This window comes from Corallococcus terminator (genome assembly GCF_049194865.1).
Classification (GTDB): domain Bacteria; phylum Myxococcota; class Myxococcia; order Myxococcales; family Myxococcaceae; genus Myxococcus; species Myxococcus terminator_A.
In genome coordinates, this window is record NZ_JBLZWL010000003.1 from 115344 (window position 1) to 229726 (window position 114383).

96 protein-coding genes and 1 pseudogene (2 of these 97 cut by a window edge) are annotated in these 114383 nt (G+C 68.4%); 44 read left to right on the forward strand and 53 right to left on the reverse strand.

Going from position 1 to position 114383, the window contains the following annotated elements:
* A protein-coding gene (locus ACN469_RS04515; RefSeq protein WP_498764478.1) for a serine/threonine protein kinase crosses the window boundary here: on the reverse strand, nucleotides 1–1544 show its 5' portion. The gene continues 898 nt to the left of window position 1, outside the view; only the first 1544 of its 2442 coding nucleotides appear in the window; the start codon lies at nucleotides 1542–1544; the stop codon falls past the left edge of the window.
* A 472-nt stretch (nucleotides 1545–2016) separates the two neighbouring features.
* Between ACN469_RS04515 and ACN469_RS04520 the strand changes: the two genes are divergently transcribed.
* The gene (locus ACN469_RS04520) at nucleotides 2017–3753 is read left to right on the forward strand and encodes a S8 family serine peptidase (RefSeq protein WP_498764480.1); all 1737 of its coding nucleotides are present in this window, start codon (nucleotides 2017–2019) and stop codon (nucleotides 3751–3753) included.
* A gap of 156 nt (nucleotides 3754–3909) precedes the next feature.
* The gene (locus ACN469_RS04525; protein WP_498764482.1) at nucleotides 3910–4602 is read left to right on the forward strand and encodes a hypothetical protein; all 693 of its coding nucleotides are present in this window, start codon (nucleotides 3910–3912) and stop codon (nucleotides 4600–4602) included.
* 93 nt (nucleotides 4603–4695) lie between these two features.
* On the opposite strand, the gene ACN469_RS04530 is transcribed toward ACN469_RS04525, so the two are convergent.
* Nucleotides 4696–5154, reverse strand: a complete 459-nt coding sequence (locus tag ACN469_RS04530) for a DUF2267 domain-containing protein (RefSeq protein WP_498764484.1) — start codon at nucleotides 5152–5154, stop codon at nucleotides 4696–4698.
* A gap of 411 nt (nucleotides 5155–5565) precedes the next feature.
* Here ACN469_RS04530 and ACN469_RS04535 point away from each other — a divergent pair, with 411 nt between their 5' ends.
* Nucleotides 5566–5979, forward strand: a complete 414-nt coding sequence (locus ACN469_RS04535; protein WP_498764486.1) for a hypothetical protein — start codon at nucleotides 5566–5568, stop codon at nucleotides 5977–5979.
* Between the two features lie 148 nt (nucleotides 5980–6127).
* Nucleotides 6128–7330, forward strand: coding sequence for a cytochrome-c peroxidase (locus ACN469_RS04540; protein ID WP_498764488.1), 1203 nt, complete (start codon nucleotides 6128–6130; stop codon nucleotides 7328–7330).
* A 55-nt stretch (nucleotides 7331–7385) separates the two neighbouring features.
* Here ACN469_RS04540 and ACN469_RS04545 read toward each other — a convergent pair whose 3' ends face one another.
* The 4 genes from ACN469_RS04545 to ACN469_RS04560 form a co-directional block, all read right to left on the reverse strand.
* A complete protein-coding gene (locus ACN469_RS04545) occupies nucleotides 7386–8792 on the reverse strand; it encodes a M24 family metallopeptidase (protein ID WP_498764490.1) in 1407 nt (468 codons plus the stop codon).
* Between the two features lie 172 nt (nucleotides 8793–8964).
* Complete coding sequence (locus ACN469_RS04550; RefSeq protein ID WP_498764492.1) at nucleotides 8965–9324, reverse strand: hypothetical protein; 360 nt, start codon at nucleotides 9322–9324, stop codon at nucleotides 8965–8967.
* Between the two features lie 56 nt (nucleotides 9325–9380).
* Nucleotides 9381–10634 carry a Kelch repeat-containing protein gene (locus tag ACN469_RS04555; RefSeq protein ID WP_498764494.1) on the reverse strand — a complete coding sequence of 418 codons (1254 nt, stop codon included), beginning with the start codon at nucleotides 10632–10634 and terminating at the stop codon, nucleotides 9381–9383.
* Nucleotides 10635–10806: 172 nt separating this feature from the next.
* Nucleotides 10807–11160, reverse strand: coding sequence for a DUF2171 domain-containing protein (locus tag ACN469_RS04560; RefSeq protein ID WP_498764496.1), 354 nt, complete (start codon nucleotides 11158–11160; stop codon nucleotides 10807–10809).
* A 180-nt stretch (nucleotides 11161–11340) separates the two neighbouring features.
* Here ACN469_RS04560 and ACN469_RS04565 point away from each other — a divergent pair, with 180 nt between their 5' ends.
* The gene (locus tag ACN469_RS04565) at nucleotides 11341–11538 is read left to right on the forward strand and encodes a hypothetical protein (protein ID WP_498764498.1); all 198 of its coding nucleotides are present in this window, start codon (nucleotides 11341–11343) and stop codon (nucleotides 11536–11538) included.
* Nucleotides 11539–11686: 148 nt separating this feature from the next.
* Nucleotides 11687–12202: an aminoacyl-tRNA deacylase gene (locus ACN469_RS04570; protein ID WP_498764500.1), complete on the forward strand. Its 516-nt coding sequence runs from the start codon at nucleotides 11687–11689 to the stop codon at nucleotides 12200–12202.
* On the opposite strand, the gene ACN469_RS04575 is transcribed toward ACN469_RS04570, so the two are convergent.
* From ACN469_RS04575 to ACN469_RS04585, 3 genes are all read right to left on the reverse strand, one after another.
* A complete protein-coding gene (locus ACN469_RS04575) occupies nucleotides 12199–12600 on the reverse strand; it encodes a hypothetical protein (protein WP_498764501.1) in 402 nt (133 codons plus the stop codon). The genes ACN469_RS04570 and ACN469_RS04575 overlap by 4 nt on opposite strands.
* Nucleotides 12597–13883, reverse strand: coding sequence for a type II toxin-antitoxin system HipA family toxin (locus ACN469_RS04580; protein ID WP_498764503.1), 1287 nt, complete (start codon nucleotides 13881–13883; stop codon nucleotides 12597–12599). The genes ACN469_RS04575 and ACN469_RS04580 overlap by 4 nt, the downstream gene beginning before the upstream one ends.
* 153 nt (nucleotides 13884–14036) lie before the next feature.
* Complete coding sequence (locus ACN469_RS04585; protein WP_498764505.1) at nucleotides 14037–15056, reverse strand: ABC transporter ATP-binding protein; 1020 nt, start codon at nucleotides 15054–15056, stop codon at nucleotides 14037–14039.
* Between the two features lie 357 nt (nucleotides 15057–15413).
* Between ACN469_RS04585 and ACN469_RS04590 the strand changes: the two genes are divergently transcribed.
* From ACN469_RS04590 to ACN469_RS04605, 4 genes are all read left to right on the forward strand, one after another.
* On the forward strand, nucleotides 15414–16439 hold the full coding sequence (locus ACN469_RS04590) for an RCC1 domain-containing protein (protein ID WP_498764507.1): 1026 nt from the start codon (nucleotides 15414–15416) through the stop codon (nucleotides 16437–16439).
* 138 nt (nucleotides 16440–16577) lie between these two features.
* Entirely contained in the window at nucleotides 16578–16877 is a 300-nt protein-coding gene (locus tag ACN469_RS04595; protein WP_498764509.1) for a hypothetical protein, read from the forward strand.
* A 109-nt stretch (nucleotides 16878–16986) separates the two neighbouring features.
* Nucleotides 16987–17973 carry a C2 family cysteine protease gene (locus ACN469_RS04600; RefSeq protein ID WP_498764510.1) on the forward strand — a complete coding sequence of 329 codons (987 nt, stop codon included), beginning with the start codon at nucleotides 16987–16989 and terminating at the stop codon, nucleotides 17971–17973.
* Nucleotides 17970–18374 (forward strand): hypothetical protein, encoded by a 405-nt coding sequence (locus ACN469_RS04605; protein ID WP_498764511.1) that lies wholly within the window; start codon nucleotides 17970–17972, stop codon nucleotides 18372–18374. The genes ACN469_RS04600 and ACN469_RS04605 overlap by 4 nt, the downstream gene beginning before the upstream one ends.
* On the opposite strand, the gene ACN469_RS04610 is transcribed toward ACN469_RS04605, so the two are convergent.
* Nucleotides 18371–19234, reverse strand: a complete 864-nt coding sequence (locus ACN469_RS04610) for an SDR family NAD(P)-dependent oxidoreductase (RefSeq protein ID WP_498764513.1) — start codon at nucleotides 19232–19234, stop codon at nucleotides 18371–18373. The genes ACN469_RS04605 and ACN469_RS04610 overlap by 4 nt on opposite strands.
* A gap of 71 nt (nucleotides 19235–19305) precedes the next feature.
* Here ACN469_RS04610 and ACN469_RS04615 point away from each other — a divergent pair, with 71 nt between their 5' ends.
* A complete protein-coding gene (locus tag ACN469_RS04615) occupies nucleotides 19306–20007 on the forward strand; it encodes a TetR/AcrR family transcriptional regulator (protein WP_498764515.1) in 702 nt (233 codons plus the stop codon).
* Nucleotides 20008–20064: 57 nt separating this feature from the next.
* Entirely contained in the window at nucleotides 20065–20406 is a 342-nt protein-coding gene (locus ACN469_RS04620) for a DUF2845 domain-containing protein (protein WP_498764517.1), read from the forward strand.
* Nucleotides 20407–20451: 45 nt separating this feature from the next.
* Here ACN469_RS04620 and ACN469_RS04625 read toward each other — a convergent pair whose 3' ends face one another.
* Complete coding sequence (locus ACN469_RS04625) at nucleotides 20452–21204, reverse strand: tetratricopeptide repeat protein (protein ID WP_498764519.1); 753 nt, start codon at nucleotides 21202–21204, stop codon at nucleotides 20452–20454.
* A gap of 287 nt (nucleotides 21205–21491) precedes the next feature.
* On the opposite strand from ACN469_RS04625, the gene ACN469_RS04630 reads away from it, so the two are divergent.
* On the forward strand, nucleotides 21492–22085 hold the full coding sequence (locus tag ACN469_RS04630) for a biotin transporter BioY (protein ID WP_498764521.1): 594 nt from the start codon (nucleotides 21492–21494) through the stop codon (nucleotides 22083–22085).
* 13 nt (nucleotides 22086–22098) lie between these two features.
* On the opposite strand, the gene ACN469_RS04635 is transcribed toward ACN469_RS04630, so the two are convergent.
* Both ACN469_RS04635 and ACN469_RS04640 read right to left on the reverse strand, forming a co-directional pair.
* A complete protein-coding gene (locus ACN469_RS04635; RefSeq protein ID WP_498764523.1) occupies nucleotides 22099–22827 on the reverse strand; it encodes a hypothetical protein in 729 nt (242 codons plus the stop codon).
* Between the two features lie 190 nt (nucleotides 22828–23017).
* Complete coding sequence (locus tag ACN469_RS04640) at nucleotides 23018–23554, reverse strand: carboxymuconolactone decarboxylase family protein (protein ID WP_498764525.1); 537 nt, start codon at nucleotides 23552–23554, stop codon at nucleotides 23018–23020.
* A gap of 115 nt (nucleotides 23555–23669) precedes the next feature.
* On the opposite strand from ACN469_RS04640, the gene ACN469_RS04645 reads away from it, so the two are divergent.
* Nucleotides 23670–24242 carry a MarR family winged helix-turn-helix transcriptional regulator gene (locus ACN469_RS04645; RefSeq protein ID WP_498764527.1) on the forward strand — a complete coding sequence of 191 codons (573 nt, stop codon included), beginning with the start codon at nucleotides 23670–23672 and terminating at the stop codon, nucleotides 24240–24242.
* Between the two features lie 253 nt (nucleotides 24243–24495).
* On the forward strand, nucleotides 24496–26055 hold the full coding sequence (locus tag ACN469_RS04650; RefSeq protein ID WP_498764529.1) for a hypothetical protein: 1560 nt from the start codon (nucleotides 24496–24498) through the stop codon (nucleotides 26053–26055).
* Nucleotides 26056–26213: 158 nt separating this feature from the next.
* Here the strand turns inward: ACN469_RS04650 and ACN469_RS04655 are convergent, their stop codons facing one another.
* The 4 genes from ACN469_RS04655 to ACN469_RS04670 all read right to left on the reverse strand — a co-directional run bounded on the left by ACN469_RS04655 (nucleotide 26214) and on the right by ACN469_RS04670 (nucleotide 29383).
* Nucleotides 26214–26528, reverse strand: coding sequence for a hypothetical protein (locus ACN469_RS04655; RefSeq protein ID WP_498764531.1), 315 nt, complete (start codon nucleotides 26526–26528; stop codon nucleotides 26214–26216).
* 188 nt (nucleotides 26529–26716) lie between these two features.
* Complete coding sequence (locus tag ACN469_RS04660; protein WP_498764533.1) at nucleotides 26717–26995, reverse strand: hypothetical protein; 279 nt, start codon at nucleotides 26993–26995, stop codon at nucleotides 26717–26719.
* A 159-nt stretch (nucleotides 26996–27154) separates the two neighbouring features.
* Complete coding sequence (locus ACN469_RS04665) at nucleotides 27155–28810, reverse strand: FAD-binding dehydrogenase (protein ID WP_498764535.1); 1656 nt, start codon at nucleotides 28808–28810, stop codon at nucleotides 27155–27157.
* A 45-nt stretch (nucleotides 28811–28855) separates the two neighbouring features.
* On the reverse strand, nucleotides 28856–29383 hold the full coding sequence (locus ACN469_RS04670; protein ID WP_498764537.1) for an ureidoglycolate lyase: 528 nt from the start codon (nucleotides 29381–29383) through the stop codon (nucleotides 28856–28858).
* Nucleotides 29384–29583: 200 nt separating this feature from the next.
* Here ACN469_RS04670 and ACN469_RS04675 point away from each other — a divergent pair, with 200 nt between their 5' ends.
* Entirely contained in the window at nucleotides 29584–31758 is a 2175-nt protein-coding gene (locus ACN469_RS04675) for a S9 family peptidase (RefSeq protein WP_498764539.1), read from the forward strand.
* 50 nt (nucleotides 31759–31808) lie between these two features.
* On the opposite strand, the gene ACN469_RS04680 is transcribed toward ACN469_RS04675, so the two are convergent.
* The 4 genes from ACN469_RS04680 to ACN469_RS04695 form a co-directional block, all read right to left on the reverse strand.
* Nucleotides 31809–33218, reverse strand: a complete 1410-nt coding sequence (locus tag ACN469_RS04680; protein ID WP_498764541.1) for a M16 family metallopeptidase — start codon at nucleotides 33216–33218, stop codon at nucleotides 31809–31811.
* A 13-nt stretch (nucleotides 33219–33231) separates the two neighbouring features.
* Nucleotides 33232–34671: a M16 family metallopeptidase gene (locus ACN469_RS04685; RefSeq protein ID WP_498764542.1), complete on the reverse strand. Its 1440-nt coding sequence runs from the start codon at nucleotides 34669–34671 to the stop codon at nucleotides 33232–33234.
* Between the two features lie 91 nt (nucleotides 34672–34762).
* Nucleotides 34763–35377: a hypothetical protein gene (locus ACN469_RS04690; RefSeq protein ID WP_498764544.1), complete on the reverse strand. Its 615-nt coding sequence runs from the start codon at nucleotides 35375–35377 to the stop codon at nucleotides 34763–34765.
* A gap of 132 nt (nucleotides 35378–35509) precedes the next feature.
* Nucleotides 35510–36067: a tenascin-X gene (locus ACN469_RS04695; protein WP_498764546.1), complete on the reverse strand. Its 558-nt coding sequence runs from the start codon at nucleotides 36065–36067 to the stop codon at nucleotides 35510–35512.
* Nucleotides 36068–36386: 319 nt separating this feature from the next.
* On the opposite strand from ACN469_RS04695, the gene ACN469_RS04700 reads away from it, so the two are divergent.
* From ACN469_RS04700 to ACN469_RS04710, 3 genes are all read left to right on the forward strand, one after another.
* Entirely contained in the window at nucleotides 36387–37724 is a 1338-nt protein-coding gene (locus ACN469_RS04700) for a KamA family radical SAM protein (protein WP_498764548.1), read from the forward strand.
* A gap of 204 nt (nucleotides 37725–37928) precedes the next feature.
* A complete protein-coding gene (locus ACN469_RS04705) occupies nucleotides 37929–38423 on the forward strand; it encodes a helix-turn-helix domain-containing protein (protein ID WP_498764549.1) in 495 nt (164 codons plus the stop codon).
* An 18-nt stretch (nucleotides 38424–38441) separates the two neighbouring features.
* Nucleotides 38442–38936 carry a PIN domain-containing protein gene (locus ACN469_RS04710; protein ID WP_498764551.1) on the forward strand — a complete coding sequence of 165 codons (495 nt, stop codon included), beginning with the start codon at nucleotides 38442–38444 and terminating at the stop codon, nucleotides 38934–38936.
* Nucleotides 38937–38995: 59 nt separating this feature from the next.
* Here the strand turns inward: ACN469_RS04710 and ACN469_RS04715 are convergent, their stop codons facing one another.
* From ACN469_RS04715 to ACN469_RS04730, 4 genes are all read right to left on the reverse strand, one after another.
* Nucleotides 38996–39880, reverse strand: a complete 885-nt coding sequence (locus ACN469_RS04715) for an EamA family transporter (protein WP_498764553.1) — start codon at nucleotides 39878–39880, stop codon at nucleotides 38996–38998.
* A gap of 114 nt (nucleotides 39881–39994) precedes the next feature.
* Nucleotides 39995–40765 (reverse strand): aldo/keto reductase, encoded by a 771-nt coding sequence (locus ACN469_RS04720; RefSeq protein WP_498764555.1) that lies wholly within the window; start codon nucleotides 40763–40765, stop codon nucleotides 39995–39997.
* Complete coding sequence (locus ACN469_RS04725) at nucleotides 40762–41388, reverse strand: LbetaH domain-containing protein (RefSeq protein WP_498764557.1); 627 nt, start codon at nucleotides 41386–41388, stop codon at nucleotides 40762–40764. The genes ACN469_RS04720 and ACN469_RS04725 overlap by 4 nt, the downstream gene beginning before the upstream one ends.
* Nucleotides 41378–42547 carry an NAD(P)/FAD-dependent oxidoreductase gene (locus ACN469_RS04730; RefSeq protein ID WP_498764671.1) on the reverse strand — a complete coding sequence of 390 codons (1170 nt, stop codon included), beginning with the start codon at nucleotides 42545–42547 and terminating at the stop codon, nucleotides 41378–41380. Before ACN469_RS04730 ends, ACN469_RS04725 begins: the two co-directional genes overlap by 11 nt.
* 259 nt (nucleotides 42548–42806) lie before the next feature.
* Between ACN469_RS04730 and ACN469_RS04735 the strand changes: the two genes are divergently transcribed.
* Entirely contained in the window at nucleotides 42807–44393 is a 1587-nt protein-coding gene (locus ACN469_RS04735) for a hypothetical protein (RefSeq protein WP_498764559.1), read from the forward strand.
* Nucleotides 44394–44496: 103 nt separating this feature from the next.
* On the opposite strand, the gene ACN469_RS04740 is transcribed toward ACN469_RS04735, so the two are convergent.
* From ACN469_RS04740 to ACN469_RS04750, 3 genes are all read right to left on the reverse strand, one after another.
* Entirely contained in the window at nucleotides 44497–46680 is a 2184-nt protein-coding gene (locus tag ACN469_RS04740; protein WP_498764561.1) for a M4 family metallopeptidase, read from the reverse strand.
* Nucleotides 46681–46787: 107 nt separating this feature from the next.
* Nucleotides 46788–48287, reverse strand: coding sequence for a hypothetical protein (locus ACN469_RS04745; RefSeq protein ID WP_498764563.1), 1500 nt, complete (start codon nucleotides 48285–48287; stop codon nucleotides 46788–46790).
* A 523-nt stretch (nucleotides 48288–48810) separates the two neighbouring features.
* The gene (locus ACN469_RS04750) at nucleotides 48811–49017 is read right to left on the reverse strand and encodes a hypothetical protein (protein WP_498764565.1); all 207 of its coding nucleotides are present in this window, start codon (nucleotides 49015–49017) and stop codon (nucleotides 48811–48813) included.
* 324 nt (nucleotides 49018–49341) lie between these two features.
* Between ACN469_RS04750 and ACN469_RS04755 the strand changes: the two genes are divergently transcribed.
* Nucleotides 49342–50406, forward strand: coding sequence for a linear amide C-N hydrolase (locus tag ACN469_RS04755; protein ID WP_498764567.1), 1065 nt, complete (start codon nucleotides 49342–49344; stop codon nucleotides 50404–50406).
* Between the two features lie 292 nt (nucleotides 50407–50698).
* Here ACN469_RS04755 and ACN469_RS04760 read toward each other — a convergent pair whose 3' ends face one another.
* Nucleotides 50699–51466 (reverse strand): polysaccharide lyase family 20 protein, encoded by a 768-nt coding sequence (locus tag ACN469_RS04760; protein WP_498764569.1) that lies wholly within the window; start codon nucleotides 51464–51466, stop codon nucleotides 50699–50701.
* Nucleotides 51467–51752: 286 nt separating this feature from the next.
* Between ACN469_RS04760 and ACN469_RS04765 the strand changes: the two genes are divergently transcribed.
* Nucleotides 51753–52550, forward strand: a complete 798-nt coding sequence (locus ACN469_RS04765) for an ABC transporter ATP-binding protein (protein WP_498764571.1) — start codon at nucleotides 51753–51755, stop codon at nucleotides 52548–52550.
* Nucleotides 52551–52556: 6 nt separating this feature from the next.
* Here the strand turns inward: ACN469_RS04765 and ACN469_RS04770 are convergent, their stop codons facing one another.
* Nucleotides 52557–54203, reverse strand: a complete 1647-nt coding sequence (locus tag ACN469_RS04770) for a putative metal-binding motif-containing protein (protein ID WP_498764573.1) — start codon at nucleotides 54201–54203, stop codon at nucleotides 52557–52559.
* Between the two features lie 214 nt (nucleotides 54204–54417).
* Nucleotides 54418–57219 (reverse strand): YncE family protein, encoded by a 2802-nt coding sequence (locus tag ACN469_RS04775; RefSeq protein WP_498764575.1) that lies wholly within the window; start codon nucleotides 57217–57219, stop codon nucleotides 54418–54420.
* A gap of 309 nt (nucleotides 57220–57528) precedes the next feature.
* Between ACN469_RS04775 and ACN469_RS04780 the strand changes: the two genes are divergently transcribed.
* Complete coding sequence (locus ACN469_RS04780) at nucleotides 57529–58551, forward strand: AraC family transcriptional regulator (protein ID WP_498764577.1); 1023 nt, start codon at nucleotides 57529–57531, stop codon at nucleotides 58549–58551.
* Between the two features lie 30 nt (nucleotides 58552–58581).
* Here ACN469_RS04780 and ACN469_RS04785 read toward each other — a convergent pair whose 3' ends face one another.
* Together ACN469_RS04785 and ACN469_RS04790 are read right to left on the reverse strand one after the other, a co-directional pair.
* Nucleotides 58582–59199, reverse strand: coding sequence for a type 2 periplasmic-binding domain-containing protein (locus ACN469_RS04785; RefSeq protein ID WP_498764673.1), 618 nt, complete (start codon nucleotides 59197–59199; stop codon nucleotides 58582–58584).
* Between the two features lie 51 nt (nucleotides 59200–59250).
* A pseudogene (locus tag ACN469_RS04790) lies at nucleotides 59251–59718 on the reverse strand (helix-turn-helix domain-containing protein); the annotation flags it as partial.
* On the opposite strand from ACN469_RS04790, the gene ACN469_RS04795 reads away from it, so the two are divergent.
* Nucleotides 59688–60383 carry a pirin family protein gene (locus ACN469_RS04795; protein WP_498764579.1) on the forward strand — a complete coding sequence of 232 codons (696 nt, stop codon included), beginning with the start codon at nucleotides 59688–59690 and terminating at the stop codon, nucleotides 60381–60383. The pseudogene ACN469_RS04790 and the gene ACN469_RS04795 sit on opposite strands and share 31 nt — an antisense overlap.
* 18 nt (nucleotides 60384–60401) lie before the next feature.
* Here the strand turns inward: ACN469_RS04795 and sitI6 are convergent, their stop codons facing one another.
* The 3 genes from sitI6 to ACN469_RS04810 are packed head-to-tail and all read right to left on the reverse strand — an operon-like array spanning nucleotide 60402 to nucleotide 62693.
* The gene (gene sitI6 / locus ACN469_RS04800; protein WP_498764581.1) at nucleotides 60402–61124 is read right to left on the reverse strand and encodes a SitI6 family double-CXXCG motif immunity protein; all 723 of its coding nucleotides are present in this window, start codon (nucleotides 61122–61124) and stop codon (nucleotides 60402–60404) included.
* A gap of 6 nt (nucleotides 61125–61130) precedes the next feature.
* Nucleotides 61131–61802: a SitA6 family polymorphic toxin lipoprotein gene (gene sitA6, locus ACN469_RS04805; RefSeq protein WP_498764582.1), complete on the reverse strand. Its 672-nt coding sequence runs from the start codon at nucleotides 61800–61802 to the stop codon at nucleotides 61131–61133.
* Between the two features lie 12 nt (nucleotides 61803–61814).
* Nucleotides 61815–62693, reverse strand: a complete 879-nt coding sequence (locus tag ACN469_RS04810; RefSeq protein WP_498764583.1) for a GNAT family N-acetyltransferase — start codon at nucleotides 62691–62693, stop codon at nucleotides 61815–61817.
* A gap of 234 nt (nucleotides 62694–62927) precedes the next feature.
* Here ACN469_RS04810 and ACN469_RS04815 point away from each other — a divergent pair, with 234 nt between their 5' ends.
* Complete coding sequence (locus tag ACN469_RS04815) at nucleotides 62928–63950, forward strand: linear amide C-N hydrolase (protein WP_498764585.1); 1023 nt, start codon at nucleotides 62928–62930, stop codon at nucleotides 63948–63950.
* A 183-nt stretch (nucleotides 63951–64133) separates the two neighbouring features.
* Complete coding sequence (locus ACN469_RS04820; protein WP_498764587.1) at nucleotides 64134–64868, forward strand: hypothetical protein; 735 nt, start codon at nucleotides 64134–64136, stop codon at nucleotides 64866–64868.
* A gap of 117 nt (nucleotides 64869–64985) precedes the next feature.
* On the opposite strand, the gene ACN469_RS04825 is transcribed toward ACN469_RS04820, so the two are convergent.
* Nucleotides 64986–65966, reverse strand: coding sequence for an NADP-dependent oxidoreductase (locus ACN469_RS04825; protein WP_498764588.1), 981 nt, complete (start codon nucleotides 65964–65966; stop codon nucleotides 64986–64988).
* A gap of 199 nt (nucleotides 65967–66165) precedes the next feature.
* Here ACN469_RS04825 and ACN469_RS04830 point away from each other — a divergent pair, with 199 nt between their 5' ends.
* Nucleotides 66166–66636 (forward strand): hypothetical protein, encoded by a 471-nt coding sequence (locus ACN469_RS04830; RefSeq protein WP_498764590.1) that lies wholly within the window; start codon nucleotides 66166–66168, stop codon nucleotides 66634–66636.
* A 6-nt stretch (nucleotides 66637–66642) separates the two neighbouring features.
* Here ACN469_RS04830 and ACN469_RS04835 read toward each other — a convergent pair whose 3' ends face one another.
* Both ACN469_RS04835 and ACN469_RS04840 read right to left on the reverse strand, forming a co-directional pair.
* On the reverse strand, nucleotides 66643–67452 hold the full coding sequence (locus tag ACN469_RS04835) for an HNH endonuclease family protein (RefSeq protein ID WP_498764592.1): 810 nt from the start codon (nucleotides 67450–67452) through the stop codon (nucleotides 66643–66645).
* Complete coding sequence (locus ACN469_RS04840) at nucleotides 67449–68792, reverse strand: AAA family ATPase (protein ID WP_498764594.1); 1344 nt, start codon at nucleotides 68790–68792, stop codon at nucleotides 67449–67451. The genes ACN469_RS04835 and ACN469_RS04840 overlap by 4 nt, the downstream gene beginning before the upstream one ends.
* Before the next feature lie 189 nt (nucleotides 68793–68981).
* Here ACN469_RS04840 and ACN469_RS04845 point away from each other — a divergent pair, with 189 nt between their 5' ends.
* The 4 genes from ACN469_RS04845 to ACN469_RS04860 are packed head-to-tail and all read left to right on the forward strand — an operon-like array spanning nucleotide 68982 to nucleotide 76471.
* The gene (locus tag ACN469_RS04845) at nucleotides 68982–70067 is read left to right on the forward strand and encodes an ATP-binding protein (RefSeq protein ID WP_498764596.1); all 1086 of its coding nucleotides are present in this window, start codon (nucleotides 68982–68984) and stop codon (nucleotides 70065–70067) included.
* Nucleotides 70067–72379: a DUF5682 family protein gene (locus tag ACN469_RS04850; protein ID WP_498764598.1), complete on the forward strand. Its 2313-nt coding sequence runs from the start codon at nucleotides 70067–70069 to the stop codon at nucleotides 72377–72379. Before ACN469_RS04845 ends, ACN469_RS04850 begins: the two co-directional genes overlap by 1 nt.
* On the forward strand, nucleotides 72376–73587 hold the full coding sequence (locus ACN469_RS04855) for a VWA domain-containing protein (RefSeq protein WP_498764599.1): 1212 nt from the start codon (nucleotides 72376–72378) through the stop codon (nucleotides 73585–73587). The genes ACN469_RS04850 and ACN469_RS04855 overlap by 4 nt, the downstream gene beginning before the upstream one ends.
* Complete coding sequence (locus ACN469_RS04860; RefSeq protein WP_498764601.1) at nucleotides 73580–76471, forward strand: YehQ family protein; 2892 nt, start codon at nucleotides 73580–73582, stop codon at nucleotides 76469–76471. The genes ACN469_RS04855 and ACN469_RS04860 overlap by 8 nt, the downstream gene beginning before the upstream one ends.
* 125 nt (nucleotides 76472–76596) lie before the next feature.
* Here ACN469_RS04860 and ACN469_RS04865 read toward each other — a convergent pair whose 3' ends face one another.
* Together ACN469_RS04865 and ACN469_RS04870 are read right to left on the reverse strand one after the other, a co-directional pair.
* The gene (locus ACN469_RS04865) at nucleotides 76597–77430 is read right to left on the reverse strand and encodes an alpha/beta fold hydrolase (RefSeq protein WP_498764603.1); all 834 of its coding nucleotides are present in this window, start codon (nucleotides 77428–77430) and stop codon (nucleotides 76597–76599) included.
* A 121-nt stretch (nucleotides 77431–77551) separates the two neighbouring features.
* Nucleotides 77552–78793 (reverse strand): AAA family ATPase, encoded by a 1242-nt coding sequence (locus ACN469_RS04870; protein ID WP_498764605.1) that lies wholly within the window; start codon nucleotides 78791–78793, stop codon nucleotides 77552–77554.
* A gap of 179 nt (nucleotides 78794–78972) precedes the next feature.
* Here ACN469_RS04870 and ACN469_RS04875 point away from each other — a divergent pair, with 179 nt between their 5' ends.
* From ACN469_RS04875 to ACN469_RS04915, 9 genes are all read left to right on the forward strand, one after another.
* Nucleotides 78973–79989: a hypothetical protein gene (locus ACN469_RS04875; protein ID WP_498764607.1), complete on the forward strand. Its 1017-nt coding sequence runs from the start codon at nucleotides 78973–78975 to the stop codon at nucleotides 79987–79989.
* A gap of 144 nt (nucleotides 79990–80133) precedes the next feature.
* Nucleotides 80134–82197, forward strand: coding sequence for a HEAT repeat domain-containing protein (locus ACN469_RS04880; protein ID WP_498764609.1), 2064 nt, complete (start codon nucleotides 80134–80136; stop codon nucleotides 82195–82197).
* Between the two features lie 144 nt (nucleotides 82198–82341).
* The gene (locus ACN469_RS04885; RefSeq protein ID WP_498764611.1) at nucleotides 82342–84009 is read left to right on the forward strand and encodes a TolC family protein; all 1668 of its coding nucleotides are present in this window, start codon (nucleotides 82342–82344) and stop codon (nucleotides 84007–84009) included.
* Nucleotides 83997–85142 (forward strand): efflux RND transporter periplasmic adaptor subunit, encoded by a 1146-nt coding sequence (locus ACN469_RS04890; protein ID WP_498764613.1) that lies wholly within the window; start codon nucleotides 83997–83999, stop codon nucleotides 85140–85142. The genes ACN469_RS04885 and ACN469_RS04890 overlap by 13 nt, the downstream gene beginning before the upstream one ends.
* A gap of 9 nt (nucleotides 85143–85151) precedes the next feature.
* A complete protein-coding gene (locus ACN469_RS04895; protein ID WP_498764615.1) occupies nucleotides 85152–88325 on the forward strand; it encodes an efflux RND transporter permease subunit in 3174 nt (1057 codons plus the stop codon).
* Between the two features lie 78 nt (nucleotides 88326–88403).
* Nucleotides 88404–90323: a patatin-like phospholipase family protein gene (locus tag ACN469_RS04900; protein ID WP_498764617.1), complete on the forward strand. Its 1920-nt coding sequence runs from the start codon at nucleotides 88404–88406 to the stop codon at nucleotides 90321–90323.
* Entirely contained in the window at nucleotides 90320–91288 is a 969-nt protein-coding gene (locus ACN469_RS04905; RefSeq protein WP_498764619.1) for a 3-oxoacyl-ACP synthase III family protein, read from the forward strand. Before ACN469_RS04900 ends, ACN469_RS04905 begins: the two co-directional genes overlap by 4 nt.
* Entirely contained in the window at nucleotides 91285–92043 is a 759-nt protein-coding gene (locus tag ACN469_RS04910; RefSeq protein ID WP_498764622.1) for a lysophospholipid acyltransferase family protein, read from the forward strand. Before ACN469_RS04905 ends, ACN469_RS04910 begins: the two co-directional genes overlap by 4 nt.
* A 25-nt stretch (nucleotides 92044–92068) precedes the next feature.
* Nucleotides 92069–92905 carry an SDR family oxidoreductase gene (locus tag ACN469_RS04915; protein ID WP_498764624.1) on the forward strand — a complete coding sequence of 279 codons (837 nt, stop codon included), beginning with the start codon at nucleotides 92069–92071 and terminating at the stop codon, nucleotides 92903–92905.
* Here the strand turns inward: ACN469_RS04915 and ACN469_RS04920 are convergent.
* The 4 genes from ACN469_RS04920 to ACN469_RS04935 all read right to left on the reverse strand — a co-directional run bounded on the left by ACN469_RS04920 (nucleotide 92895) and on the right by ACN469_RS04935 (nucleotide 98704).
* Nucleotides 92895–93725 carry a class I SAM-dependent methyltransferase gene (locus ACN469_RS04920; RefSeq protein WP_498764672.1) on the reverse strand — a complete coding sequence of 277 codons (831 nt, stop codon included), beginning with the start codon at nucleotides 93723–93725 and terminating at the stop codon, nucleotides 92895–92897. The two genes, ACN469_RS04915 and ACN469_RS04920, sit on opposite strands and share 11 nt — an antisense overlap.
* Nucleotides 93726–93771: 46 nt before the next feature.
* Nucleotides 93772–97314, reverse strand: coding sequence for a protein kinase domain-containing protein (locus ACN469_RS04925; protein ID WP_498764626.1), 3543 nt, complete (start codon nucleotides 97312–97314; stop codon nucleotides 93772–93774).
* A 150-nt stretch (nucleotides 97315–97464) separates the two neighbouring features.
* Nucleotides 97465–98124, reverse strand: coding sequence for an exopolysaccharide biosynthesis protein (locus ACN469_RS04930; RefSeq protein ID WP_498764628.1), 660 nt, complete (start codon nucleotides 98122–98124; stop codon nucleotides 97465–97467).
* 37 nt (nucleotides 98125–98161) lie between these two features.
* The gene (locus ACN469_RS04935; RefSeq protein WP_498764630.1) at nucleotides 98162–98704 is read right to left on the reverse strand and encodes a DUF2378 family protein; all 543 of its coding nucleotides are present in this window, start codon (nucleotides 98702–98704) and stop codon (nucleotides 98162–98164) included.
* Between the two features lie 155 nt (nucleotides 98705–98859).
* On the opposite strand from ACN469_RS04935, the gene ACN469_RS04940 reads away from it, so the two are divergent.
* Both ACN469_RS04940 and ACN469_RS04945 read left to right on the forward strand, forming a co-directional pair.
* Nucleotides 98860–100059, forward strand: a complete 1200-nt coding sequence (locus ACN469_RS04940; RefSeq protein ID WP_498764632.1) for a phospholipase D-like domain-containing protein — start codon at nucleotides 98860–98862, stop codon at nucleotides 100057–100059.
* A gap of 81 nt (nucleotides 100060–100140) precedes the next feature.
* On the forward strand, nucleotides 100141–100794 hold the full coding sequence (locus ACN469_RS04945; RefSeq protein WP_498764634.1) for an SDR family oxidoreductase: 654 nt from the start codon (nucleotides 100141–100143) through the stop codon (nucleotides 100792–100794).
* A gap of 81 nt (nucleotides 100795–100875) precedes the next feature.
* Here the strand turns inward: ACN469_RS04945 and ACN469_RS04950 are convergent, their stop codons facing one another.
* Nucleotides 100876–101259, reverse strand: coding sequence for a hypothetical protein (locus ACN469_RS04950; RefSeq protein WP_498764636.1), 384 nt, complete (start codon nucleotides 101257–101259; stop codon nucleotides 100876–100878).
* A 32-nt stretch (nucleotides 101260–101291) separates the two neighbouring features.
* Complete coding sequence (locus ACN469_RS04955; protein ID WP_498764638.1) at nucleotides 101292–105887, reverse strand: hypothetical protein; 4596 nt, start codon at nucleotides 105885–105887, stop codon at nucleotides 101292–101294.
* A gap of 410 nt (nucleotides 105888–106297) precedes the next feature.
* On the opposite strand from ACN469_RS04955, the gene ACN469_RS04960 reads away from it, so the two are divergent.
* Together ACN469_RS04960 and ACN469_RS04965 are read left to right on the forward strand one after the other, a co-directional pair.
* Complete coding sequence (locus tag ACN469_RS04960; RefSeq protein ID WP_498764640.1) at nucleotides 106298–107254, forward strand: alpha/beta hydrolase; 957 nt, start codon at nucleotides 106298–106300, stop codon at nucleotides 107252–107254.
* Between the two features lie 101 nt (nucleotides 107255–107355).
* Entirely contained in the window at nucleotides 107356–107685 is a 330-nt protein-coding gene (locus ACN469_RS04965; protein ID WP_498764642.1) for a DHCW motif cupin fold protein, read from the forward strand.
* Between the two features lie 689 nt (nucleotides 107686–108374).
* On the opposite strand, the gene ACN469_RS04970 is transcribed toward ACN469_RS04965, so the two are convergent.
* From ACN469_RS04970 to ACN469_RS04995, 6 genes are all read right to left on the reverse strand, one after another.
* Complete coding sequence (locus ACN469_RS04970; RefSeq protein WP_498764643.1) at nucleotides 108375–108758, reverse strand: hypothetical protein; 384 nt, start codon at nucleotides 108756–108758, stop codon at nucleotides 108375–108377.
* A gap of 12 nt (nucleotides 108759–108770) precedes the next feature.
* A complete protein-coding gene (locus ACN469_RS04975) occupies nucleotides 108771–110243 on the reverse strand; it encodes an SAVED domain-containing protein (protein ID WP_498764645.1) in 1473 nt (490 codons plus the stop codon).
* 14 nt (nucleotides 110244–110257) lie between these two features.
* A complete protein-coding gene (locus ACN469_RS04980) occupies nucleotides 110258–112063 on the reverse strand; it encodes an SAVED domain-containing protein (RefSeq protein ID WP_498764647.1) in 1806 nt (601 codons plus the stop codon).
* Between the two features lie 87 nt (nucleotides 112064–112150).
* A complete protein-coding gene (locus ACN469_RS04985; protein WP_498764649.1) occupies nucleotides 112151–113017 on the reverse strand; it encodes a CBASS oligonucleotide cyclase in 867 nt (288 codons plus the stop codon).
* Nucleotides 113018–113062: 45 nt separating this feature from the next.
* Entirely contained in the window at nucleotides 113063–113938 is an 876-nt protein-coding gene (locus tag ACN469_RS04990; protein WP_498764651.1) for a serine/threonine-protein kinase, read from the reverse strand.
* Nucleotides 113938–114383 carry the 3' portion of a sigma-70 family RNA polymerase sigma factor gene (locus tag ACN469_RS04995; RefSeq protein ID WP_498764653.1) on the reverse strand. The gene runs 361 nt beyond the window's last position, so only the last 446 of its 807 coding nucleotides appear in the window; its start codon lies off the right edge, out of view; its stop codon occupies nucleotides 113938–113940. Before ACN469_RS04995 ends, ACN469_RS04990 begins: the two co-directional genes overlap by 1 nt.

Sequence of the window (114383 nt, forward strand, 5' to 3'; positions counted from 1 at the left end):
GGCGGAGGGGTGGGGGCCTCCGGGCCGCCCTGCCCCTTGACGAAGTGGGCCGTCGTCACCGCGGTGCCCACCATCAGCAGCAACACCGTGAGCGCGATGAGGAGCATCACCCCGGTCTTCTTCCGGGAGGACTCGGGCCGGGTGGCCACATCGCTCGCGGACTGGGAGACGGACACCGGAGCCACCGGCCCCGAGGAGGTCGCCTGCGCCACCGGTCCCGACTCCTCCCGCACCACGACCTTGGCGGGAGACGGAGCCACGGGGCCCGAGGACACGGCCATCGCCGCTCCACCCGCGACGGCTCCAACGCCAGGACGCAGCGTGGTGGCGTCATGGCCCATCGCATCGTCGGCGGACGGAACATCCCGCCGGGCCATGCCGGGCACGCGCCGCTCGTTCGAAGGAGCAGGGGCGGGAGTCTCCGTCGGCGCGCGCATCATCGTCGGCTCGAAGCCCGACGGCGCGGTGTTCTCCGGGGTGGCCTGCGGCCCGGTGCCGAACGCGCCCGTGCCCGTGCCGCCCGCCAGGACGGGCATCGGCGTGGGCGTGCGGTGGTGGCTGGCGGACGAAGACACCTTGGAGATGAGCTGTCGCTGCGCGGCGAAGGCCTCCGGGCACAGGGCGCGCACGAAGTGGCCCACTTCCTCGGCGCCCACGGCCGCGCCGGAGCGCACCATCTCCCCGTTGAGCGCCCGCGCCAGCTCGTCCGAGCGCGAGTAGCGTTCATCCGGCTTGGTGGCCAGCGCGCGCCGCACGACGGCGTCCAGCGTCGCGTCCAAGTCCCCACGCAGCCCCGTCAGCGGCGGAATGGTGGGCTGCGACATGGCCGCCATCATCTCGCCCACCGTCCCGTGGGGGATGAGCGAGCGGCCGGCCAGCATCTCCCACAGCACCACGGCGCACGAGTAGATGTCGCTGCGGTGGTCCAGCGCCTCCGCGCGCACCTGCTCCGGCGACATGTAGCCCAGCTTCCCCATCACCGTGGCGGGCAGGGTGTACTTGCTGCGCGCCGCGGACTTGGCCAGGCCGAAGTCGATGACCTTGACCTCGCCCTCGTACGACACCATGACGTTGTGGGGCGACACGTCGCGGTGGACGATGCCCAAGGGCGCGCCGTCCGGCCCCACCTTGCGGTGCGCGTAGCCCAGGCCCTCCGCCATGCGCTGGCCCAGGAACAGCGCCACCGGCACCGGCACCTGCGCGCCCTGCAGCCGCGCCTGCTCCAGCAGGTACGCCAGGTCCACGCCGGCCACGTACTCCAGCGCCATGTAGTACGTCCCGTCCGCCTCCCCCATGTCGTACACCTGGGCGATGGACGAGTGGACCAGGTGCACCAGCACCTTGGCCTCGTGGTGGAAGCGGTCCAGGAACTGCCGGTCCTTCAGCAGCGCGGGGAGGATGGTCTTGACGATGCACGGCTTCTCGAAGCCGGCCGCGCCGCTGATTTTCGCCAGGAACACCTCGCCCATGCCGCCCTGGCCCAGGGGGTGGACGAGCTCGTAGCGCCCGAGAAAACGGGAGGTCTCTGTAGGTTCGGTGCTCATGGCTTCTCCCGGCAGCGAAGCACCCGGACACACACGGAATCAAGCTGTCGAGGGCCCTTCTCGTATCTGTCAGACACCGTACGCCCCCGGAACACTCCGTCAACCGTCCTGGCCGGCGTGTCAGACCGGTGAGGCACAACGGTCCGTGAAATCGCCGCCCCCCAATACGTCCGAGGCCGGGCTTCGTTGACCGCCTCCGCGAAGCAGTCCCGGGCGCACCTCCGTCGAGGTGGGCGGAGGGCGGGGGTTTCGGGACAGCCGACCCCTGGACGGACCCGGGGCGAAAGCCAGTTTGAGACAAGCGGGCCACACAGGATGTGAACCCGCGCACCTCCCACCGCCGCGTGCCAGGGACGGCCGTTGCCGCTGGGAAGGGGGATGCACTTCGTGGGGACAGGTGGGGTCGCCCGGCTGGAAGCCCTTCAGCCAGGCACCGCGATGTCGCCCGGGTGGTGACGGAAGGATGTGACTCATGAAGCGCTGGGGAGTCATCGGGCTCTTGGCCCTGTCGGCCTGCATGCCGGACGAGTCCTCCGACAGGGATGCCCAGCAGGACATCTGCCCCGGCATCACCGCGGGCGTGCTGCCAGGGCAGCCCCACGGGAAGCTCTCGGACCGGGCGGCGACGGAGGGTGACGGGCGCGAGCCGGTCATCATCCGCTACCGACAGCAGGGCGCTGTGACAGCGGCCCGGGTGCGGCAGCTCGGCGGACAGGTGACGGCGACCTTCAAGAACGTGCCGGCCGTGGCCGCGCGCGTGACGCCCGAGGAGCGGCGGGAGCTGGCGGTGGATCCGCTGGTGGAGAGCATCGAGCCGGATGGAGAGCTGCGCTCGCTGGGGCCCTCGGTGCCGTCGGCGCTGGCGCTGGCGGGAGTCCTCGCGGGCACGAGCGCCACCGCGGAGTACACCGCGGAGCTGCGCCGGGTGCAGGCGCCCGAGGTCTGGGACCGCGACTCCGACGGCGTGCTGGACCCGGGCGCGGTGACGGGCCAGGGCGTGAAGGTGTGCATCATCGACAGCGGCCTGGACCTGGACCACCCGGAGCTGCGGGACGCGGTGGTGGCGGCCCAGGACTTCCTGGATGGGGACACGACGCCCAGCGACAGCCTGGAGGGGCAGTGGGGCTCCGGCCACGGCACGCACGTGGCGGGCATCGTCGCCGCGCGGCCGGGCATGGGAGGCCGGGGCGGGCCGGTGCTGGGCGAGCGCGGGTTGATGGGCGTGGCGCCCGGAGCACAGCTCATCATCGCCCGGGTGCTGGACCTGGAAGGCCGCACCCACATGAGCCTGGTGATGAAGGCGCTGGAGTACTGCCTGAGCGAGGGCGCGAAGGTGGCGTCACTGTCGCTGGGAGGCAGCCTGCCCACGCTCACCACGCAGGAGGCGTTCAAGGCGGCGCTGGACGGCGGGATGCTGGTGGTGGCGGCGGCGGGCAACGAGTCGCAGAACCTGGTGTCCTATCCGGGCTCGGACCCGTCCGTGCTCGCGGTGGGCGCGCTGGACAACCAGGACCGGCGCGCGGTGTTCTCCTCGTACGGAGAGGGCCTGGCGCTGATGGCCCCCGGCGTGGACGTGCTGTCCACCTTCCCGCAGGGGCGGGGCTCGTTCGCGGCGCTGGAGGTGGGGAGCACCCGGCCGATGTCGCGCTCGCTGTTGTACGCGCCCACCGGGGACACCTGGGGCTCGCTGGTGGACTGCGGCGACGGCAAGGGGCTGGACTCGTGCGGCAAGGACGGCACCTGCCACGGCTTCGTCGCGTACGTGCACCCGAGCCCCTACGTGCGGCCCGACAAGGCCATCGTCAACGTGATGATGCAGGGCGCGCGCGCGGTCATCTTCGCCAGCGAGCTGATGGAGGGCGGCGCGGAGATTCTCTCGGTGCCGCAGCGCGGACACTGGGTGCCCTCCGTCACCATCACCCAGGCGGCCAGCACGTTGATGGAGCGACAGCTCGGCGCCACCGCGAAGCTCAGCCTGCGTCCGGCGGACTACGCGTACATGTCCGGCACCTCCATGGCCACGCCGTATGTCAGCGGCGTCGCCGCGCTCTTGTTCAGCGCGCGCCCCACCGCCACGCCCGCCGAGGTGAAGGCGGCGCTCCTGAGCAGCGCGAAGGACCTGGGCCCCGGCGGCTTCGACGAGCAGTACGGCCACGGGCTGGTGCAGGCCCGGAGGGCGCTGGAGGCCCTCATCGGTCCCCTGCCCTGACGCTCGCCCCACCCTCCGGGGTGGGAAGGCCAGCGGGCCGACGTGTCCTCCGGCCCGCCGTGGAGAGGACGGGCGGAGGGCATGGCCCCCGGGAACATTGCCGGGATGGGGCGTGAACTCCACGTTGCCTATCGGACGCTCGGAAAGGAGTCCGACATGAAGGCATTCGTGCGTATCGCGGGATGTGTGGCGGCGCTGTGGGGATGCGCCGTGGGAGCCCAGGAGGACTACCGGCCCAGCGCGGAGCGGGCCCCAGGCAACCTGGAGCCGGTGCAGGTCGACGAGCCCAGGAAGAAGTCCTCGTCGAAGCGCGCCGACACCGGCCTGTACGCGCAGCTGGGAGGCGGCGCGGAGGGCTACACCGGACAGCTGGCACCCCGGCTCGAGGCGGGCTTCACGTACGGCGCCGCCGTGGGCTACCGGCCCATGGACTTCCTGGCGGTGGAGCTGGGCTACAACGGCAGCCTCAACAACGTGGACGTCGACGGGGACGGCCGGGCGGGCGGCCTGGGCGAAGGCCCGGACGTGGCCCGCAACGGGGGCCAGGCGCTCGTCATCGGCAACTTCACCGACACGCGGCTGCAGCCCTACGCGGTGACGGGCCTGGGCATCGACGACTACAACATCCGCCACGACGCGGCGGGGCGCGTGTTCGGCTTCAAGGACGACACCAGCGGCTATGTGCCGGCGGGCCTGGGCCTGCGCTACCAGATAGGCAAGCTCATCACCGCCGACGCGCGCGTCAGCTACAACTTCCTCTTCGACCAGGACTTCGCGCCCACGTCCGCGACGCCCAACGCCCTGGACGGCCGCTACATGGGGATGCTCCAGCTGGGCGGCACCTACTAGAAGCCCGTACGACGTGAAGAGGCGTCCGGACCCGATGCGGCGGTCCGGACGCCTCGTGCTTCCCGGGTCCTGGCGATGGCAACAGGCCCTGCCTCAGGAGGGCCGGTCGATGCCCAGGCGCGACGCGGACCACGTGCCCTGGAGCCAGCGGGGCAGCTGGCTCTCGATTTTGTCCGCCTCCTGCTCCGTCACCTGCTCGCGCAGCGCCGCGAAGACGCCGTGCAGCACCAGCCGGACGTTCTCCGGTTCGGCGTTCAGGTGGTTGGCCACCTGGAGGTAGAAGTCGTCACGGTCCACCTTCCCGCGCGTGCCGTCCGGATGGCGAGGGCACGCATCCACGAGCCCTCTCAAGTCCTCGGGGAGCTGCTCGCGCAACTGCCGCATCAGCCCGTCGGACAAGAGCTCCGCCAACCCACAGAACACCGCCTCCGCCGCCTGCTCCGCCACGAAGTCCGGAAGCTGCGCGGATACCGCGTCCATGAAGGACTTCCGGTCCGTGCCCACCCCCAGCCCCGACCACGACTGCGTCGCTTCCTGTTTCTGAATCGACATGCGCGTCTCCTCTCGCGCCTTCACCGTGGGGGCGCGCCGGGTGTCCGGCAGCAGGCAACAGTCCTGCTTCCCGGCCGCATGCTTCGCGCAAGAGCTTGCACCTCCGCATTCCCAAACATGGGATTCCCGTTCGCTCCTGGGACGTCCAACCCACCCTGCGCAGCGCGGCATGTCTGGCTTTGATTCGACCGATGAACTGGACTCATGGCGGACCACTCCACGTCGTGGTTCCCGGCTACGCGGCGTCCGGAACCACACGGAACTTCAGGAGATTTGCAGAAAACCCGGCACATCGCGTGCGAGAGGAATGGGTGGAATGAAATCCCATCGCAATTGTACTGAGCGCGCGACGTAGGTCGCTTGCGCGGCAGACGAGCCGCCTTCTCTTTCCCCCATGAAGTGAGGATTTTCATGTATCGCATCGCCGTTGCCGCCCTGATTCTTGCCGCCACTGGTTGCGCCACCACGGGAGGCGCCGGGGGCAGCCAGGGCAACGCCACCGTCGCCGGTGTCATCAAGTTGCCGGAGAGCGGACTCGCGCAGGCGGGCAACCCGTGTGACCAGCTCCGCGTCGTGGTCGCTCACGCCGCCAGGCCGTCGGACGCCCTGGGCAAGGCCATGGTGAAGTCCAGCCGCGGCAACCGCTGCTCGTTCACCATCTCCGGCGTGCCCAGCAACACCGACCTGCAGATCAGCGCGGCGCCCGAGTCCGGCCTGAAGTGCGACAACGGGTCCGCGCCCACCATCACCCCGGAGCCGTCCACCATCAAGATGGTGAACTACGGCACCGGAACGAAGGACTTCACGGTGAGCTGCGGCGCCTGAAGTCGGTTTCACGTCTGGAACCCTCTGCTCATGTCGGAGCGGAGGGGCCAGGCAGCCCTCGGGACGTCCAGGAATTCCGGATTGCTTCGCGAGCAGAGGGGCGCGAAGCTTCCGGAAGACCGCCCGCGAGGCGGCACGAGGTACCGGAGTGGACCGGGCCGCGAAGCCTGCGAAGAAGGACGACCCGGTGAAGATTCCAAGCAGTTGGCGCGCCGCCACGCTTGCCCTGAGCCTGGGCGGGCTGGGGTTGGCGTGTGAGTCGGAAGAGCCGTTCCCCACGCTCGACGAGTTGGACCAGCTTCGCAGCCTGCACTCGCTGTCGAGCAACCCGCGCCTGGACGCCACCAACAAGGTGGACGGCATGCGGGTGGCGCAGGAGCTGGGACACGACTTGTTCCGGGACACGGGCCTGTCCCGCTGCGGCACGGTGTCCTGCGACAGCTGTCACTCGGGGGATGGACGCACCGTGGACACCGCGACGGCGGAGGGCTGTGGCGGACAGCGCACGGAGCGCAACCCGCCCACGGTGCTGAACGTGCGGCACAACCGCTGGTTCATGTGGGATGGGCGGGCGGACTCGCTCTGGTCTCAGGCGATTCTGCCGCTGACGAATCCGGTGGAGATGGACTCGGACGCGGAGGTGGTGCGAGCGAGGCTCCAGGAGGAGGCGTCGTACCGGACGCGCTACCAGACGCTCTTCGGCGTGGAGCCCTCGAGCGTGGCCGCGCCGGTGCTGATGGCCAACGTGGGCAAGCTGATGGCGGCGTACGAGCGGGTGCTGATGCAGGTGGACGCGCCCTTCGACGCGGACGTGAAGCGCTTCATCGCCGCGGCGGAGGCCGGCACGGCGGAGAGCGACCCGGCGTTCCTGGGGCTGAAGACCTTCGTGCGAAAGGGGCAGTGCGTCGTCTGCCACAAGGGGCCCTCGCTGACGGACGAGCTGTTCCACAACGTGGGCCTGGAGGACCGGGGGCCTGGCGCGGGGGGACAGTGGGCGGTGCTTCCCCAGTTGCTGGACTGGGAGTTCAACGCGGCGGGCAGGCACAGCGACGACCGGAACGGCGCGGACGCGCTGCGGCTGCGCACGCTGCGCACGCAGGCGAAGCAGGAGGAGCTGGAGGGCGCGTTCCGCACGCCGTCGCTGCGCAACGTGGCGCTGACGGCGCCGTACATGCACACGGGCGCGCAGGCCACGCTGGAGGAGGTCGTCGACTTCTACAACGACGGCGGCAACCCGGATGGCACCTTCACCGGCAAGCGCACCGTCACCATCGTCCCGCTGGAGCTGACGGACGCGGAGAAGCGCGCGCTGGTGGAGCTCTTGAAGTCGCTGACCGGCACGCCGCGCTGAGGCACCCACGCCGGGCTCCCGCGTCCTTCCGGGCGGGAGCCCCGTGAGCCACGACTCAGCGCACCAGGTGGAACGCCGTCTGACGCTTCCAGGCCCAGTGCACGCGCCCTTCCGCGTCGATGGTGATGTCCTCTTCCTGGGCGGAGCGCACGCGCTGCTGGTTCCACTCAGGCACGGGGCTCGTCGCCTGAAGCTCAATCGAGTACCACATGTTCGCCATGACCTTGTGGTCGCCGTTGCCGGGCACGCCCTCCTGCCGGTCCCACAGGCCCACCATGGCGCCCGCGCCGTGGCCGTGCAGGCCAATGGGGTGTGAGTAGATGGTGCCGTCGATGCCCTCGGACGTCATGCGCTGACGGGAGCTCTTGAGGACCTCGTTGCCGGTGCGGCCGGGGCGCAGCTCCTCGAAGACGATGTCCTGCAGGCGGTTGGACGTCTTGAGCGCGGCCTTCAGGCCCTCGGGCACATCCGTCTCGCCTTCGCGCAGCACGTAGCCCATGTGCTGGGTGTCGGTGTTGAGCCGCAGGGCGGTGACGCCGTAGTCGCAGTGGAGCACGTCGCCGCGCTGGATGACGGGGTCCTCGCCGAGCTGCTCCTCGTTGACGCCCTGGCGCTGCACGTCCACGGAGGGCTGGAACCAGGTGTCCAGGCCCAGGTCCGCCAGACGCTGGCGCATCCACCACTCCACGTCGGAGACGCGGGTGACGCCGGGGGTGACGAGCTGATTGGAGAAGGCCGTCTCGATGATGTTCCAGGCGAGCTTCGTCTCGTCCTCGTAGAAGCGGACCTCGTCGGGGATGCGCCACGCGAGCAGGTCCACGGGCAGGCCCTCCGCGGGCTTGAAGCGCCTCACCCAGTCGGGGCCGAGCGCCTGGGCCATGCCCTCGTATTCGCCATGGGAGAGGCCGTCGGCGAAGGCGAACGTGCGGGAGACGTCGAGCGCGATGCTCTTGGGCTGGCGCTCCTCCAGCACCTGCTTGAGCACCAGCCACTGGTCCGGGCCCCACAGCTCCGCCTGACGCAGTCCCTCGCCGCCGTGGTTCACCTGCTGCTGGGCGCGACGCGGAACATAGACGCCGCCCTGCGGACCACCGCCGAGAGCCAGCCGCTCCACGCCCTTCTCCGGGCCCAGGTCATGGAACACGTAGATGGTGCGGCGGCGCGCGGCGAAAGTCGTGGGTGACACGAGCGCCTTGAAGACAGGGTCCTCGTTGTACTCGCGCATGGGGACGACCCACAGCTCGATGCCATACTTGCGCATGAGCTGGGGGAGCGCCGTGTCCATGCGCTCGCGCAGCCAGGCCTGCTGACGCTCGGCCTGCTCACGCAGGGTGCCGAAGGGACGCTCCGGCACGGTGGCCTTCGCCTTCGCCGTGGCGATGGCGTCCGGAGACTGTGAGGAGACGGAGGCACATGCGGTGCTCAGCATGAGCGGTGCGAGGAGGCGGAGGCGGGTTCGCATGGGCGCGCAGTCTGGCATGCGCGGACGAGGGCGTCTCGACCACGCGACGCACCAGGGGCCGGGGGCTTCGCGGCTTGCGAGGCTTTCCGCGCGGCGGTGCTCAGCCAGTCACAGGAGGTTTCGCGCGGGGCGCGGGCTGGCGCGATTGCGCCACGGGCCTCACGCACGAAAGTCAGGGCGCGCCAGCGCAGGCCTGCTGCTCTGGCCCACAGGCCGCGTCGATGCGCGCCGTGTCCATGGGCTGGCACTGGTTGGAGTGTGACGCGTGCTGCACCTCCATCCGGATGCGCATGCACCGCACACAGCCGGCCTTCGCGCCCGAGTCCGCATCCAGCACCGGCTCCACCCGCATGTAGCTCTCGTAGACCTCGTCGTTGCAGACCTCCTGGGCACGCGTGTCTCCCAGGCACGCCACCGAGTGGGCACACTCCCCGGTGGCCGCACGACCGGCCCACTCGGCATAGGAGGGCTGCGAGACGTCATCGCCACAACCGAGCCACGCCAGGGACATCGCGAACAAGAGCCAACGCATGGCCGCATCTGAGCGGGAATCGGTGGCACTGTCACCCGCGACAGGTATGGCGCCCCTCAACGCCGCGTCAGCCCCTCGGCGCGACACTGCTGGGCGTCACAGCCCTCCACGACGCAGGATGAGCACTCGAGCGTCCCGCCGCAGCCGTCCGGCACCACGCCGCACGCGTCCTCCCGCGTCTCGCACGTCACCGGGACGCAGCCCATCGGCAGGTACTTCTCGCTCGAGCCGAGCATGCCCACCGCCTCGTTGGCGCCGCCCACGAGCAGCACCGAGCCGTCGCGCAGCGGCAGCGCGCCCGGCAGGCCCCGAGGCTCCGTCAGCGTGGGAGCAGACACCCAGTGGCCCGTCATCGGGTCGAAGCGCTCCACCGACGCGAGCGCGCCCGACGTGAAGTGCTCGCCGCCCAGCACCAGCACCTGGCCCTCCGGCGTCACCACCGCGGCGTGGTGCTCGCGCGGCACCGACGGCGCCGCCACCAGCGTCCACAGGCCCGTCAGCGCGTCGTACACCTCGGCCGTGCTCGACGCGCGCGCGGTGCCGCCGCCCACCACCAGCACGCGCCCGTCCGGCAACAGCGTCACGGAGTGACCCTGTCGATGCGTCCCCGCCGCGCCGCCCGCGAAGCCCGCCTTCTCCCAGCGGCCACTGGCCACGTCATACAGCTCCGCCTGAAGGCCGCTCACGAAGAGCGCCTTGCCCGTGGCGAGCATCACCGCCGAGCCAGCGCCGCCGCGCACGAAGCCCGGCGGCGTCGCGGGAGCCCACGTGTTCGTCACGGGGTTGAACAACTCCGCCGAGCGCAGCGGCCTGCGGTCCGCGTCGGTGCCGCCCGCCACCAGCACGCGGCCGTCGGGGAGCAGCACCGCCGCGGGGTCATTCCGGGCCTCGGCCATGGGCGCCACCTGCGTCCAGGCGCCCAGAGTCGGCACATACACCTCCGCGTCCGCGAGCGCGCCCGGCGCCGCCACCTGCGTGCCTCCGAGCACCAGCACACGACCATCCAACAGCCGCACCGCCGCGTGGTTGCGACGTGCCTTGTGCAGCGGTCCCGTCAGGCTCCACAGGCCCGTCTCGGGCTCGAACACCTCGCAGCTGGACAGGGTGCCCTGGCCGTCATGGCCTCCAGCGGCGAGCACGCGCCCGTCCTCCAGCGTGACGAAGGGCAGCAGCTTGCGCGGCGTCACCAGCCTCAGGGGCGCGACGACGCTCGTGTCCAGCGCGCTCCCGTCCGCGCGCGGACCGGAGTTGCACGAGAACACGAGCGCGAAGAGCGCCACGCCAAGAAAGGATGTCGGAACACGTCGCATGGGACCCACTCGCCTCGCTGGTCGAAGAGAGCCCGTGTACCCTGACGGTCTGACATTCCTGGGAGGTCCGACCTGAATGATTCCGGACGCTTGCCCCGCGTGGCGGGTCGGAAATCCCCCACACGCGACAGGCCCGCACCGGCGCCGCAGAGACAGCGCGACGCGGGGGTGCTCAGTGGCGTACGGAGTCGTCGTCCGACGGGGCGGAGGAGTTCACCGGCTCCGAGTCCATGCCTCGCGAGTGGCGGGGAGGCAGCGCGCCGCCATCGTCATCCACCTCCAGCGTCAGCAGCGGATGGTCGGCTCGGGACAGATGGACTTCGTCGCCGCTGACATGGTCCACGTCGCTGAACTCCACCAGGTAGTCGCGGCGGGGAATGGGGACCAGGCCCTGCTCCAGCTCGAAGTGGATGTCACCGACAGCGGCGACGCGGCCCACCTCGCGGCCGTCGGAGGCCCTCACCGTCATCCCCTCGCGCACCTCGCCGGACTGAATCATCGCGACCTCCTCGCTGCTGCGTGACATGCCCGGCGCACCCGGGTCCTCGTCATTGAAGAACCTGCGGGCCCGGTGCGCGCGACGACAGTCCGAGGGAGCAGGCGGGGCAGCGCCCGTCCTCCTGGCGTGGGCGAAGGGAGGCGACGGTGCGGGTGGAGAGGCTCGCGCGAAGTGGAGTGCCTAACATTCGCGACAGGAGGTGGCCGCATGTTGCTGGAACTGTCCGCGGAGGAAGCCCGCGAGCTGAAGCAGGCGTTGGACACGGCATTGCTCGAGCTGCTCACCGAGATTTCCCACACTGACCAGCGCGCGTACCGCGACCTGTTGCGCGAGCGGTATGACCGGCTGGAGCAGCTCAACCGGCGCCTGGAGATGTCGCTGGAGGGCAGTCAGGTCTACGCCTGAGGTGGCGCTCGCGCATCGTCCGGTAGGACGGGGCGAGGGAGTCGGGCGCTGGAGCGGCGGCTCGCGAAGCGGGCGCGCGAGAGGCGAGGCGTGGTGCGAGAGCGAGAGTGAGAGCACCTTCTTTCGCGAGCACGAGGGAGGCCGCGCCATGATTCCGGAGAACATCATCCAGTACCTGGAGGGACACAACGTTCCCTTCGACCGCAGGCCGCACCTGCGCGCCATCACCGCGCAGGCGCTCGCGGCGTCACTGCATGTGAGCGGCTTTCAGGTGGCCAAGTCGGTCATCTTCCGTTCGGATGACTCGCTGTGGATTTGCGTGGTGAGCGCGCCGGACTCGGTGAACCTGGACCGGCTGGCGGAGGTGACGGGCGCGAAGAACCTGCGGCTCGCGGAGGAGTCGGAGTTCGCCCCGCTCTTTCCCGAGTGCGAGGTCGGCGCGGAGCCGCCCTTCGGAAGGCTCTACGGAATCCCCGTCGTCGTGGACGAGCACCTGCGCCACGCGGAGCAGCTGCTGTTCCGCGCGGGCTCCCACGCCGAGGCCCTGGAGATGCGCTTCGCGGACTTCGAGAACGTGGAGGCGCCGTTCACCGGACTCATCGTCCATGACCGACAGCGCGAGCGGATGAGCATCGAGAACGACAGCTTCTCGCTGCAGCCCTAGCCTTCTGACGACTCTGTCGAGCGCCGCCGTGGCCGCTTGCTCTTCGCGAGCGCGGCGCGAAGCATCTCGCGACGTTGCTTCTCGTCATCATCGAGTGGCCGTGGTTCCTCGATGTGGGGGAACGTCAACACGACCCTTCCGCCGAAGGGCGCGAAGACTTTTTTGAGCGTCTCCAGCGTCGGGTTCGCATCCGGCTCGTCCTCGAGCTTCGCGATGATGCTGGTGGAGAGCTTCACGACGTGCGCGAAGGTCTTCCGGTCCATTCCCAGCATCGTGCTGCGAAGGATTCGCGAGGCGTCTCCCAGGTCGAACTCTCCAGTGGCGACCATGGCGGCGAGCTCTTCCAACAGCGCCTTGCGTTCGAGAGGGGTCATCTGGGCGACGTCGGCGCGCTTCATAGGAGCCCCCACGCGCGGAGGCGCTTCTCGGTGTCGAGAAGGCCGAGCCCCGCGAAGTTCAGCGTTTCTTCCGGCAGCCCGAGGTCGGCGAGGAGTTCGGGGAGATGACGAAGGCGCGAGGCGAGGTCGTGGAGGCCCTCTCGCAACGACGCTTCATCCGCACCGAAACTTCGGAGAAGCCCATCCCAGTCGACATCTCCACCGACTTCGTACCCTTCCCACGTCGTGGTGCGGGTGATGCCTTCGAGGTCCATCTTCATCGGCGCGAAGTCGAAGATGGGCGCGAGGCGAACGATGCTGTCCGTCTTGAGCACGGCGGTGTTCCTGCAATGATTGTCTGAGTTGCCGAACACTTGATTCAGCAGGTCCCGTTTCAGGTATTCGAGGCGCACCGTCGGCCAGGCAGTCTTGGGGACGACGTGTTGCAGTGCACTCAATGCCGATTGATGTTTCTGGAAGGAACCTGGCTCGGCCTTGAGCAGCGAATAGAGGGATTCGAGTCCGAACCGAAGCTCGCGACCGCCTCGTCGTGCGACGTCGAAGCGGGGAAGCCAGAGGCTCGGGCCTGAAGGACCTTCGTGAAGCGAGAGCCCCTCTTGCGGAATGGTTTCGAACCCAAGCTCCGCGAGCGCTTTGTAATACACGTACTCCGACCGGAGAATGGTCTGGTCGCGTTCCCTGCCGCTGCGCGCGAACTTGACGAGGTAATGCCGATCCGGGCAGTCAGGGTCATCCTGCCAGACATCAATCCACACGCGGTCTGTGTCATCGCAGCGAAGCAGGAGCTTCGGCGAATCACCGCCCGCGCCTGTCGCGCCTCCGACTTGTGCTCCGGCGTTGACGGCGTACTCGATGAAGGAGTGCTCACGCTCGATGACGGCCTGGCGCGGGAACCGCTGGGGGGAGGCCTTCTTCGCGGGAACGGCCTCCTCGATTCGGAGATTGCCGACCGGCGCAATCGTGCCCTTCCGCAGGAGCTCGATGTCACTCGCCGATTCATCAGGGAGGTTCAGTCGCCGCAGCCACCACCGGCGGGCACTTCCCATGGGCTGCAGGTCATCGAGGAACGCAGGCCAACGGCGCCAGACCTTGGGGCCAAACTCGACCGGGAAATTGAGACTCACCGCTGTCAGCGGCGGCGGATCAGCAATCCACCGGACCAGGTAGTCGTACTCGTACTCAAAGGTACATCCTCCGCGCCGACCCTCCTTGGGTGTGGAGAACTCAAGCAGCGCCGCCCGCTGCCATGACCCGTCGATCAACGCTTGGAGATGCAGCTCCATATAATCCATTATAACGGATTAAAGAGACTCTGGAAACCACATTTAGTCCATTAAAAAGGATTTGAGTAGTCCGCCGACCTGTCCCTAATCCTCTATAACGGATTAATTACAGCTTCCGCCCACGGCTTCCACTCATCGGATTGGAGTGTTCGTTCAGCCCAGGGCCCGTCCCGTCCGTGCATCGAAGCGTCGCAGCTTCGATGCATCGAAGCGCAGGGACACAGGCGTGCCCGAGGCGGCGCGGAAGTCACCGGGTGCACGGGCCACGAGCTGCTCGCCAGCCACGTCCACCGTCACCCAGCTCTCCGCGCCCATGGGCTCCACCAGGTACACGAGCCCCGTCAGCGCACCCGGTGACGCGGAGTCACGAGCCACCACCTCCAGGTGCTCGGGCCGCAGTCCCAGCACCACGTCCTCCGCCTCCAGGCCCAGCGTCCGGGGCTTCACCTGGTTGATGCGCGGGGAGCCGAAGAAGCCCGCCACGAACAGGTTCGCGGGCGCGTCATACAGCTCTCGCGGCGGCGCCACCTGCTGCACCTCGCCCTGGCTCATCACCACCACCCGGTCCGACAGCGTCATCGCCTCCGACTGGTCATGCGTGACGTAGATGAACGTGGCCTGGAGTCGCTCGTGCAGCTTCTTGATTTCACCGCGCATCTGCGTGCGCAGCGCCGCGTCCAGGTTGGACAGCGGCTCGTCGAACAGGAACACCTTCGGCCGCCGCACCAGCGCACGGCCCAACGCCACGCGCTGCCGCTGCCCTCCCGACAGCTCCTTCGGCCGGCGCGACAGCAACACCTCCAGCCCGAGCACCGACGCCACCTCACGCACCCGCGCGTCGATGTCCGCGCGTGACAGCCCCGCGACCTCCAGCGGGAAGCCCAGGTTGCGCGCCACGTCCAGGTGCGGATAGAGCGCGTAGCTCTGGAACACCATGGCGATGTCGCGCTCCTTCGGCGACATGCCGTTGACCACCTCGCCGTCGATGCGCAGCGTGCCGCCGGACAGTTCCTCCAGTCCTGCAATCAGGTTGAGCGTGGTGGACTTGCCACAGCCAGACGGGCCGACCAGTGAAACGAACTCACCGTCGGCGATGTGCAGCGTCACGCCCTTCACCGCGGCCACGCCACCTCGATACACCTTGCGCACATCCTCCAGGGACACCGTCGCCACGCGACTAGCCCTCCCCGGTGCCCGAGCCTCGGGCCCACCACGCGCGGGTTCTCTCCATCGAAGCGGTCTCTCGGATGATGCGCATGGGGACAGACAACCCCCACGCCACCGGGCACGGCAAGCGCCATGTCGCGCCGCCGTGCACCTGCTGACAACCCGCGTCAGGAAAGAAGTCTCCCTCCCCAGGGCAGAGCGGCCTCGGACCAGGACTTTCCAGATGTGAGGGATTGAGTCTTGGAAGCTTCCTGCCCCAGACTCGCCGCGCGCATACCCTTGCGCTCCCGACCACAGGAAGAGGCTCCACCGATGCGAAACCCTCTCACGCGGTTACCTCGAGTCATGTGGTTGAGCGCGGCGGTGACCGTCGGAAGTCTGGGCTGTGGAGAGAGCGCCGCGGACCTCGGCGCCGACGAACTCGTGTCCTCCACCCGTGCACTCGTCGCGCACGAGCAGCTGGCGGCGGGCGAGCGACACACCTTGTGGCTGAGCACCTTCGGCACGGTGCTGGCCTCGGGCGACAGCTGGGCCGGCCAGCTCGGGGACGGCACCAACATCGACCGGACCCTCCCTGTCCAGGTCTCCGGACTCTCCAGCGTGGTGGGCATCTCCGCGGGAGCCCATCACTCGCTGGCCTTGCGCTCCGACGGCCTCGTCCTGGCCTGGGGCTTCAACGGCCTCCAACAGGTGGGTGACGGAACCACCACCAACCGCTTCGCCCCTGTCCCCGTGTTCGGCCCGGCCATCGGCATCGCCGCGGGCTACTTCCACTCCCTGGCCCTGCGCCCCGATGGCACCGTCTGGAGCTGGGGCCACAACCAACCCATGGCACCCATCGCCGGACTCACGCAGGTCGTGGACCTCGCGGGGGGAGAGGGCTTCTCGCTCGCCCTGCGCGCCGATGGCACCGTCTGGGGCTGGTACACCGACGCCCCCACGCCCACGCAGGTCCCTGGCCTCACCCAGGTGTCCGCCATCGTCTCCGGCAGGAGGCGCGCCGTGGCGCTGCGCGCGGATGGCACCGTGTGGGCATGGCAAGCACCGCAGTCCACTCCCCCCACGCAAATCCCCGGCCTCTCCAACGTGGTCTCCGTCGCCACGGGCGAAAACGGGCAGGTACTCGCCATTCGCGCCGACGGCACCCTCTGGGGTTGGGGAGCCAATGACTGCAGCCAGCTCGGAGACGGCACCACCGTCAGCCGCACCACGCCCGTCCAGACCGTCGGCCCCACCTTCGTCGTCGCCGTCGCCACGGGCTGGCGCCACTCCGTCGCCCGGACCGCGGACGGCAGCTACTGGGGCTGGGGCTGCAATGAGTGGGGGCAGGTCGGCGACGGCACGAACAACACCTGGCGTTATTTCCCCGTCCGGCTCCCCCCGCTCTAGGGCCACACTCAGCCACACGCACTCACAGTCAAGGCCATACGGCCCGCGCAGGGGCCCGTGGTAGCGTCCGCACACATCATCCAGCGCGAGGACCGCTCCACGCGGCCCCGCCCTTCTTGACGCTAGGGGGAAACAGTCATGGCATCCGACACCATCACACTCATCAAGGGCCACGGGCCCGTCGCGCTTCCGGAGAAGCCCCACCTGCGCGTGGCGAGCGGCAACTTCTGGCCCGAGGAGGTGGAAGCCAAGGGGAGCCGCGAGAAGCAGCTCACCGCCGGCCTCTTCATCATCGACACCCGCACGTCGCCCTCGAAGCAGGAGCACGTGCGCGTCCACGCGACCCAGGTGGTGGAGGTGGATGGGGCCTCGCTGGAGATCCTCGAGGTCAGCGGCGCCGAGGGCACGGAGCCCGCCATCCACCTCAAGGTCCGCTGAGCGCCACACCCACAGTGCGGGCGCGACGCAACTCCGCCGCCGCCGCTGCGATAATCCAGACATGCACCACTGACGCCCTTGGGGGGCGACAGTCCCAGGGGGAACATCCATGAGCTTCAAGATTGGGAATGAAGGGTCCCGCGTCACCCAGACCCTCCCGAAGGCCACCGAGACCGTCCAGCCGCAGGTCAAGACGCAGGAGGCCCGCCAGCAGCAGCCCGAGTCGAGCGCCCGGACGCAGGACGGCATGTTGCCGCCCAGCCGCCGTGAGCAGTTCGCCGCCGCGCTGTTCGGCGCGACTCCGCAGACCAGCGGCGCGGAGAGCCCGAAGACGAAGGACCCGAAGGCGCTCGACACGAACGTCACCTATGGCCCGGTGAAGAACGGCAGCGTCTTCGAGGCCGGCACCGACGGCGTCAAGGCGCACTGGAACGACGTGCAGCAGGGGCAGATTGGTGACTGCTACCTGATGACCTCCATGGGCGCGATTGCGCGCGCCAACCCGGCGCTCATCGAGAACATGGTCAAGGGCCCGGACGCGTCCGGCAACTACAACGTCACCTTCCAGGACAAGGGCAAGCCGGTGACCATCACCGTCACCCCGGACCTGCCCCTGAACTCCAGTGGCAACCCGGCCTACGCCGCGACGCCGCAGGAGGGTGGCAAGGCGGAGATGTGGCCAGCCCTGGTGGAGAAGGCCTATGCCCAGTGGAAGGGCGGCTACCCGAAGATTGTCCATGGCAACAGCGCCAACGCCATGGAGGCCATCACCGGCAACAAGAGCAGCAAGCTCGACGTCGGGGGCGCCACGCTGGCGGACCTGGAGAAGCGGCTGAACGCGGGCGAGGCCATCACCGCGGGCACGCACGACGACATCAAGTTCCTCGGCTTCGACATCGCGGACGGCACCGACAAGCCGCTCTACAAGAACGGCACGCTGGTGGCAGACCACGAGTACTTCATCTCGGGCGTGGACACGAAGGCCGGCACGGTGACGCTGCGCAACCCGTGGGGCTCCGGTACGCCGGACATCGTCCTCACCGAGGCGCAGTTCCGTGAGTCCTTCCAGTACGCCAACAGCAACCCGACGAAGTGAGTCGACGGGCGCCAGGCACGCGCGAGTGGACCGGACTGGCACTGGCCTTCGGGCTGGTGCTGTCCGGGTGCGCGCGTGAGACCTCCGCCGTGGCACCCTCCTCGGCGGAGCAGCCGGGCACCTTCACGTTGACGAAGAATCACGGCCCGCTCCAGGTGACGCCGCACCTGAGTCTGGCCACGGGCAACTTCTGGCCCGAGGACACCGATGCGGGCGCGCGTGAGCCCACCGCCGCCCTCTTCATCTACGACTCACGAGTCGTCCCTCCGGCGCAGCAGCACGTGCGCGTGCACGCGGGCCAGACGGTGGAAGTCGCGGGCGAGGTGTTCGAGGTCTCCGAGGTCATCGACCGCGGGGACGAGCAGCGGCTGCGCCTGAAGCTGCGTCCGCGTCAGCCCTAGACGGAGCGGGCGGGAAGCGCGGCGACGTCACGCGGCTTCAGCATCCCGGCGGCCATGCGCACGGTGAACGCTCGCGGCGCGAAGCGCGGCATGTTGGCCTGGAGCCAGTTGCGCCAGCCGGCGATGAGCGAAGGCCGGCCCTGCTCGAGCCCTCGAAGCCCCGCGAGGGCCACCTGCTCGGCGGAGGCCACCGGCCCCACGGCCACCTGGCGCGTGCCCACCACGTCGAAGAAGGCCGTCTCCACGGGCCCCGGGCAGAGCGCGAGCACGCGCACGCCCCGCGCGCGGTTCTCCGCCCAGAGCGCCTCGGAGAAGGACAGGACGAACGCCTTCGTCGCGCCGTAGATGGCCATGTAGGGCAGCGGCTGGTAGCCGGCGGTGGAGGCCACGTTGAGGATGCCGCCGACGCCCCGGGCAATCATGTCCGGCAGGAACAGGTGGCTGGCGTCCACGAGCGCGGTGACGTTGAGCATCACCTGCTCGTGTTGTCGAGCCAGGGAGACAGCCTCGAAGGCGCCATGGGTGGCGAAGCCAGCGTTGTTGATGAGCAGGTCCACGTGCAGGCCGCGCTCACGACACTGACCATGCAGCTCCCTGGCGGCGCCTTCGCGGCTGAGGTCCATGCGCAGCACCTCCACCTGGACGGCGTGCTGCTTCACCAGCTCGGCGGCCAGGGCGCGCAGCTTGTCCTCGGAGCGGGCCACCAGGACCAGGTTCATCTTCCGAGCCGCGAGCAGGCGAGCGAACGCCTCGCCGATGCCGGAGGACGCACCGGTGATGAGCGCTCGGCGGCCCTGGTAGGGGAAGGGCCCCGAGGTGGGCGCGGGGGAGACAGAGGGAGCTGTCGAAGCGGTGTGCATGGGTCCAGAATGTGAGCTAGGACTCACGTTCGCAACTCGCGTCGGTGCTCACATTTCGTGGAGGAAGAGTCATGCCGCGCCGTCCCCCTGTTTCTCGTCGGAGGAAGCCCCATCAGGACCGGGCGCAGGCCACGTGTGATGCCATTCTCACGGCGGCGGCTCGCGTTCTCGTCAAGAATGGCTATGAGGCCGCCAGCACCAACCGCATCGCCAGCGAGGCGGGGGTGAGCATCGGGTCGCTCTACCAGTACTTTCCGAGCAAGGAAGGGCTGGTGATGGCGGTGATGGAGCGGCACCGCGCCCGCTCGCTCGCGGACTTCGAGGCGGGGCTGGTGCTGCTGGCCAGCCAACCACTGCCCCAGGCGCTTCGTGCGTTGGTCCGCCAGTTGTTGACCACGAAGCTGGAGAACCCTCGGCTGCACCAGGTGTTGCATGAGCTGGTGCCGAAGATGCGGCAGCTGGGACAGGTGGACCCGCACGAGCAGCGGCTCTTCCGCCTGGTGCGAGCCTTCCTCGCGCCGAGGGCCGAGGCGCTGCGCCCCAAGGACCTCGACATGGCGGTCTTCATCCTGGTGCACTCGGTGGAGACGCTCTGCATCAAGGCGGTGGCGGACCGCCCGGACTACCTGACCAACGAGACGTTCCTCGACGAGCTGTGTGCGTTGATGCAGGGCTATCTCCAGCCGGGAGGCGCGTCCGCGAGCGCCACGCCGAAGAGGGCGACGGGACGGGGACGAAGCGCGGCCTCGCGAGAAATCTCGGCGAGGCCGTGAATATCCTCCGGGCCCCCGCGTCGGTCGCGCACCCCCGATTGCTGGAGATTGCCCCGCATGCGTACCCTCCTCGCTGGCCTGGTCCTCGCCTGCCTCATCGTGCCCCTCCGTGGTGAAGCGGCGACCCTGCGTTGTGGCAACAACCTCATCGCGGATGGCGCCACCCAGTCCGACGCGCTCATGAAGTGCGGGGAGCCCATGAGCAAGCACAAGCGGGAGGAGTCGACCTCCACGCGGAACCGGGTTCGCGAAGGCAAGGAGGAGTCCTCCACCACGCAGACGGTGACAGTCCTGGTGGAGGAGTGGACGTACAACTTCGGGCCCAACCGGCTGATGCAGGTGGCCATCTTCACCGACGGCAAGCTGACCGACGTGCGCAGCGCGGGCTACGGCAAGTAGCCCCGACGGAGGAAGGGCCCATGGGCGCGGCGAACAGGAGGTCGCTCAGGGAACCGCGCGCTCGACGATGACTTCTTTCGGCTTGTTGTTTCCCGGGTCGGCACACGCGGCGAAGAGCTGGCCCAGGCACGCGTTGGCGTAGAGGACGCGGCAGCCCCGGAGGAGGGTTGTCTCATTGGCGGAGGCTGTATTGACGTCCTCCAGGGAGAGCTCAAGGACCGTCTTGTCGGCCAGCACGCCGGACATGCACTTGAAGGGGTCTTCGCCGCTGGCGCACGCGTCAACGGTCTCCTTCAGCTCCTTCGCTTCGGCCGAGGCTTTCGCCGAGTCGGAGTGGAGCGCGGCGGCTCGTCCCTTCCAATCCTCCCGGAGCCCGAGCACGCTGTAGTTCACGGCGCAGACCTGCACGGGCTTGTCGCAGCCCCGGGCGGGTGTGAGGGCAGCGCAGCCCTCCCGCGGCGCGAGGTCTTCTCCGAGGAGTCCCAGGTTGAAGAGCGCCGCGTGCCGCGCCTTGTTGTCCTTCCCCGCCAGAAGGACGGCATCCTCCAGCACGCGCCGGGCCTCTGCCTTCCTGCCCTGCCGAAGGAAGCAGAGTCCCAGGTCGGAGGCGAGCCCGCTGTCACTCCCAAGGAGGGCAACGGCCTTCTCGAAGAGGGGACACGCTTGTTTGTAGTCGCGTGCGCGGTAGGCCTTCGTCGCACTGCGCCGGAGCGCGGCGGCCTCCTCGCGGGCGTCTGGAGCGGAAGGAGTACGTGCATCGGGAGCGGCGGTCAGGAGGGCAAGGACCAGAAAGAACATGGCGGAGGCTCAAGACGAAGCAGCGACCGCCCTATTCTCACCGGACTGAGTGCCACCACCGAAATCCCAGTCGGTCCAACCCCTGTCGTTCTGGGTCAGGGCCACGGCGGGGTGGAGCCGCGTCGAAGTCTTCCTCGAGGGCCATCGCGTGGCCAGCCACGTGCGCGGCCTGGAGAAGGGGCGCTTCACCACCTTGCATCGGCATCCGTCCTCACCGAGCATCGGTCCGTGTCTCCACTTCCCTCCGCGTCGTCACGCGGCGCTCACTCCTCGCTGGCGGGTCGGCGGTGAGCTCGGACGCCAATCCCCCACAGCACCGCGTCCTGGCTGACGTCTTCGTGCGCACGCGAGCCCAGGAGGCCGCGCTCGTCCTCGGAGCGGCGCTCTGTACCGCGTTGTTCGCGCAGGTCGCCATCACGGTGCCGGGCTCACCCGTGCCCGTCACGGGACAGACGTTCGCGGTCGTCCTCACGGCCGCCGCGCTCGGGCCTCGGCGAGGCGTGGCCGGGCAGCTCGTCTATCTCCTGCTGGGGGCGGTGGGGCTGCCCTTCTTCGCGAAGGCGGCCAGTGGCTGGGGGGCCTTGGTCGGACCGACCGGCGGCTATCTGGTGGGCTTCCTCCCCGCGGCCTTCCTGGTGGGCCTCGCGGCGCGCCACGCCTACGACAGGCGCCCGAGGACGGCGGTGCCCCTCTTCCTGGCGGGACAGCTCGTCATCCTGGGCATCGGCGTGTGCTGGCTCAGCGTGGCGGCGTCCCTCGACTTCGCCACGGCCTTTCACAAGGGCTTCGTACCGTTCATCCCCGGGGGGCTGCTCAAGGCCGTCCTCGCCGGTGTCATCACGTCCTTCGTCTGGCGACTCGTCCGGGCTCGCGCGGCCTGACCTCCGGGGGCCTTCAGTTGCAGCGCAGCAGGTTCCACTCGTTGGTATTGGAAGGGGATCCCGGGCCCATCAACTCGTTGATGACAAACGCCGCGTCTTCCAAGGTCGAAGCGAAGACTTCGCCGATGTTGGGGTCGAAGATGTAGAAGTAGGTCGAGAAGGCGCCACCCGAGCGATAGATTGCCATGGCATGGTCATCGCGTGTCGCGCCATGCTTGGTCGTGACGACATAGGTGGAGCTCTTGTGTATCAGCTCCGAGGCAATCATCTCCGCCACTGCGATGTTCTTGACCGTGACGCTCGCCACACCCTTGGGAGGCACTCTCAGCGTCTCCATCAAGAGCAGTGCGCTCTTCTGGAGATAGATGCCCTTGGCGTCGAGGATGTAAAGGCCGGGTATGATCTTGCTGTTCTCTTTCACGTAATCACACAGATTGTCTCGGTCCTCCATGAACCCGGACTTGGCCACGAGGACGAGTGCCTCCTGCGCGTCGAGCATGTCCCGCGCCTTGCCCAGGCGGGCCAGGTACTTCTGGTGGAGGGCATGCAGCGCGACGGCCTCGTCCTTGAGCAGTTGGAGTCGATTGCCCACGGCCTGCTTGGGGATGTCCCACCCGTCCTTCTCGCTGTCGAGGATGTGCCTCACCCAACGGCTGGCCAGGGCGAGACAGAATCCTTGGCCGACAAGTCCCATTCTCCTCTCAATCTTCTTCTGACTGAACTCCGTCAACGTTCGTGTCATGGCCCTCCCCGGCAAGGTGGCGCCGAGTAGGCAACGACTGTGCCAGTGCGCTCGTCGGAGCGGCCCGCACGAGGGAGAGCCCTGACATGCCATGGGACGGGCGGCGGCGTGCGTCCAGAAGCAACGGGCCTGCGTCCCGCTGGTACGCGAAGGGGCGCCGTGACGCTGCCGGCGCCCTCCGAGCGGAGACTCAGGCAACGCGGGGGAAGTCCACCTCGGTGCCAGCCACCACGTTGAGGTAGTTGGTGAGCACGTTCTGCGCGACGGCGGCCACCACCTCCACGAGCTCCGCGTCGCTCAGCCCCACCTTTCGAGCCTGCGCGAGCTGCGGGCCCACATCCGCCGCCCGCGTGCGGGCGATGGCGACGGCGAGGTCCAGGATGGCCTGCTCACGGGGGTCCGCCGAGCGGCCGGTGCGGAAGCCCGTCAGCTCATCCGCCTTCACGCCGTGCCCCTTGGCCAGCGCCGTGTGCGCGGAGAGGCAGTAGGTGCAGCGGTTCAGCTCCGCCACGGCGATGGCGATGGCCTCCTGCGTGCGCGGCGACAGCTTCGCGCCGCCCATGGCGTTGAAGTAGCCCGCCACCGCGTCGAGCGCCGCGGGGGAGTGGGCGAAGGTGGAGAACATCTTCGGGACGCCGCCGAACTTCGCCTTCAAGGCGGCGAGCGTGGGCTCGGAGGCGGCGGGCGTATTCGAGGGGCCAACAGGGGCAATGGTGGGCGTCGTCATGGGGTGCTCCTGGAGACAGCGGGTGGTGCGGCGGGTCGATTGGTTTCGACTCGATACTAAATGCGCCGGCCACTCCCGCTTGTCAAGTCAGTATCGACACGATACCTTTGTGTCCATGGCTGGCGACCGCCTCTACGCGCTGCTCGAGCGACTTGGAAACCTGCTCCGGACGGAGGAGCGGGCGGCGGGGCTGCCCCATGGATTGCAGCCGGTGCATCTTCAGGCGCTGCGCTACTTGCAGTCGTGCAACCGCTACAGCAACACGCCCGCGGCGCTGACGGAGTACCTGGGGCTCACCAAGGGCACCGTGTCCCAGACGCTCCTGTTGCTGGAGGAGAAGGGGCTGTTGCGAAAGCAGGCGGATACGGAGGACCGGCGCGTCATTCATCTGCTGTTGACGGAAGGAGGCCGCGCGGTGCTGAAGCAGGCCTTGCCGCCCGAGCTCTTCAAGCGGGCCCTCGCGGGGCTGCCCGGCGATGGCGCGGCGCTCGATGAGTCCCTGACGGAGCTGTTGCGCGCGTTGCAGGCCGCGAATGCGCAGCGCAGCTTCGGCGCCTGCGGTACGTGCAAGCACTTCCAGCGAGAGGGCACGGGGCGCTTCCGCTGCGGCCTGACGCAGGAGCCGCTGTCGCGCGAGGACAGTCAACTGCTGTGCCGGGAGCACGAGGGCATCTCCGCGGGCCACTGACGCCCGGCTCGAACAGTCCACTCGCGTGGGCAATGTCGGTCGCCGAGCGCGCGATAGGAGCACTCCGAGCATTCAGCGAATGCCGCGCGACACGGTCGCGCCGTGGCTCGCGCAACCCCTGGGATTCCTGGCCTTCGTGCCCAAGGCTCGCGCTGAATTCAGGGGGAAATGCGCCAGTTCGCCACGGCTCCGCTCCTCTGGGCAGGAAGCGCGCGCATCACCCCCAGGTCCGCGCGCCGCACGGAGATTCCCCATGAGCTTTGGCATCCGCTTTCGTCCCCCCGGCGCCGTCAACACCCCGAACGCCACCCAGGCACCCACGGCCCCGCCTCCGGCTCCGCCCCCCCCTCCTCCCCTTCCTCCCGTCGACTCCTTCGAGCCGGCGAATCGAATCGGCGCGAAGCTCAATCTGACGGGCCAGACGACGCCTTCGCCCTCCCTGGGCAATGCGGGCATCCTGGGCTCGAGCGTCGCGGAGAACAGCGCCGTGCTGCCTCCCGGAGCCTTCGAGCTCACGACCCCTCCGATGGGCCCGTTCAGCGGCAGCGCCACCTACGAGAAGAAGGATTCCGTCAAGGAGGCGGAAGGCATCACCACCGTGACGATGGAAACCGAAATCGCGGTTTCGGGCGGCGCCAGCATTGAGAACAAGAAGCAGCTCGAGGTCGGAGTCGAGAAGACGTACGGCGTGAAGGCCGAGTACGAGCTGAAGATGCCGACCGCCGAGTACGAGCGGATGAAGAACAATGAAATCCCCCCGCCGGACCCGGCCAGGCCGGAGACGATGCCCGAGGGCACCTCCATCACCCTGAACGACTCGCGGTTCAGTGGCACCACCCTCAGCGGCGCCTTCAGGGGCATCAGCGCCGAGTCGGGCATCACCCAAGGCAAGGGAAACTCGTTCTCCGTCGACAAGACGGGCCCCACCACCATCACGGTGACAGCGGGCCCGACGGAGGCCGTCGAGAGCCGCGGAAGCCTGGGCCTGAGCGTGGGTCCGGCGAGCATCGGAGTGGGCAATACAAAGAGCCTGGAGACCTTCCGGCTCAAGACGGCCGAGTTCGACGTCGGCACGCCGGAGGGCAAGGCCGCTTATGAGCAGTTCCTGAAGGACGGAACGTTCCCCGCCCAGGACGGCCCGGGCGTCGCCAAGTCGGCCACGGTGGAGAAGCTCAATGCCGAGTCCTCCACCAGCCTCGACGTGGGGCTTGGCCCCTTCGAGGCCTCGGTGAACATCAACGACACCCGCTTGGAGTACGTCAAGACGACCTATGCCGACGGCTCCTCCTCCAGGTCCTTCGACGCGAAGCTGCACAACGGCACGCCCGTGCGCATCGAACAGCACTTCAATGCGGACAAGACCGAGGACACATCCAAGACCAAGGTCTCCCTGTTCCTGGAGGGTGCGAAGGGCGAGGTCGAGGAGCAGTTCGCGCGCAACTTCCGCTCGAAGGACAACATGGAGGTGGACCAGTCCGCGTTCGACAAGGAGAACGACGTCCTGTTGACCTTCGATGCCAAGGACTCCATGGCGCTGTCGGAACGCGCCAAGAAGTACCTCGAGAACTGGAAGAGTGAGCACAAGGGCCAACCATGGCTGGGACAGGACGACACCACCTACCGGAACAGGCTCATCGACGCACTCGCCAACGCCAAGACCCCCACCGAGGTGGGCTCCGCCCTGATGGAGGCCTACGGGAATGAAGGACCGATGAGCGAGACCTTCGAGTACCTCGCCAGGACGGATGGCAAGTTCGAGCCGCTGCCAGGCGTCATTGAAGCCAGACACCGCGACGCCTATTCACCCGATTGACCCTCGGGTGGCCGGGCCCCTCCTTCTGGGGGCCCGGTGCCTGGCGCGGAGGTGTTCCTGTTTCCTATTTCAACATATGGGGCAAATCACGGGGCGAGGTGCGTATGTCTGCGTTTGAGGTCGTCGGACGGTTGGCGTGCACACAGACCGCAGGCACGTCACCGCCCATGGACACGAGGGCCAAATAGCTGACCCTTCGCTGACAGCACGTAAGCGAGGCTCTTGTGAATCAGCGGGAACGTCATGGGGATAGGGCAGTGGTCCGGATTGTACGCCACGACGACGTAGCGCATCCCGGTGGAGTCCGGTTGGTAGATGGTCACTCCGATGGCCTGCGGGGTGTACTGGCAAAAGGCACCGCCCTCGACGACTGGCCAGAGAAGACGTATCGCGTCCTCCTGGATTCGGCCGAGGGCTTCCACCTCGGCCACTGTCAGAGTCACTTCGGCCTGCGCGCCTTCGGCGTTGCTCATGGGCACCAGCTCCGGCTCAACGGGAGGAAGGCCCTTCGTTGAGGCACAGCCTCCCAGTGCCACTCCCAACATCAGCAACCGTCGCATGTGCGTCTCCAACGCTCGAATGGTGCCAACATCAAACCCCTGGGCGAGTGCGCCGGCTCCAGAACATGGGCCGGCCCTTCCCCAGAGCAGGAGGCGCTGTGTCAGCACCATGTGTCAGGGAAGTGCCTGTCCATCCAGCCCTTGAACTGCTCCATCGAGTCGACGGGCTGCTGCGCTCCTGAAGCCGGGTCGTAGAGCGACAAGGACCGTCCTGTCTCGAGCCTGCGTCCGAGAACCTTCAGTCTGCCCAGCAACCAAGACATGGGGGTCGCGGCGTTGTAGCCGTATGTGACATCAAACTCGGCGAAGAGGTCCCGGTCGACATAGCCCGTCTCATCCAGGGCCCGGTCCCGCTCGGCCAGGGTGCGATGTCCACTCATCCCGCGTCCTCCACGAAGCCGTTCAGTCCGCCGCGGCGAAATGCGCCATCTGGTCCGCGTGCTCCTTCTGAAACGCTGGACGCCCCGTGGCGCGGATGACGCCACGAGGGCAGCCCTCAGACAACGCCTGCCGCACCACCGCCGCGGGCCCCACACGGTCTACACAGTCTTCACCAGCGCCCGACCCGCCGCCCGCCCCGAGAAGATGCACCCGCCGAGGAACGTGCCCTCCAGCGCCCGGTACCCGTGCACCCCTCCTCCACCGAACCCCGCCACCTCGCCAGCCGCATAGAGGCCGGGAATCACCTGTCCCTCCGCCCCGAACACCCGGCCCGACAGGTCCGTCTCGAACCCTCCCAGCGTCTTGCGCGTCAGCACGTTCAGCTTCACGCCGATGAGCGGCCCCGCCTTCGGGTCCAGGATGCGGTGCAGCTTCGCCGTGCGCACCAGTTGGTCCCCACGGTATCCCCGCGCCTGTCGAATCGCGGCGATCTGCAAGTCCTTCCCGAACGGGTTGTCCAACTGCCTGTCCCGCGCGAGCACCTCCCGCTCCACCGTCGCGAAGTCGAGCACCGGCTTCTCCGTCTTCGCGTTCATCCCCTCCACCAACGTCCGCAAGTCATTCGCCACGACGAAGTCCGCGCCGTGTTCCTTGAACGCCTCCACCGGCCCCATCGCCTTCTTCCCCACCGCCCGGTTGAGCACGCCCTTCCAATCCTTGCCCGTCAAATCAGGGTTCTGCTCGGAGCCCGAGAGCGCGAACTCCTTCTTCAAAATCCACTGGTTCAACACGAACCACGAATACTCGTACCCCGTCTTCAGGATGTGCTCGAGCGTCCCCAGCGTGTCGAAGCCCGGATACAGCGGCGGCGGCAAGCGCTTGCCCGTCGCGTCCAACCACAGCGAGCTGGGCCCCGGAAGAATCCGGATGCCGTGCCGAGGCCAGATGGGGTTCCAGTTCCGCAACCCCTCCGTGTAATGCCACATGCGGTCGCGGTTGATGAGCCGTCCACCCGCCGCCTCCGTAATCGCAATCATCCGACCATCCACATGCGCCGGCACGCCCTGCACCATGAATTTCGGCGCGGGCCCCATGCGCTCGGGCCAGCTCTTGCGCACCAGCTCGTGGTTGCCGCCAATGCCTCCCGACGTCACGACAACCGCCGAGCCTCGCAGCTCGAAGTCCCCCGCCGTCTCCCGTGAGCTGCTGACCCCGCGCTCCACGTCCGAGGGCACCAGCTTCGTCCCCCGCACCCCCACCACCGCTCCACCTTCGACGAGCAGCTCGTCCACCTGGTGCCGGAACAGGAACGTCAGCGTCCCCTTCTCCCGCGCCGCCTGTGCCCGCCGGATGAAGGGCGCCAGCACCCCCGGCCCCGTCCCCCACGTCACGTGGAAGCGCGGCACGGAGTTGCCATGCCCCACCGCGCCGTAGCCTCCGCGCTCGGCCCAGCCCACCACCGGGAACCAGCGCATGCCCTGCTCATGGAGCCACGGGCGCATCTCGGTCGCCGCGAAGTCGACGAAGGCCTCCGCCCACTTCCGGGGCCAGAGGTCCTCCTCGCGGTCGAACCCCGCGGTGCCCATCCAGTCCTCGAGCGCGAGCGCATGCGAGTCCTTGATACCCATGCGCCGCTGCTCCGGCGAGTCCACCAGGAACAACCCACCGAAGGACCAGAACGCCTGTCCTCCCAGATTCTGCTCACCCTCCTGGTCCACCACCGTGACGCGCTTGCCCGCGTCCGCGAGCTCCGTCGCCGCGACGAGCCCCGCGAGCCCACCACCCACGACGATGACATCCGCCTGCTGTCCCATCTGGAGCCTCCCAGGTCCCAAACCAACGGAGGCCGGATGATAGCCTCAGTCGTCGACCTGGACCCGAACCCTCGACGCCTCGGTGAACTGACGCACCACGCAGTCCCCCGCGCTCCCGTCCTCCCAGGCCAGCATCGCGAACTCCGCCGGGGCATCCAGCGCGATGATGGGGTGGTGCCACACGCCCCGGTGGTAGTTGACGCCCTCCCCCGGCCAACAGACGAAGGCCTCCAGCTTCTCCACGTCCGGGCCTCCCTCGGGCAGGCTCGGCGCGACGCACACCAGGTACCGCTCGCAGCGCATGGGCAGGAACGCCTGACTCGAATGCGGATGGTGCTCCAGCAGCTTCACCGTGAAGGGCAGCCCCTGGGGCACCGAGCGGAACACCGCCAGGTTCGGCTTCGCCGAGTCCCGCCCGTTCTCCAGCCGCGCCGACCAGTCGAACCGCACCGCCGTGCCCTGATTCGCCAGCGCCCCCGGCGCGAGCCCCGCGGAGACCACATCACCGAACGGTGCGAAGCCCTCCGGCGACAACCGCCGCGCGACGATGACTCGGGGCTCGTGCTCACTCATGCCTGAAGCATAGCCCTGGAGGATGACACGCCCAAGGCAGCCCGCACGGCGCGCGGTGCCATGGGACGGTCATGGTCAACCCCTCCCCACCCGACGCCCCGAGTGGTTTCCACGTCAAAGGGCACTTCATCATTCGTTTACATCGCCATGGCATCTTGCTCGGACTCTGAGCCGTCATTCCGAGGGCTCCCACACACCCCATGCGAATCCTCGTCGCCGCACTCGTCCTCCTGAGCGCACCGGTCCTCGCTCAACCCCAGGCCCCCACCAGCTTCTTCCGTCAGCTCCTGGAGACGCGCTACTTCAACGCGGGCCGTCCCGTGGGCGTGAATGTCACCCCGGACGAACAGACGCTCTTCTTCCTGCGCAACTCCGCCACCTCCAACACGCTCTCCCTCCACACCTTCGACGTGGCCACCGGCCAGACGCGGGAGCTGCTCACGCCCGAGAGCCTCCTCCAAGGCGCCGAGGAGACCCTCACCCCCGAGGAGAAGGCGCGCCGCGAGCGCATGAGGATGACCGCGCGCGGGTTCACCTCCTACGCCCTGGCCGAGGATGGCGAGAAGCTCCTCATGGGCCTGTCCGGCAAGCTGTACGTCGTCGCGCGAACCACTGGGAAGGTGACCGAGCTGAAGACGGGCCCCGGCGTCATCGACCCGCGCTTCTCCTCGGACGGCGCGCAGGTGGCCTACGTCCGCGAGCATGACGTGTATCGCCTGGACCTGGCCACGAACACCGAGCGCCGAGTCACCCAAGGCGGCACGGAGGAGAAGACCCACGGACTGGCGGAGTTCGTCGCCCAGGAGGAGATGTATCGCTTCGCCGGCTACTGGTGGAGCCCCGACGGCAAGACCCTGGCCTACACGGAGTCCGACACGAGCGGCGTGGAGAAGCTCTCCCTCGCGGACACCCGCAACCCCGAGCAGGGCGCGCAGCAGCTCTCCTACCCTCGCGCGGGGAAGGCCAACGCCAAGGTGCGGCTGGGCCTCATCCCCGTCACCGGCGGGAAGACGACGTGGGTGAGCTGGGACGCGGAGAAGTATCCCTATCTCGCCACCGTGCGCTGGCCCGCGAAGGGCCCGCTGACACTCCTCGTCCAGAACCGCGCCCAGACGGAGGAGCTGCTGCTCGCCGTGGACGCGAAGACGGGGCGCACGCGGACCCTGCACGTGGAGCGCGACGAGGCCTGGCTCACGCTGGACCAGACCTTCCCGTGGTGGCTCGAGGACGGCAGCGGCTTTCTCTGGAGCACCGAGCGCAACGGCGCGCCGGAGCTGGAGCTGCGCGATGCCACGGGCAAGCTGGTGCGCTCGCTCGTCCCGCCCGGCGCGGGCTTCGAGCTGCTGGCGGGCTACGTGGAGAAGGAAGGCACCGTCTACTTCCTGGGCGGCACGAACTCCACGGAGCGCTACCTGTGGCGCGTGAAGCCGGGTGACAAGCCCACCCGCGTCACCACCGGAGGCCCGGCGCTGGAGTCGGCCCGCGTCTCGAAGCAGGGCGGCCTGCTCGTGCTGACGTCGGAGGGCCCCCAGAGCATGCGAAGCACCGTGGTGCTCAAGGCGGACGGCACACGCGTCGGCGAGCTGCCCTCCGTCGCGAAGGAGCCGCCCTTCCAGCCTCGACTCGAGGTGCGCCACGTGGGCAAGGAGCGCTACCCCACGGCCCTCATCCGCCCGCGCGACGCCAGGCCCGGAGTGAAGCTGCCCGTCATCGTGGAAATCTACGCGGGCCCCGGCACCGCCATGGTCCGCCAGAGCCTGGCGGCGAACCTCACCTCGCAGTGGATGGCGGACCAGGGCTTCCTCGTCGTGAAGCTCGACGGACGCGGCGCCTCGTCCACGGCCGACGCGAAGCTGCGCAAGCCCAAGTACCACTTCGCCAAGACGCTGATGGACGAACAGGTGGCGGCGCTGCGCGCGCTCGCGGCGGAGGTGCCGGAGCTGGACTTGAACCGCGTGGGAATCACGGGCGCCAGCAACGGCGGCTACATGTCAGCGCTCGCGGTGCTCACCCGACCCGATGTCTTCAAGGCCGCGGTGGCGGTGTCGGCGGTGACGGACTGGCGGGACTACGACACGCACCTGACGGAGCGCTTCCTCGGCCTTCCCGACGAGCACCCGGAGGCCTACGCGCAAAGCTCGCTCCTCACGCACGTGAAGGCGGGCCAGCCCATGGGCAAGCTCCTCGTCATCCACGGCACCGCGGACGACAACGTCTTCTTCTTCCACGCCCTCAAGCTGTCGGACGCCCTGTTCCGCGCGGGCCAGCCCCATGACTTCCTGCCACTCAGTGGCATGACCCACATGGTGTCGGACCCGCTGATGGCGGAGCGCGTGGGAGAGACCACCATGCGCTACTTCAAGCAGCACCTGTGACGGGCCAGGGCGGAGGCAACAGCCAGCCTCCGCCCCAGCGGCACCTGGCTTCAGCGCACCGGCGGCGGAAGCACCTTGAGCTGCGGCTTCACGACGTTCAGGTCGCCCACCACCACGATGGTCATCGCCTCGCGCGTGAGCGTCTTCGTGGCCATCTGCCGCACCTGCTCCGGGGTGACGGACATCACCGTCTGCACGTAGTCCCGCAGGTACGAGTCCGGCAGCCCGTGGAGGTCCACGAAGCGCAGCTTGTTGATGATGCCGTTGCGCGACGAGTTCTGGAGCAGGAAGACGCCCGCCAGGTAGTTCTGCACCTCGCGCAGCTCCTCGGCGGAGGGCGGCGTCTTGCGCAGCGTGTCCACCTCCTTGAGCACCTCCTTCAGCGACTCCCCGGTGACGGCCGTCGTCACGTCCGCGTTCTGCACCCAGGACGCATCCCCCACGTGCACGGAGACCTCGCTGTAGGGTGAGTACGAATAGCCCTTCTTCTCGCGGATGTTCGCGGTGATGCGCGAGCTGAAGTAGCCGCCGAGCAGCGTGTTCATCACCTCCTGCTGGACGTAGTCGGGGCTCGCGGGCGGCAGCGCCTTCACCGCGACGCGCACCGTGGACTGCACCGCGCCGGGCCGGTCCAGGTACTGCACCGACTTCGCCACCTGCTGCGTCGGCAGGTTCTGGACTCGCGCGGGGCCCGGCTTCCAACCGGAGAACGCCTCGCGCACCGCCTTCTCCACCGAGGCCGCGTCGAACCGGCCGACGATGTACAAGCGGGAACGGGCCGCGCCGATGTTCGCCTCGTAGTGCGCGCGCACGCTCTCTCGCGTGTAGCCCTTCAGCATCTCCTCCGTCGGGAAGAGGCGACCATAGGGGTGGTCGCCAAAGACGGCCTTCGCCAGCAGCTCGTCGGCGAGCACCTGCGGCTGGCTCCGGAAGATGGCCACGTCGCGCAGCAGGTTCGCCTTCACCCGCTCCACCTCCGCCTGGGGGAAGGCCGGGTTCTGGATGACGTCCGCGATGAGCGCCACCGCCTGGGGCGCCGACTCGGAGAGCACCTCCAGGCCGACGAACGTCTGGTCCGACGTGGTTCCGACGTTGAGCTGTCCGCCCAGGCCGGCGGCGGTCTGCGCCACCTGCTCCGCGGAGCGGGTGGTGGTGCCCTCCACCAGCAGCTTGCCCGTCAGGTCCGCGAGCCAGACCTCGTTGGCCTTCTCGTGGATGTTGCCCGTGTCGATGGCGAGCTGGATGGCGACCTTCGGCATGTCGCCGTAGGGCAGCAGGGAGACCTCCAGGCCGTTGTCGAGCTTGAACTCGGTGCGGACGGGGACCTTGAAGGGCTTGGGCGCCGCGGGAGCCGGAGGGGCCTCCTTGGCGGCGGGAGCGGCGATGGCGGGCGCGTTGAGAAGCCCGAGCACCATCAGCGCGGGAGCGACAAGACGGCTGCGAAGTGAGCGCGTGTTCATGGGTCGCATGTCCTCAGCGGGCCTGGGCCTTGGTGGGGGCGGGAGTCACCGTGAGCACCGTGCGGTTCTCACGGCGCAGGTACTCGCGCGCTGTCTTCTGGATGAGCTCCGGTGACACCTTCATCAGCTCGTCCTCGAGCCGATTGATGCGCTCCGGCTCGTCGAAGAAGAGCGCGAAGGAGGCCAACAGGTCCGCGCGGCCGAAGCCGAGGAACGCCTCCACGTGCTCGTACAGCCGTGAGCGCGCCTTCACCCGCGCCCGCGCCAGCGTCGCCGCGTCGATGGGCGTGTCCTGGAGGCGCGTCACCACGCCGTCGAACTCCTTGAGAATCGTCTCCGTCGACGTGCCCGCGTCATGGAACAGATAGGCGGTCCACTGCATGGGGCCGTTGTAGTTCCACTGGTTGCCCAGCTCGTTCACCCCACCCTGCAGCTCACCGGTGAGGCCCTTCTTCTGCACGAGCTGCTGGTAGAGCGCGCTGTCGTTGCCCTTGAGCAGCACCTCGTCCACCAGCGCCATGGCGTAGTACTCGGGCGTGCCCACCGCGGGCATGTGGTAGCCCACCGCGAGCGCGGGCCGCTCGGCCAGCGGGTCCTTCTTGTCGTGGCGCTTCTCCTTCTCCTGGCGCGGCTCGGAGATGTCCGGCTTCTGGGGCTGCGCCACCGTGGGCAGCGGCCCGAAGTACTTCTTCACCCAGCCCTTCACCTGCTCCGGCTCGAAGTCGCCCACCACCACCAGCACGGCGTTGCTCGGCGCGTAGTACGTCTTGAAGAACGACTGCACGTCCGCGAGCGTGGCGGCCTCCAGGTCCTTCAGGTCGCCGTAGAAGTTGTGCGCGTTGTACCAGTTGGTGTTCGCCACCTGCGGCATGTCCAGCCACGGGAAGCCGCCATAGGGCTGGTTGAGGACGTTGACCTTCACCTCGTTGGCCACCACGCCCTGCTGGTTCTTGAGGTTCTCCTGGGTCACCGACAGGCCGCTCATCCGGTCGGCCTCCGCCCAGAGCATCGTCTCCAGCGCGTTGGAGGGGACAATCTCGAAGTAGTTGGTGAAGTCGAAGCGGGTGGAGCCGTTGAGGATGCCGCCGTTCTTCTGGATGAGGCGGATGAACTCCATCTTCCCCAGGTTGCGCGAGCCCTGGAACATCATGTGCTCGAACAGGTGCGCGAAGCCGGTGCGGTTCCTCGGCTCGATGCGAAAGCCGATGTTGTAATAGACGCCAATCGCCGTCTTCGGCGCCGTGGTGTCTCGCGAGAGCACCACCTTCAAGCCGTTATCGAGCTTGAAGTAGTCCACCGGCACCTGGAGCTTCGGCGTCTCGGCGGGGGCGGGAGCCGCCACCGGAGTCGCCTCGGCGGCGGGCGGTGGCGGCGCTTCGGGCTTCTGGGCTTCATGTGAGGCCGCGCACCCGAGGAACGCGGCGGCGGTGACCGCTCCAAACACTCTTCTCATCGACCCCTCCCAGGGACCTGGCCATGCGTCGAAGGACGCCGACCCTTACGGCGAACCGCGACCCTCGATTGCGAGGACGTGCGGGTGACTTCTAGGCCACCCTGATGGGGGCCGCGCAGTAGGAGCAGACGACCTTGTCGCCTGGAAGAACATTGTCCGCGCCCAACGGCGCATCACACGAGGGACACCTGCGGGCGAAACCCTGCCCCCGCTCCAGCGCGTCCCGGTGGATGTATTCGCGCGACTCCGCGAGATAGACGAGGTCCACCTCGTGCCGGGCGATGAGCGCGGTGAGCAGCGCATCCGCCTGGTCCTCGGACACCTTGAGGTGAAGGGCCGCGTCGCTCGCGCGAAGCCGGACCTGTGCTCGGATGAAGCCACGCAGTTGCTCCCGGCGCCGGGCCATTCGGGACGGCGCCATGCCCTTCTTCCACAGGAAGACGCCCACGCCCACGAGCACGCCCGCCATCACCAGGATCAACCACCCGTGCGAGGCTTTCTTCCCTTCTTCCGGCGAAACAATTCCCACCACGCCCACCGCCAGCCCCATCAGCCCGAACGCCGCGCCAGCGACCCCCACCCACGCGACCACCATGCCCACGAACCTCGCGAGCCACTCGAGGGCGCCCGAAGCACCAGGCCCCGAGGCGGCGGGCGGCGGGGCCACGGGGGTCAGCGGGGAGGCGTGACGGCGAGGAGCGTTCATGGAGTCTCACGGGGCTGCTGGTGGGAGCCCCGCATTCTAATGGAGGCCACCACGGCCGCGGTGTCCCAAGAAAATCCGCCCCACCGTGCCCGGACACACTCCGGGCACGGTGGGGTTGTCACTCAGGGAAACTCAGCCCTGGGGCTCCTGCGGGCACGACGGGCACATGGGCGGGCAGTCCTGTGGGCACCACGTCGGCTCGCCCGCGGAGCAGATGAAGTCACCGCACGGGGGCGTGTTGGGGCAGTCGATGGGGCAGGACCACGCATGCTCACCGATGTCGCAGACACTGTTCCCACAGGAAGGGCTGCCGCAGTCGCCGGGACACGACGCGCTGGTCTCCCCGTTGTTGCAGATGGCATCGCCGCAGTAGGGCGTCGGCGTGCAGTCGGCGGGACACGACCACTGGGTCTCCCCGTTGTTGCAGATGGCATCGCCACAGAAGGGCACCGAGGAGCAGTCCTCGGGACACGTGGAGCTGCTCTCCCCGTGGGCGGTGTCACAGAAGTTGTCGCCGCAGATGTAGGCGCAGACCTCGCACGACGGCCAGCTGCCCCCGCACGGACACTGCTCCAGCCCGGCCTCCACCTGCCCCGGCTCCGCCACGCGGGAGTCGGGCGAGGACGCACCACACGCGGAGAAGAGCCCCAGCGCCAGACTTCCCACGACGACCAACAGACGAGACTTCATGGACGGCTCCTTGGAAGAGGGGAAGCCACAATAACAAACACAGACGATGTGTGATTGCGCGGGGCGTCATCGGGGCGCGCTCCGAGAGGAATCGCGCCCGGCACCCGGACACTCCGCCAGGGTCTCCCCTCACCCGGAAGCGTCTTTCGACGTTTCTTCACTCGGGCGGGGTGACAGGTCCACGTGCCGTGTGTTACCCCGAAAGACCACCTCTTTGGTGGTCAAACGGTACGTCTGGTTACCGACAGCCCCACTCCCTCCAGGGCCATGTCCGCGGAGCCATCGCGGAGGGCCCTGCCATGCCCGAAGCGAGGACCGCGTGAGCGCTACATCCAACGCGGTGCGGCCCCTGTCCCTGGGACAGCGGTACCGTGCCTACACCCACAGGAACCTGGACGAGCTGACGGCGAGGGCACGCCTGTCATCGGACGAACGGCTCGCCGTGCAGGCGGTGGCCCAGGTGCTCCCCTTTCGCGTCAACACGTACGTGGTGGACGAGCTCATCGACTGGTCCGCGGCGCCCGACGACCCCATCTACCGGCTCGTGTTTCCCCAGGCGGACATGCTCCCCGCCGCCGACGTGGCGCGCATCGTCGACCTGATGCGCTCGGGAGCGCCCAGCCTGGAGTTGGCGGGTGTGGTGCGGGATATCCGCGCGAGCCTCAATCCGCATCCCGCCGGGCAGATGCAGCTCAACGTGCCCAAGCTCGCCAACGAGGAGCCGCTGCCGGGGCTCCAGCACAAGTATCAGGAGACGGTGCTCTTCTTCCCCAAGCAAGGGCAGACGTGTCACGCCTACTGCACGTATTGCTTCCGCTGGGCGCAGTTCGTGGGGGACGCGGATTTGAAGTTCGCCTCGCGCGACATCGCCCCCATGGTCGACTACGTGCGCGAGCATCCGGAGGTCACCAACGTGTTGTTCACCGGGGGCGACCCCATGGTGATGAGCGAGGCGGTGCTGGCGCGCTACATCGAGCCGCTGCTGGAGATTGAGCACCTGGAGGCCATCCGCATCGGCACCAAGGCGCTGGCTTACTGGCCGCAGCGCTTCGTCACGGACCCGGACGCGGACGACACGCTGCGCCTGTTCGAGAAGGTGGTGGCCTCCGGCAAGAGCCTGGCCTTCATGGCGCACTTCTCCCATCCCAACGAGATGATGCCGGACATCGTGCAGGAGGCGGTGCGCCGCATCCGCTCCACGGGCGCGGTCATCCGCACCCAGGCGCCGTTGATTCGGACCATCAACGACGACGCGGCCACGTGGGAGCGCATGTGGCGCACGCACCTGCGCCACGGCATGGTGCCCTATTACATGTTCGTGGAGCGGGACACGGGGCCGCAGGACTACTTCGCCGTCCCGCTCGCCTCCGCCTACGACATCTTTCGCAACGCCTACAGACAGGTGTCGGGTCTGGCGCGGACGGTGCGCGGCCCGTCAATGTCCGCCACGCCCGGCAAGGTGTGCGTGGATGGCGTGACGGAAATCGCGGGCGAGAAGGTCTTCATGCTGCACTTCATCCAGGCCCGGGAGCCGGAGTGGGTGGGCAAGCCCTTCTTCGCGAAGTACGACGAGAAGGCGACGTGGCTGTTCGACTTGAAGCCCGCGCTGGGCGCCACGCACTTCCCCTGGGAGCTGCCGTTCAAGGCCAACAGCTGAAGGTGGACAGGGGGGACACCATGCAGGCCCCGAGGGAGTACCCAGCAGCCAGGGGTACATGCCCCCCAGCAAGAACGCAGCCACAAGCTCTCGAAATTACTGGGGAAAGAAAGGCGGAGAGGCGCACGCGGGTTGCGTTTAGGTCGATTATCGGTTGCGTCTGGGTCGAATGTTCCTTAGCTTGAACCCCGTGGAGGTTCCAACATGACGACCGCTGCGGCGCAGCTCCTGGAAGACCGTATCCGCCGGATGACGCCCGTATCAGCCCCCCCGGACCAGCAGGCCGAGGTCGTGGCGCTCTCACGCATGCTTGGCGGTGCCACCACTCAAAGAAAACTAGCCGCCCAATGCCAGCTGGTTGGCCCAACAGGCGAGCATATTGCGATTCCCGAGGCTGTGTTCTACGTCCTGGAACGTGTCGTTGAGGTGATGGCACGCGGGGATGCGATCACGGTTGTACCCGTCGGCAAGCAGCTGACGACACAGCAAGCCGCGGACTTGCTGAACGTGTCGCGGCAGTACCTCATCCGTCTGCTTGATGAGAAGAGAATCCCCTACACGAAGACGGGGAAACATCGGCGGCTACGCATCGAGGATGTCCTCAGCTTCAAGGAAAAGCAGTCCAAAGCGCGCGGGGCAGCTCTCGATGAGCTCACGCAGCTGAGTGAAGACCTGGGCGGATACGAAGAGCTGGACTAGATCGGCTCGCGAATCCGCATGATTCCTGCTCCCTTCAAAGTCGTTCTGGACGCGAACGTCCTCTACCCATTCTCGTTGCGCGACACGCTGTTACGCGCAGCGTCCGAAGGGCTCTTCCAGGTCTACTGGTCGGAAGAGATCCTTGATGAAGCACTCCGTAATCTTGTCGGGACCCGCAATATGACGGAGCAACAAGCTGAACGACTCCGGGCTGCGATGGACAGAGCCTTTCCGGAAGCGATGATCACGGGTCACGAGGACCTCATTCCCGCGATGAAGAACGATCAAAAAGATCGGCATGTCGTCGCGGTCGCAGTGAAGGCTGGAGCCCAAGTCGTTGTAACGAGCAACCTGAGAGACTTCCGCGAGCTTCCCACTGGGATAGAAGCGCAATCGCCAGACGATTTCCTTGTCCACCTCTTTGATCTCAATCCCGACGGCGTGGTCGAACTGGTGAGGGAACAGGCAAAGGCTCTACGGAACCCACCTCGCTCCTTTGAGGAGCTGCTTTAGGGTCTGGCCAAAATGGTTCCCGACTTCGCTGCGGCCGTCCGCATGCACGCGAAAACGGCCTAACCTCCCAGGATGAGGATGGCCATGCCGAGGATGAGCACGGCAATCATCCCGGACTTCAAGAGGACGTTGGCCTCGCGAAAGAAGAGCGCCGACAGGACGAAGCCCACGATGAGGCTCGTCCTGCGCAGCACGGACAGGTGCGTCACCATCGCCTCTGGCTCGGTGATGGCGACGAAGTAGATGAGCTCGGCCGCCACCCAGGAGCACCCCACCAGCGGAATGCCCCAACTCCAGGTGAGGCCCAGTCCCAGTCCGCCGTTGCGCAGCATGTACGGCACGAAGACCAGCGCGGACAGGATGCAGCGCTGGAACGCGGAGCTGGCTTGCAACTCCAGCACGGGCAGGCCCAGCCGCGAGACGAGGAACTTGTCATACACGGTGGTCGCCGCCGACAACGCGGTGGCGGACAACATCCACCACACGGAGCGGTTCTTCGCCAGCACCAGCCCCTCCTTCCGGCCGACGATGGCGAGCACGTAGTACGAACAGACGGTGAGCATCAGCCCGAGGAACTGCACGGGCGTCAGCAGCTCGCGGAACATCAGGAAGCCGCCCGCGAGCGTCCACAGCGGGCCGGAGGCGCGCACCGCTCCAGCGATGGAGATGGGCAGCTCGCGGACCGCGTAGTACGCGAGGATCCACGACGCCGTCATCGCCACGCCCTTGGGCAACAGCCACGCCTGCTCTCGCCACGTCAATCCAAACGGCTCGACGTGGATGGGCAGCGCCCCCGGAATCAGCACCGGCACCCAGCACAGCGCGCCGAAGAGGGACGACCACATGACCACGGGGATGACGCTGTTGCCCGTCATCGCCTTCTTCGTCCAGACATCGTAGAGGCCGAGCATCACGCCCGCGCCCAGGCCATACGCAATCCACATGATTGAGGTCTTCGAGGCAAAGAGGTGCCCGCCCGGGGCCACGGCTTCGCGGGGCCCCAGGTCAGGAGCACGGCGGAGCCACGACGAGGCCCCGCCGGCGAGAGAGTCTTTCCGTCAGCCTTCGAGCGAGCGGAAGGCGTCCAATGTCTGCCGCAGATGCTCCGGAGACTTCGTGCCCGTCAGCACGTAGCCGGAGAAGCGCTGCTGGAGGATGTGAGCCAATGACTCGCGCATGGACAGCCGCGCATCCCTCCCCTCCTCCTGGAGCAACTGCCCCATGGCGAAGGGCCGGTTGACCAGGACCTGGAGCCCGTGTCGGGCCGCCAGCTCGAAGGCCGGCTCCAGCGTCCGGTGGAGCAGGTTGTACGGGAACTGGAGGAAGGAATAGACGCCCGCGGCACAGGCCGCCTCCGCGCCGGCCCAATCACTCACACTGGCCCCCACCCGGGAGATGCCGAACGTCCCCGCGTATTCGAGCACGCGCAGCACCTCGGGCGAGCCCACGTTGGCCGCCGTCGCCTTGTGCACCTGGAGCAGGTCGATGTGCCCGAGCAGGCGCGCGCTCTCGTCCAGGCTCCGGCGGAGCGCGTCCGGCGAGTGGTCCGTGAAGGACGTCTGCCGCTCCGCGTCCCAGTGCTCGCCCAGCTTGGTGGCCACGAAGACGGAGCTTCGCGCGGAGCCGAGCCCCGACAGGAACGCGCCGAAGCGCTGCTCGCTCGAGCCATACGCGGGCGCGGTGTCGAAGCAGCGAACGCCCAGCTCCAGGGCGGTGTCGAGCAGCCTTCGGCCATCGGCCTCCGACGGAGGCGGCTCCGAGCGATAGCCCCACGTGCGCCCGAGCGAGAGCAGTCCGAGCCCCAGCTCCACGGGCCTCGTCCCACTCATGACTTCACCTTGGGGTGATAGAACGCCTGCGGCTTCACGTCCTCGGCGCGGAAGCCTCCATTGCCCAGGATGACCTGTCCCACGCCCAGCGCGAGGCCACGGGCCGTGCCCGAGCCCTTCAGCACCGCCGCGCGCACGTCCGGGTCCGGGTCGCTGAAGGCCGCTCCCGCCGCGAGCTGACAGCTGTCCACGGTGATGGCCCCGAGCACCTGCGTCCCGGAGCCGAGCACGCTCTCTCCGAACACGGACGCGCCGCCCAGATACCGGCCCCCGTCGCCCACGGTGATGCGCGCGCCAGCCCGGTTCGCCTTCGCCGTGAAGCCGCCCTCACCGAACTGGTTGCCGTCACCGACGACGATGCTGCCCGTCTCGGCGGCCAGCAGCGTCCCCGTGTGGAGGATGTTGCGACTGCCCAGTTGGAACTCCGCCGTGGCCGCGCAGGTGAGCGTGACACACGGATGGATGACATTGCCCTCGCCGATGCGCAGGTGCCGCGAGATGAGCACGGAGAAGGGGTCGTAGACGACGTTCCCAGTGTCCGCGAGCGCGAGCACCTCCTCGACGGTGAGCAGGCCCGCCGAGCGCCGGGGCGCATCCAGGGCCGCGAGCAGGTCAAGCCGCATGGGGGGCCTCCCGCACGACGGACGCGAGGCTCGCGTGCAGCACGTCACACGGACGCTGCGCGATGAGCCCATCCTCCAGTCGATCGTAGAGCCGCGCCGTCAGCACGTCCGTGAGGAACGGCGCCTCCGTCATCTTCCCCGGCAGGATGCAGATGTGGCCGGGCACCGGCTCGTGGATGGCGATGTTGAGCGAGCGCGCGGAGCCCGCGTCGGGCGCGAAGTCGACCTTGGTGCAGGCCACATCACTGTGTGGCCCCGCGTTGCGCCAGCCCGGCACCAGCCGCTCCAGCGCGCGGTGGAGGTTGTCCGCCCGCTCGGGCACCACGTTGTAGTCGGGGTTGGCGCACAGGAGCGCGTCCTCGTTGAGCCCGACGACGCTGTAGTCACCGTGGTGCATCATCGCCGCCTCGTGCGCGTCCACGTAGAACAGCCCGTGCCCGCCCAGGCGCGGCACCACCACCAGGTGGCTCTTCCAGTAGCGGATGGGCAGCTCCAACCCGAAGAACTGGCGGAACAAGTCCCGCGCCCCGAAGCCCGTCGAGTAGACGAACAGCCGCGACTCGATTTGGAGCGTCTCCCCGTCCGCGGTGATGACGGTGGCCTCCGAGCCACTGACGCGCTCCAGCCGCGAGCCCGTGAGGACCTCCGCGCCCCCCTGCTGCGCGGACGTGTACAGCTTGCGATACAGCATCCGCGTGTTGATGCTGACATCCGCCACTTCGAACACGGCGGACGCGCGAGACAGGTCCGCCGACGGGAAGCGCGCCTTCGCCTGTGCCTGCGTCAACGGACGGTGGATGACGCCCGCCTCCTCCCAGCGCGAGACGAGCTCCGGGAGCCGGTCCGCGTCTCGCACCAGCACGAGCGGCGGCCGGTCCGCGTCCTCCACGGCCTCCGGCGCGAAGGCGCGAATCTGCTCGTGCCCGTAGATGCACCGCCGCGCCACCTGGATGGCGGCCTGCCGGTCCTTCACGGAGCCGGCGTGATAGCTGCCCCGGTGCAGCCAGCCCTCGTTCCGCGTCGACGGGCCACTGGCCAACGTCGGCTGCTTCTCCAATAACAACAACCGCAGGCCGAGCCGCGCCAGCTTGTGGCTCGCCATCAACCCCGTCACGCCTCCGCCCACCAGCACCACGTCATACCGACGGATGTTTCGCATCACGAAGCTCTCCCCATGTCCGGTCGCACCGTCACGCACCCGCCGTGACAGAGAATTTTCACAATCGTGACTTTCACGATTAGCTCGATTTGCTACTATTGACGCTTTGCGTCTGACTTAGGAAGGACGCGGCGGGTGTGGCGCCTCGGGGGCGTGAAGCACCACTCCGGGTGGGCTCGCGCGGTGCTCCCCGAGCGACAGGCACCGAAGCAAACTGGCGAGGGGCGTTCTCCTGGAAAATCATCAGGAGGCTGCAACCGTGCGAGGGATGTTCAGGCTGCTGTGCTGTGTGGGAGTGCTGGCGGCGTGTGGTGGCCCGGAGACGGACGAGGAGCTCGAGCAGGAGAGCGACCCGGGCACGCGCCTGGCCAGCGTGAAGCTGGCGGACGGCCAGTCGGTGACGTTCTACGAGGTGCCCGACTACGGCGTCGTCACGGTGGTGAAGGGCCCGCGAGGCACGCCGATGCCGGACGCGGCGGCCTTCGACGGCATGCCCATCCCGGACATCTACCGCAAGCTGTCCGGAGGCCAGGAGCCGCCCGCCGCGCTGGTGGAGGCCGCCCGCCGCGTGCCGTCCGCCCTGGCGCAGACGTCCGTGCGCGAGGCGATGGCGCCCGAGGCCAAGGAGCAGCTGTCCCCGAGGCCCTCGGGGGACGGAGTGAGTCAGATGGCGGTGCCGGACACCGCGTGGTGGAACGCCAACTTCTGCCAGGGCCTCAACACCGAGTACGACGAAATCTGGTGCCCCCTGAATGTCTACAGCTGGGCGCATACCGGCTGGGGCCCCGTGCAGAAGTACTACCAGGCCTGTGCCACGACGGGTGAGGCCACCGGCTCGCTGTGGATGGACAAGTGGGCGAGCGGCGCGTGGCAGCGCCTGCAGACGGCCACCCTGCCCAAGTGGTGGTGGACGTGCGTGTGGGGCGTGGGCGCGGCGCAGTACCGCTCCGGCCTGGACGCGACGGCGAACGCGCTCTTCGTGGCGCGCTACCGCTACGCCATCCCCAACATCATCAACAGCGCGCCGGACTTCCCGGCCGACCGCAGCTACTCGAACTTCGCCGACAACCTCCAGGGCATCACCCACAACTACACGCACTGGTTCCAGACGCGCAACACCACCAACTTCTGGAAGGACGAGGCCACGAACGGAATCATCGCCAAGCAGCCGATGACGGCCCTCAACGAGAACCCGCCAGAGCGCTACTCCATGCCGTCCCCCTGGTACAACGCGGGCTTCCGCCACTACGGCGACCTGGTGCACGTCAATGGCTACCTCTACATCGCCATGGATGGACCGAGCCAGGGCGGCGCCGTGGGCGTCTTCAACACGAACATGCAGTACATCGGCTATGCGTCGCTGCCGAACTGGTCCGGCGGCGTGGCTTTCCTCGCTTACAACTCGCGTGACGGGCTGTTCTACGCGGCGACGAACGCCTTCGGGGCGACCTCGCTGCGCGGCTATTCGATTGCCCTGTCGGGCACCACCGTCACCGTCACCCACAAGCGCACGCTGACGCTGTCGAGCAGCATTCCCGTGGGCGCCTGGATTCAGGGCGGCAAGATTTCCGCGCGCGGCAACCTGTACATCAGCGTGGGCGGCGGCGGACAGACGTCCGGCATCTACATGGTCGACGTGGTGAACGGCTTCGTGCAGACGTACTACTACGTGCCCTACGGCTCCGCGGACGAGTTCGAGGGCCTGGACCTGTGGGATTTGGACGCGGACCAGCGCCTGGGCGCTCTGGGACAAATCCACATGCAGAAGATCAACATCGACGCGCCGGGCTTCGACGACGACTACTGGCTGTCCCACTACCGCGTCGACGACCCGAGCAAGCTGTAGTGATTTGAAACGGACCGGCGCGGCGGCGCCCCTCCCGTCGCCGCCGCTGCGTCAGTCCCCCGGGCGCGAAGAGCAGCTCGCGCCCGGGTGCTGAACGTCAGGACTACTTCACACCGACGGCGGTCCAGCTCTCCTTCACCTTCGCCACCTCGGCGGAGTCCGCGCCGTAGAGGTCCGTGGCCGCCTGGACGGTGGCGGTGCGGGCCTGGGCGAACGTGGTGCTCGGCGTCATGTAGTGGGCCAGGGCGCGGTAATAAATCTTCAGGCCCTTGTCCATGCCGATGCCGTCCTTCACCTCCAGCTTGGACGTGCGGTTCGTCCCGCCGTTGGCCAGCAGGAAGAAGGCGTTGTTGGCGATACCGCTGGAGCCGTGCACCTCCGTCTGCTTCGGGTAGTCCTTGTAGTTGTCGATGGAGTACCCGTCCTTCGTGGGGTCGTTCATGTAGCGCAGGCCGTCCGTGGCGTCGCCGTTCGTCGGCGTCCAGGCCGTCTCGCCAATCGTCCAGTTGAACTTCACGTCCGGGTTCTTCGTGGACGCGTACCACTCCACGCCAGCGCCCATGATGTCGCTCATGGCCTCGTTCAGACCACCGGACTCGCCGCGGTAGACCAGGCCGGCGGTGCGCTCGGTGAGGCCGTGGGCGATTTCATGGCCCGCGATGTCCAGCGCGGTGAGCGGACCGGAGTCCACGCCGTCGCCGTCGCCGTAGCTCATCTTCTCGCCGTCCCAGTACGCGTTGACGTAGTTCTCGCTCACGTGCACGTAGGAGACGAGCTTCTCGCCCTTGCCGTCGATGGAGTCGCGGCCAAGCACGTCCTTGAGGAAGTCGTACGTCATCGCCGCGCCGTAGTGCGCGTCCACGGCGGCCTGGTTGCGCTTCGGGTCCGTCGCCTCGCCCCAGACGTTGTTGTCGTCCTTGAAGGGCGTGGTGCCGCTGGCCTCTTCCTGGTTCTTCGCGTCGTACGTGGAGACGCCCTTGCCGCGCGTGTTGTCCTCCAGCGTGAACGTCCCGTCCGCGTTCTGCTTCGTCTTCAGGTCCACCTTGCCGCTGTAGAGCGAGGTGTCGTCCGCGGTGCCACCGGGGACGGGCGGCTTCGGGGGCTCGGTGGGAGGCTGGGTGGCCTTGGGCGAAATCGACAGGCCCCAGTTGTTGAGCTTGCCGCTGTCGCCCTTGGCGTTGTCCTTCACCGTCAGCGTCCACTCGCCCTTGGCCTTCTCGCCGGCGAAGGCGCTCAGGTCGAAGTCGCCCTTCACGTTGTCCGTGCTGCCGCCGGTGCGGTTGTGCACCACCGCGCTCTTGCCCGAGGGGCTCGTCAGCGTGACGGACAGGTCACCCTTGTAGGTGTGGCTGATGTTCAGCGACAGCTTGAGCTTGTCGACGGTGACGTCGTCAGCCACCTTCACCTTCGAGGTGACGGTGGCGTTGTCCTTGATGGCCGCGTTCGGCGTGGTGGAGACCTTCACGTCCGCGGGCGCGGCGGCGGCGGCCTTGGTGCTGCCCTTGGCGGCGGCGGTGTCACCCGTGCCGTGCGTGGCGCAGGGGCAGTTCTTGAAGCCGTCGATGGTGTTGAACTTCTCGTAGATCTTGCCGCTGTTCGCGTCGACCAGGTAGTTCATCCGGCGCGGGTTGTCGGTGCCGTTCACATTGGCGACCTCGACGCGGTACGCGGAGCGGTACTCGCCGGACGGGTCCTTGTAGATGACCCGCTCGGAGTGCGGCTGGCGGTCCGGCTTGCCCGCGAAGTCCTTCAGCGCGATGTCCAGCACCTGCGCGTTGGACAGCTGGGGCTTCTGCGTGCCCAGCCCCGCGGGAATCGTGGACTGGTCACCGGTGATGCTGCTGACCTTGCCGTCCTTGCCGAGGTGGGACACCACCTGCTCGGCGTAGACCTTCACGCCCTCGTGCTGCCGGTCCAGGCGCACGTGCGTCATCCCCAGCTCGTCGCGCTCCACGTTCTTCGGGACGAAGGAGGGGTACTGGATGCCACCCCGGAGGCCCTGCGTCGCGGGCTTGCTGGTGGCCGGCGTGAGGTGCTCCAGCGAGGTCTGGATGGCGGACTGCGCCTCCTTGCTCTCCAGCGACAGGCGGCCCACCGGCGCCGGCAGCGGCTTCAGCGTCTGCTCGGCGCGCGCCAGGTCCGACGTCTTCGCCGCGGGACCGAACCCGTCCTTGATGACGTTCGGAGCAACCTTGGAAGTCTTCGCGGAGTTCTTCGCCTGGGCCTCGGCGGAAGAAAGAGTGGGGAGGACCGTCGGCTTCGAACCATCAGTGCGGCGAATGCTCATGGGTCTCAGAACTCCGTACGAGGTGACTGAAGAGTTATCGCCACAATGTATCAGAAAGTTCCCTGGTGATTTCCACCCCACCCCCTGGGGCCATGTGTCTGAATGTTTCAGTCCGCGAGCCAGCGCGCGGAGGAGACCTTGTCTCCAAATCCCCAGGAATTGAGATTCACTTCTCGCAGTGAACCATCGCCGATGAGGTCCTGAGTCTTGCCGCTGTAGTTCGAGTCGGCATGGAGCCGCACGCGGTGTCCGGGTGGGAGGCACCAGCGCACGGAGGAGACCTTGTCGTTGAGCCCGTCGATATCGTGGAGGCGGGCCCAGTTCTTCGCGCCCTGGTCCGCGAAATCGAAGATGAAGCCCCGGTCGCTGAAGTCGGAGTCGTCGTAGAAATCGACGAAGGCGCGCGCGACGTGGGTGCCGCAGCCGTCGTTCGCCCAGATGTTCCGGAACTCCACCATCTTCACGGAGCCCGAGGGGCCGTCGTCGGCGTGCTCGGTGGCGTAGAGGATGAGCTTGCGGTCCGGGCCCACGAACGTGCCGCCGGCCGCGTCGAGGTTGCACTGCCGCGCGCCGTCGTTGCTGCAGTACAGGTGCTTCGCGGCGACGTGCTCCAGGCGCAGGTGGCCGTCCAGGTTGACCCGATAGAGGTGGGCATGGTCGTCACTGACGGGGCCCCAGCGCAGTCCGCCCAGCAGCGTGCCCACCAGGTAGAGCTGCCCGTTCTGACAGTCGGTGACGAAGTTGAGGTTCTGGAAGGGGCCCCAGGTGTCGGAGGCCAGCTCCTCGCGGGCCCACTGGTCCACGCGCGTCCAGCCGTTCGTCGGCGAGCGGAGGTCCGTGGAGGTGGAGAGGAAGACCTCGAGCACCTTCGCGTCGTACTGGCCGAGCAGGAGCAGGTAGCGCCGGTCGGACAGGCGCGTCAGTGACGCGGTGCCCGCGTTCGGGGTGGCGCCGTCGATGAGGGCGAAGGGCTCGGGCGCCAGGCCCTGGTTGAAGTCATACAGCGCGACTCGGCCAGGGCCGGAGCCCTGCTCCATGGGGAGCGCGACGATGTTGCCCACCGCCTGCATGCCACCGCCGTGGGCGTAGCCGCCGACGAGAGGGAGCGCCGACACCGCGCGGTCATCGAGGGGCGGGGCGGTGTCCTCGGGCTGGGAGATGGAGGGAGACAAGCGATTGGAGCGCAAGCGCAGCCCCTCGCCGTTGCGGGAGGGCAGGTGCACGACGTGGCCCACGTTGCCGTTGACGTTGTCGTCGCGCTTGGACACGACGAGGTACCGTCCGGAGCCAAGTGACAGGCGTTGAATCCCCTGCCAGTGATTGCCCCCGGGATAGGCGACGTTGAAGTTGAACGGGCCGGAACGGAAGCCGAGCACCTCGCCGTGGTCCCTGAGCTCAGCGAAGCGCGCGGGCACATCGAGGACACAGAGGTTGCAGTCCGGGCTTCCCCAGACACAGGAGGTGTCTCCCTGGAGGGGGACGAGCGACGCGGACGCGGTGGTGACCACGGGCTCGGTGGACGTGGGCGCCGGGCCGCAGGCGAGGGAGAGGACCGTGGCCAGTGCGAGTGCCAACGGTGGGGAAATGGTGCGGGGATGAAAGGGCATGAAGTCCTCGGGGAAAATGATGGGGACTGCTCGGAAGCAACGGAGCGGTGCTTCAAGCGATATCCAGTGCGCTCGCCGGCTCGCTGCGGCATGCGCGCCTCAGCACGCGCTCACGGGGGTGAAGACGCAGCTTCGCGCCATCATCGACCGCTGCGCGAGCACGACGTCCTGAGCAGCGGTCGCGGGGCTCACGCGGCCCCGGATTGACGCGGAAGCAAATATGCAACCCATTGATATTACCAAGAAAATTCAGCTACTAAAGGCGGCTTTCCTTAAGGAGGGGCTTATTTAAGCGAAGGGCTCTTGGTTTAAATAAGCTCCATTCGAATGCTGGGCGCATGACAGGGCCCCTGAATGAGCCTTCAAGGCTCGGTCGGTTCGTGGAGACCGCCGTCGCCAGTGACCATCAACAGAGGGCCCACTCCTGCCAGGCGGCCATCAGGCCTCGTCGCAGCAGGGCACGCATTGCGCGAGCCTCTTTGATTTGGCCGAAGACGGGTTCCACAATCGCCTTGCGCATCCGTTACACCTCCTTGCCTCGCTTCGTCGCCAGTTTCCGGGCCATCCGCTCCTTCGGGGTGAGTCCCGTGGGCGGGCGGCCTCGGACTTCCGGTGGCGCTTCTCCATGCTTCTGGTGGCCGGTGGCGAGGTACGGCTCGACGCCCACCGACTCCAGCCAGTGGACATTCTTCGCTGAGAAGTAGCCCGCGTCCGCCCAGACCTTGTTCAAGGGCTACACCACACATCCAGCGACGGTTTCATCTGGCTCGCGAATCAGGGGGCATGGGCAGGAGAGTCCCTGGCAAGCCTGGGTCTCCGCTCTCCCGGGTCAGGGAGGACATGAGCGAAACCACACAACGCGCGCCACAAGCCCTTGCAACAGCAATCACTCACAACCCACACTGACGTGGCTCGTCATGACAGGGGGCGGCTGGACGACCGTGCGCCCGACGCTGCGGTGTATTCCGAAGTCATGAATCAGACACAGCACCGTGCTGCCCCCTCCCCGACCACGAGCGAGCAGTCCTGACCCGAAATCAAGGAGCAACAAAACATGTGCACTGGCATTGTCCTGACCGCGAAGGATGAAAGTGTCATTTACGGCCGCACCATGGAGTGGGCATCGTTCGATCTCGTTTCACGGTTGGCCGTGGTCCCGCCCGGCACGGCTTTCCAGGGCTCCACACCCAATCCCAAGCAGACCGGCATCAGTTGGAGTTCGAAACTCGCATTCGTCGGCATCGACGCGCTGGAGAAGCAGATCTTCACCGATGGATTGAACGAGGCCGGCCTGGCCTGCGGATTCTTCTACCACCCCGGGTTCGCCTCGTACGAAACCTATGATCCGAACAAGGCGCATGTCACATTGTCGGCGGGAGAGTTGGTCCAGTACATCCTCGGCAATTTCTCGGCGCTCAAGGAAGTGCGCGAGGCGCTGCCGAAGCTCCATGTGCCCCCCGTGGTCGAGCACGCCATCAAGATGGCTCCGCCCGGCCATCTCATGATTGTGGAGGCAAGCGGCAAAGCGATCGTCGTCGAATTCCTCAACGGCAAGATGCACTTCTTTGACGCACCCCTCCGGGTCATCACCAACGCCCCGGAATATTCGTGGCACATGACCAACCTGCGAAACTACGTCAACCTCTCCCCGGTGTCCTTGCCCGAAGGCGAGCTTGAGGGCATCAACTTCGCCCCCCTGGGGGTGGGCAGCGGGATGATTGGTCTGCCTGGTGATTACACGCCTCCTTCGCGTTTTGTGCGCGCGGTCGCGTTCAGCCAGACTGCGCGGGCCACGCGGGACGCAGAGGAGACCGTCTACGAACTCCTTCGGATCCTGGATGGCTTCAACCTCCCTCTGGCGCCGGGAGAGGGCTATCAAGGCACCGGCGAGCGGACGGCGCACGATCTTCGTAGCTCGACCCAGTGGACGACGGCGTCCGACACGCGCAATCTCATTTTCTATTTCCACACCCAGGACAATCGTCGGGTTCGCAAGATCTCGCTGAAGGATGTCGACTTCAACGCGCTCGACAAGAAGATCCTCTACGTCCCCCTCGACACCCGAAAAGCGCAAGACATCGAGGATCGAACGCCGCGACGCCAACCCAGAGCCGTTTGACGCGATCTCCGAGGTTTTGTCTCCTCGGGGCATGAGCGAAGGACTCCCCCACGCCGGAGAAGCAGGTCCGCCGGGCGTCGGACGTAGCTGCCATGGACCGCGTGCCCTCCATACGCGCCCCGAGGACGACACCCTCCGCGCTACCGTGAGCCACCCAGTCCACCCGACACCCAGGAAGTGGGTACAGCGTTTCCATTCCCAGGGTGTATTCGCCCCGCTGGCGGCTTGCCGCGTCTGCCTAAGCGAGCCCCGTGACTCCGACCCCGAGTCACGGGGCTCGCTCAGGCGCTCGCTACCACTGCGCGGGGTCTGCGTCGGCGAAGGTCGTGCCCACGCCAATCTCGTCGAACCAGATGCTCCGCGTCCCCTGGCTGCCCTGCATGTACCCGTTGTCGTACCAGCCATTGGCATACAGCCCGACGCGGAACTGGAAGTAGCGGTCGTCCGCTATCGTCGTGTTCAGGCCGTACTGCTCCAGGACCTTCGTCCCGTCGAACCACATCTTGTAGAAGCCCGTCCCGTCCGTCGCCCACTTCGCCTGAATCACAATCTTGTGCCACTCCCCCGCCGTCACCGTGGCCAGGTTGCCGAACGTCACCGTCTTCTGACTGCAGATGGTGCCCTGCTTCACCCGCGTGAAGAGCTGGTTGCCCGAAAGCCACACCATGCTCGACGGCATGTAGTCGTCACAGCCCGTGTCGGAGAAGTCCGCGATGAACTGCGCGATGTTGTACGACTGCGGCTGGAACTGCCAATCCGCCTGCAGCCGGAACGCGAAGCCGTAGAAGCCCGTGTCCCCTCGGCGGTACACGTTGCTGCGCATCACCTCCGAGTGGTACCGGCCGCCGTAGGCCGCGTCGTAGATCTGCGTCATCTTCAGGGCCGTCGGGCCCTCGTAGGTGACGTTCGTCACCTCGTTCACCGAACCTCGGTGCTCCCGGCTGATGGAGTTCCAGCCAGCCAACGTGCCCGTGTTGTTGAAGAGCGACGCCGCCTCGGCGACCAGCCCAAACGCCAACAACGTGGCACCTGCGACGACACCCAGATTCTTGGTTTTCATTGTGCTCGGGGGTGAGGGGTTCGGGGCCTGAGCCCCGCTCGGCCCCAAAGTCCTCTTAACCAGTAAAACGCGACAGTGCATGCCCAGGTGAAGGGGACGTCATCTTTCGAGCGCTCGGACGCGCGGAAGCGGCGAGGGCCCACCGGGAGGCTGCATCAATCCAGGCCAGGTGGTGGTTTCGCCGGTGCGCCGAGCAGGGGGACGAGGTGCCGCTGGGTGGTGGGACACCGGGTGCGCGCGTCTTGGGAGGGGCGGAGCGGAGAGGCGCGCACTATGGTGAGGAGCGATGAGTGAATCGGGCAGTCAGGCGGCAGCGAAGCTGGTCATCGAGGTGAAGGACCTCCACAAGTCCTTCGGCGACAACGCGGCGCTGCGCGGGGCGAACCTCGTCGTGCCCGAGGGCACCACCTGCGTGCTGATGGGCGTGTCCGGCTCCGGCAAGTCCGTGCTGATGAAGCACGTCATGGGGCTGATGACGCCGGACAGCGGCTCGGTGAAGGTCAACGGCGAGGAGGTGTCGGAGCTGAGCGAGAAGGCGCTGGACCAGATGCGCCGTCAGCAGGGCATCCTGTTCCAGGCCAACGCCCTGTTCGACTCGCTCAACGTCTACGACAACGTGGCCTTCCCGCTGCGCCAGCGCACCCGCATGTCCGAGGAGGAGATTCGCCAGACGGTGGACAAGACGCTCGCCAGCGTGGGGCTGTCCCACGCGTCGACGCGTTTCCCGGGCGAGCTGTCCGGCGGCATGCAGAAGCGCGTGGGCTTCGCGCGCGCCGCCATCCTCCAGCCAAAAATCCTCCTCTACGACGACCCCACGGCCGGGTTGGACCCGCTCACCACGGCCTCCGTCAACGAAATCATCTTCACCGGCAAGCAGCAGCTCGGCGCCACGTCGCTGGTGATTACGCCCGACGTCGCCTCCGCCTTCGGCATGGCGGACCACATGGCGCTGATGCACGAGGGCCGCGTCGTCGAGTATGGCCCGCCCGACGCCTTCCGCGAATCCCAGCACCCCGCAGTGAAGGCCTTCCTCAACAACTACCTCCGACGCCGCTCCCAGCGCGGACGCACCGCCGGGAGCTGAGGCGCTTCACGGCGTGCAGTAGCGCACCGAGTCCAGGTAGCTGCCGTCCAGCGTGGTCGTCATGTACATGGCGCCCACGCGGCGGGGCGCGAGCTTCTCCATCAGGACCCACTGCGCATACCGATGCAGTGGCAGGTATTCGGAGTCCGGAGACCTGTCCACCGCGGCCTGCCCCTCGTCCAAGGTCCACAGGCGTCCATTCCATCCGAGCCAGTCATCGCCTCCCGGCGGCGGCGCTTGATGGTCCTTGAACTCAGCGAGCCACCCCAGCCGCAGCACGCCTTCGTCCGCGAGGGCGCCATACCAGATGGTCTCTGTCGTGGGCGCCTCCGCCCACTTCTCCGGCAACCCACCGCCGAAAAGGTTCTGGACCACCTGAAGCTGTCGGGTCCAGTCCGGCGCGTAGCTCACTCGCAGCACCAGCACGGGCGACGCCAGCGGCCCACCGCGCGCGGAGCCTAGATCCACCAGCAAGGGCATCGACTCCTCGGAGGTTTCGAAGGAGCGCTCAACCCCCACCGGGTCCAGGTTGGCATCGAAGCGACGCAGTCGCACGGTGTCACCCGGAATCCCCGACTGATCACTCATGGCGACCAGAATCTCTCCATTGCGCAGCCACAGGACATTCGCCAGCCTCTGCGTGACATTCCCCTCGCTCGTGAAGAGTGACTTGGGCGCCGTGAGCACCGTTCCCTCGGCATCCGTCACCGTCCCCATCACCTGCATCGGCGGGGACTGCGCGGAACCCGAGCGCCAGATGACCACCACCCGGTCCCCCGCGACGGACGTCGCCGCACGGGTGCTTCCACTGTCCAACGCCCTGTCGAGGAGCGGGTACTCCACCAGCCCTCCCTCGGGCAGCGAAGTCGGCGCACCTCGGACATCGAGCGGGACCAGATACGCCCGGAGCGGCGCCCCCCCATTGAGCGCCACGGTGGAGTAGTGCAGCGCGAAGCCGGCTTCCGTGCGCACGAGCTGGGCGGACTGGAGCGTCCCCGCGGGGGCTTCCGTCCGAATCCACGGCATCGACACGCTCGCCGTCCCCTGGATGGACAACTCCGAGCTCAATCGCAGGATGAGGACCCTGTTGCTGTCGCCAATGGTCACGAACACGCCGCTGTCCGTCTTGAGACTGGAGACCTGCCCGAACGCCGTCTCCAGGCTCGTCACGCGGGACCAGCTCGGAGGGTCCGTCACGCCATCGCAATCGTTGTCGAGCCCGTCGCAGCGCGTCTCCGCTCCCTCCTCGTAGTCCGCGCCATACGAGCGCCCCGTGCACACCGCCTCATAGGCGCCGTCCACCCAGGCCCGCCGTGCCCCCGCGCAGACACCTCGCGTCTTCTCACACGCCAGCGGCTCCACGCCGCCATCCGGCTCGGGCGTACCAGCGTCCTCGGGCGTCCCCGCATCCTCGGGAGTGCCGGCATCCGGCTCGGGCGTCCCCGCATCCTCGGGCACGCCACCATCCGGTCCACCGTCGGTGCCAGTGCCCCCTCCATCCTCGGGCCGGCCCCCATCCCTGCCTCCGTCCTCCACCACGCTCGGGCCCGAGTCCCGCGTCCCCTCATCCTTCGAGCCCGAGGAGCCACACGCCGCCGCCATCACCGCCAGCAGCAGGAGCCCCACCCCCGCATGAACATGCCTTGCTTGCATGCCAGGCAGGATGACACGGCACGTTCCAGGAAAGCCAAGCCCCAGACATGCACCCCGTGGAATGCTTTACTCACGCAACTATTTCGCAGGGCCTGGTCAGCCTCACATCCCCATCCACGTCGCGTGCGAGGCTTTTCCACACGGCGCGTCCCTCTCGCGGGGCCCCGCGAGGAGCCTGTCTGCCTCCTCGCGGGTGAGCCCTCCGACTCGACTGCTAGCGATTGAGGCCGATGCGCGGACCCGAGCCCGGCGGCACGCAGGTGTAGGTCACCTCCTGGCCCGCCGTCTTCGCGTAGTTGCGCAGCGTCGCGTCCGTCACGTTCGCCGTCGTCCCGTCATCCGGCGTGAAGGCATTCGCGGACGGGCTGAAGAGGAAGCCCTTCACGCGGCCCCCGAGCGCCACCTTCGCCACCAGGTCACACTCCGTCACCGCGCCTCCCAGAATCTTCGAGGTGAACGGCGTGCGCGCACGCTGCAACAGCAGGTCGATGCGCGTCCCCACGCTCGCGGAGTTCGTGTTCGTCAACGTCACCTGCTGACCGACAATCGGCGCCAGGTCCGTGTCGAACGCGAGCAACAACTGCTCCACGTCCCGCCGCGTCCCATCCGGGTTGTTCAACGGGAAGCCCACGCCGAGGCTCGGGATGAACACGATGGCCGACAGGAACCGCGCCGCGGTGTCCACCGCGCCGTCATGCACGAAGCCAAAGCCACGCACCTGGTCCCCTTGCCAGCCACTGTCCGGCGCCAGGAAGAAGGGCGTCGTCGCGTTCCCGAACATGCCGACCTTTTGATAGATGTTGCGCAGGTGGGGGATCTTCACAATCTGGGGGATGTTCTCGAAGCTCACCCGACCATCCGTCCCGAAGAAGCCCTGGGACGCGTCGATGCGGTGACACCCCTCACACGTGAAGCCCAGCCCCTCTCCGAACGGAATGCCGTCCGAGCGACGCGTGCCCGAGTAGAAGTTCAGGCCCCGCTGCTGCGCCGCCGTCAGCGTGTTGTCCAGGTTGCGCACCGGGTTCGGCGGCAACTGCACCTGCAACTGGAAGTCGGTGAAGCGCTGCATCTCCGCCACCGTGGGCATGCTCGCCCGGCCCAGCAGGCCCTCGAACGCGACGATGAAGTTCATGAAGGACAGGTTCGGGTCCAGCTGCCCCACGCCGAAGAAGCCCGTGGAGCGGTCGCCACGCCAGTGCATCGCACCGGAGTTGACCATGCCGCGCAGCGTCTGCGTCGTCATGGGGCCCTTCATCGGGTGGAAGTCCTCCACGTTGCCGGAGCCGTTGATGTGCGGCTTGAGCAGCTCCGCCGCGCCCAACAGGCGCCCCGGAATCGTGTTCACCGTCACGTCCTCGTCCGGATTGCCCAAATCCCACGCGAGGTCATCCATGTCGCCGAAGATGTGGCAGCTCGCGCACGAGGCCTCGCCGTTGGCGGAGAGCGTCGAGGCGTCGTAGAGCACCGGCCGCCCCTGCACCACCGACGCTGGCTCCGGGTTGGCCAGCACCTGCTTGCCCAGCTCCACGCGCGTGGCCAGGTCGATGACCTTCACCGCGTTGTCGAAGCGGGTCATCACATAGAGGCGGTTGCGCGTCTCATCCAGAATCAGGCCGCTGGGCCCACCACCGCTGACCGGGATGTACGCGGCGCTGGCGACCTTCGGGTTGAAGCTGTCCGCCTCCAGGGCCTGCGTGTCGAACACGCCCACCTTGCTGGAGCTGTACGCGGCCACGTAGAGCTTCCGGCCATCGCGGCTCACCACCATGTCCAGCGGCATGGAGAGGCTGTGCGCCTTCGCCGCCGGGTCGAACCCGGGCTCGTTCGCCAGCTTCGCGTAGTCCAGGTGCTTGTTCAGGTGCCGGGGCAGCACGGTGCCGCCGAGGATGGCGGTGATGCGCGTCTCCGCCAGGTGGCCCTGCACCGTGGTGCCGCCGTAGTTGCCGGGACCCTCGAAGCGGACGTGGTTGAAGGCCTCCGTGTTGGACACGTACACCGTGCCCGTCACCGGGTTGGTCACCATGTTGAACAGCGTGGTGCCCACGTGCGGATAGGCCGCCTTCTGGCCCAGGGTGTTCGCGTCGAGCGCGAAGACGTCCTGGTCCGGCAGCCGGAAGCGCACCGCGTTGTTCCAGTTGCGCCCCAGCTCGTCCTGCCACTTGTTGGACTGGTTGTTGTACTTCACGATGAGCGCGACTTCGGGCGCCGGCACGCCCTGGTGGTTGGTGGCCGGGCCCGGGCTGCCACCTGGATAGATGGAGCCATTCACCAGACAGGGCAGGTAGGGATTGAAGCCCTCACACACCGTCTCCTCCAGCAGGGAGGTCGTCTGGTTGCCAGACTTGAACACGGCCGCATACACCGTCTGTCCATCCGGGCTCACCGTCAGCGCCCGAGGCGTGTCACCGAACAGGTTGAGGATGCGCACCGGCGTGCCACCCAGCGTCGTGCCCAGGTTCGCCGGGTCGAACACCCAGACATCCGCGCGCCCCACGCCCGGTGTGGTGAGCTGCGGGTCTCCCGCGCCCGGCACCGCCGCAATCGAGGAGTGCGTGCGGTGCTGTCCCCGGTGCGCCGTGGTGATGAACGCCCGGCCCCCCGTGCCCGCGAAGACGAGGTCTCTGGGCTCGTCACCCACCAACAACGTGCGCACCACGCGCGGCGTGCCCGTGAGCGAGACGACGCTGACACTGTCCGACAGGTGGTTGACCACCCAGACCTCGTTGTTGCCTCGCGGCGCCACCGCGACAGGCTCCAGTCCCACCGGAACCTTCGCCTGCAGCGCGAGCCCCGTGGCCCCCACCGTGAAGATGGACAGGCTGTTGTCCGGAGTGTTCACCGCGAACAGCCGCGTGCCATCCGGTGACAGCGCGAGCGGACGGACATGGCCGCTCTCGAAGGCGAGGAAGGAAGGTGCCGCCGCTTCCGCCGGCGTGAAGGCCGGTGTCATGACAGCGAGCAGCGACAGCGCCGCCAGCAAGGACTTCTGGATGCTTCTGAGTCTCGGGGGAGTCATGGGGAAGCCAGACCTCTGGGTATGACGAGGGGGACAACGCACACGCCGACCAAGGCGCGGCGGGGCATCTGCCGACGGAAGGGTGAAGCCAGAATGTGAGCGGGGTGGAAAAGCGTGGCGCCTCTGAACCGCTACGCTCGAGGCGGTCTACAGACAGACATAACGCAATGCGTCACAGGGAAGGCACGCGATGCGAGGGCAAGCATCCTCACCTCCGACATGGCAGGATTCCGAGGAAGACAAGGTACCGGGGGATGCGCCTTGGGTGCTTGCTCCGTTCCGCCAATTCCTTTGACCGAAGGCGACAACATGAGCTCTCCGGCGACCATGTTGACGAGCTGGGCGCTGGCGCTCCACCGGACGCTGGAGCTGCGCGGCGTGGACTCGCATGCGCTGTTCGTGCAGGCGGGACTGAACCCGGGGCTGCTGGGAGACGCCAACGCGCGGTATCCGCAAAAGGGGATGACTCGGCTGTGGCGGCTGGCGGTGGAGCGCTCGGGGGAGCCGGCCATTGGACTGGAGATGGCGCGGCAGGTGAGCCCCACGACGTTCCATGCGGTGGGCTACCGGCTGAATGCGTCCAGCACGCTGCGCGAGGCCTTCGAGCGGCTGGTGCACGCGGTGGCGCTGGTCTCCGATGCGCTCCGGCCGGCCTTCACGCGAGATGGGGACTGCTATCAGGTGATCCTCTTCGACGGGGGCGATGGGCCGCACCTGTGCGAGGAGGAGACGGACGCGGTGGCGTACCTGCTCGTGCGCTTCTGCCGGGTGGTGTACGGCAAGGAATTGTCGCCGCGCGAGGTGCTGCTGCGCCGCCCGGAGCCGGCGGACCTGACGCCTTACGCGAAGCTGTTCCGGTGCAAGGTGACCTTCGGAGCGAATGCGGACGTGCTGGTGTACGAGCGTCCGCCGTTCGAGGTGACGCTGCCGGGAGCGAATCCGGAGCTGGCGCGCATCAATGACGAGCTCATCACCCGGCACCTGGCCCGGCAGGCGGGGCAGGACGTGGTGGCGCGGGTGCGCGCGGTGTTGCTGGAGCTGCTGCCACAGGGAGAGCCGTCGCAGGAGAAGGTGGCGGAGCGGCTGCACATGAGCGCGCGGAGTTTGCAGCGGAGGTTGGTGGATTCGGGGTCGGGGTTCCGTGAGTTGCTCGCGGAGACTCGCCGGACGCTGGCCCTGTCGTATCTCTCCGAGCCTGGGCGGTCGGTGAGCGAGATTGCGTATCTGTTGGGCTTCTCCGATGTGAGCACGTTCACCCGCGCGTTCCGGCGGTGGACGGGACAACCTCCGAGCCGCTTCGGGACGCCGGCTCGGGCTCGCTCGGGTTCGTGAGGCTCGGGGCCAACGTGCCCCGAGCAGAGCTCATTCGGCGAAGGCGCCCTCCGTCGCGCGCAGCGCGGAGAAGAGCTCCTGCTGCGCCTCGCGAAGCTCCTTCGGTATGCCACGGGCCATCGGCGCGAGGAGCCAGAGGGGTGGCCCGCCGTCGAGTTCCTTCTCGAGCTGGAGCCGGGCGTCCCCGTGCGCGAGGAAGGATGGGAGCGCGGCTCGTCCAAGGCCGACGCAACACGCATCGCGCATGGCCAGGAGTGAGCCGCACGTCACGGCACCCGGCACGTCCTTGGGCACCTCGCGCCACCAACCCATCGAGGACTTGGCTCGCAGCCCGACGCTCGGCTGCAGCCAACCCGATGCTCCGCCTCGCGCGCGATACACTCCGACCTTCAACCGCCCGAGCCGTCGACCGCGCAGCGACCCGCTCGGGTTCTGACCGGGACGAAGAGCGAGGTCGACCTGCCCTGGCAGCAGCTCGAGCTCGTCGTCACTCACAAGCACCTCTACCGCCTGCACGGGCCTGGCCTTCGCGAGCGCGAGGAACAAGAGCGGCGCCAGCACGTCGCTGGTCGTGATGACGAGGGTTCGTTCCCGGCCCCTTCTCTCGGACCCCACGAAGTCCTCGATTTCCCTCGCGGTCACGCGCATGGGCGCGGCCCTCTCCGCGATTCGCAGCGTCAGCGCGCTCGGTACGAGTCGAGCGCCCCGCGCGAACAGAGCCGTGCCGAGACGCGCCTCCAGTGCCGCGACCCTCCTCGACACCGAAGAATGTCGAAGCGAAAGCTCGCGTCCCGCGGCCTCGACGCTGCCAGTGCGAACAAGCGCCTCGATGGTTTGAAGCTCGTCCCAGGAGATGTGCATATGTGCACATCCTCTGTGCGCTCGCTTGGAGCTGTCAAACGAGCCATGCCGAGGTAATTCTTCAAGCGCACCCCAGCGCGAGAGGAAACAACCATGGTCGGCGATCCGGACAACCTGCCCGTTGGCTTCGCGACCACTGACAACGCGACGACGTCGATGCGCTCCTCGCGCGCTACGCTGACGGCGAGGTTGAAGTCGTGAAGCTCTCCCGTCGCACGTTCGTCGCCGGAAGCGCCGTGGCCCTGTCCGGTTGTCACACCGAAAAGAGCTTGCCCATGCCACACGTCGAACACCGCCCGCTCGCATCGCTGCCTAGAACCACGCTTTCGTGGCTCTCGCTCCGGGACCACTTCGTCGCGACGGTGGGCCCCCACTCCGGCCAGGGTCGGCCGCTGGGGCCGCTGCTCGTCCTCGCGGATGCGACGTTCGCGCCGAAATCGCGGTTCCCCCTTCACCCGCATGAGGAGATGGAGATCCTCAGCATCGTCGTGGACGGGACGCTGTCCCATCACGGAAACCAGGCTCACGGCGCGACGATGGGCCCGCGGACCGCGCAGTTGATTTCGGCGCGGAGCGGGATGGTGCACGCCGAGGGAAACGACACAGACCGACCGACGCGGATGCTCCAGTTGTGGTTCCGGCCGCACACGTACGGCGGCCCCCCTGCCTACTACTCGCGCCAGCTCTCGGATGACGGACGTCAGCTCATCGCGGGCGACGAAGGGATGCCTCTGCGCGCCGACGTGCGGGTCTGGTGGCTCCCGCTCGTCGCGGGCCGGCCCGAGAAGCTGACGCTCGACCGCGTCCGTAACGGATACCTGCTCGCGACGACGGGACCGCTTCGGGTTGAGGCGCTCCAGGGCGGCGCGGGTGTGAACCTGGCGCTCGGCGAAGGCGCCGTGCTCGGCGAGGGTTCGGTCACGGTGACAGCGGACATCGCGAGTTCGGCGCTCTGGATTGACCTTCCTTGATGCGGTGGCTCTTCGGGCTCAGCGGGTTGGCAGCTCGCGGAACCTGAGGCCGTCCAATTCCAGCCGGAGCACGGCGTCTTTGAAACGCTCCGTGCCGATGACCATGGTGGCGAAGTTGGCCAGTCGGAACAGGTCCAGGTCCGTGGGCAGGGAAGCCGCGTCCAGGATGGGCTCGTCAGGCCGAGAGAAACCAAACCGCCCGCATGTTGGACACGGCGTCGACATGCCCGGGGGAATGCAGTCCGGGTGGAGCCTCCCATGGGGAGCCACCTGGAGTTCCAACAGCTCCGGTGGGGGCTTCTGCCGGAATCGCAATGCCGTGGGATGGCCTGTCAGGCTCTTCACTCCCTCTGCATGGAGGCGCTCCATGGCTTCACGCTGAATCAGCGGCGCCGATATCACCCAGGCGAATGCAGGCAGCTTCCCGAACGACTTCCCCACCATCGGCCCGAAGCGCGTACCCGGAGGAAGCGCGACATTCGGGGGTGCCAGCGGACGGACCAGTTCTCGCAGGCGCACGAACTCTGAAAAAGGTTCGGGCCGGGCCTTCTCCAATTCGCGGTGCTCCGGTAAGGGCGACAGGTCCACACCGGGGTAGAAGTGGCCGGTGCCACCCCAAGTAGCGCCGCAGGCGGGGCACCCCTTCAAACCGGGCAGCAGCCACTTGTGAATACCCTCGACCTCCCCGCCATGCTTCGCCACTGCAATGGCGTCCTCATCCACCCAGAAGAATCGGCTCATGTGCCCTCAAGCTCCAGGCTTCGAATAGTAGGGCTGGATAGGGCCTCCGATGAGCTGGAAACGGTAGATAAGCTCTCCTGCATGCTTGAAAATGGCCTCGGGTAGGGCGTTGGGATGATTTTCCTGAAACTGTCGCCAGGCCGCGTTCCACTCCCCTCCTCGTCCACCCACCCTGTGAATGCGATGATGAAGTTCAACGGGAATGGGTATCGTGTAGTGGTGAATCTTGACGCCCTGAGTCTCGAACCACTCTCGCAGCGCCGGCTCCTGCGGAAAGATGTGGTGCTTCTCCCAACGCCCGGCCGTGAGCTGGCGTGACGGAGGGATGACCTGGTCCGGAGCACCGTTCCAGTTGGGGAACGTCATGATGGAACCCGGAGGGAGTTTCTGCGCCCCGCCCCAATTCCTCCGAGGACCACTGCCCGGTGCCGCCGCGGCAGCGGGTGGGCGCGACGGCGGGAAGCGCGCCAACTCCACCGCTACCGGCGTGTCCTCGCAGCGATAGAAGCCACAGGTGTCGCCCAGACACAGGAGGGTTACGCACTGATCCTCTTCTGGCGTGTGACACTCCAGCTCGGCCTCGTCCCAGGCCTGCTGCACGGGGGGCTTTTCAACCGTGGAACAGCCGAGCCAGGACACCGCGACCAGCGCAAGCCATTGGGCGTGACGAATTCGCATGGGCCAAGCCCATCACGTCCTCGCCATCACCGGGAAACGATTCGCGCCCTGGGGCAGCGAGAGATTGCGCACGAAGAGGTCCGCCTCCGTGTCCTCGCCGAGCACCTCCGCCCCCGGCCACCACCGGTCGGGCGTGAAGCCGAACTGGACTCTCTTCACGGGCTCTTCCACCAGTCGCGATAGATGCGGACGCAAGTCGAACCCCTCTCGCGCGAACACGTCCTCGATGTAGAGCGTGCCGTCCTCGACACCCGCGAAGACCCACGCATCCTCACTCAGCTTCCGCAGCGGACGCGCGAAGTTCGCCGCCGCGTACCAGGTCGCGACATGCCCATGCCGCCGCGCTCCGAAGCGCTCCGTCACGGGGACGCCCTCCTCCGCCAACTCCACCAATCTCGCTCGCACCGACACCTCCGCCACATCCAACACCGGCGCGGGCTCGCCTCCGGGAACCACGTCCAGCGTCACCCCGAACAACGTCTGCTCCCGGGGCGCGAAGCCAAAGCGCGGATAGAAGTCGAGCACCTTCTTGTTCGCGAACAACAACATCGGCGCGTCACCACACGCCTCCATCGCCGCCTCCATCGCCAACCACGCCAGGCCCTGTCCCCGTCGCTCCGGCACACAACCCACCGCCCCGAGCTGATAGCCGACGACCTCCCTCCCCTCCACCCACAGGAACATCCTCATCACCGAGGCATTCGCCACCACGCGCCCCCCGTCCATCACGCTGAACGCGCGGTAGTCGTCGGTCCACTCGCCCCACGTGCACCAGCGGCGGAAGTCCACCGTGCGGAAGACGTGGGGCACGTACTCACAGAAGGCGGCTTGCAGCTCGGGGGCGCGGTGGTCGATGACCACGACCTGGGGTGACTTCGACATGGGATGCATGAACATCACAAACGCACGCGGGTTGGGAAATTCCCGCACGGCGCCGCGTCGACCCGGGACGCACGTGCCTTCCACGGGAACGCAGGCCGTGCTCTCTCGCGTGCGATAGGCAACACGCCCCGCGAAGCCAGACCCGCGTGCGATTTCAACCCCCGGGATTCACTGACAGGACGTCGCTGGCTCGACGACTGCACAGGGCCGTCGCGCCAACCCCCTCACACAAGGAGCCGCCACATGTGCACCGACTTCCTCGTCGTCGCCTCGGACAAGAGTGTCGTCAATGGCCGCAGCATGGAGTTCGGCGTCGACCTCGACTCGAAGCTCCTCGTCCGCGCCCCTGGTGAGAAGTTCATCTCCCCCTCCCCCAAGGGCCTCAACGGCCTGACGTGGACCGCCACCTACGGCTACGTCGGCCTCACCGCCAAGGGCGGCCTCCCCATCATGGTCGACGGGCTCAACACCGCGGGCCTGTCCACCGGCAGCCTGTGGCTGCCCGAGTCCCGCTACCCCAAGGTCACCGACAACTCCAAGGCCCTGTCGCTGGCGCAGTTCCCTGGCTGGGTGCTCGGCAGCTTCGCCACCGTCGCCGAGGTGAAGACCGCCCTCCAGGAAGGCGCGGCCCAGGTCTGGGAGAGCGACTGGCTGGCCCAGTACCTGCCCCTGCACTTCCCCATCCACGACGCCCAGGGCAACAGCCTGGTCGTCGAGTTCCTCGACGGGGAGATGCACCTGCACGACAACCCCGTCGCCGTGCTCACCAACGCGCCCCCCTTCCCCGTCCAGCTCCAGAACCTCCGCGAGTACGTGGGCCTGTCCCCGTGGGACGCCAAGGCCGTGGACCTGGGCAGCGAGACCTTCACCCAGCCCGGCCACGGCAGCGGCCTGCGCGGCCTGCCCGGCGACCCGATGCCGCCCTCCCGCTTCGTGCGCGCCGCGTACCTCAAGCAGTTCGCCCGCCCCGTCGCCAACGCCACCGAGGCCACCACCCTCGCCTTCCACCTGCTCAACACCGTCGACATCCCGCGCGGCACGGTCCGCTCACTCGACGAGAAGTCCCTCAAGGAAGAGGACGACTACACCCAGTGGACCGTGGTCAAGGACCTCACCCACACCGTCCTCAACGTGCGCTTCTACGACGACCTGCTCATCTACTCGGTGAACCTCAAGACGCTCGACTTCAAGAACGCAGGCGGCAAGACGTTCGCCGTGCCCACCAGCCCCACGTCCATCGACATCACTTCCAAGCTGACGACCTGAGCCCCATCGACTCCGGACGTGGCCCGGGGTTCGAGTGAACCCTCACGGCATACCCGCCCCTTGAATTCCTCGGGGGCGGGTATTTTCGTGTCGGGATTGAATGTGCAACTGGTGTACACGTCCCAGCCGCCACACCGCCGGGCTGCTCCCGCGCGGCCTCATTCCAATTCAGGAGCACACCTCATGAAGCGCCTCATCCAGGGACTCTCCCTGACGTCCTTGTGTCTCTCGCTGGCGGCCTGCGGTGCCAACAAGTTCTACACGCTGCCCGTCGACTCGAATGACGCCTCGACGACCAAGACGTCCATTGGGGTCTGCGCCCTGGAGAGCGGGCTCGAGTCGCAGGCCCTGGACAACACGGCCATCGCCGTCACCTACGACGCGGCCTCCACGATGTACTACCGGTACAACGGCAAGGACGCGTACACCTTCCAGGTCTCCGTGGACGACAAGCAGGTTCCTCCGGCGGAGCTGGAGGCGAAGCTCGCCACCGTGCGCAAGAAGGGCGAGGAGCTGTACCTCTGCGCCCAGGACCGCATCAACCCGCGCTTCGTCGCCGTCGCTCCCGAGCCGGCTCGGACGAACGTCACCATCAACGTGAACACTCCGGGCGCGAGCTCGCGGGACACCGTGTCCGCGGGCGCGTCGGTGTCGACGAACACGGCCTCGGCCTCGACGACGTCCTCTGCCGCCTCGGTGGACCTGGGCGATGGCACCTGCGCCCGCGCCGTGGACTGCTATGCGCGGCTGGCCAAGACGGTCTGCGAGGGCGCGCAGGACTGCAGCTTCAAGGTGGAGATTTCGGGCAACGACGAGACGAGCTGCCGTGATGCGCTGCTCCGCGTCCCGGACCTGCTCCAGCCGTTCAAGATGATTCGCCCCAACCTCTCCGCGCCGGCCGTCTGCCGCGCCGAGTAGTCCTCCCCATGCAACCCGCCTCCGGCGTTGTGCCGGAGCGTGGGCGTTGGAAGGACTTCCGCCGGAGCCCTGTGTCCAGGGCTCCGGCGGTGTACCCGCGACACAGGCTTCGCGCGCTCAGTTGATGCGCAGGGCCAGCTTGCCCAGGTGGTGCTTGCCCACGGCCTCGTGCGCGCCTCGGACGTCATCCAGGCGGTAGACCTTCGAGACCTCGACGTGGAAGGGACCAGACTCGATGAGGCTGTTGAGGCGGCCGAGCACCTTGGGGTTCGCCTCGCCGTTGTAGGCGGTCGCCTTGACGCCCTCGGGGCCCTTGGGCGCGGGCTCGACGCCGTTGGGGTAGGCGATGTGGCCGCCCTTCTTCAAGACGCCCTTGAGCAGCTCGTTCACCTTGTCTCCGCCCACGAGCACCAGCGCCGCGTCGAGGCCGTCCGGAGCGAAGTCCCGCACCGCCTTCGCGACGTCGTCGGAGCGGCCGTCCACGGCCTTGTCCGCGCCCAGCTTCTTCATCAACTCCACGCCGTCCGCGCCGGAAGCCACCGCGAGCACCTTGGCGCCGAGCCGCTTGGCCAGCTGCACCGCGAGGTGACCCACGCCGCCGCTCGCGCCGTACACCAGCAGCGTGGTGCCCTGGCCGACCTTGAGGGTGTCTTCGACGCCTTGGAGGGCCGTGATTCCATCCGCCGCCAGCACGCCCGCCTGCTCCGCGCTCAGTCCCTTGGGTACGGGCGCGGTGTCCAGGGCCCTCACCGCGGTGTATTCCGCGTAGAAGCCTCCCTTCTCGTTCAGGAAGCCGAAGGCGTAGACCTTGTCGCCGACCTTGAGGTTCTTGACGCCTTCGCCCAGCGCGACGACGGTGCCTGCGCCATCCGTGCCGAGCACGTAGGGGAAGGACGCCTTGCTACCCGGCTTGTAGCCTTCCATCTCGCCCGCGCGCTCGGCGGGGTCCCACTGGCCGATGCCGGCGGTCTCTACCTGGATGAGCACCTCGCCGGGGCCTACCTGGGGGACGGGGACGGTCTTGGTGGCGAGAACTTCCGGTCCGCCGAAGCGGTCGATGGCGGCGGCCTTCATCTGAGAGGGAACGGAGGTCTTCATGGAAGTGGCTCCTCGCGGGCAGAGGCCCCGCGACGGATAGGGTTCCTCCGCAGGCTGGTCATGGGTGGGAGGAATTGCAGAAGGAGCGACGAAGCCCCGAGCCAGGGCATGCCCTCATGCCCGCCGCCCAGGCACGGGAGGCCAGCAGACTGGCGTACAGTCGCGCGGCGGATATTCCCTGAAGACTCCGGAGGCGGAGATGTCGTCGCGACTGAAGCTGCGCTCGCTGCTCGTGGGTGGTGTCCTGTTGCTGTCCTCCACCGCCGGGAGCGCGAGCGCTCCGAGCGTGTCACTGGGAGGAATCGAGCTGCGCGTCTTCGACCGGCAGAAGGGCTCCATTGTCACGGTGGAGGAGGCCTCGGACCCGTATGGGATGAACGTGGACGCGATGCTGCTGGTGAAGGTGCAGGGCCAGTACGAAGGGGACAAACCGCTGAAGCTGAAGCTCGTGGTGAGCGCGCCGAAGGAGGAGTCGGAGGCGGGCTCGCGGCGCGCATGGAAGGTGACGCAGACGCGGGAGCTGCATGTGCTGGCGGAGAGCGGCGTGACGATGGTGCCCTTCCTGATGCCCTACGAGTGCTCGTCCACCGTGAAGGTGGTCGCCACGCTGTCGGGCCCGGGCATCAATGGGAGCAAGAAGCTGGACACCGCGTTTCCGTGCGCGGAGTGAGACGGGTCACCAGTTGAGCGCTTCGGGGGCATTCGAGAAGGGCAGCAGCAGATCTCCGATGAGCGCGTGTTGACGCTTCATCTCGAACCAGACCGAGGGATGCTGACGCGCTCGCACCTGCCCTGCCAGCATGTCGAGCTGCGCCTTCGGCATGCCCTGTGACTTCTCGTGGACGTACACCTTGAGGTGATTGAGGTAGTCCACGTAGGCGGAGCGCCGCGCGCTGGGCAGGATGTCGCGCAGATTCAATCGGAGCTCGCGAATCGTGTACTCGGCGCGAGCATGTTCGACTGTCCCCGGCCTGGCGCGTGGAAGGAACCAGAAGGTGTCACGCAGGTCGAGGGACAGAAACTCGGTCGGGTCCTCGAGGCGAGGGTCGATGAACACGGGCTTGCCCACGATGGGTGGTACGACGGGCGCTCTCCGGGCTCGCTGCACGCTGGTGAGGCGCCCCGTGTCCTCGGCGAAGACCGCGAAGTGGTCGTTCTTGTGCAGGTTGCAGATGCCGCACGCGTAGAGGTAGTTCATCCACGCGAAGACCACTTCGGGGTAGAGCGACTTCGGACGGATGTGCTCCACCTCGTCCGCGCAGGAGTCTTCGCAATAGGCGCAGCGCCGCGCGCCTGAACACATCCGCGTCAGCGTGGCTTTGACGTCATCGAAGACGGGATTGCCGAGCTTGTTCGCCGAGGAAAAGCTCTTCTTGGCCCTCGCCACTCGCTCCGCATAGTCCGGCAGCGAATCGACTGTCCGCTGATGGTCCGCGAGGCCCGTGAGCGCGGCGGCCGACAACGGGCTGTCCGGCAGCCGGATCACTTGAGCAGGTCCTTCACTTCGGGAACGGGCAGCGCACTCGCGGACGTGGGCGTCCGTGAGCGCAGCGTCTGCTGCTCCGTGCGCTCTTCGTCGTTGAGCCCTTCGACCAGTTCCTTCTGGTTGAGCACGGCGAGGCGTTCGAGCTGTTCGAGCGCCTCCGGCGAACGCGTGGAGATGTCTCCGAAGACGCCCGTTCCGTAGGCGTCCAGCACGTTCCCGTAGAGGAGCCGGTCCCTCGCGAGGCCGGTGACCATGCCACCCGACTCGTCGCTTCCCGGCTGTGGGAGCCGGAAGATGCTTCCCACTGTCGCGGCCTGACAGATGAGCGGGCTGTGTGTGGTGACGATGAATTGGATGAGCGGGAAGTGCTTACGGAACCAGTGGCCCACACGGCGCTGCCAGGTAGGGTGCAGGTGCACGTCGATTTCGTCGATGAGGACCACGCCCGGAACCTGCACGGTCGTCGCATCCTGCGGTGCGAAGAGATGCCCGGCACCGTACGTCTTCGCGAGCTGGCGGATGAGCTCGAACGTCATGCTCAAGATGGAGCGATATCCGTCGCTCAGGTTCTCGACGGGGACCTCGCAGCCATTGCCGTCGACGAAGCGTACTCCGTTCGAGGAGATCGACTCCAAACGGGCTTCATTCGGCAGAAAGTCAGGTTGGTTGATGAACTGCTTCAGCGGCTCCAACAGCGCACCTTCGGGTCCGCCTTCCAGTCGCTTGAACTCAAGCAACTTCAGCCATTCGAGACACTCCGTCAGAGCGACGGACTCACCAAAAACAGACAAGTGGCGAGCGAGCTTCGGGTTGGAAGAGAAAAGCTTCTCCTGGTCTTTGTCACCACCCGTAAAACGTCGAAACGGACCGTATGAGGCAGAGAACCAACCGGAACCTTCTTTCCAAGAGCCCTCTCCAAAAACGGGCTCACCGAGTTGCAAGAGTTGGACCGCGTCGTCTTCGTCCAGCAGCCGATGAAAGGCCAAGAGAACTGTATCATCCATTATTGGAGAATGATGACTGCCTCCAATAACCTGGTCCCATCTCAAGTCTCTGTCCCGGGCTACCAGAATCGAGCCATTCAGTGTTCGCGCGCTGAGCCACTCGTCCCAGTTTTGGCGCAATGCCCTCGCCTCATGAGGTCCCACCATGGCGAGCGCGATGGCCCGAAGGACGGAACTCTTGCCCGCGCCGTTGTCCCCGAGAATGACGTGCCAGCCCGCCAGGGAGGGCTCCGCAGGTGGCTCCCACTCCAGTTCGGTGATGGAGCGGATGTTCTCGAGGGAGACTTTCTTCAGGTACATGGCGCGCAGCACGCCCGAAACGACGCAGAGGGTCAACCGCCTCGTGGCCACATTGTGAAGCCACCTGGAGTCTCCCCCTCGACACGCCGAACTCCGTCACCAAGCCCCCGCCAGATTTCACCCCCGCCCTCTGCACGCTCGCTCCCTCCGAGGTCGGTTTCCGCGCCACAGCCCAGACAACCCCTCGGATTGCGGCGTGTCAGACCGAACCGGTAGTTTGCACGCATGCCGGACATCCGACTGCCCGCCGAAGCGAAGTACAAGACCGAGCTGGAAGCCCTCGCCGCCCATGACGACAAGCCCCGGCCTCCCGGTTGGGCGCTGTCGCCGCGCGCCGTGGAGATGTACATCCTCGGCGCCTCCAAGCCCGTGGGCGGCGTGACGATTACGCCCAAGTATGTCGGCGACAAGGGACTCATCCAGGTCTGCATCGCCACCCTCGCCTCGGACCGCGCGCTGATGCTCGTCGGAGAGCCCGGCACCGCGAAGAGCTGGCTCTCCGAACACCTGTCCGCCGCCGTCAGCGGCACCTCCGCCCTCATCGTCCAGGGCACCGCCGGCACCAGCGAGGACCACCTCAAGTACTCGTGGAACTACGCGCTGCTGCTCGCGCAGGGCCCCACACCCGAAGCCCTGGTCCCCTCCCCCGTCCTGCGCGCCATGCGCACCGGCAAGTTCGCCCGCTTCGAGGAGGTTACCCGCACGTCCCCGGAGATTCAGGACGCGCTCATCTCCATCCTCTCCGAGAAGCAGGTCTCCATCCCGGAGCTGGGTGAGGTGGTCAGCGCCCAGCGCGGCTTCAACCTCATCGCCACCGCGAACACACGAGACCGAGGCGTCAATGAGATGAGCGCCGCCCTCAAGCGCCGCTTCAACTTCGTCACCGTCCCCGTCGTCGAGGACCTGGAACAGGAAATCCAGATCGTCACGAAGCGCGAGGCGGAGCTGCGCAATGACTACCAGGTCGGCGTGCCCCCACCGGAGGAGCTGTCTCGAATCCTGCTGACGCTCTTCCAGGAGCTGCGCAAGGGCGTCACGAAGGACGGCAAGACGAAGGTCCGCACCCCGGGCGCCGTGCTGTCCACCGCGGAGGCCATCAGCGTGCTGTTCAACAGCTCCATCCTCGCGGAGCAGTTCGGCGACGGGAAGGTCACCCCCCACGAGCTGGCCGCCTCGCTGGTGGGCGCCGTGGTGAAGGAGCAGGAGGACGACGTGAAGGCCCTGCGCGAGTACATGGAGACCGTCGCCAAGGGCCGCACCGGCGCGTGGAAGGACCTCTACTCCGCCAGCAAGAAGCTCCTGAGGGGCTGATGGACCTGGACCTGCTCTCCCGGGTGCACCTGTTCCCCGTGCGCCACCACTCGCCGCGCACCACGGCGGTGCTCGGGCGCTGGCTGGAGCGCGTGAAGCCCGAGGTCGTCCTCATCGAGGGACCCTGTGATGCCTCCGACCTGATTGACGTGCTGTGCGACTCGGAGACAAAGCCGCCCATCGCGCTGCTCGGCTACCGCACGGATGACACCCCGGGCTCGGCGCTGTGGCCCTTCGCGGACTACTCCCCCGAGTACGCGGCCCTGCGCTGGGCCAAGGTGCACCGCGCCCGCGCGCTGTTCATCGACATCCCCGTCGGCGTCAGCCTCGGCATGGACCGCCACGACGAGTCGGCCGGCGTCGAGAACGAAGAAGCCCCGGAGGCCGGGCACCCCGAGCACCTCCACGATGAAGAGCCGCTCACGGAGCGGTTCGCCCGGGAGCAGGGCTATCGCTCCTTCGAGGAGCTGTGGGAGGCGCTGTTCGAGGCTCCCGACTGGACCCCCGAGGGCTTCCGCCCCGTGCTGCTCGCCTGGGCGGACGTGCTCAACGCCGGTCCTCGCCAGGACTACCACCGCTGGCGCGATGCCTTCATGGCTCGCAAGGTGCTCGAAGTGGTGGCCAGCGGAGTCGCGCCGGACAAGGTCGCCGTGGTGGCGGGCGCCGCGCACATCGCGGCCTTCCTGGCTCGGGACGTGGAGCCCGCGCTGGAGGCGAAGCTACCCAAGGCCGTGCCCTGCGCGGTGACGGTGATTCCATACAGCTTCCCCCGGCTTTCCGAGCAGCTCGGCTACGGCGCGGGCAATCGGGCGCCGCACTTCTACCAGAAGGCCCACGAGGCCCAGTGCGACTTCCGGCGCGCGACACTGGAGGTGCTCATCGACTTCGCCGCGCACCTGCGCATGCGCGGTTTCACCGCGTCGTTGTCGGACGTGCTGGAGGCCTACCGGCTGGCGCTGACGCTGGCGGACCTGCGCGAGAAGAGCGCACCGGGGCTCGATGAGCTGCGCGAGGCCACCGTGGCCACGCTGTGCCGGGGGGACGCGACGCATGTCGACTCCTTCCTGTGGAAGAGCGTCGTCGGCCATCAAGTGGGACGGGTGGCCAGTCGCATCGGCAAGAACTCGCTCCAGGCGGAGTTCTGGCGGGAGCTGGACACACGGCGCCTACCGAGCACCGACAGCCCGGAGACCTTCACCCTGCGCTTGAACAACGCGGTGGAGGTCGGCTCCTCGGTGTTCCTGCACCGGCTGCGCGTGGCCGGGATTCCGTATGCGACGCTGGCGGCCACCGGACAGCAGCGCGCTTCGCCCCAAGAGGCCGGCGGACAGGCCGCGCTGACGCGGGTGCGCGAGTCGTGGCAGGCGCAGTGGACGCCGTCCACGGACGTAGCGCTGGTGGAGAAGATTGTCCTCGGCGACTCGCTGGAAGCCGTGACGACCCGCGTCCTCCAGGAGCACCTGGATGCGGCGAAGACCACGGGCGCAGCCGCGGAGGTGTTGCTGGAGTCGGTGATTACCGGCTGCCCTCAGACCATGGCGTCGGCGCTGCGCGCCTGTGACACGCACGCGGCCACGGACGTGGACCTGCCGTCGCTCGCGTCGGCGGCTCGCGCGCTGTCCGGACTGGTGGCCTATGGCACCTCGCGCGCTCACACGGACGTGGGCGACGAGGCGGTGACGGTGCTGTGCCAGAAGACCTTCTCCCGCGCGCTGCTGCGCGTGAGTGAGTCGTGCGCCTGCGCTCCGGACGCCCTGCCCTCCGTGACGGAGGCGCTGCGCACCCTGCACGAGGTGGCGTTGGCCCAGCCGCTCGCGGACAAGGCCGGGTGGCTGGCGGAGGCTCGCGAGCTGATGGGCAGCAACACCGTGCACCCGGCGACGTCGGGCCTGGCCACGGGCCTGCTCTACCTGGCGCATGAGCTGAGCGAGTCGGAGGTGGCGACCATCGTCGGGCTGCGGCTGTCGCTGGCGGTGGCTCCCGAAGAGGGCGCGTCCTGGCTGGAGGGCTTCCTGGGCGTCAACGCGCTGGTGCTGGTGAAGAACCGCGAGGTGGTGAAGGCCCTGGATGACTTCCTGTCCAGCATCGACCCCGAGCGCTTCCGTCAGACCCTGCCGGTATTGAGAAGAGCCCTCGCCGTGCTGGGTACCACCGAGCGTCGCTACCTCATGGAGAACGTGGTGGCGGTGCGACAGCTCGGAGAGAAGGGCCGCGCCGTGAAGACGGTGCTCGCGGAGAAGGACACGGAGAAACTCAAGAGCATGAGCGCCGAGCTGGGCAAGGCACTCGACGACCTGGACGACCTGCTATGAGCGTGGACCCCAAGGAACTGGCGGAGAAGGACCGGGAGGCACTGCTGCGCTGGCGGCTCGCGCTGGGCCCGACGGCGGAGAAGACGGGGGCCTGTCCCTCCCTGCGCGCCCTGGGTGCCCAGGCGGGCTCGGTGGGCGTGGGCCAGGGAGACCTGGAGGCGCTGGATGACGCGCTGTCCTTCGTCTACGGAGACAAGCGCGCGACCTCGTCCGGCTCGCGCCCGTACATCCCCGAGTGGCTGGGCGCCCTGCGCGGCTTCTTCCGCGATGATGTGATTGCGCTCGTCCAGAAGGACGCCATCGAGAAGAAGGGGCTCACCCAGCTCCTCTTCGAGCCGGAGACGCTGCCCTTCCTCGACAAGAACGTGGAGCTGGTGACGACGCTGGTCAGCGCACGCGGCCTCATCCCCGACGAGGCGAAGGCGATTGCCCGGCAGATTGTCCGCGAGGTGGTGGAGGAGCTGCGCAAGAAGCTGGAGTCCACCGTCCGCACCGCCGTGTTCGGTGCCCTGCGCAGGGACAGGACGAGCCCGCTGCCGATTGCTCGCAACATCGACTGGAAGCGCACGATTCGTCAGAACCTGAAGGGCTGGGACGCGGAGCACAAGCGGCTGGTGCCCGAGCGCTTCTATTTCTGGCCCAATCAGCGCCGTCACCATGAGTGGGACGTGACGCTGGTGGTAGACCAGTCCGGCTCCATGGCGCAGAGCGTGGTGTACAGCTCCGTCATGGCGGCCATCTTCGCGTCGCTGGATGTGCTGCGCACCCGCCTCATCCTGTTCGACACGGAGGTGGTGGACATGACGCCCCTCCTCACCGACCCGGTGGAGGTGCTGTTCACCGCGCAGCTCGGCGGCGGCACGGACATCAACCGCGCGGTGGCCTATGCGCAGGCGAACCATGTGCAACGGCCGGAGAAGACCCTCTTCCTGCTCATCACCGACCTCTATGAAGGCGGCGACGCGGAGGAGCTGGTGGCGCGGCTGCGCCAGCTCGTGGACTCGCGGGCGAAGGTGCTGTGCCTGCTGTCGCTGTCGGACGGGGGCCAGCCCACGTACGACCACGCGATGGCGGAGAAGCTCACCGCGCTGGGCATCCCCTGCTTCGGGTGCACGCCCAAGCGGCTGGTGGAGGTGGTGGAGCGGGTGATGCGCAACCAGGACCTGACCCCGCTGCTGACCGCACACAAGGAGTCGCGCCATGGCTGAGGTACGCAAGGTGGTGGCCAGCGTCGGTGGCCTGACTGAAATCATCGGCGACACCTCGGAGGTGGCGAAGGGCACTCGCATCTTCGACGACAAGCAGCTCCTGCACCTGTCCCGCTTCGAGAACCGCCTGTTCGCTGACGCGCTGGGTTCGGGGGCCACGCCCTACAAGGTGTCGCTGGTGTTCGGGGACGGGCGTGAGGTGAAGGGGCGCTGCTCCTGTGTCGCCGCGCGCTCGCGGCCCTTCTGCAAACACGCGGCGGCGCTGCTGGTGGCGTGGGCTCGCGCCCCGGAGGCCTTCGTCACCACCGACTCGGCGCCAGCTGGCGCGGGCGGGCCCGCGAAGAAGAGCGTGAAGAAGGGGAAGACGGAGACGGGCGAGCTGATGAAGGCGGGCGTGGCTCAGGTGTCCACGCTGGTGCGGGAGCTGGGCCTGTCCGGCGTGGCGTCTCTCTCCGAGGACCGGGCCGAGCAGGTGCGGGCCCTGGCGGAGTCGCTGCGCGCCAACGGGCTGCGCCGACTGGCGGCTCGCGCGGTGGAGGTGGCGGCCCTGCTGGAGCAGGCGGCGGCGCGCACGGGCACGTTCGAGCCTCCCGTCTTCACCGACCTGGTGGCCGACATGCTGCTCACCGCACGCAAGGTGGAGAAGCACCTGGGCGGAGAGCCACTGGAGGACCGCTACGTCGAGGAGCTGATTGGGAAGACGTGGACGAAGAAGGACCGCGCTCCCATCGAGGGACTGACGCTGGTGGAGTACTCCTTCACCACGCGTGTCACGCCCGACAACTTCCTCGTCCGGGAGAGCCGCTTCCTGGAGCTGGGCTCCGGAACCCACTTCACGGAGAAGCAAATCCTCCCCGCCTTCCTCAAGACGGTGGAGCCCAAGAAGAGTCACTCGGGCGTCGTCATGGAGGAAGCCAAGGGCGGGCAGTACCCGGGCTTCCCTCCTCGACGACTCGACCTGGAAACCATGAAGGCGACGCATCCGCAGGATGATTCGGCGCTGCGGCAACTGGTGAAGGTGGCGCTCCCAGACGTGGGCGCCGCGCTGGCGGCCTTCCAGGAGCATCGCAAGGACGTCTTCGCGCCGGACCTGCTGCCAGTGGCGCTGCGCGTGCAGACGCTCCTGGCGAGCGGACAGCGCTCGCAGTTGGTGGACTCGGGAGAGCGCGGGCTGTTCCTGCCGGCGGACCCGCGGCTGGAGGAGCCCTTCGCGGCGGCGCTGGAAGGGGCCTCGCTGAAGGTGGTGCTGGGAGACGTGGGGCTGGAGGCGGCGCTCCCCACGCTGTTCCCGCTCGCGGTGGTGGTGGAGACACCGGACGGGCTGGAGCTTCGCGGACTGGGCTTGAGAGAAGTGGCGGAGGAGCCCTCGCCGCGGCGGCGGCGGCGGGCGCGGCCGGAGGCGCCGGTGGCGGTGCCTCGCAGCGGGTGGGCGGAGGCGGCGCGCGCGGCGGGAGCTTCTCGCGCGGCCATCGCCCTGGCCGAGGTGCGGGACGAGCTGGCGGAGAAGTTCTCCAACGGTTTGGCGTCGCTGTCTCCTCGCGCGGTGGAGCCGCTGGTGGCGCGGCTGCGGGAGCTGGGGCTGGAGAAGCCCGGGGCGCTGCTGGAGGCGCTGGCGCAGCGGCCCGACGCGGCGGAGCGACTGGACGACTTCATCAAGGTGTATCAGGTGCTCGGCATCGCCCTGGTGCGGCTGGCGGGCGCGGCGCAGGTGCAGGGCGACACGCTGGAGCCGGTGCCCACGCACCCGAGCATCCACATCCGAAAGCCCGAGACGCCGCTGCCTCCGGGCGAGGCGCTCTTGAAGCGGGCTCGCGGAGAGCTGTCGCGCTACGAGGCCACGGCCCATGCGGCGCACTACTACGCGAACCTGGGCGCGGACTCGCTGCTGGAGTCCCTCTATCCCGCGTGGAGTGACGGCGCGGCGAGCACCGCCGTGGTCCGGGCGATGGCGTCATGTCCGAAGGAGCGCGTGCTGGAGGTGGCGAAGCAGGCCCTGTCCGAGCATCACAGCCGGATGGTGCGCCGCACCGCCATGCACGTGCTGGGACAGCTGGATGTCCATGCGGCGCGCGTGCTGCTGGACGGACTGACTCGCAAGGGCCACGACGCGGGCTTGCGGCTCCATGCTCGCGAGGTGCTCAACGACATCCAGGCGCGGGAGACCGGTCCGGGGTCCGTGGCGGCGCTCGCGAAGGTGAGGCAGGGGCGGATTCGGCCGCTCGCGCAGCGGGCGCTCTCAGAGCCGACACGGGAGGCGCGACTGGCGGCGGTGGACCAGCTCGAGGGGCTGGGGCTGACACAGGCGTGGCCGGTGCTGCGACAGGTGTTCTACGGCGACCCGTCGAACGAGGTGCGGCGACGCGCGGCCATGGCCCTGGCGTGGCTGGGGGACGCGGAGGTGCTGGACAAGTACGTGCACAGCGTGGAGGCGCGCGACGCGGACGACGAGGAGGCGAAGACAGCGGTGTATGCGCTGGGCGTGCTGGGCGACGTGCGGGGAGCGGAGACCTTGCTGGCGGCGTTCGCCGATGGGTGGAAGCCGAACGTCGTGGCCGACTCGCTGAAGACCTTCGGGCTGGCGATGCTGGAGCCGCTTGTCCGGCTGGCGGAGATTCGGCCGGAGGCGCTGGAGCGACAGGCGCTGCGCAACCTGTTCGAGCGATTCCCGGCGGACACGCTCTCGAAGGTGCTGCTGGCCCATGTAGAGGCGGCGCGCTCGCACCCCGAGCGACTCACGCGCTTCGGGACGTACTTGAAGCTGGGGAACGAGAACATCCACGGTGCGGGCAAGGCGGTGGCGGCGGCCCTGCTCGACATCCCCGACGCGGCCGGGGACAAGACGCTCTCCCGTGCGGCGAAGAAAGCGCTCGGGGTGAAGAGCTAGGAACACGCCTCCGAACGGGTTCCGCTCGTGCATCGCGACGCTCGCACTCCTCGCGAGCGTCGACACCTCCAGGCGAACACCGCACCACCCGCGAGGACGACACGGGCGGCGTCATCCGCGCCGCCCTACCCCGCTCGCGAGGACGACACGGGCGGACGCACCAGCGACTCCAGGAAGGAGCCGAGCGCGGCGTTGACGAGCGCGGGCTCCTCCACCGTAGACGAGTGTCCCCCTCGTGCGAGCCGCGCGAGTCGCGAGCCTGGAATCAACTGGTGGAGCCGCTCGGCCTTCGCCGGGACGGTGGCCACGTCCTCCTCCCCCACGACGATGAGCGTGGGCACGCGGATGTTCGGCACCTCGTGGGACACCGCGTTGCGGCGGATGACTCCGTTCACCGCGCGCCAGATATCCCGACGGTTCTCCAAGAGGCGCGCTCGCCACAACGCCCGCTCCTCCGCGCGGTTCGGGTCCGACAGGAACGTCTTGCCGAACATGATGCGCATCACCGAGTCCACCACCGGCCTCAACCCCGCCATCCGGGCGATGAGGTTGAGCAGCGTGTAGCGCGGCACGTTGGCCAGCGGCTCGGGGTCCGCCGACGTCTCCAAGAGACTCAACGAGCGCAACAGCTCCGGCCGGCGCGCCGCGATTCGCATGCCGATGAAGCCCCCCATGGACAGGCCGACGAAGTGACACGGCCCCAGGTCCAACTTCTCCATCAGACCCACCGCGTCCAGGTACAGCGTCTCCATGTCGATGGTGCTCACCTCGGGCACCGCGCTGCGGCCCTGCCCCCGGTGGTCATACGCGATGCAGCGATACCGCCCCCGCAACGCATCCACCTGGGGGTCGAACAGCCGCGTGCTCCACAACAACCCATGGCTGAACAGGATGGGCTCGCCAGAGCCTCCCGTATCCTCGTAATGCAACTCGGTTCCGTTCACGGACAACATCGGCATGGCGGTTCCCTCCCCACTCCCCGCAGGATAGGCCAGCCCGTGACGCGACACGCCAGCAGTCGTGCCGCGGTGCGCCGGCTGTCGACTCGCGGACGCCCACGGGAGAACGGACGTGCCCGGGTTACCAGAGCCCCTGGGCCTGGAGCAGGGCCCCCGTCTGTCCGGGAGTCGCGGTGCTGGCGGTGAACAGTCGCTCAGCGGCCTCCGGCGACGGGTCCTCCCAGGTCAGCACGCCCGTGGCCTCGTCCCGACGGCACACCACCAGGCTTGAGCGCACGTGCTCGGCGGACTCGAAGCCGAGCAGGTCCATCAGCACGGGGCTCTGGCTGGTGAAGAAGCTCTGCCGCCCCTTGAGCGGCTCGACGCTGGCCCGCACGAGCTGGGGGTGGAGGGAGTGGGCCACCTCGTCCACGACGACGACGGCGCGGGCCCGGGCCAGGTAGTGCTGGAGCGCGAGCAGGCGCTTCTGGCCATGCCCCAGGTGACGCGCCGAGACACGCGTGCCCCCAGCGCCCAGGAAGTCCAGCTCCAGGCCCCCGAGTGTGAGGGACTCGTACTTGCCCTCCGGCGGCGCCTCCATGGGCACCAGGCTGGCCTCCGCGGAGGTGAAGCCGAGCAGCCGCGCCGCGTCGCGCAAGAAGGGCACGGCGTCCGACGGGACGACGTAGCGCGCGGAGCCCCACTGCGCCGCCGCCAGCCGACGCAGGCCGTCCAACAGCGCCTCCGACGCGAGCCCCGTGCCCGTGGCCAGCACCCCCTCCGCCCGGCGCGAGAGGCGCAGTTCCACCTGGTAGAGCTGCTCGAAGTAGGCCAGCCCTTCGTCGAAGCGGCTCAGCCCCGCCAGCGCCGACACCTCGCGCGCCATGGCCAGCAGCGGCTCCACCGTGGCCGCGCCCTCGCCCGTCTTCTCCACCCAGGCGATGCCACCCGACATGAGGACCAGCCACAGCCGGCCAGCCACCTCGGGGGACAGCTTCTCCTGGACGACGAGCGACGCGTCGTCCTCGCGCGAGACGGTGACTTGTGTCCCCTCGCGGTGGATGACCAGCGGCCAGGCCATGTCGCGCGGCGACACGACGATGTCCATGGACAACCCCGAGCCCCCGGGCCCGTCCTGAGGCACGTTGCGAACCCGCACCGTGATTCGGCCGGTGTCCGCGCTCAGCGCGTACTCCACCTCGAAGGGCTCTCGCGCCATCGCCGTGAAGTCGGAGCTGGCGACGGCGGCGAGGAGGTCCAGCAGGAGCGTCTTCCCCGTGCCGTTGCGGCCCAGCAACACGTTGAAGGACGGGCTGAACGACAGCCGCGTGCCGGGCTTCACGGAGCGGAACTGGTGGACCTGGAGCCACTGGAGCTTGAGCATCGCCCGTCAGCCTCTCCCCCGGACACGCCAGGGTCAACCCCGGCTGTGACACAAAACGCTACTCCCGGAGAAGTCAATCAACACCCATTGTGAATATTTCTTGAGACAGTCAGGCTGCTGGTGCAACTCATTGACGGAGGTCACTCATGTCCCCCTCGCAGCCGTCCCTGATTCGTTTCATGTCGAGAGTTTCATTGCTCGGGCTCCTGGCCGCCGTGAGCGTCGTCGCCTGGAGCACGCCCGCCGAGGCGCGCAACATCGGAGGGGTCATCGGCTATGCGTCCAACGGACAGGGCGAGCCGCCGAGGGGGTTCGAGCCGTGGTGCAAGTTCACGTACGAGATTTCCTGCAGTTGCGCGCCTCACGTCGTCACCAACTTCAAGCACGCCACGGGCTGCTCCAACGAGAGCCTGGAGGAGGCCAAGAAGGACGCCCCGAACGCCTGTACCAACCTCTGCACGAAGGCGGCCGAGAACTCGCCGCGGGCTGGGGGCGGCTACAACACCGGCGGCGGCGTCGTACGACCGGGGGGGTCGCGGGAGGGCGGTGTGATGCTCACGGGCGCCGGCACTCTGGTCGGCATGGAATCGGGGGGCTATGTGGGGTTCGTCCCGTCCAGCATCGAGCCTATCGGGCACTCCTCCCATAAGGAGTGGCTGGCCGAGCTGCTCGTCCAGCATACCACCGTGCCATGGGTCTTCCTGGCGGACCTCGGCGACTCCAGCCAGTGGGAAGACGCTACCGGCTCGGCCGCCTTCATCCAGACCTACTGGAGCCACCAGGGCGCGCCCGCGCCCATCGGCGAGTGCCGCTACTCCGCCCAGCGCGCCTGCGCGCTCGAGGACCTGAAGGCCGGTGACAGCCTCCAGGTCTGCTCGAACGAGAGTGAGGAGGATGCCCGGCACATCGCCAAGACGGGCTGCGCGCCGCTGCGCTACGACGCACTGAGCCGCTCGTGGGAGAACTGGGCCCTCTACGGCAACTGGACGGAAGGGCCCTACCGGGCGCCTGCCGCGACCGTCCGCGCCGTGGGCCCCGGGCAATTCATCGGCTACGTGCCGTCCAGCCTGAAGGTCGTGGGACCGTACGAGGACTGGGCGAAGCTGGCGGACGAGTTGCTGGAGCGAACGCAGGGCACCGCTGTGTGGCTCACCGGACCGGCATCGTTCTACGCCTCCGATTCCGACAAGGAGTGACATACAGCCCGCTCCCGCCCCGCTGCTCGCACGCGGGGCGGGGTGACGGACGGCCCAACCCGGGAGGACGGCCCAGTCCCGCTATCCCCGTGAGCCCGGCTTGTCACGACAGGGCGCGACAGGCAGGCTGAGGGCACTTCCGACATGCGCCCTGCTCGTCCCGCCCTGCTCGCCCTCGTCCTCCTCGCATTGCTTGGCACGGCCGTGGGAGTCACCTTCGCGCTGCGCACGCCGGCCTCCACACCGGCCACCGCGAGCGCCTCCACTCCCACGACGCCCAAGCCCGCTCCCTCTCCCGTGGCCCAGGCCACGCCACCGCCCACGGAGGTGAAGGACGGGCACCCGCCGCGCGGTGTCTACGCCGGCGCCGAAGCCTGCGGTGAGTGCCACGAGGATGAGCACGCCGAGTGGAGCAAGGGCTGGCACTCGCGCGCGCTGTCTCCGGCGACGTCGAAGTTCGTGGTGGGCGACTACCGCAAGAACACGCACTTCAAGGGAGACTCCAGCGAGGCGTGGATGCGCCGCGACGGCGAGCACCACTCCATGCGCACGAAGGGCGCGGACGGGCAGCTCGCGGAGTTCCCGGTGCAGTGGGTGGTGGGCGGCAAGCGCATGCAGGACCCCATCACGGTGCTCGCCGACGGTCGCTGGCAGGTGCTGCCCGTCTACTACCACGTCACCGGCAAGGGCGAGTGGGTGGACTACTCGGAGACGAAGCAGGGCGCGCTCACGCCGGACCATCCGTTCTTCTGGGCGAACTTCCGTCGCAGCGCGCAGCACGCGTGTCTGGATTGTCACGTCACCGGGCTCGACGCGCGCCATGACCGCGCCACCCACACGTGGACCACGCGCTTCACCGACGCGGGCGTCGCGTGCGAGAGCTGCCACGGCCCCGGCGCGCGGCACGCCGACACGCAGGACCCGAAGGACATCGTCCAGCCGTCGAAGCTGTCCTCGGAGCTGGGCTTCGCGGTGTGCGCGCAGTGCCATGGTCCGCGCCGTCCCCTCTTCCCCATCCTCGACGGCGCGCACCGCTTCCAACCGGGCCAGAAGTACGAGGACTTCTACCAGCCCATCGTCCTCTTCGTGGGCAACGAGCGCTCCGGCGACTACTTCACCGACGGCCGCCCCAGCACCTCCAGCTTCGAGTACCAGGCCCTCATCCAGTCGCAGTGCCACCTCCAGGGCGGCGCCACCTGCCTCACCTGTCACACCGCGCCGCACGAGCCGCACGCGCCCAACGAGCTGAACCTGCCGGAGAAGACCGCCGCGAAAACCTCCGTCGGCTCCGCCACCTGTCAGCAATGCCACGCGGACCTGTTCGCGGCGGGCGCGAAACACTCCCAGCACACCAGCCGCGCCGCGCAGGACTGCCTGGCCTGTCACATGCCGCCCGTCGTCTCCGGCGTGCTCGACAAGTTCGCGGACCACGCGATGGACGTGCCCGCGCCGAAGAACACCACGCGCCACGGCATCCCCAATGCCTGCAACACCTGTCACACGAAGCAGACGCCCGAGGCCATGGACCAGGCCCTGACGAAAATGTGGCCGGACTCCGCGAAGCGGCAGGAGCGCCGCGTGCGGCTGGCGGACGCCTTCGACGACAAGACGGCGGACACCAGCCGGCCCGCGCTGGAGGCCGTGCTCTCCGACACGAAGGAGGCGGCGTCGCTGCGCGGCGTGGCGGCGAAGGTGCTCGGGCGTCGCTACAAGAAAGACGCCGTGCCCGCCCTGCGCGCCGCGCTGAAGGGCACACAGGACAGCCTGCTGCGCGCGGACGTCATCGAGGCGCTGGGCGCCGTGGGCGGCAAGGAGGCCACCGAGGACCTGGCGGCGCTGCTCCAGGACGGCTCCACGTGGGTGCGCCAGTCCGCGGCGCTGACGCTGGCGAGCTTCGGTGACGCGCGCGGCGCCGCGGCCGTGGAGGTGCTGGCGTCGCGACCGGAGACCTCAGGGCTCGTCCAGCCGCACCTCATGTTGGGACAGCTCGCCATGCGCCGGAAGGACCTGACCACCGCCATCCGAGAGTTCGAGAAGGCGTTGGATTTGCAGCCCTACAACGCCGACGCGCTCGTCCGTCTGGCCGACCTTTATGTCGTCCAGGGACAGGTGGAGAAGGGCAAGGAGCGGCTCGAGGACGCGCTGCGCTTCGACCCACAGAGCCGCGCGGCGAAGCAGCGTCTGTCCATGCTCAAACAGGGCCGCTGAGGCAGCAGCCACGCGGAGGACTCAAGCCCTCCGGCGCTCCATCCACTGCTGAGCAGGGCCTACCCCCTTCTGTCCGACAGGCGGGGACCAGCCCTGGGGTACGTGGCCGGTATCGGGTGCCTCCCCTACCTCAGGGCACCCGATATGAACGCCCTGCTGCTCGCCCTCATCCTCACGCACCCCGGCGCCGAACCGGAGGTGCTGCTCGCCCAGGCCCGGCCGCCTTCCGCCGTGCGACAGCGACCCCAGGGACACGGCGCGCCCAAGGTGCTGCCCATCCAGAATCCCGGGGCGCCCAGGCCTCCGTCGGCTCAAGGACAAGGCACGCCGGCGACGACCCCTGGAGCGCCGTCACGGCCTCCGAGCACGCCACGGCAAGACACCGCACCTCAAGGGTCAGGGGACACGTCCGCGCAAGGGCCGGGTGAGGCCACCGGGCAGAGCGACGACACGCCGGAGCCACCGCAGCCCGAGGTGTCGGACCCGCTCTTGACGCCGATGCCGCCCGCGCCCCTCCAGGTGAAGTCCTGGGACGAGGCGCTGGAGCTGGTGCGGCAGCGCTCCACCGACTTGAGGCAGGCGCTGGCCCAGGTAGAGGCCGCGGCGGGACAGGCGCGCATCGCGCTGGCGGGCCTGCTGCCCGTCATCACCGGCACGGTGGGCGTGCAGTACAACGTGCTGGACCCCGACGCGACGACCTTCATTGGCGGCGGCACGGGCGGGGGCGTGGGTGGTGGCATCGGCGGCGGGGTGGGCGGCGGTGTCGGTGGGGGCACGGGGACGGACAGCACCCTGAGACCCACGCAGCCGCCCTTCGCGGGAATCCTCTCGGCCTCCGTGCCGCTGTTCGACCTGCGGGCCATTGGCGCGCGGCGCACGGCGCGCGAGGCCCAGCGCGCCGCGGCGTGGTCTCTCGCGGAGACGCGGCGTCAGCTCAGCAGCGCGCTCGCGCGGGCGTTGGTGCAGGTGGCCGCGCAGGAGCGACTTGCCGAGGTCAACCGCGTCAACCTGCGCACCGCGCTGGAGCGGCTCGCCCTCGCGCAGCGTCGGTTGGATTTGGGCGCGGGCACCAAGCTGGACGTGGTGCGAGTGAAACAGGATGCGGAGTCCGCGCGGGCCCTCGTCGTGAGGGGTGACGAAGACCTGCGACAGGCGCGCGAGGCGCTCGGGCTCGCCCTCGGGCTGCCGCAGGCGGTGGGGCTGGCCAAGGGCGTTCGGGTGGACGAGCTGCTCCAGAGCGCGCGGAAGGACTGTCGCCAGCTTCCGGGGTTCGAGGGGCGCTCGGACCTGGAGGCGGCGCGCTCGCGCTTCACCGTGGCGCAGCGGCAGGTCAGCGAGGTGAAGGCTCAGTACGCGCCGTCGATATCGCTGACGAGCACGACGATTGCCCTCACGGTGGAGGACGACTTCGTGAACGTGCCCATCTGGAACATCGGAGCCAGCCTGCTGCTGCCCTTCTGGGACGGCGGGGCGCGCGGGGGGCTGCTGCGGCAGACCCGCGCCCAGGCGGAGGTCGCCCGCCAGCAGGTGATGGAGCTGGAGCGCTCCGTCACGGTGGAGGTGGCGCAAGCGCGGCGCGGGGTGGAGGTCTCCCAGGCCTCGCGAGACATCTCGTCGCAGGAGCGGGTGCTGGCCGAGGAGAACGACCGGCTCACCCGTCGCAGTTTCGAGGTGGGCACGGGCACCAGCCTGGAGCTCATCCAGACGGCGGCGGCGCTGCGACAAGCGGAGCTGGCGCTGGTGGTGCGCGAGTTCCAGCTGGAGCAGGCGCGCGTCGAGGCATTCCTTGCGGAGGCGGCATGCGACTGGTGAGGACATGGGGCGCGGGGTGGGCGGTGGCCCTGGCGCTGGCGGGGTGCAAGGGCTCGAAGCAAGAGGACGGCCCCCAGGGCGGTCAGGCCGGCGCGGGCACCGCCCTGCCGGTGCAGGCGCTGGCGCTGGCAACTGGCGAGGTGCAGGACGCGGGCGAGTACGTGGGCACGCTCATCTCCCGCAGCAGCATCTCCGTGTATCCCCAGGTCGCCGGCTACGTGCAGGCGATTCCGGTGCGGCCCGGCTCGCGCGCGCAGCGCGACGAGGTGCTGCTGGTGGTGGACCCGCGACGGGAGCAGGCGGGCCTGCGCGCCACCCAGGCCCAGCGCGCGGCGGCGCTGGCGCAGCGCGAGTTCGCCCGGCGCACCCGCGAGCGCAGCGCGCAGCTCCTCAAGGAGGGGCTCCAGAGTCGCCAGGACTATGACCAGGCCGTGGCGCAGGCGCAGCAGGCGGACGCGAGCGCGAGGGCGATTGAAGCGCAAATCCAGTCGCAGCGCGTGCAGCTCGGCTTCTACGAGGTGAGCGCGCCCTTCGCGGGCGTGGTGGGCGACATCCCGGTGAAGGTGGGCGACTACGTGACGCCGCAGACGCGACTCACCTCGCTGGACCAGAGCAAGGTGCTGGAGCTGTCCGTGCAGGTGCCGGTGGACCGCGCCCAGCGCGTGCAGGTGGGGAAGACGCCGCTGGAGGTGCTGGACTCGGACGGCAAGGTGCTGGTGTCCGCGCCCGCCTTCTTCGTGGCGCCCACGCCCGCCGCGACGACGCAGTTGGTGGAGGTGAAGGCCGCCTTCGAGAACACGGGGAAGCTGCGCGCGGGGCAGTTGGTGCGCGTGCGCGTGGTGTACGCGTCGCGCGAGGCCCTCATCGTGCCCACCGTCGCGGTGACACAAATCAGCAGCCAGTCCTTCGTGTACCTGGTGGGCTCCGCCGACGGAGGCGCCGTCGCGCGGCGCACGCCGGTGGACGTGGGCGACGTCACGGGCAACGACTACGAGGTGACGGCGGGGCTGGACGCGGGGGCCCAGGTCGTGGTGACGGGGTTGCAATTGCTGCGCGATGGCCAGCCCATCAAACCCACGCCCGCGAAGCCCGAGGGCCAGGGTGTGGGCGGCGCCTCCGACGCGGGCCAGTGAGAGGACTGCATGTTCACGGACTTCTTCATCCGCAGGCCCATCTTCGCCAGCGTGCTGTCCATCCTCATCACGCTGACGGGGGCCATCAGCATCCCCAATCTGCCCATCGAGCAGTACCCGGACCTGTCGCTGCCGGAAGTGCAGGTGACGGCGACGTACATCGGCGCGTCGGCGGAGACGGTGGAGAGCGCCGTGACGACGGTGCTGGAGCGCCAGCTCAACGGCGTCCAGGGCATGCGCTACATCTCCTCCACCAGCAGCAACACGGGGCAGAGCGCCATCACCGTGACGTTCGACCAGGACCGGGACCTGGACATCGCGGCGGTGGACGTGCAGAACCGCGTGGCCACCGCGTCGCCGCAGCTCCCCGCCGCCGTCAACGCGCTGGGCATCACCGTCAACAAGGCGCAGACCCAGCTGCTCACGGCCTTCGGCCTGTTCGACGCGGAGAACCGCTACGACACGGGCTTCCTGAGCAACTACGCGGACGTCTACATCCGTGACGCGCTCCTGCGCGTGAAGGGCGTGGGCGACGTGCGCATCTTCGGCGAGCGGCGCTTCGCCATGCGGCTGTGGCTGGATCCGACGGAGCTGGCGCGGCGCAAGCTGCAGGCCTCCGACGTGGTGGCGGCGCTGAGCACGCAGAACGTCCAGGTGGGCGCGGGGCAGGTGGGCCAGGAGCCCGCGCCTCCGGGGCAGAACTACCAGTTCACGCTCCAAGTCCAGGGACAGCTCGCCACGGTGGAGCAGTTCGGGGCCATCGTGGTGCAGCGCGGTCAGGACGGCTCGCTGGTGCGGGTGCGGGACGTGGGCCGGGCGGAGCTGGGCGCGGAGAACTACGCGCAGCTGTTGCGCTTCAACGGCCGGGACGCCGTGGGCCTGGGCATCTTCCAGCTCCCGGGCTCCAACGCGCTGGAGGTGCGCGACGGCGTCGTCGCGGAGCTCGACCGGCTGCAGAAGAGCTTCCCCCCGGGCATGAAGTACGCGGCCGCCTTCGACACCACCGTCGCGGTGCAGGCGTCGATTGAAGAGGTGCTCGTCACGCTGGGCGAGGCCGTGCTCCTCGTCGTGCTGGTCATCTTCATCTTCCTGCACGGCTGGCGCAGCGTGCTGGTGGTCGCCACCACGCTGCCGGTGTCACTGATTGGCACCTTCCTCTTCGTCAGCGCGTTCGGCTTCTCGCTCAACACCCTCACCCTCTTCGGCCTCACGCTGGCCACGGGCCTGGTGGTCGACGACGCCATCGTCGTCATCGAGAACGTGGAGCGCACCATGGAGGAGGGCTACTCACCGCGCGAGGCCACGCAGCGGGGCATGCGCCAGGTGGCCGGCGCCGTGGTGGCCATCGCCCTGGTGCTGTCCGCGGTGTTCGTGCCCGTGTCCTTCTTCCCGGGCACCACCGGCGCCATCTACCGCCAGTTCGCGCTCACCCTCGCCTTCTCCATCAGCCTCTCCGCGCTGGTGGCGCTGACGCTCTCCCCCGCCCTGTGCGCCCGGCTGCTGCGGCCCCAGGAGGGCCAGAAGTGGAAGGCGTTCCGCATGTTCGACAAGGGCATGGACCGCTTCCGCGACGGCTACAGCCGGCTCCTGGAGAAGCTCATCGGCCCGCTGAAGTGGCCCGTCATCGCGGTGTTCGCCCTGTGCCTCATCGGCACCGTGTTCGTATACCGGGCCACGCCCTCCGGCTTCATCCCGGACGAGGACCAGGGCTACATCATCGTCGCCGTGCAGGGCCCGGAGGGCACGTCGCTCGACTACACGCGGCGGGTGCTGCTCCAGACCGAGGACGTGCTGAAGAAGCAGCCCGAGGTCGTGGACATCTTCACCGTGGGCGGCTTCTCGCTGCTAGGCACCGGCGCCAACTACGGCACCCTCTTCGTCAACCTGAAGCCCTGGGACGAGCGCAAGACGCGCGAGGAGAGCGTGGCGGGCCTGGTGGAGCGGCTGCGCGGTCCGCTCATCGGCATTGGCGGCGCGCGCGTGCTGCCCTTCCAGCCGCCGGCCATCCGCGGCGTGGGCAGCGTGGGCGGCTTCGAGTTCGTCCTGGAAGACCAGCAGGGCGGCCGCTCCCTGTCGGACCTGGCGAAGACGACGGAGGCGCTGGTGAGCAAGGCCAACCAGTCCCCGGTGCTGCGCGGGGTGTTCTCCTCCTTCACCGCCAACACGCCGCTGCTCGACATCCAGGTGGACCGCGAGAAGGCGCTGTCGCTGGGTGTGCCCCTGGACTCACTTTTCTCCACGCTACAGGTGTACCTGGGTAGCCAGTACGTCAACGACTTCACCTTCTCCAGCCGCGTGTATCGCGTGTATGTGCAGGCGGCGATGCCCTTCCGCAGCGAGCCCAAGGACATCGGCGCGCTCTATGTGCGCTCGGCGAGCGGGGACATGGTGCCGCTGGAGTCCCTGGTGAAAATCAAGCCCATCACCAGCGCGCAGAACATCCAGCACTACAACCTGTATCGCTCCGCGGAATTGAACGGGCAGGCGGCCCCGGGCTCCAGCAGCGGCCAGTCGCTGGAGGCCATGGAGGGCGCGGCCCGCGAAGTCCTGCCGGAGGGGTACACCTTCGAGTGGACGGGCCTGTCCCTGGAGCAGAAGGAGGCGGGTGGGCGCGTGCTCCTCATCTTCGGACTCGGTATCGTCTTCGTGTTCCTGGTCCTCTCCGCGCAGTACGAGAGCTTCGCCCTGCCCTTCGTCATCCTCCTCGGGGTGCCGGTGGCCATGCTCGGCGCGCTCGGGTTCCAGAACCTGCGCGGGCTGCAGAACGACGTCTTCTGCCAGGTGGGCCTGGTGATGCTGGTGGGCCTCTCCAGCAAGAACGCCATCCTCATCGTCGAGTTCGCCGAGCAGCTGCGTCACGAGGGAAAGAGCGTGACGGAGTCCGCGATTGAGTCCGCGCGCACACGCCTGCGTCCCATCCTGATGACGTCCATCGCGTTCCTCATGGGAGTGATACCGCTGGTGCTCGCGTCCGGCGCGGGCGCGGCGGCGCGCAAGTCACTGGGGACCACCGTCTTCGGCGGCATGTTGCTGTCGACCTTCGTCAACCTCATCTTCATCCCCGTGCTGTACGCGGTGGTGGAGTCCGCGCGCTCCCGTCTTCTCAAGCGGCACGAACACGCACGGCCCGACGGCGGAGGAACACCACCGCCTGGCGAGCCGCCGCGTCCGCAGCCAGCCTGAGCCACGTGGCGGGGCTGATACGACCCAATATCCCAAGCCGGAGGGTTCGCTATCCTCCGGTGATTCATGGCCCGCTCCATGCCCCTCGACGTCCAGCGTCGTCGGCTGTACGCGCTCAAGCGCGCTCCCGCGTTGCGGCACACCAGCAACACCGTGCTCCTCCAGATGTTGGATGTGGCCTGGGATGTCACATGGGCCAAGGACACGGTGCTGTGCGAGGAGGGCCAGGAGGCCCACGGCTTCTTCCTGCTGCTGGAAGGAGAGCTGGAGGCACACCGTGACGGCGAATTGCTGCTGACACTGCGCCCTGGAACCCCGCTCGGGTTCGAGGCGCTGATGGGCGGCCACTACTCCGTCACCGCGCGCGCGGCGACGTCCTGCAAGGGCCTCTTCTTTCCACGCGACGGCGTGTGGACGCTCGTGCAGGCGCGCGCGGGGCTGAGACAGGACCTGAAGCGGCTGCTGGTCCACGCCGAGCCACCGAAACAAGAGGACCCGCTGCCACACGTGGAGGTGGTGACCTTCGCGAGCGAGGTGCGAGACGCGCCGCTGTCCCGCCTCATCGAGCTGGTGGCCAAGGTCATCACCCACGACTTCAGGGACAGGGTGTTACTGGTGCGCACCGCGGAGCCGGGCTCGGACGAGCTGCCGGTGAAGGGCGCGGACGGCGTGCTGCGCGCCACGGTGGCGGCGCCCGAGCCCGGTGCGCCGGGACGCCTGAGCGTGGAGCGGCTGCGCGAGCTGGCCCGGGAGCACGACCCGCACTACGTCTTCCTCGACGGCTGCCGGGTGGCGGGCGACGCGCCGCTGGTGGACAAACACGTGCGGCTGGTGACGCGCCACGAGGACACGCGCGTCTCCCGCTCCGGCAAGCACCGGGTGCTGCCCACGGTGGTCATCGACCCGAAGCACCCGACGCGGGACACCGAGCTGCGAGGCCAACCGCACGAAGGCCCACGCAAGGATGCCCACGTCCTGCCACCTTGTCGCCTGCGGGTGGACCTGCGTCGGCTGGCCGCGCTGGAGGTGGACGCGAGGCCGCTGAAGGAGGTGGGCCTGAGCCCCGCCGAGCGGGACGCGCTGTCACGCTGGGCCCGGGCCATCACCCACCGTCGCGTGGGGCTGGCGCTCAGCGGCGGCGGCGTGTGGGGCTTCTACCACGTGCACATCTTGCGCTGGCTGGTGGAGCACCGCGTGCCGGTGGACTTCATCAGCGGCTCCAGCATGGGCTCGCTGGTGGGGGCGTACTTCTGCGGCACCGCGCTGGACGGGCACAGCGGCCTGGGGGGCCTGCACCGACTGGAGGAGCGGGCCATGAGCCACAGGCTGTCGCTGGCGGCGATGGCGGCCGTCGTCACCACGTACTCGCTCGAGCACCTGGTGGCGAGTGACTTGGGCGACGTGGGGCTGGAGGAGCTGCCCATCCGCTTCCTGCCGGTGGCGACGGACCTGACGAGCGGCGAGTGCGTGGCGTTGGACAGGGGCCCCGTGGCACGCGGAGTGCGCGCGAGCGGCTCCGCACCCGGACTCTGGGCTCCTACCCTGGTGCCTCCCGCACGCTATGTGGACGGCGCCTTCACCAGCATGGTGCCCGCGAGCGTGCTGGTGAGCGCAGGCGCGGACCTGGTGTTCTCCAGCAACATCTTCCCCTTCGGCTTGCGTGCGACAGCCTGGATGCCGGAGACCCGTGTGGGCCGCTTCCTCGCGGGGCTCAATCCTGTATCGAGGGCGCTGGACCTGATCGCCAGCGGTGTGTTGCTGTTGCATCACAGCGGTGACGCGGAGAGCTCGATGGCGGACGTGAGTTACGACATCCGGTCAGCGGACACCCCGCTGCGGACGGCGATGGAGTTCAGCAAGGCGCGAGACATCCTGAAGCGCGCCGCGTCGGATGAAGCCCTGGCCTGGAAGCTCGAGGACCTCCAGGCCCACTGGGAGCAGATGCGCCTGCACTGCGGTCCCCATGGGCGGCGCAGCGGAGGGCAGCAGGCCGCATGATTCCCGTGCGAATCCTGGGAACAGCGAGCCTGCAACCCGGCCCCGCGGTGACGACGGAGGCGCTGTGCGCGCGCGTGGGCCGTGACGCCACGGAGGTGCTGCGCAAGACGGGCATCCGCACGCGCCACTTCGCGCCGCCAGGAGTGAAGGCCTCGGACGTGGCGGCCCAGGTGCTGCGCGGCGCGCTGGAGGCGGCGGGGCTGGAGGCGAAGGCGCTGCGGCGCATCTTCTGCGTCTCGTCCATGGGCGGCGACGTCACCACGCCCGCCACGGCGAACCGGGTGGCGGCGGCGCTGGGCCTGTCCGGAAGCTGCGACGCGATGGACCTGAGCAACGCGTGCATGGGCTTCCTGAGCGCGTTCGACCTCGCGGCGCGCTCGGTGGCGACGGGGCTGGGGCCGGTGGGCATCGTCTCCGTGGAGCTGCTGTCGCGCACGACGACGCCGGACGACCCCAGGCCCTACCTGGTGCTGGGGGACGCCGCCGCCGCCGCGGTGCTCGGGGCCGGACGACAGGGTGAAGGCGTGCTGGGCGTGGCGCTGGGCAACGACGGCACGCTGCCCGCGGACGTGGTGCTGGAGAACCCTCACGCGACGGGCAAGCCGGAGCGGATGCGCTTCCTGACGCCCAACAAGGCGATGACGCGCGTGGCGCTGGACGCGCTGCTGCGCGCCTCACGCACCGTCCTGGAAGAGGCCCGGGTGGACTTGCGCGACGTGGAGTGGGTGCTGACACATCAACCCAACGGGAGGATGTTGGAGGTCGTCCTGGACGCGATGGGCGTGGCGGAGGAGCGCGGGGTGCGCGTGGTGGACACGGTGGGGAGCGTGGGCTCCGCGTCGCTGCCCACGAGCCTGGACCGGCTCTTGCGCACCCGTCCGGTGAAGGCCGGCGACCGCATCCTCATGGTGGGCGTGGGCGCGGGCGTGGCGCACGGCGCGGTGCTGTACCAGGTGGGAGGATGAAGCGCGCTGGCGGACTGCCGCTCGCCGCGTGGCTGGGCACCTTCGGGTGGCTGCGGCGCTACCATCGCTACGAGGTGGTGAACCTGGAGCCGCTCCTGCGTCCGGGGGCCAAGCTCATCGTCGGCTATCACGGGCGGCCGCTCGCGGTGGACCTGTGCATGCTGACGGTGACGCTGCACGAGCAGCTGGGCTACCTGCCGCACGGCGTGGCGCATGGCGCGTTCGAGCGCATCCCCGGCATGCGCGCGGTGGTGGACGGGCTGGGCTTCATCACCCAGGACGACCCCCGACTGGCGGAGGCGGTGGCGCGAGGTGAGCACGTGCTGTTGCAACCCGGTGGCACCCGCGAGGGCTGTCGCAGCTTCCGGCATCGCTACCGGGTGAGCTGGGGAGAGCGGCTGGGCTACCTGCGGCTGGCGGTGCGCTACCGGCTGCCGATTGTCCCCGTGGGGGGCAGCGGCATGGATGACGCCTACGTGGGCCTCAATGACGGGTACGCGCTGGGGCGACGCGTGGGGATGCCGGCGCGGATGCCGCTGTGGCTGGGGCTGGGCGCGACGGGGGTGTGGCCGCTGTCGCTGCCCTTCCCCGTGAAGATGACGCAGTGGGTGGGAGAGCCGCTGACGCGTCATCTGGAGCCGGGCTTCGACGCGGGCGACAGGGAGTCGATGTTGGGAGCACACCAGGAAGTGGCAGGCGCCGTGCAGGCACTGCTGGACCGGGCACGCGGCCGGCGGCCCGGGACGATGGACTGAGCGAAGCAGGGAAGGCAGCGGAGCGATGAGCGATTCGGAGGAGGAGAGAGGCACCGGAGAGCGACAGTGGGCGCTCATCCTGGGGGCCTCATCGGGAACGGGCGCGGCGATTGCCAACGCGGTGGCGCGCAAGCCCGGGCTGGACGTGTTCGGAGTGCACCGGGGCCGCTACGTGGACAGCGCGGCGCAGGTGGAGCGGCAGGTGCGGGAGGCGGGGCGGCGCGCGCTCCTGTGGCAGGCGGACGCCTCCACCCCCGAGGCGGCGGAGGCGGGGGTGCAAGCCTTGCGTGAGGTGGCGGGGCCGCGCTCGGTGAAGCTCTTCGTGCACTCGATTGCGGGGGCCTCCGTGGGGAGATTCCTGTCGGAGGGAGAGGACCGGCTCCACGCGCGGCGCATGCGCAGGACGTTCGACACGATGGCGCACTCGTTCGTGTACTGGGCGCAGGCGCTGGTGGCCGGGGACATGCTGGCGCCGAACGCGCGGCTGCTCGGACTGCAGAACTCGCTGGACGAGACGCACCTGTCGAACACGGCGCTCATCAGCGCGTCGAAGGCGGCGCTGGAGATGTACGTGCGCTACCTGGCGATGGAGCTGGGCGGCAAGGGGCACCGGGTGAACCTGCTCAAGTTCGGCACGGTGCTCACGCCCGCGCTCAAGCACGTGTACTCCCCCGAGGCCCTGGCGCGACTGGAGGCGGCCCACGCGCGGATGAACCCCGCCGGACGCATGTGCACGCTGGAGGAGGTCGCGACTTTCGTCAGCGTGCTCACCGGCGACGAGGCTGGCTGGTTCAACGGCGCCACCATCGACTACTCGGGCGGCATGACGCTGCGCCTGTTGGACCTGGTGCTCAACCCGTGACGGGGGCCACCGCGAGGGTCGGCATCCGGAAGCGCAGACAGTAGAAGAACGGCGACACCTGTTCCTCCAGCACGTCCGTCGCGCGGGAGGGCAAGAGCTCCCGGGGACAGTGCGCGTCGCGCGTGTAGAAGGTAATCGCGCGGAACGCGGCGCGCTGGAGGAGCGAGGGCCTGCGGGCCGCGTCCAGCTGCTCGTCCACCACCACCACGGGCGTGCCCGGCTTCGCCACGCGCGCCAGCTCCCGCAGGCCCGCGGCCGGGTCGCGATAGCCGCCAATGCCTCCCACGCTCAACACCCGGTCGAACATGCCCGAGGGGAACGGCAGCGCGTGCCCGTCCGCCATCATCAGCCGCACGCCCGGATAGCTCCCCTTGCGCAGCCGGTGCTGGCAGCGCCCCAGCATCCCCTCGCTCAGGTCCACGCCCCAGACCTCGGCCTCCTGTCCGGAGGCCAGCTCGCGGCGGATGAGCGGCAGGTTCGCTCCCGCGCCCACGCCCACCTCCAGGATGCGCGGCGGCGCGCCGTCCTCGCCAGGACGCAAGGCGCCCAGCTCCAGGCGGCGCAGATAGCCCGCGCGCATCTTCGACTCGGACACGGACTGGAGCAGCGGCGTGAGCACCGTGGTCAGCGGGTCATGCAGCGCCGGGAGCCCGTCGTAGATGACGCGCATCAGCCGGTCCGTGCCGCGCACCGCCTCCTCGCGGTACAGCCGCGCGAGGCCCCGCTTCACCGGCCACGCCTCGCCACAGCCTCCGCAGCGCAGCCAGCCCCACGACAGGCGGCCTTCGTCCTGCTGACCGTGGAACACCAAGGTCCCCATGCAGTCCGGGCAGGCCAGCTCCGCGACGTCCCCTTCTTCCAATCCGCTACGCACCCGGACTTTGTAGCACCCTCGCCCGGGCCAGGTCGTCTCGCGCGCCCATCTGTTCGAAGCGCTCCAGCGCGCGTGTCAGATGCAGCCGTCGCGCCGGGTCATCGGAGGGCAGGTGTCGGGCCAGCTCGAAGCGCGCGCGCGCCTCATCGTACGCCGTCTCCTTCGCTGTCGCCACGGCGACACACTCGCGCCACGCGTCGTACGCGCGAGGTGCATCACCCGACAGCCACGCCTCGCACCCGCGCCACAGCTTCGCCGCGGGCTCCGCGAAGGGGAACACCCGCGCGAAGCTCTCCACCGCGCGGCACGCCGCCCGCGCGTTCTCCATCAGCGACACGTCGTGGCCACCCTCGCGCTCCCACAGCGTGAGCAGCACCTCCGCCACCGCAGTGACGGGGAAGTAGATGAAGTGCGCCACCGACTTGCCCGCCACCAGCTTCGCCAGCGCCTTCTCCGCCGCCACCCGCGCGCCCGCCGCATCCCCTTCGCGCAGCCGCAGGAGCGCCAGCGTGCCGTCCAGGATGATGCGGTCCGTGAGGCCGCCCTGCGCCTCCGTCCAGGCCACCGTCTGCTCCAGGGCCGCGCGCGAGCGCTCGTGCTCCCCCAGCCGCAGGTGGATGTACCCCTGGTAGTGCAGCGCCCAGTGCTGCGTCTGGAGCGCCCCGCGACGGCGCGCCGAGTGCTCCATCCAATCCATCAGCGGAAGGCCCCGCTGGAACTTCCCCTGGTAGCACGACACCACCGTGAGCAGCGCGCGGCACTCCTCCGCCAGCCGCAAGTCGCCCACGGAGTCGACGATGCCGATGGCCCGCTCCAGCCACGCCTCCGCCTCCGCCCACCTGGCCATGTACGCCGAGTACACGGCGTTGCGACACAGCACGTAGGCCAGGTCCGCGGGGTTGCCCATGCGCTCGGCCACGTCCCGCGCGCGCCCCACCCACGCCTCCGCCACCGGGCGCACCGGCACCGTGCCCGCCACCACCGCCATGTTGGTGTAGCCGCGCGCCAGCTCCGACGACGCGCCCGCCGGCTCGCACAGGTTGAGCATGCGCAGGCCCGCCCAGAGCACCGGCAGCGCCTCCTGCCCGTAGATGAACGCGTCCGTCAGCCGCATCAGCAGCCGACCCGCGACACGGCGCACCCGCCGCCGCTCCTCCGTCTCCACGTCGTACGCGTCAGGGCGCGCGCTCTGCGCCAGCCGCAGCCCCACCTGCACCAGCGTGCCCACGGCCCAGCCCATGCGCGTGGTGGGCACCGGCCAGCCGAAGTGCCGCAGCGCCCGCTCCGCATGCCCCCGGAACGCCGCCAGCTCCCCCAACTGGAAGCGCGCCTCCGCCAGCAGCGCCTCCAGGTGGCCCAGGTGCAGCGAGTCGCGCGCGGGCACCCGCTCCAACGCGCGCGCGAGGAAGGGCAGCGCCTCGCGACAGGCGCCGACCCTCAAGGCCTCTTCGCCCGCGCGCTGCGCATACGCCGCCTCGCGCGCGGAGTCGCCCGCCTCACCCCAGTGGTAGCAGAGCGCCGCCGTCCGCTCGGAGCCATCCGGATACGCGGCCTCCATCGCCTCCGCCACCCGGCGATGCAAGAGGGGGCGCTCCGCCGCGGCCAGCTCCTCCAGCACGCCCTCGCGCAGCTTGTCGTGCGCGAAGCGCCAGTGCCCGTCCGCCACGTCCAGCACCGCCGCCGCCGCGCAGTACGACAGCCAGCGCTCCACGTCCACGCCGGGCGCCGCGTGCTTGAGCAGCGTCACGTCCACCTGACGCCCGACGATGGCGGCCACGCGCAGCAGGTCGCGCGAGCTGGCGGACACCTTCTCCAGCCGCCGCCGCACCAGCCGTCGCACGCCACCTGCGAACACGCGCTCCGGCAGCGGCATGTCGCCCAGCCTGTCCAGCCCGCCCGCCTCCTCCGCCAGCGCGCGCGCCACCTCCACCAGGAAGAACGGATTGCCCTCCGTCTCGCGGCGCAAGAGCTCCACCAGGTGCGGCCTGCTTCCGGCAGGGCCAATCATCGACTCGCTGAGGACCGCGATTTCGACCGCGTCCAGCCGGGGCAGCCGCAGCACGTCCAGCCCGGGCAGCTGCGTGGGCAGCGTGGGGGCCTCGTCATCGCGGAAGCTGCCCAACAGCAACAACGGCAACCCCGTGGCGCGAGCGGCGAGCCGCGACAGCAGCAGCAGCGACTCCGCGTGGGCCCAGTGCAGGTCCTCCAGGAGCACCACCGTGGGCTGCGTCAGCCGCGCGAAGATGTCCTCCACCACTTGCAGCAGGCGCGCCTGCGCCATCTCCGCGCCCAGCTCCGCGGGGTCCGGCACCGCGCGCCCCAGGATGAGCTCCAGGTCCGGCACCAGCGGCTTGAGGACGCTGGCCTCGCGGTCATCCAAGGGCGTGAGGATGGACAGCCAGCGCAGCACCGGGCGCCACTCCTGATACGGACTGCCGCCCGCGGCCACCGCCTGGCCGCGCAACACCACCGCGCCGCGCACCAGCGCCAGGGGCCGCAGCTCGTCGAGCAGGCGCGACTTGCCCACCCCGCTCTCTCCGCCCACCAAGAGCCCGCTGCCGCGCCCCAGGAGCGCCGCGTCCAGCACGGAGGACAACAGCGACAGCTCGCGCGCGCGGCCCACGTAGCGCGCGGCCTGCAGGAAGCTCTCGCGCGTGGTGACGGACTCGGAGGGCACGGGACGACGGGTGGCGGCGCACAGCGCGGCAATCACCTCGTCCGCGCTGCGAGGACGGCGCCGCGAGTCCTTGGAGACGAGCCGGTCCAGCACCTCGTGGAGCGCCTCCGGGAAGTCCGGCGGCGCGGGCGGAGCCTTCCCGTCGAAGGGCAGCCGCCCGAAAATCATCTGGCACGCCATGGCGCCGACGCTGAAGAGGTCCGTCACCTCCGAGGGAGGCTCGTCCTCGAACAGCTCCGGCGCCAGATAGCCCGGCGTGCCGCCCGGCTGCGCGCGGTGCACCTGCTCGCGCCCCACGGCGAGCCCGAAGTCGAGCACCTTCACCTGCCCGCGCGCGACCAGCACGTTGGCGGGCTTGAGGTCGCGGTGGATGATGCCCCGGCGGTGCAGGTACGCGAGCGCCTGGAGCGTCTGCACCAGCAGGTCCACCTGCACGTCGAGCGGCTGATTCGCGCCCTCCTGCACCAGGTGCCGCGCATCCTCCAGCAGGTCCATGGCCAGGTACGGCCGGTGCTCGGCGTCGAAGCCGTAGTCGAGCACGCTGATGACATGGGGATGTCTCACCGAGGCCAGCGTCTGGAACTCGTGAGCCAGTGACAGCGCCAGCTCATGGCGCGCGGCGGAGGACGGGGTGTTCTCACCCGGCGGCGCCTTCACCAGGTCTTCCACCGTCTTGTGCAGCCGCTTGATGGCCACCGGGCCGTTCAGCAAGTCCTGCGCCCGCCACACCGTGCCCGCACCACCCCGCCCCAGGAAGTCGGCGATGCGGTAGCGCCCACCGATGACCTCACCGTCGAACAGACGGCGCGCCGGGTCCTCGAGCCGAGGCTGTGTCGCATCCAGTGGGATTGAACGCATGTGCGGGGGGCCGCCCGCCGGCATGATAACGAAGATTCAGGTTATCCGGGGGGTTGCTTTCCCCCGGCTGATACACGGGTTGTTACACACCCGCCACGGGACAACCTTTCCACCGCCCTCCAGGGTAGGAGGGCCCGACTGCTGGAATGTTCAGCGGCCGATGAGGCTCGCCAGGCCCCGGCCGCCCTGGACGGCGCCGAAGATGAGCGCGCCGAAGTAGCCGATGGTGCCCAGCGTCATGCCGTGGCCCGCCAGGATGGCGTAACCGTCACGCTGAAGAATGCCGATGGCGAAGAACAGCGCGGCCAGCGCGGGCAGGGTGTTGCTGAACGGAATCAGGCCGAACGGCGCCATCAGCAGCACGCCGGCGACGAACAGCATGAAGCCGTTGAAGCGGTTGGTGCTGGCGCCGTGGGTGAGCACGAGCAGCCGCGGCTTGCTCAAGCGGTCCACCTTGGTGAAGACGTCCGCGCCCTTCTCCAGCGCGGGCTGGAGCGACGCGCGCGCCAGCTTCCTGTCCAGCAGCTTGCGCGGCAGCCAGGGCACGCGGTTGAACGTCACGCCCACGCCGATGAGGACGATGAGCGCGCCGAACACGGTGGAGACGCCGGGCACGGACACCGGCAGGAGGAAGGGGAAGGTGAGGATGCAGCAGAAGAGCAGCAGGCCCTGCTCACCACACGCCTGCATCAGCTCGCGCACGGTGAGCGACTCGGGCAACCGCGCCGCCAGGGACCGCAACGTGGCGGACAGCTGGGTCTGGGTGTCGGAGAACTGAGCGGAGGGCGAGGACGACGAGGGCGTGGACATGGACGCCCGCTGACTACCACGACCCGACGGCCCTGGGTCAGCTCCAGGCGATGTCGTACACCGCTTCCTCGCCCTCCCGACGGACCACCTGCACGGAGGGGTGACGAGCGCCGCTCGCCTCGAGTCCCGCGAGGAACACGCCCACATAGAAGCCCGCCACCACCACGGGCCGGCAGGTGAGCGCGTAGTGCCCGGGCCCCCGAGGCTCCAGCGTGGCCTCCAGGTAGTTGGTGCCCGTGCGCAGGTTGCGCGTCATCCGCGCCAGCATCCGTTCAGGTCCCAACAGGCGCACCGTGGTGAGCAGCGCGCTGCCGATGAGCGTGGAGCCGAAGCCCTCGACGAAGCGGCGACCCACGACGGCGGCGCCCTCCTCCAGCGGCATCTGCGGCGCCAGCGTGTCGGCGGCCACCTTCAGCGCGCCCAGCCACACTTCCAGCGGATACGCGGGCGCCAGGCGCCCCTTCGTGTCGATGCCCACCTGCTTGAGCCGGCCGACACAGCGCTCATCGAGCTGGTCTCCCAACGCGCGGATGAGGCCTTCAAAGCTCTGGGGGAAGACGAGAGGCTCGCGGGTGTCCAAGGCGGGCGGATGCTACGCACAGGACAGCGCGCTCCGCATCCGGCAGGTTGACGAATTCGAGGCGGATTGAAACATCCACGGGTGAACATCTGTCTCGTCCTCCGGGATGACCCAGGGGGTGCGCGTGCCTATCTCGCAGGCGCATGCGCGGGTGGGTGGCCTTTTTGGTGGCGGCGTCGGTGCTGACGGGGTGTCCCGTCGCGTGCACGAAGGAGCGGCCGAAGCCGTTCCAGCTCACGGGTGAGGTGGGCTCGCACGGGCCGGACTTCGCGGTGGCGCTGTATCAGACGGTGGGCGTGCGCATGGCGCCGGGCAACCGGCTGACGTGGGCCAACAACGGCGCCGTCTTCGACGTCATGGAGGAGGAGATTCGCCGCGCGCGCTCCTCCGTGCACCTGGTCATGTTCATCTGGCGACCGGGGCGTGCGTCGGACCGGCTGGTGGAGGCCATGACCGAGCGGGCGCGCGCGGGGGTGACGTGTCGCGTGCTGGTGGACCCCCTGGGCAGCGCGGGCTTCGAGACGAACGTGAAGCCTCGCCTGGAGGCCGCGGGCTGCCGGGCGCATCTGTTCCGACCGTTGCCCGCGGACGAGAACCTGGCGCGCAACCACCGCAAGCTGCTCGTCGTGGATGGACGCGTGGGCGTCACCGGCGGGCTGGCCATCCAGGACGAGTGGCTGGGCGAGGGCCTGCGCGAGACGGAGTGGCGCGACACGAACGCGCGCGTGGTGGGCCCGGTGGTGGAGCAGATGCAGCAGGCGTTCGCGGAGAACTGGCAGGAGACGACGGGGGAGCTGTTGCCCGTGAGCGACTTCCCCACGCTGGCGCAGCCGGTGCCCGGGCTGGACGACGCGGGCGCGGGCTGGGCGGCCTTCGTGGGCAGCACGGCGAACCCGGAGGTGACGCGCGCGGAGCGGCTGACGCAGCTGATGGTGCGCGCGGCGACGAAGCGGCTGTGGATTGCCCAGTCGTACTTCACGCCGAACGGGCCGCTGTCGGAGCTGTTGCAGGAGCGGGCGCGCGCGGGCGTGGACGTGCGCGTGCTGGCGCCCGGGGACCTCAACGACCAGGGAATCATCACCGTGGCGCAGCGGGCGACGTATGCCTCCCTGCTGGAGGCGGGCGTGCGGGTGTGGGAGTACCAGCCTTCGATGATGCACGCGAAGACGATGCTCGTGGATGACCGGCTCGTCCTGGTGGGCTCCATCAACTACGACCCGCTGTCCTTCAACGTGCTGGAGGAGGGCTCGCTGGTGCTGGAGGACCTCAACGCCGCGAAGCAGATGGAGGCCTTCTTCCTGGAGGACCTGTCACACGCGCGCGAGGTGGGCGACACCGGACAGGTGCGGCGCTGAGGATGAGCGGAGCGCTGGGCAGCTTCGCGCCAGTGTGCTGAAAGAGGGGCCACCCTCTTCCTGCCGCCGGAGCCGCCGCCCATGACGCAGCCATCCCGCCTTCTCTTCGTCGCCGGAGCCACGGGCGCCACGGGGCGCAACGTGGTGAAGCAGGCCCTGGCGCGCGACGTGCCGTTGATTGCGCACGTGCGCCCCAAGAGCGCGGACACGGAGCCCGCGAAGAGCTGGCCGCGCAAGGCCGTCGTCGAGCTGGCGAGCGGCGCGCCGCTGGCGGAGGCGATGAAGGGCAGCACCACGGTGCTCCAGCTCATCGGCACCATGCGCAAGCGCTTCGCGTCGGGAGACACCTACGAGACGAGCGACATCGGCACCACGAGGCAGCTCGTGGAGGCGGCGAAGCACGCGGGCGTGGACCACCTGGTGCTGCTCAGCTCGGTGGGCGCGGGCCGGCCGGTGGGGGCGTACCTGAAGGCGAAGGCGGAGGCGGAGCGGCTGGTGCGCGAGAGCGGCATCGCCTGGACGGTGGTGCGCCCGCCCGCGTTCGAGGGCGAGTACCACCGCCCGCCCGCGCTGCTGCGCACGCTCTCGAAGCTGCCGCTGCTGGGCGGACTGCGCCCCATCCACCTGGACCAGCTGGCCGCGGTGCTGCTGCACGTGGCCGTGAAGCGAGCACCGCTGAACACGGTGCTCGAAGGGGACAGCTTGTGGAACGAGGTGGCGTCGACCGGAGCGTGAGCCCGGTCGACGGAAGGTCCCCCCGGGCTCGAGTTCCGGGAGGACCGCCTGCACTTCCTGCTCAACGCACCAGGGCGGTGCTTACGACGGGGCGCGCTCCGAGTTCAGCTTGAGCGCCTCCTGAATCAGGTGCCGCAGCTCCGGGCCATCGACGAGCTCGGAGACGGACAGCCGACCGAAGTTCAGGCGGGTGAGCACCCACGTCTCCTTGCCCTTCAGGTCCGGCGAGCCCGCCTCGGTGAACTCGGGCGGGAGGTCATCCGGCCCCTCCGGGCGATAGGCCAGGAAGACGTCCGGGACGGTCATCCCCTTGCCTTGCGGAGAGAACCGCTCGGCGAGCGTCTCCGCGGGTGAGTGCCCCGTGATTTTCCCGAAGGAGAGCGCATAGCCGAGGAAATCACTGATGACCTTCTTCGGGTCCTCACTGACGTCGAGAATCGGTCCTGCTGGGCGAACGGTGCGCATGTCTGTTCTAGCTAGCATGGGTTGGCCTCACCTCAACGCTTGAGCTGGGGGTTGGAGAGGTTCTCCTCGGAGACCCACCAGCTGTTGATCTTCCCGATGCCCGCTCCCGTGGGGTCGGGGTCGCGCGCGACAATCACCTTGACCGTGGTGGGCTTGCCCGACGCATCCACGACGGGCACGTCCACGGGAATCAGTCGGTCGTTGGGACCGGCGTTCTTCAGTGCATCCGACGCGTGCTGGTAGAGCTGGTTCTCGAAGCGGGAGAGCGCTTCAGACCCGGGCCCCTCGAAGAGGGTCTTCGGCACCGCGACTTCCTGGCCGTCGTACTTGTAGTTGATGACGCTGACGTCGATGTCGGTCGTCTCACCGGGCAGGCGGAAGCCGAGCTTGCGCTCCTGGGTGGTCTCCATCTTGTCGCCATAGGTGGCGACGGTCTCGTTCCAGGCCTCGCGGGTGTGGCCTCCCGAGAACCCGGCCTCGCGGAAGGGCCTCGAGGACCGGATGTTGAGCCGGTAGCCGGGAGGCGGCTCGTCTCCAGGCGTCCACGTGAAGCTCTTGCCGTCGCTCGTCGTGACGCGGACCTGAGGCGCGGGCTTCGGCTCAGACGGCAGCAGGAAGCCGTCCTTCGCGTTGAACTTGACCTTCCCCAACGTGGTGCCGTCGGCGTTGAGCACCTCGACCTTGGTCTTGCTGTCGAGAGGAGCCGTTCCCGGCCTCGCCTCCAGCGCGACCACGGCGGTCGTCGGGTCCACCTTCTTGCCGTTGGTCAGGTTGACCGGCGCCGCCTGATTGACGTTGGCGCGGTCCTCGAAGTTCGTGTTCGCCAGGTGGTCGCGCGCATCCTGCATGCCCGTGGTCGTCGCGTTCAGGCGCGAGACGTCATCCAGCATGGCGACGAAGCCGCGGCCCTTGTCGACCGAGTCCACCTGCCCCGCGTGCTGCGTGAGCTGGCGCTCGACGCTGGCGATGCGCGCCTCCAGGTCCTTGAGCTGGTCGGCCGTCGCGGGCGTCGTCTTGCCGGCCGCGCCGGAGACCGCCTCGGTGAGGCTGGCCTGCGTGGCCTCCAGGTTCTTGAGGATGCCGGAGAGCTTCTGCACCTCCAGGTTGGACTCGAAGCCCTGGCTGCCGTAGCCGGGCATGCCGGTGATGGCCTGCTTCACCTTGTCGATGAGCTGGCGCACCTTGCCCATGGTGCCCTCGTAGCGCTGGAGCACGCGCGCCGTCTCCATGTGCGCCTGGATGTCCTCCTTCGTCGCGTCCGGGCCCGCCTCGATGTGCACCTTGCCGTTGTCGTAGCGCACCTGCGTCGTGCGGCCCTGGAGCTCCGGGTTGCGCACCACGGGCACGGCAGGACGTCCCGTGTTGTCGGTCCCCACCTCGGGCCGCGTGGGAGTCGCTGTCGGCGGCACGGGCACCAGCTGTCCCGTCGCCGGGTTCACCCGGTACTCGGTCGGAGTCGTGGGCCTGTTCTCCACCGTGTTCTGGGGAGGACGGCCGGTCTGCTCGGGTCCACCCGTCGGAGTGCCCGGGCTCGTCGTCGTGGTGCCGGGGCTCGTCGTCGTGCCCGGCTTCGGCTTGTTCGTACCGTTGGTGCCGTTCGTACCGTTGGTCCCGTTCGAGCCATTGGTCCCGTTCGTACCGTTCGAGCCATTGGTGCCGTTCGACCCGTTCGAGCCATTCGACCCATCGCTGCCGTGGCGTCGGCGTCCGCCGAGGCTGACGGTGGTGCCGGCGCCGCCGTTGCCGCCCTCGGCCGTGACGTCGCGGTGCCGAGCGCTGAGCTCGAAGTCGACGACGCCCAGCTTCGCGCCGACGGCCAGCTCGCGGTCCGTGAACGAGCCGGTGGTGAACCGTGCATCCACGTCCACGCCTTCGAAGGCGGTGTCGAACTTCCCGTCCATCAGGTTCTTCGTCACCTGCTGGAGCTGCTCACCCTTCAGCCCGCTGATCTCCGCGGTGAAGAACTGCCCCTTCGGCCCCGCGTCCACCGAGCCCTCCACGGAGATGCTCGTCTCCGCGGGCCCCGCGAACGGCGCGGTGCCCGGGCTCGCCAGGAACGCCAGCACGTCCTTGGCGTCCAGCTTGCTCGCGTCCAGCGGGATGCTGGTCTCCAGGCTCACGGAGCCGGTGATTTCGCCACCGAGGTTGAGGCCCGCCGCGCCCTTGAGTCCGCCGGCGATGCTCGCCGCGCCGGAGCCCTCGATTTCGAGCGACCGCACCAGGTTGGTGGGCTTGCCCTTCTCGAACTCCACCCGGAAGCTCGTCGTCGCGCCGATGCTGGCGGACAGCTCCGCGCTGGCCGGGCCGAACTTGCCGCCGAGGCCCGCTTCCGCCTCCGCGCCGATGTTCACCTCCATGGCCGACAGGTGGTCGAGGAGGAACTTGTGGTCCTCGCCGCCGGACGCCAGCGCCGCGGGCCCCTTGCCCAGGATGACGGCCGCCTTGGCCGCCTCCTCCGGCGTGTCGAACGTCATCTCCATGCGGCCACCAGCCGACAGGGACGCCGAGCCCACCAGGCCCACGCCCACGTCACCCGTCACTTCGGCCGAGAGCTGGTACTTGCCGTCGGAGGTCTTCTCGACCTCGACTTCGCCCTCGATGCCCGCCTTGAGACCGACCTTGACGTCCAGGTTGCCGCTCAACGTCAGCGTGTCGCCGGCGCTGTTGAGCTTCTTGATTTCGTCCGCCACCGCGCCTTCGATGGGCGCGGTCACCTGGTCGATGACGTAATCAATCGGCTTGAGCACCACGTCCTTGGCGAAGCCCAGCGCGTCCTTGGCGAAGTCTCCCGCCATGCCCGCCAGGTCACTCAGGCCCTCGGTGACGAAGTCCTTCGCGTCCTGGTACCAGGGGAGCTGGCGCTCCTTGTCGAGCTCCTTGGGCTTCGCGCCCGACGCAATCTTGCCGTCGGCGCCCGTCTCGAACTCGACGTGGTCGTACTTCCACCGGTTGTCGTCCGCCTCCTGGAGGCTCTTCACCTCCGTGGGCTCGTGCTTCATCTGCAGCTGGCCGTCGGGCCCCACGGTGCCGGAGGACTTCAACGACGTCTGCGTCCGGTTCGCGTAGCCGTCGTCGAAGCGGCTGCCGTCCGGGTCATACCCCGTCACGGTGGTGTTGCTGGTGATGTTGCCCTGCGTCTGCCGGGTGAGCGCGGGCAGCGAGTCCGCGGACGCGGCGTCCTTGGGCCCGTAGGTGACCTCCTGCTGGCTGCGCGCCACCTGCACGCCGTTGCCGTTCTTGTCCGACGCGAGCGGCTGCGTGGACACCGACTCCGTCTTCTGCGTCGAGGTGGCGGGCTCGCCCTTCGCGTTGAAGCGCGTCTCCTCCGTCAACGTGAGGCTGGACTCGCCGGGCTTGAGGGAGGTGGGGTCCCGGTTCGTGTCGTGGTGGTCTTCGCCCTTGGAGGCGTCGTTGAGGGCCTTGTTCTGCTTCGCCTCGAAGTCGCTGACGGCGTTCGCGTCGAAGCCCGGAGTGTGGATCTCCGTCTTCTTCACCTGCTTGGCGGGCAGGCCCTGCGCGTTGAACTCCGTGTCCGTCGTCACCGTCGTCGGGCCCTGGGGCGTGCCGGGCCGTCCCACCAGCGCCGCCGAGGGCTTCTCCATCCGCACCTCTTCGGCGCGCGACTGGGGCAATGACGTGGAGGGGTTGAACTTCGTGGTGGACGTGGTGGTGGTGGCGCCCGTCTCCGGGCTCTGCGTCGTCTGGCTCTTGCGCGACTCCAGGCTCGTGGTCTTGCCCTTGGCGTCCGCGGACTTCGTCCACGACGTCTCGAGCGTGCCACCGTCCTTCGGTGCCTCCTTCGCCGTCACCGTGGACGTGTAGCTTCCGTCCGGCTTGATGGTGACGGTGTTGCCGCTCTTCGCGTCGGAGAGCTGCGTCTCGCCGGTGAGGGCGTTCTTCTTCACGTCGTACGTCGCGCCGGAGGACGGGTCCTTGAACTTCTCGCCGTCCTTCAGCTTCGTGGCGTCCTGGACGTCCTTGGCGTCCACCGCGTTGAGCGCCTCGGGGGGCTTGTCGCCCGCCGCGACGGGCTGCTGCGCGGGGGCCTCGGCCTTCGGCGGCGCGGCGGTGCCGAGCAGCTTCTCCAGCTCGGCCTTGCGGCTGGTGCCCTCGAAGGCGGAGACCAGCTCGTTCTTCTGAGGCTTGACGCTGTCGATGTCCTTCTGCGTGAACGGCTGAGGCTTCTTCTCCTGGGTGGCGGCGGTGTTCGCCTTGCCCATGGCCTCTTCGGCCTTCTTCGCGGTGAGGGCCACCTTCTCCTCGGCGGCCTGGAGCTGCTTCTCCGCGGCGGCGGTCTTCTGCGCGGCGGCCAGCTTGGCCTTCTCCGCGTTGGCGGCCTCCGTCTTCGTCTTCTGCGCCTCCTCGGGCTTCTGGCCGGGCTTCTGCGCGTTCTTCTGCGCGTCGGCGGCGGCCTTCTGCGCGGCGGCTTGCTGACGGCGTGCGGCATCCGCGGCCTTGCGTGCGGCTTCAGCGGCCTTGCGGGCTGCCTCCGCGGCCTTGCGTGCGGCCTCAGCCGCCTTGCGCGCTGCTTCCGCTCGTTGGCGAGCTTCCTCGGCGCGACGTGCTGCTTCCGCCGCCGCTGCCGCGCTCGAACCTGAACCACCACCCGTGGGTGACAGACCGCCCATGGAACAATCCCCTTTTCGTCAGACCTGACACCCTATTATCGAGAAGGCAGGCTCCGGGTTACGTCCCGACTTCCGATCGCGCCGCGGATAGTTGCCGAATGAGGCCTATCTGGAAACAGGCGCTCAACACCGACAGCCTTGCCTGGTTGGGTGGCATGGACTGGCATGGCCTTGGCGCAACTGCTTGCGGCGGCGCCGGGTGAAGGCTGTCTTGCCAGCACCGCGTCTGGGGTGGGTCGCCCGCACAGCCCGAGGGCCCGAGGGATGGCCTCACCAGAATTCAGGGAGTCACATCAAACCAACCAGGTTGTCCGGTTCGCTGTGCGGAACGTGGGGTGGTGAACAGCGGCTCGGGGCGTCGGGGACGCGGTAGTTTGGGGTCCTTGTTCATTCTTCGCCCGAGACCGCCCATGCATCGTTTCCTCGTCGCCGCCCTGCTCACGCTGTCTCTCGCTGCCTGCTCGGACGACCCCGACCCGGTACCGCCCACGACGGATGGCGGCGCGGACGCGGGGATTCCCGATGGCACGGATGCGGGAGCGGATGCTGGGACGGATGCGGGCTCGGATGGAGGGACGGGGCCCTCGCCGGATGCGGGCAGCTCGCACGGCACGGGGAAGCTGCCGTGTGACAGCACGGGCACGGTGGTGTCCAACAACCAGACCTATACGTTCTGTGTCGCGCAGGTGGCGGGCGTCGAGCTGAAGATCGTGGAGCCTCGCGTGGGCATCGTCCCCGTGCCGATGAACCTGGCCATCTACCTGCATGGTGACGGGGCTCGAGCGCACACGGGGAACACGGCGCCGAGGCTGCAGGCCCCGTGGGCGTTCGACCACGACACGCTCTATGTGTCAGCGCTCGCGCCGAACAAGTGCGCGTGGTGGACGAAGCCTTCGTTGACGACGTGCACGGACACCCCGACGGAGGCGGACCGGGATGTGGCGGGGGACAACGCGCGGGCGCTGACGGAGGTCATCGATACGTTGCGCAAGAGGTGGGACCTCAACAACGAGCCCATCCTGTTCGGCGGGTCTTCGGGTGGCGCGGTGCTCCTCACGGCGAGCTTCCTGCCGAAGTATGGCAATCGCTATCGCGGCATCTATGCGCTGGGGTGCGGTGGAGAGGCGCCGTGGAGTGGCTCGCTGGACTGGGACAGCACGCGGCCCGAGGTGCGTGGGCCGACGAAGCTGTTCTATTCGTACGGCGACCAGTACGAGCACCTCACGGACATCCAGGCCAGTGTGACGGCGTACCGCGGGTTCGCGGTGCCGCTGGAGGAGAACGTCACTGCTGGAGCCGCGTACTGCACGCTCGACCATATCGGAGGAGTGAAGGACATCTGGGCGGGAGCGCTGGACGCGAAGTAGTCGCGGGTGGGGTGCCCGGCCGTCCATCTGGGCGGCCGAGGCGCGCCTGTCATTCCGTCAGTCTCCTGTCGCAACAGCCTCGCATCTGGAAGGAGTCTCTTTTGAAAATCTCGAACATCCCCTTCTGCACGACGGACTGGAGCAAGCTTCAGCCCACGGAGCATCCCGGGGAGACAGGCAAGGCGTTCTGGCGAACGCTCCAAGCGGGAGACATCCGGGTCCGGCTCGTCGAGTACACACCGGGGTACGTGGCGGACCACTGGTGCAGCCGGGGACATATCTTGCTCGTGCTCGAAGGGACGCTGCTCACGGAGTTGAAGGATGGGCGGCGTTTCGAGCTCGGGCCGATGATGAGCTACCAGGTCGCGGATGACGACGGAGCCCACCGCTCATCGACCGAGACAGGGGCGAAGCTCTTCATCGTGGACTGACGTCACGGAGAGGCTTTGCCCGTGGTCCTCCTGGTCGTCCCGGAAGCAGAAGGTGCTCGTCCGCCCTACCTGTCCACTGTCGAGGCCGGCAGGTGCTTGCCTTTGATTTCTTGGTTGTACGGCTTTGGGAGGTGGATTTCTCCCAGCCAGCCCTCCAGGCGGCCACCGGACTCGTGCCGCTCTCGGTCCTGGATGCACGAGCCGGGCCCGAGCGCGCGACCTGGGCCGAGGAGCGCTTGCGACAAGCCAAGGATATCTCATCGCAAGAGAGGCTGGATTTGCTCGTCGTCCTGGACCCTTACGTCACGCCGCTTCGGAAGCGAGCGGCTCAGCCCATCCTTGAGGAGCATCATGATCGACTCACCTTTCTGGGAAGAACTGCGCGCGCAGGAACGAGTCCTCGAACGAACCAGAGATCGCGCTCGGACCCTCGTCACCTTCGCGCGAACCCGAGAACTCACGGTGTCCTCCGAGGAAGAGCAGCGCCTCGCGGCCATGGACGAAACAGAACTGGCGCGGCTCAGCACCCTTGCCTTCACCTCTCCAGACGCGGCCCTCCGAGCACTCCGTGAGGCACTGGGCCTCCCGACACGTCGTCACTGAGCGCGCGACGGAACTCCCGAGCAGGTCCCGTCGTAGTCCTTCGGCCAGTTCGAGGACACCTCGGCACGAATCGACTGCTGCCTGATTCAGCCCCTCCGCGGGAGCAGGCGCCCTCGCCAGAGCCCTCCCAGCGTCACGACAGCGGGAAGCAGGGCCTCGACGAGCAAGAAGCCCAGGTATGTCCGTGCTTCGGTCAAAGAGAGCTCGGCCTGGAGGACGGGGCCGACGTCAGCGCTGAAGAAGTCGTCCTGAAGCCAGACGACGGCCCAGAGAACCGAGAGCACGCAGGCCACTCGCCACAGCCTTCCTCCGCGCCAGAGCACGAGCAGGGCACAGAGCGAGGACATCACGAGAGTCGCCAGGACCGGAGCGGGCTCCCAGGGAACCTGCTGCTTGTCCAGCACCTCTGCCCAGCACACGCCAGGGAACAACATGACGCCCAGCGCGACCTGGGATGCGTATCTGCCCATGGGTGTGGCTCTTTACCCCGTCTGAAGCGTGAACGCGGGCACGTAGCGTTCATCCGCGGTGCGCTCGTGCACCACCACCGGCCCCACCGCGTTGAGCCGCTGCCCCAGGAACAGGCAACACGCCGACGGCGCGTAGAGCAGCAGATGCGTACTCGCAGCCCGATATCGATTCCTCGCGCGTCGAATCAGTTCCCGCGCCTGGACCGCGAAGGCCACCGCGTCCCCTGCCGAAGTCACTGCTCCATCGCCCGGTCCTCCCTCCGGCTCCAAGACGAGCACGGCGCGATACACACCCGGGTGCTCCGCCTCGAAGCGCTCCAGGTCCACATGCGCGTCGTTCGTGAGCTGGAACATCACCAACAACACCTTCCCCTCCGAGCCCACCTCACGCTCGACCGCGCGCAACCGGCGCTCCGAGCCCCCCTCGTCCGAGCGCCACAGGAACGTCTCTCCTCGCGTGAGCTGCTCGGCACGGACGCGGAAACCAGCTGCCTCCGAGAAGTGGAAGCCCACCGCCAGCGACAGGCTCAGTGGCAGCTTGCCCCGGAAGTCCACCAGCGCCCCTTCCGGCCGGTCCGCCAATCGCTGCTTCGCCGCGCGCAACTCGGGCAACAGCTTCTCTCGCCACACCGTCTCGTCCGGAAGCCCGCGCGTCTCCCTGTCGAAGTACGGCGTCCAGTCCAGCTCCTCTGTCGGCGCGCGCTCCCACTTCCGACGCGCCCACCCGTGAATCCACAGGCTCACCGTGGGCCCTCCGTCATGTGGTGCGAACAGCTCCCGCGCCCCCAGGAACTCCCTCAACGAATCCCGCGTCACCCGCTTGGCCTCCCCCGACACCTCCACCCATTCGCGCAGACCGTCCAGCACACTGGCCCGGGGGTTGACGCCCTGCCGCAACCCGAGCTGGTCCATGCGCACGTCCACCTGCGCCTCCAAGTCGCGAATGCTCGCGTGCCCGAGCCGCAAGCGCAGGTCCCCGAAGAACCCTCGCAGCTCCTCCAACGTCGCCTCGCACCGTGCCCCCCAGCGCGTGCTCCCTTCATTGAACGAGCCCGGCCGTGACTCGGTGAAGAACTCCGGCGTGAGCGCATGGTCCCTCCCTCGCAGATAGCGCCCCAGTCGCTCCTCCACGCCCCAGTTGCTCACCAGCCACACCTCCACCAGCCCTCGCTCGCGCAGCTTCCGCCAGCTCGCGAAGAGCTTGTGCAACAACGAGCGCCCTCTTCCTCCAGGCACCTCGCAGAGCAAGTCCAACGAGTACTGGCTCCGGTGGTCCACGTGCCACTTCACCTGCACGTAGCGACTCGCCACCCCCGAGCCCTCCCTCGCGTGCAGCGTGACATCGTCCGCGGCTCCCGCGTCGGGGTGCTCGATGTAGCCACACTCGAAGGGACAGTCCTCATCGAGAAGGTGGAGCAGCTCGTACCAGCCATACAGGTACTGGTACCGGTCTCCTTCGAGTCGGGATGCGCTCTGTTCGCCCATGTCAACCGCCCCTCCTACCGAGGCTGAATCAGCTCACGGTGACGGTTGAAGAGCTCCTCGAAGATGCGCCGCATGTCCTCCTGGGCGTCCTCGCGCGACTTCTCGTCCCAGTGGCTGAGCGCCTCGAGCACGCGAGCCACCCAGCGCCCATCCGGGTACCGCACGAGCTTGCGCTGGAAGTAGATGCCGGTGATGAGCTCGTCGCGCGGGTCCACGTCGAGCAGGCTCACCCGCTGCTGCGAATACGTCTCGAATGGGTCTGGAGACGTCTTCAGGCCGGCGATCTCCACCGTCGCGCGCTCCAGCTTCGGCGCGGGGCCGCGCTCGTCGGTCAACCCGAGCGCATTGAGCCGACACACCTGGAACAGCCAGATGAGATAGCGGCGCAGGCGGCGCTCGGAGAGCATGCGAATGGGCTTCTCGGGCTCGAAGACGCGAAGGCTCTCCATCGCGTTCCAGATGATGGACTCCATCGTCCTCGTCTCGCCGGCGTCCTCCACCGTCCGGGCCTGCTTCGACTTGCGCCACGCCAGCGCCGCCTCGATGGCGATGGCGTCCGCGTCGAAGTCCGCCGCCTCCAGCACGAAGCCCGTGCGCCCGCTCCCGCTGAACGTGTACGAGGTCAGCCCGCCCTGATGCACATGGAAGACCTCGTGGACCATGAACAGGCGGACACACTCCCGCCAGTCATCGTCACCCACGCGCTGCTTCAGCGCCTTGAGCCCCAGCAACATCCCCACGTCGAAGCCCCACTTGCCACCGACATGACGGTAGAGCTGCGTGGGCACCATCGCCGGCACGTCCTCCACCACGCTCCGCAGGAACTTCTTCCCGTCCAGCGCGTCGACGAGCCCCTGCTGCGCGGGCTCGGACAGCCAAGCCACCAGTTCCTGGTGCACCTTCCGCACGTCGGCAAGCGCCTTCACCGCCTCGGCGAGCTGCGCCGTCGTGGGCTCGGTGGCCAGGGGCGCGGCGCGTCCGGCCTTCAGCTCCCGGACGGACAGGTACTGCTTCCGTTCGGCGTCGTAGTGGTGGAGCCACAAGGGGAGCTGCGTGTTCACGTTCACCGCGGTCCCCAGCGCGGCGGCGAAGCTCCCTGGACAGTCCATGGCCAGCAGCACGGACGTGGCTCCACCCAGGCGCTCATGCAGGTCCCCGAGCACGCCATGAAGCTGCTCCACCGCACGAGAAACATCCTCGGGGCTTCGGATGGCATCCGACGCGGGCCCGCGCACGGGGCGCACGCGAACCTCGGCCAGGAGGTTCGAGCCATGCTCCCTGCGAAACGCCGCCAGCGCCTGGTCGCCAATGGAGCGAGTCACCTCCAAGACGAGGGCCACCAGCCCCGTGCCGCCCTGCTTCGCCTGCGGCAGCCCCTCCACCACGAGGAAGTCCTCGGGTGGGGCGGCCCGCTCGCGGTCGAAGCCCAGCGACCACTCCCCAGTCCGCGACTGCTGGTACACGCGCAAGGGGCGCCGGGGCAGGCACGAGGCCAGGTGGAGCATCAACTCCAGCGGCGCGCATCCGAAGAGGTGCACCGGCAGGTGGTCCAGCCCCAGCTCCTTCTCCTTGCCGACCAGCGCGCTCGCGAAGCGCTCGTTCTCCAGAAACGCTCCCGCCCACTCCGGCCCTCGCAGCGACCGGACGGAGAGCTTCTCGTCATGGGGATGGAGCACCGCGCTGGCCACGTCGCGGTAGCCCTCGATGCCCAGTCGCGTCAACGTCTGCCTCGCGGCGTCCTCGATGACGGGCCGGTCGTGCTCGTAACGGAGGATGAGCGCCTGAGTCCTGGGGTTGATGGAGAGCTCCGCGTTCGACATGTGCGCACCTCGGTTGACGACGTCTCCCAGGGAAGACGCCAACCGGACGAGCATCCCTCGCGGGCGCGCTCACTTTCTCGCGGACGCTCAGGGAGCCTTCTTGCGGTAGACGGGCCCGAAGAGCGTCGAGAGCCGCTGGTGCGCCTGCTCCGGGTTTGACACTCGCTCCTGGAAGGCGAGGCCCACCTCCCGGACGGCGTTCTGGAACAGGTTCCGAGCGGCCTCCCGGTGCCCAGGCTCCATCCGCGAATCCACGGCGACGCCCAGCTTCGCCGGGTCACGGCAGGTCTGCATGACCCGCTCTGACAAGTGGCGGAACAAGACCTCCAGGCGCTCCAGCAACGAGCCCCCGGGAGGTGACTGGAACGCCGAGTAGCACATCACCTCCAGATGGAAGGAGCGCAGCGGGCTGTTGTCCCGCGCGCGGTTCCACTGCTTGACCAGCTTGATGAGCGGATTGAGTCGCCCTCCCGCGGCCCGGTCCGCCTGGGCACAGGCCTCCTGGTGCGCCTTCGGGTCCGTCCGAATCCAGGCGCCCGTGTCCCGCTGGGGAATCAGGTAGCCCCCCTGCTCATGCCGATAGGCGGGCACGACGTCGACATGGATTCTCGAGGAGAAGTCGATGCGCAGGGAGTGCCGCTGGAAGGCCGGCAGCTCGCGCTCGGGCCACTGCTGCTTGAATGCCTGACGGATATCCCGGAGCAGGTCATCGGGAGTCCGCTGGCCGCGAGGCTGACGCGCGGAATCGAGCACGACGAACACATCCACGTCGTGAAGGGGACGAAGCGCCGTCCCTCGACTGTAGGAGCCCGAGAGGAACTCCTCCGCCGAATCCAGCCGCTCGCGCAGCACCTGGCGCACCACCCCATGCTGCCGCGTCACGTTGTCGCGTTCAGCGGGTGTCAGCTCCAACTCCTCCAGGAGCCGCTGCATCGCCTGTTCAACGGTCCACATGTTCCACCCCTCGTGCTCGGGACGCTCACGGAGGAAGACGCCAAATCACCCCGAACCCCTCGCCACTGCCTCCATGGCGTCGAGCGCTCGCTGAATCTCCTCCAGCGAGGGCCGACCTCCCGCCCGCTTCGCCAGCATGCTCCCGAGCAACGTGCCCATGGACTCAGGCGCCAGCCCTTGGAGTCGGGACAACGGAGGCGGCTTCGTCACATGCAGGAAGTGCAGGCCGCTGTTCGTCTCCGAGCCGAACGGCGGCTCCCCCACCAGCAGATGAAACCCGAGCGCCCCGAGCGCATACACATCCACCCTTGCATCCACCCCCTTGGGGCTCATCCACTGCTCGGGAGCCATGTACTCCCCCGTCCCCAGCAGGGCATCCCGGGCCGTGGACACCTGGAGCGGCGGAAGTGGCGCGCCCTCTTCGGGGACGAGCCGGGCCAGCCCCAGGTCCGTGAGCCGGAGGTCCAGCGCGCCAGAGTCCTCCCGCGCCACCAGCACATTCGCGGGCTTCACGTCGCGGTGGATGACGCCGTGCTCATGCAGATAGCGGAGCACCTGGGCGAGCTGACGAAGCACCTCGATGCAGTCGCTCAGCACCAGGCGCCCACCTCGTGCGGCCAGAACGGCATGCAGGCTGGTCGGAAGCCACTCCAGGACGAGGAAGGGCGGTCCATCCTCGGGGAGGGCCCCCAGCGCCAGCGCCTTCACCAGATGCGGATGCTGGAGTCGCAGGAGCGTCTGGGCCTCGTTGATGAAGCGCGCCACCAACTCCGGCTGGAGGCTCGCCGACGCGCTCAACATCTTCACCGCCACCTGGGTGTCCTCCTCCGGATGACGCGCCTGATAGACATCGCTCGACCCACCCACCGCGACCCAGCGGAGGATGACGTACTCCCCCACCCGTGTGCCGGGAGCCAGCATCAGGTGGCCTTGGACGGGTCCAGCGCGCGCAGCCTCGGCATCCAGTACAGCATCCCCCGCAGCTCCTCCGCGCAGTCGAGGTGCTCGGCCACGAAAGCCTCCAGGTCCACCGCTTCGCCCGCCTCACGGCGACGCAGGTACTTGGAGAACGCGGCATCCGCGGCGTTGCGCAGGGCGGCGGCTTCGGGTGACAGGGGAGCGTCGGCGTCTGGCGCCTCGGCCATGTCGTCGCGCAGCGTCCGGACGCCACGCCCCATGAGCGACTCCACGGCTTTCGGCGTCTTGCCCATCCGCTCCGCGATGGTGCTCACGGGCAGGCCCTCCAGGTGGAACAGGCGCAAGGCCTCACGCTGGTTCTCGGGGAGCACCCCGAAGGCAGACAGCAGGCGCCTCCACTCCTCCTTGTTCGCGGCCACCTGACTCGGGCTGCGCTCCATCGTACGCG

Bases quoted from the DNA above. Each gene is read 5' to 3' on its own strand.
- ACN469_RS04520 (WP_498764480.1), top strand. From the start codon at position 2,017: ATGAAGCGCTGGGGAGTCATCGGGCTCTTGGCCCTGTCGGCCTGCATG.
- ACN469_RS04525 (WP_498764482.1), top strand. From the start codon at position 3,910: ATGAAGGCATTCGTGCGTATCGCGGGATGTGTGGCGGCGCTGTGGGGA.
- ACN469_RS04530 (WP_498764484.1), bottom strand. From the start codon at position 5,154: ATGTCGATTCAGAAACAGGAAGCGACGCAGTCGTGGTCGGGGCTGGGG.
- ACN469_RS04535 (WP_498764486.1), top strand. From the start codon at position 5,566: ATGTATCGCATCGCCGTTGCCGCCCTGATTCTTGCCGCCACTGGTTGC.
- ACN469_RS04545 (WP_498764490.1), bottom strand. From the start codon at position 8,792: ATGCGAACCCGCCTCCGCCTCCTCGCACCGCTCATGCTGAGCACCGCA.
- ACN469_RS04550 (WP_498764492.1), bottom strand. From the start codon at position 9,324: ATGCGTTGGCTCTTGTTCGCGATGTCCCTGGCGTGGCTCGGTTGTGGC.
- ACN469_RS04555 (WP_498764494.1), bottom strand. From the start codon at position 10,634: ATGCGACGTGTTCCGACATCCTTTCTTGGCGTGGCGCTCTTCGCGCTC.
- ACN469_RS04560 (WP_498764496.1), bottom strand. From the start codon at position 11,160: ATGTCACGCAGCAGCGAGGAGGTCGCGATGATTCAGTCCGGCGAGGTG.
- ACN469_RS04565 (WP_498764498.1), top strand. From the start codon at position 11,341: ATGTTGCTGGAACTGTCCGCGGAGGAAGCCCGCGAGCTGAAGCAGGCG.
- ACN469_RS04570 (WP_498764500.1), top strand. From the start codon at position 11,687: ATGATTCCGGAGAACATCATCCAGTACCTGGAGGGACACAACGTTCCC.
- ACN469_RS04575 (WP_498764501.1), bottom strand. From the start codon at position 12,600: ATGAAGCGCGCCGACGTCGCCCAGATGACCCCTCTCGAACGCAAGGCG.
- ACN469_RS04580 (WP_498764503.1), bottom strand. From the start codon at position 13,883: ATGGAGCTGCATCTCCAAGCGTTGATCGACGGGTCATGGCAGCGGGCG.
- ACN469_RS04595 (WP_498764509.1), top strand. From the start codon at position 16,578: ATGGCATCCGACACCATCACACTCATCAAGGGCCACGGGCCCGTCGCG.
- ACN469_RS04600 (WP_498764510.1), top strand. From the start codon at position 16,987: ATGAGCTTCAAGATTGGGAATGAAGGGTCCCGCGTCACCCAGACCCTC.
- ACN469_RS04610 (WP_498764513.1), bottom strand. From the start codon at position 19,234: ATGCACACCGCTTCGACAGCTCCCTCTGTCTCCCCCGCGCCCACCTCG.
- ACN469_RS04615 (WP_498764515.1), top strand. From the start codon at position 19,306: ATGCCGCGCCGTCCCCCTGTTTCTCGTCGGAGGAAGCCCCATCAGGAC.
- ACN469_RS04620 (WP_498764517.1), top strand. From the start codon at position 20,065: ATGCGTACCCTCCTCGCTGGCCTGGTCCTCGCCTGCCTCATCGTGCCC.
- ACN469_RS04625 (WP_498764519.1), bottom strand. From the start codon at position 21,204: ATGTTCTTTCTGGTCCTTGCCCTCCTGACCGCCGCTCCCGATGCACGT.
- ACN469_RS04635 (WP_498764523.1), bottom strand. From the start codon at position 22,827: ATGACACGAACGTTGACGGAGTTCAGTCAGAAGAAGATTGAGAGGAGA.
- ACN469_RS04640 (WP_498764525.1), bottom strand. From the start codon at position 23,554: ATGACGACGCCCACCATTGCCCCTGTTGGCCCCTCGAATACGCCCGCC.
- ACN469_RS04645 (WP_498764527.1), top strand. From the start codon at position 23,670: ATGGCTGGCGACCGCCTCTACGCGCTGCTCGAGCGACTTGGAAACCTG.
- ACN469_RS04650 (WP_498764529.1), top strand. From the start codon at position 24,496: ATGAGCTTTGGCATCCGCTTTCGTCCCCCCGGCGCCGTCAACACCCCG.
- ACN469_RS04655 (WP_498764531.1), bottom strand. From the start codon at position 26,528: ATGAGCAACGCCGAAGGCGCGCAGGCCGAAGTGACTCTGACAGTGGCC.
- ACN469_RS04660 (WP_498764533.1), bottom strand. From the start codon at position 26,995: ATGAGTGGACATCGCACCCTGGCCGAGCGGGACCGGGCCCTGGATGAG.
- ACN469_RS04665 (WP_498764535.1), bottom strand. From the start codon at position 28,810: ATGGGACAGCAGGCGGATGTCATCGTCGTGGGTGGTGGGCTCGCGGGG.
- ACN469_RS04670 (WP_498764537.1), bottom strand. From the start codon at position 29,383: ATGAGTGAGCACGAGCCCCGAGTCATCGTCGCGCGGCGGTTGTCGCCG.
- ACN469_RS04675 (WP_498764539.1), top strand. From the start codon at position 29,584: ATGCGAATCCTCGTCGCCGCACTCGTCCTCCTGAGCGCACCGGTCCTC.
- ACN469_RS04680 (WP_498764541.1), bottom strand. From the start codon at position 33,218: ATGAACACGCGCTCACTTCGCAGCCGTCTTGTCGCTCCCGCGCTGATG.
- ACN469_RS04685 (WP_498764542.1), bottom strand. From the start codon at position 34,671: ATGAGAAGAGTGTTTGGAGCGGTCACCGCCGCCGCGTTCCTCGGGTGC.
- ACN469_RS04690 (WP_498764544.1), bottom strand. From the start codon at position 35,377: ATGAACGCTCCTCGCCGTCACGCCTCCCCGCTGACCCCCGTGGCCCCG.
- ACN469_RS04695 (WP_498764546.1), bottom strand. From the start codon at position 36,067: ATGAAGTCTCGTCTGTTGGTCGTCGTGGGAAGTCTGGCGCTGGGGCTC.
- ACN469_RS04705 (WP_498764549.1), top strand. From the start codon at position 37,929: ATGACGACCGCTGCGGCGCAGCTCCTGGAAGACCGTATCCGCCGGATG.
- ACN469_RS04710 (WP_498764551.1), top strand. From the start codon at position 38,442: ATGATTCCTGCTCCCTTCAAAGTCGTTCTGGACGCGAACGTCCTCTAC.
- ACN469_RS04715 (WP_498764553.1), bottom strand. From the start codon at position 39,880: ATGTGGATTGCGTATGGCCTGGGCGCGGGCGTGATGCTCGGCCTCTAC.
- ACN469_RS04720 (WP_498764555.1), bottom strand. From the start codon at position 40,765: ATGAGTGGGACGAGGCCCGTGGAGCTGGGGCTCGGACTGCTCTCGCTC.
- ACN469_RS04725 (WP_498764557.1), bottom strand. From the start codon at position 41,388: ATGCGGCTTGACCTGCTCGCGGCCCTGGATGCGCCCCGGCGCTCGGCG.
- ACN469_RS04730 (WP_498764671.1), bottom strand. From the start codon at position 42,547: ATGCGAAACATCCGTCGGTATGACGTGGTGCTGGTGGGCGGAGGCGTG.
- ACN469_RS04740 (WP_498764561.1), bottom strand. From the start codon at position 46,680: ATGAGCATTCGCCGCACTGATGGTTCGAAGCCGACGGTCCTCCCCACT.
- ACN469_RS04745 (WP_498764563.1), bottom strand. From the start codon at position 48,287: ATGCCCTTTCATCCCCGCACCATTTCCCCACCGTTGGCACTCGCACTG.
- ACN469_RS04755 (WP_498764567.1), top strand. From the start codon at position 49,342: ATGTGCACTGGCATTGTCCTGACCGCGAAGGATGAAAGTGTCATTTAC.
- ACN469_RS04760 (WP_498764569.1), bottom strand. From the start codon at position 51,466: ATGAAAACCAAGAATCTGGGTGTCGTCGCAGGTGCCACGTTGTTGGCG.
- ACN469_RS04765 (WP_498764571.1), top strand. From the start codon at position 51,753: ATGAGTGAATCGGGCAGTCAGGCGGCAGCGAAGCTGGTCATCGAGGTG.
- ACN469_RS04770 (WP_498764573.1), bottom strand. From the start codon at position 54,203: ATGCAAGCAAGGCATGTTCATGCGGGGGTGGGGCTCCTGCTGCTGGCG.
- ACN469_RS04775 (WP_498764575.1), bottom strand. From the start codon at position 57,219: ATGACTCCCCCGAGACTCAGAAGCATCCAGAAGTCCTTGCTGGCGGCG.
- ACN469_RS04780 (WP_498764577.1), top strand. From the start codon at position 57,529: ATGAGCTCTCCGGCGACCATGTTGACGAGCTGGGCGCTGGCGCTCCAC.
- ACN469_RS04785 (WP_498764673.1), bottom strand. From the start codon at position 59,199: ATGCGCGTGACCGCGAGGGAAATCGAGGACTTCGTGGGGTCCGAGAGA.
- ACN469_RS04795 (WP_498764579.1), top strand. From the start codon at position 59,688: ATGCCACACGTCGAACACCGCCCGCTCGCATCGCTGCCTAGAACCACG.
- sitI6 (WP_498764581.1), bottom strand. From the start codon at position 61,124: ATGAGCCGATTCTTCTGGGTGGATGAGGACGCCATTGCAGTGGCGAAG.
- sitA6 (WP_498764582.1), bottom strand. From the start codon at position 61,802: ATGCGAATTCGTCACGCCCAATGGCTTGCGCTGGTCGCGGTGTCCTGG.
- ACN469_RS04810 (WP_498764583.1), bottom strand. From the start codon at position 62,693: ATGCATCCCATGTCGAAGTCACCCCAGGTCGTGGTCATCGACCACCGC.
- ACN469_RS04815 (WP_498764585.1), top strand. From the start codon at position 62,928: ATGTGCACCGACTTCCTCGTCGTCGCCTCGGACAAGAGTGTCGTCAAT.
- ACN469_RS04820 (WP_498764587.1), top strand. From the start codon at position 64,134: ATGAAGCGCCTCATCCAGGGACTCTCCCTGACGTCCTTGTGTCTCTCG.
- ACN469_RS04825 (WP_498764588.1), bottom strand. From the start codon at position 65,966: ATGAAGACCTCCGTTCCCTCTCAGATGAAGGCCGCCGCCATCGACCGC.
- ACN469_RS04830 (WP_498764590.1), top strand. From the start codon at position 66,166: ATGTCGTCGCGACTGAAGCTGCGCTCGCTGCTCGTGGGTGGTGTCCTG.
- ACN469_RS04845 (WP_498764596.1), top strand. From the start codon at position 68,982: ATGCCGGACATCCGACTGCCCGCCGAAGCGAAGTACAAGACCGAGCTG.
- ACN469_RS04850 (WP_498764598.1), top strand. From the start codon at position 70,067: ATGGACCTGGACCTGCTCTCCCGGGTGCACCTGTTCCCCGTGCGCCAC.
- ACN469_RS04855 (WP_498764599.1), top strand. From the start codon at position 72,376: ATGAGCGTGGACCCCAAGGAACTGGCGGAGAAGGACCGGGAGGCACTG.
- ACN469_RS04860 (WP_498764601.1), top strand. From the start codon at position 73,580: ATGGCTGAGGTACGCAAGGTGGTGGCCAGCGTCGGTGGCCTGACTGAA.
- ACN469_RS04865 (WP_498764603.1), bottom strand. From the start codon at position 77,430: ATGCCGATGTTGTCCGTGAACGGAACCGAGTTGCATTACGAGGATACG.
- ACN469_RS04870 (WP_498764605.1), bottom strand. From the start codon at position 78,793: ATGCTCAAGCTCCAGTGGCTCCAGGTCCACCAGTTCCGCTCCGTGAAG.
- ACN469_RS04875 (WP_498764607.1), top strand. From the start codon at position 78,973: ATGTCGAGAGTTTCATTGCTCGGGCTCCTGGCCGCCGTGAGCGTCGTC.
- ACN469_RS04880 (WP_498764609.1), top strand. From the start codon at position 80,134: ATGCGCCCTGCTCGTCCCGCCCTGCTCGCCCTCGTCCTCCTCGCATTG.
- ACN469_RS04885 (WP_498764611.1), top strand. From the start codon at position 82,342: ATGAACGCCCTGCTGCTCGCCCTCATCCTCACGCACCCCGGCGCCGAA.
- ACN469_RS04890 (WP_498764613.1), top strand. From the start codon at position 83,997: ATGCGACTGGTGAGGACATGGGGCGCGGGGTGGGCGGTGGCCCTGGCG.
- ACN469_RS04895 (WP_498764615.1), top strand. From the start codon at position 85,152: ATGTTCACGGACTTCTTCATCCGCAGGCCCATCTTCGCCAGCGTGCTG.
- ACN469_RS04900 (WP_498764617.1), top strand. From the start codon at position 88,404: ATGCCCCTCGACGTCCAGCGTCGTCGGCTGTACGCGCTCAAGCGCGCT.
- ACN469_RS04905 (WP_498764619.1), top strand. From the start codon at position 90,320: ATGATTCCCGTGCGAATCCTGGGAACAGCGAGCCTGCAACCCGGCCCC.
- ACN469_RS04910 (WP_498764622.1), top strand. From the start codon at position 91,285: ATGAAGCGCGCTGGCGGACTGCCGCTCGCCGCGTGGCTGGGCACCTTC.
- ACN469_RS04915 (WP_498764624.1), top strand. From the start codon at position 92,069: ATGAGCGATTCGGAGGAGGAGAGAGGCACCGGAGAGCGACAGTGGGCG.
- ACN469_RS04920 (WP_498764672.1), bottom strand. From the start codon at position 93,725: ATGGGGACCTTGGTGTTCCACGGTCAGCAGGACGAAGGCCGCCTGTCG.
- ACN469_RS04925 (WP_498764626.1), bottom strand. From the start codon at position 97,314: ATGCGTTCAATCCCACTGGATGCGACACAGCCTCGGCTCGAGGACCCG.
- ACN469_RS04930 (WP_498764628.1), bottom strand. From the start codon at position 98,124: ATGTCCACGCCCTCGTCGTCCTCGCCCTCCGCTCAGTTCTCCGACACC.
- ACN469_RS04945 (WP_498764634.1), top strand. From the start codon at position 100,141: ATGACGCAGCCATCCCGCCTTCTCTTCGTCGCCGGAGCCACGGGCGCC.
- ACN469_RS04950 (WP_498764636.1), bottom strand. From the start codon at position 101,259: ATGCGCACCGTTCGCCCAGCAGGACCGATTCTCGACGTCAGTGAGGAC.
- ACN469_RS04955 (WP_498764638.1), bottom strand. From the start codon at position 105,887: ATGGGCGGTCTGTCACCCACGGGTGGTGGTTCAGGTTCGAGCGCGGCA.
- ACN469_RS04960 (WP_498764640.1), top strand. From the start codon at position 106,298: ATGCATCGTTTCCTCGTCGCCGCCCTGCTCACGCTGTCTCTCGCTGCC.
- ACN469_RS04970 (WP_498764643.1), bottom strand. From the start codon at position 108,758: ATGGGCAGATACGCATCCCAGGTCGCGCTGGGCGTCATGTTGTTCCCT.
- ACN469_RS04975 (WP_498764645.1), bottom strand. From the start codon at position 110,243: ATGGGCGAACAGAGCGCATCCCGACTCGAAGGAGACCGGTACCAGTAC.
- ACN469_RS04980 (WP_498764647.1), bottom strand. From the start codon at position 112,063: ATGTCGAACGCGGAGCTCTCCATCAACCCCAGGACTCAGGCGCTCATC.
- ACN469_RS04985 (WP_498764649.1), bottom strand. From the start codon at position 113,017: ATGTGGACCGTTGAACAGGCGATGCAGCGGCTCCTGGAGGAGTTGGAG.
- ACN469_RS04990 (WP_498764651.1), bottom strand. From the start codon at position 113,938: ATGCTGGCTCCCGGCACACGGGTGGGGGAGTACGTCATCCTCCGCTGG.